The following is a 115,343-nucleotide window of genomic DNA, read 5'->3' on the forward strand; positions in this document are numbered from 1 at the left end:
GTCCCGCGCCGCCGGCCGCCCGCCCGCCCGCCGAGTTGATCTTGGAGTAACCGCGGACTCATTCGGACATTCCGGGCCGGAACTCCGCACTTCTCCAAGATCAACCCGAAGGGAAGGGTGGAGGGAGCCGGCCAGGTCGCTTGACATGGAACGAGGTTCCGTGTGTGCTCCTGCCAGGCGCTGACGCACCTCGGACTCCGGAGACCTCCATGAAGATCATGACGATCTACGCCCACCCGGCCGACACGATCACGAACTGCGGCGGCACGCTGGCGCTGCACGCGGCGCGCGGCGACGAGGTGGTCGCGCTGATCCTGAGCCACGGCGGGCGGATCCACGCGAACAAGTACGCCGAGGAGTGGCGCAAGGAGAACCCGGACGGCGACATCGCGGCCGCGGGCCTGGACGACATCGTCGCGAACAAGAAGAACGAACTCGACCGCGCCGCCGACATCATCGGCATCAGCAAGATCATCACGCTGGACCACGAGGACACCTACGCGACGGTCCAGGAGGACATGGTCGAGCAGATCGCCGAGCAGATCGCGATCGAGCAGCCCGAGATCGTCATCGCCGATCACCCGCGCAACCCGGCGTACTTCGACCCGCACTACGTCGCCACCGGCATGGCGCTGGCCGCGCTGTCACGGGCCGGGCTGTACCTGCGCAACCTCGACGGGCGCGACGAGGTGCCGGTGCGGCAGGTGTTCCTCACCGGGCTGCCGGTCTACACCCTCGACGCGCTGAGCCTGAACGGGCTGCGCAACGACTGCTACGTCGACATCACCGACGTGGTCGGGACGAAGCTGGCGGCGATGGACCAGTTCGTCAGCCAGGGCTACCACGGCGTGTTCGCCCGCAAGCTGGTCGAGTCGTACAACGGCGAGGCCGGCCGGGCCGCCGGCGTGAACTTCGCCGAGTCGTTCGTGCGGCTGTACAACGAGACCCACGCGCACCTGCCGGTCACCGACGCCGCCCTGGCGACCGACCCGCTGACCAGGCACATCGCCTACTCCTCGGTCAACCTGCGGGGCGCCTTCCCGGTACCGTGACGCCCGTGACGCATCCGACTGCGGGCCGGTCCATCCACGAGCTGCCCACCCCGTTCGCCGTTCTCGACGACGCCGCGCTGGAGCACAACCTCGCCACCATGGCGGCCTGGTGCCGCGACCACGGCGTGGAGCTGCAGCCGCACGGCAAGACGACCATGGCGCCGGCGCTGTTCCAGCGCCAGCTGGCGGCCGGCGCCACCGGCATCACCGCGGCGACGCCCGCCCAGGTGCGGGTCATGCGCGCGCACGGCGTGCCGGCGGTGCAGCTGGCCAACGAGCTGGCGCAGCCCGCCGAGGCGGCCTGGATCGCCGGCGAGCTGGCGGCCGACGACGGCTTCGGATTCCGCGTGTGGGTCGACTCCCCCGCCGGCGTCGAGATCCTGCAGGCGGCCGCGGCCCCCGCGGGCGCCGTCGTCGACGTGCTGCTCGAGGTCGGCACGCCGGGCGGGCGCACCGGCACCCGCACGAAGGCCGATCGTGACGCCGTCCGGGCCGCCGCCGGACGCGCGCCGAACGTGCGGCTGACCGGGGTCGCGGGCTACGAGGGCTCGGTGGCCGGCGATCGGACGCCGCCGTCGCTGGCCGCCGTCCGCGCCTACCTGGAATCGCTGCGGGCGGCCGGCGACGACCTGCGCGACGACGTGCCCGGCGACGACGGCGGCATCGTGCTGTCCGCGGGCGGCAGCATGTTCTACGACGTCGTGGCGGACGTGCTGGGCGGCGGCGGGCGGGTGATCATCCGCAGCGGCTGCTACGTCACGCACGACTCCGGCATGTTCCACCGCAACTCGCCGCTCGACGGGCCGGACGCGCCCGTGCGGTTGCGGGCCGCGCTCACCGTCTGGGGCACCGTCGTGTCGCGGCCGGAGCCGGACCGCGCCTTCCTCGACGTCGGCCGCCGCGACGCCTCGTTCGACCAGGGGCTGCCGATCCCCCTCGCCGTCCGGCCGCGCGGCGCGACGACGGCGCAGCCGCTGGACGGTGCCGAGGTCACCGCGCTCAACGACCAGCACGCCTTCCTCGCCGTCGCGCCCGGCAGCCCGATCGCCGTCGGCGACCGCGTCCAGCTGGGCATCTCGCACCCGTGCACCACCTTCGACAAGTGGCGGCGGATCCCGCTCGCCGGCCCGGACGGCGTCGTCACCGGCGTCGTCGAGACCTGGTTCTGAATTCCTTGGGAGGTGGCGCATGAGTGACTGGGTCGACCAGTCGCGCGTGATCCGGTTCGAGGGCCCGGCGGCGTTCTCGCCCCGGTTCGTCGGCCCGCCGGTGCTGCGGTGGGCGCCGGTGCCGGCGGCCACCCGGTTCGAGGTCGCCGTCGCCGATCGCGAGCGGGTCGTCTGGACCGGCTCCTTCCCGGCCGAGGCAGCCGACCTGGCCGAGGCCTGGCCGCTGCTCCCGCTCGGCCCGGTCGACGTGCTGGTCCGCGGCTTCGACGGCGACCACGAGGTCGCCGTCCGCAAGCACCGTCAATTCTGGAAGGTCCCCGGGTTCGACGGCGTCCGGCCCGCCCCCGCGGACTGGGCCGGCGCCGTCCACCGCGCAGTCGGCTACCTGTTGCGGCCCGCCCGCGACGAGGTCGCCGGCTACGAGGACGGCTACCCGCGCAGCGCCTGGAGCTCGTTCGAGGACAGCGTGACGGGGCTGCGCGGCCGGCTGGCGTTCCCGGCCCAGCACCACGCCAGCTACATCCACGCCTACCTCACCTACGCCGACCGCTTCCCGGACCACCCGCAGGCGGCCGAGGCGGAACGGCAGGCGCTCGCGTACGGGCGATGGCTGCTGGAGCACCATCTTCCGGACGAGTGGCGGCTGGGCGGCCTGTCGCCGTCGACGGTGCTCGAGGGCGGGTTCGGCGGCTGGGTCGAGGGCGATCACATCACCGTCTTCCGGGCCGCGCGCGTCGGCGAGGTGATGCTGCGGCTGTTCTCGCGCACCGGTGAGGCGCGCTACCTCGAGCGGGCGGCCCGCATCGGCGACGTCATGGTCGACCTGCAGAACCCGGACGGCTCCTGGCCGTTCCGCGTCGATCCGCGCACAGGCGAGCCCAGCATCGGCTACACCTCCGCCGTCGTGACCCCGATCTGGCTGCTCACCCTGCTCGGCGAGGTACCCGACGCGCCCGGCACGGCGCAGCAGCGGGCGGCGCGCGCGGACGCCGCGGCCAAGGGCGAGGCCTGGCTGCTGGCCGGCCCGGTGACCGACGGCCGCTGGGAGGGCATGTACGAGGACATCCCCGAGACGCCGCCGTGGAGCAACCTGCAGCATTGGGACACCAACGAGACCATCCGCTACCTGTTGTCGGGCCGATGCTCCGTGCCCGCGCGGGCGGAGCTGGCCGCCGAGCTCAACGCCTACATCGAGGACCAGTTCGTCGTCTGGGCGCCCGAGGAGTCCCCGGTCCCGCCGCGCTGCCCGACGCCGACGGTGCTCGAGCAGTACCGCTGCTACTGGCCCATGGAGGTGCACACGGGACACTGGCTGGTGTCGCTGCTCACCCTGCACCGCTCCACCGGCGACGACCGCTACGTGGATCGCGCGGTGGCGGCCGCCAACGCCATCGTCGCCGGCCAGGACGAGCAGGGCTCACTGTCGACCTGGGGCCTCGACACCCGGTTCGGCACCCGCCTGGTGACGATGGACTGGCCCGGCTGCAACGCGGTCGCCGTGAGCGCGCTGCTGCACTGGTCGGCCTACTTCGAGGCGCTCACCGACCCCGCCGCCGAGTTCGAGCCCGCCTTCGAGAGCCTCTGAGCTCCCACCGCACCATGATCATCGGCGATCCACCACACCATGACGGGGTCGATCGCGGATGATCACTGAAGTGCAGCCGCTCAGTGGGGCGCGGCGGCGGCCTCGGGTGAGAGCGGGACGGCCCCAGGCTCCGGATCAGACGGCGGCGCCGTCCCGCCGACCTCGGCGACGGCGATCCCGGCCAGCACGATCAGCCCGCCCGCCATCTGCGCGGCGGTGAGGTTCTGCCCCAGCCAGGCCCACGCGACCACCGCGGAGCCGACCGGCTCGGACATGCCGATGACGCCGCAGGCCGTCGGCGAGATGTGCCGCAGCGCGGCCAGGTTCAGCCCGTACGCCACGATCGTCCCGAACAGGATGATCCACAGCACCGTCGACCACGCCGGCACGCTCCAGCCGTCGAACGCGCCGAGCAGCGACGTCTCGCGGCCCAGCGGCGCGAGGTCGACCGTCCACCACGGCTGCACTACCGCCCAGAACAGCGCCGCGAACGCGAACATCCAGAACGTCAGCGAGAGCGAGTCGCGGTGGCCGGACATCCGCGAGCCGATGAGATAGTAGCTGGCCAGACACGCCGCCGCGCCGAAGGCGGCCAGCACGCCGACCGCGTCGAGCCCCATGTCGGTCCAGACCTGCGCGACCAGCGCCAGCCCGATGAGCGCGACGCCGATGCCGAGCCAGGTCTGGCGGCGGATCCGCTGCCGCAGCACGGCCCAGCTGAACAGCGCCACCATGGCCGGCGCGGTGAACTCGAGCAGCAGCGCGATGCCCACCGGCAGCCGGTCGATCGCCGTGAAGTAGAGCCACTGCACCAGCGCGCCGCCCGCCACGCCCAGCGCGATCAGGAACGGCAGCTCCCGCAGGCCGATCCGCAGCCGGCCGGGCGCCAGCACGAGGACCGCCACCAGCAGGATCAGGGCGGCGCCGGTCGAGCGCAGCGCCGCGAGCACCGACGGTTCCACCCCGGACTCGAGCGCGACCTTCGACATGGACGCGTTCACGGAGAAGAACACCGCGGCGAGGCAGACGTACACGACGCCCCGGAGCTGGCTCTGACGACTCATCCGGCGACAGTAGTCAAACAGCGCTTTGCTCCTCAACCCCCATCTCACGGGCGAGGGGCGAGCTCCAACCCGGCGGCGACGGCGGCCGCTCGGTACGCCGTCGCCAGGCTGTCCGCGGTCTCGTGGGCGTTCAGGCCGCTGGGGTTCGGCAGCACCCACAGCTCGGCGCCGCCGAGCTCGTCCGGCTGCCGGCCGGCCACGGCCTTCGGGCGGCCGAACGCGGTCCGGTAGGCGGAGATGCCCAGGACGGCGACCACCCGCGGTGCCAGCCGGGCCACGCGCTCCGCCAACGCGACGGATCCCGCCCGCAGCTCGTCCACCGTCAGCTCGTCGGCCCGCGCGGTGCCGCGGGCCACCAGGTTGGTGATGCCGATGCCGCGGCCGGTCAGGTAGGCGTCGTCCTCGGGCGACGTGCCGCCGGTGACGTCGATGACCCGGTCGACGATGCCGGCCCGGTACAGCGCCGGGTAGAACCGGTTGCCGGGCCGGCCGAAGTGCGTCTGCACCGCCACCGTCATGAGGCCGGGATTGATGCCGGCGAACAGCAGCCGCAGGTCCGGCCCGACGAGATCCGGCAGCGTGCCGTCTCGGAACGCCTCGAGCTCCGCACGCGTGAACCCCACGCGGGCAGCGTAGCCGCGTGCCGGTGGGCTCAGGCCAGGGTGATGCGGCGGACGAACTCGAGGACGACGGGGTGGGCGGGATCGATGAGGTGGCCGCCCGAGACGACGGCGGCCGAGGCGCGCGGCAACCCGCCGGCCAGCCGCGGGATGACACGCCGCAGGGGTGCGGGCGAGTCTGACGCCGACACGAGCAGCGTCGGCACGTCGATGGCGGCGAGGTCGTCCGAGGGCAGCTCGAGCGGCGCCGCGCTGAGGTCGAGCCCGCGGCCGCGGATCTCGGCCAGCACGGCCCGGCCGCCGGCGCGCAGCAGGTCGCGGACGCCGGCATCCAGCCGATCCCAGGTCTCGTCGCCGAGGACCACGCGGACGACGGCCTCGGCGGCCTGGGCGGGGTCGTCCCCGGAGGCGGCGAGGACCTTGGCGCGCAGCTCCGCGGCCCACGCGCGGGTGTCGCCGTCGACGGTGAAGAGGGCCGGTTCGAGCAGCACGAGGCCGTCGACCCGCTGCGGCCGCGAATGCGCCAGCTCCAGGGCGATCAGCCCGCCGGTGCTGCGGCCCACCACGACCGCCGACTCCGCGCCCAGGCGGTCCAGCAGCGCGGCGGCGTCGGCCACCTGGTCGTCGAGGTCAGTGGCCTCGAACGGCTCCGGCGCGCTGCTGCGGCCATAACCGCGGCGGTCGTAGACGACACAGGTGCCGAGCGCGCCGAGGCGGACGGCGGCGGGCTCCCAGAGCACAGCCGAACTCGGGCTGCCGTGGATGCCGAGGATGACCGGGCCGTGCCCGTGTGCCTCGTAGTACAGATCGACGCCGTTGGCGACCGCACTCGGCATGCCGTCACCGTACGCCCGCCCGCCGGACCGTACCAGACCGTTGTGACCAGGTAGGACGGGGCCCGGGTCGCCATGCGCGACCCGGGCCCCTCAGCACTCCCTGCCGGTCACCGCTCAGAGCGCCGAGCACTCCCCGGTCGCGACGCCGCGGATGTCGTTGTCCGCACCGAAGTCGCGGACGGGGGCGCTGCTGCCGGAGCAGCTGAGCCGGCCGGCGAACGAGTTGCCGGCCAGGATCGGCCCGTACTCCTCGCCGTACAGCGTGTACCGCTCCTCCGAGGCGTTGCCCGGGACCCGTCCGTTGCCGGTCAGGGCGACCGAGCCGCGGAACGAGGACCCGGCGGCGGTGACGCCGGTCACCGTGCCGGCGATGCGCACCTGGCCGGCCACCGTCGAGCCGAGCACCTGGATCTCGCCGGCGCCGTCGGCCAGCAGGCTGCCGGCGACGGTGCTGTCCTTCACGACCAGCGAGGCGCCGTTGCGGACGGTCACCGTGCCGGCCACGGTCGCGCCATCGAGGCAGGTCACCCCGCTGGTGACCAGCAGCGAGCCGGCCCGCGGACCGGTGATCGTCTGCGTGCACGCGAGCTCCGCACCCGGAAGCACCGTCGCCGAGTACGAGTCCGCCGTGCCGATGTTGCCGGCAGGGTCGACGGCGCGGTGCTCGACGGTGTGCGTGCCGTAGCCCGGCACGAACGGGCCGTTCGGGTCGTCGGGGCCGTAGTTCTGCTCGAACCCGGCCTTCGACAGGCCGCCCGTGCCGAGGTTGCCGTAGGTCAGCGCCTTGACGACCTGGCCGGAGTGGCGGAACTCGAACGGCGAGACCGGCATCGGCTTCTCCGGGAATCCGAAGTAGTTGAACCAGCCGTCGCCGTTGAGCCGCAGCTCACCGACGACGTACGGCTCGCCCTCGTAGCCGGTGCGGTCGTCCTGCGGCGTGAGCAGCATGTCCCAGCCGTCGAAGTAGATGCCGTGGCCGTCGTCCGACGTCATCGTCGTCAGCGGCTCGGACAGCGTCCGCGGGGCCGTCGGCAATGCGTTGTCGACGGTCCACGTGACGGAGTCCGAGGCCCCCGGCGTGGCGGGGTCGGTGACCGTCGCCGTCAGCTCGTGCGTGCCGGCCGGCAGGTTCAGCGCACCGAGGTCGAGCACCCGGCCGTCGCCGGTCTCGGCCACGGCGGCGCCGTTCAGCGTCCACGCCACGTCGAACACGCGGTCGGCCGCGTGCGTGGTCTCGACGAAGACGACCTCGTCACCGGCGACCGGGCGGACGTCCGGGGTCGACCCGATGATCTCCGGCGCGACCGTGTCGGGTGCGGCCTGGGTGTCGCCGACGGTCCACGAGCGGGTCTGGACGAACCGCGGGCCGTTGTAGCCGGAGTCGGTCGCGGTGTTGTTCGTCGACGGATTGCGGACCCAGTCGATGCCGTCGGGTCCGACGGGGTCGCGCACCTCGACGTGGACGGTGGTGCCGGGCGCGAGGTCCAGCGCACCGAGGTCGAGGGTGCGGGTGCCGGTCGCGATGACCGGGCCGGCCGGGCCGCCGCTGCGCCACGTCACCTGCAGGTCGTGGAAGCGCGGGTGTGTGGTCTGCAGCCAGAGGACGCCGTCGCGGGCGACGGTGCCGGCGGGCGTGGAGAGCAGGCTCATCTGGCCCTTGTCGCGCTGGCCCGTGACCCGGGCGACCATGTGCTCGAGGCCGACCTGGTCGAAGTAGAAGCCGATCCAGCGCATCATCGAGTGCGAGCTCGGCCGCCAGACGTTGGAGCCGTTGTAGGTGCCGCTCTCGTGGCCGTCGGGGTCGGCGCCGCGGATGATGCCGCCGGACAGGCTCTCCTCGCCGAGCCAGCGCCACCACTTGTGCTGATTGGCGATCATCTGCTCCGACGTCTGCCGGGTGTGGTGGAACGAGCTCGGCTCGTTCGGACCGTGCGGCGGGCCCGGGTTCGGCCGGTCGGAGTACGGGTACTCATCGGCGAGCGTGCCCAGCGAGTGGCCCAGCTCGTGCAGCGAGATCAGCGGCGACTGCGGGCTGCCGCCGGACGCCGTCGCGTCGCGGCCGCCGATGCCGCCGTAGGTGAACGTGTTCGAGATGGCCAGCGTCTGCACGTTCTGCGGACCCGAGGTCGAGCCGCCGGTGGGCCGGAACACGCCCGGCGCCAGGCCCAAGACCGGCGCGACGTACGAGTTCAGGTACATCGCCCGCTGCTGGTTGCCGTTGCAGCGCAGGTCGCCCAGGATGCCCGGCGCCAACGGGTAGGCCGGGTTCGCGTTGCCCGACGGGTGGCCCGGACAGCCGCCGGACTGCAGCGCGCTGCCGTACGTGATGCCGCGGGCCAGCGGATTCGTCAGGCCGTCGGAGTACCACAGCCGCATGGGCGTGTTCTTGGCGTCCTTGACCTCGTTGGGCGCGTCCTCCTCCGGGTCGCGCCGTACGCCGGAGTCGGCCGACACGATCTGCAGCAGGTAGACGTTGATGTAGTCGCGGTAGGTGCGGAAGGGCTCGACACCCCACTGGATGGCCTGGTTGCGGTCGACGTCCTCCTCGCACCTGTCCATCTCGTCGGCCTGGTAGCCGTCGCAGATGACGATCAGGTTGAGACGCTCGTTCGGCGAGCCCGTCTCCTGGAGCGGGACGACCCGCGCGCTGCCCACCTCCGGCCACTGGGGCAGGGCCTCGTTCGCCGACGGGACGCCCGCCATGGGCACCGTTAACAGGCCTGCCGCCAGTGCCGCCGGCGCAAGCGCGGCGACGATCTTCTTCATACGGTCTCCGTCTCACCGTGCACGTGCCTCATCGCGGGGCGGCGACAGCCGCCGACCCGTGATGAGAATGGTGCTCAGCGACGCTACCGGCTGCACGGTGACATGGCACCCGACAGATGTCGGAAGCTCCACCCCCGGCGTTCGTCCTTCGATGGACGGTCGTCGAACGGCTCAGCCGTGATGGTGCTGCTCGTGGCCGCCCTGACCGCCGTGGTGCCCGCAGTGGTCGGTCGTGCCACTGGGCACGTCCAGGGTCGGGTTGCGGTCGAAGAAGCCGACCGGGCGGAGCGTGAAGCCGCAGTACTCGACCGGCATGACCGGCCAGTCCTCAGGCCGCGGGTAGTGCACGGCGCCGAAGGTGTGCCACAGGACGATGTCCTGGTCCTCGATGGCGCGGTCGGCCGCGACGAACGCCGGCAGGCCCGCGCCGCCCGGGTGCTGGTTGATGAGGTCGCCGGCGGGGAAGCGCTCGGCGGGGTCGTAGCGGGTGACCCAGAGCGACTTCGTGGCGAACGCGGCCCGGTTCGCCGTCGCCGACGCGGGGTCGGCCAGCAGCAGCGGCCGGCCCTCGGGGCGCAGCTCGTAGGCGACCGGCCGGCCGAGCCGGTTGGTGGCGTCGGAGCTGGAGATCAGCCAGGTGCGCCCGGCCATCGGGTCCGCCGTCCGGACCGCCTCGGCCTCGGAGCGCAGCCGCGTGGTCCTACGGGTGAACGCGTTGCCGTTGGGGTTGGCCGGGCCGATGGGCAGCTGCTGGATCTCCATCTCGTCGACGGCGTTGTCGAGGCCGTCGACCATCATGTCCAGGCGCACGCAGTAGAGGTGCTGGTGGTACGGCGCACCGAGCCCGGGCGCCACCTCCGAGGCGTAGGCGCTGTCGGGCTTGTAGGACGACGTCGCCACGACACCGGTGGCCTTGACCTCGAACTGGATGGTGCCGTCGAGGTACAGGTACCAGTAGAAGCCGTAGTCGTAGTTGCCGACGGTGACGAAGAACGAGATGACCAGCCGGCGCTGCCGCCGCGTCTCGGCCGACTCGGTGAAGATGTCGGTGTGCTTCCAGAGCACGCCGAAGTCCTCCTCGTGCAGGCAGACGGCGTTGCGGACGTCGCGCGGCTCGCCGTCGCCGTCGGCCAGGACGGCATCGAAGTAGTGGATCTCACCGAGGCAGTCGCAGCCCAGCTCGAGCGAGTTGACCTGCTGGCCGAGCAGGTACTCGCCGACGTCGAAGTAGCTCTGCCAGAACCGCACCGGGCTGGGGTCGGCGTACGGGACGACCATCTCGGCCAGCGAGGCCCGGTAGACCACGGGCCGCAGGCGGTCGCCGTCGCGCCACGAGAGCTGGTGCAGCACCAGGCCCTCGCGCGGGTCGAAGCCGACGCGGAAGGTCCAGTTCTCCCAGGAGACGACGTCGTCCTCGACGGTGAAACTCGGCCCCTCGGGCTGGGTGATCTCGATCGGCTTCAGCGTGGTGCGCGGCGGACCGGTGTACGCCGGGTCGTCGTGGTTGGCCTCCTCCTCGGGGATCGGGAGGACGGCGTCGTCGATGAGCTCGATGACCTTCTTCTCGATGAGGTCGACGTAGGCGACGACGCCGTCGATCGGGTGCGCCCACGCGTGGTCCTCGGGCCGGTGCTGCAGGAACGACAGCACGTGCAGCGCCCGGCGGCCCCGCTCGCCGGGGATGCCGAAGTTGCCGGCCGCGAGCGGGCACGGGCGAACGAGATCGAGGTCGGTGATGCCGCGGCGCCGCATCGCCTCGCACCAGCCGGGGTCGGCTTTCACGATCTCGTCGACCGTCATCAGCTCTTCCAGCAGGATCGCCGGCTGGCCGTCGGTGACGGGGTCGACCTCTTCGACGGAGTCGACCGTGCGCCGGCTCAGCGACGCGAGGACGATGCGCGTGACGCCCGTCGCGAGGTCGAGCAGGACCGCGCGGACGCGGCGGTCGACGGGGTCGCCGGGGCGGTGCCCGAGGACCGTCATCTTGTCCGGTTCTTCCAGGCCGAGCAGCGCGAACTTCGTCGTGGCCGAGACCAGGCCGTGGTCGTCGATCAGCGCGCGTGCGGCGCGGATCTCGTCCGCGGAGAGGCGCTGGAGGGGGTGCGTCTGAACCGGCGTGACCGTCACAACCCCATACACTCGCCGCCCGGCGCCGATGTCGTCAAGACATTGCACACGCAACGCCACAAGGTAAGGCGTGTCGGACCCTCCACGCATTACCCCTGAAATTGCCTCTTGTCTTGGCGGACAAAGGCCGACAAACTACCGGGCGTGAATCGGAACGCGGAATCGCGAGCACCGCAACCGGTCAGAACCGCGCGCCTCAGGGGTGGGAGCGCGCCTGTCCATGTCCCGTATGGCCCCGGCCGTCCCGTCTCATCCCGGCTCTCGCACCCGGGGTGGAGGTGCAGGCGGAGTGCTGCTGGCCAATGATTTCTTCCACATCGTCCACGACGTCGGCAGCGGCAAGCTGCGGCTGCACAGTCGTGCCGCCGGGCTGGGCCTGGCCGGCGCGCTGCTGGGCGAGCTGATCCTCAACAACAACCTGCACGTGGCGTCGGGGACGCTGTCATTGACCGGCGCACAGCCACCGGCCGATGATCTCGGATACAGGATCGTCCGGCAGCTCACGGCCGATCAGCAGAACCGGTCGTTGCGCACGTGGCTGTCGTTCCTCGGGCAGAGCGCGCTCGAACGGGTCGCGGTCCGGCTGACCCGCGAGGGTGAGATCGAACCCGTCAAGAGCCGCAAGCTGTTCGGCACCTCGGTCCGGTACCTGCCGGTCGACCCGAAGGTCGCTGCCTGGCCGAGCGACCGGCTGTACGGACTGGTGAACCGCGGCGATCCGCTCGACTTCCACGACGCCATGCTGGCCGGGCTGGTCGCCGTGACCGGCTTCACCAAGGGCGTGTGGTGGGACGGCGACGCCGTCACGCTCCGCCACATCGCCGCCGCGGTGGGATCGATGCCCATGTCGATGCGTGAGGTCCTGGCCCATACCGAAGCAGCTGTGGGTGATGCCACCCTCAGCCCCCGATAGCGAGACCTCCGGCGCGACCTCGACCCCCATCGACGGAGATCCGCGTACCCCTCAAGGAGAGTCCCCCGTGTCCCATTCGAGCCGCCTGGGCGCCGACCGCGTGTCGCGGACGCTCGCCAGCAACAGGCTCGGCGTCCCTGCCGTCGTCTTCTTCGTCCTCAGCGCCGCGACGCCGCTGACCGTCGTCGCCGGCGTCGTCACCACCGGCTTCGCCGTCACCGGCATCATCGGCCTGCCCATCGCGTTCGCCGCCATCGCCGCGCTGCTGGCGCTGTTCAGCATCGGCTACGTCGCGATGTCGCGGCACATCACCAACGCCGGCGCGTTCTACACCTACGTCACCCACGGCCTCGGCCGGCCGGCCGGCGTCGCCGCGGCCTACATGGCGCTGCTCGCGTACAACCTGCTGCAGGTCGGCCTCTACGGCATCATCGGCGTCGCGGCCGCGCCGCAGCTGGACGCCTGGTTCGGCATCTCGCTCGAGTGGTGGGTGATCGCGCTGATCGCGTGGGCGATCGTCGGCTTCCTCGGCGTGCTGCGCATCGACATCAACGGCACGGTGCTCGCGGTGCTGCTGCTCGCGGAGATGGCGATCATCATCATCTACTCGATCGCCAGCCTCGGGAACCCCTCGGACGGCGACGTCTCCTTCGACGCGCTGCAGGTCGGGAACCTGTTCGAGTCCGGCGCCGGCGCGATCCTGGTGCTCGCGGTCCTCGGCTTCGTCGGGTTCGAGGCGTCGGTCGTGTACTCGGAGGAGTCGCGCGACCCGAAGCGGACCATCGCGCTGGCCACGTACATCTCGATCGTGGTCGTCGCCGCGGTGTACGTGCTGGCGTCGTGGGCGATGACGGTGGCGACCGGCCCGGACAACATCGTCGCGTTCTCCCAGGAGAACGCCGACCAGACCATCTTCGTGCTGGCCGGCGAGTTCCTGGGCACCACCTGGGTGGACATCGGCTCGGCGCTCTTCATCACCTCGGTGCTCGCCGCGATGATCTCCTTCCACAACACCGTCGCCCGCTACGTCTTCGCGCTCGGCCGCGAGCGGGTGCTGCCCAGTGCGCTCGGCCGCACGTCGCCGTCGTCGGGCGCCCCGGTCGCCGCGTCGATCGTGCAGAGCGTCATCGGCCTGATCGTCATCCTGGTCTACGTGCTGTTCGACCTCGACCCGCTGGTGCAGCTGTTCTTCTATCTCGGCACCACGGGTGGGTTCGGCGTCCTGACCCTGGTCGCCCTCACCTCGGTGGCCGTGCTCGCGTTCTTCTGGCGGCACCCGTCCGGTGAGAACGCCTGGCGGCGGGTCATCGCGCCGACGCTGGCGACGACCCTGCTGGTCATCGTGGTGATCCTGGCGATCTCGAACTACGACATCCTCATCGGTGTCGCGTCGGACGCGCCCGAGCGGTGGATCCTGCCCGGCCTGTTCCTCATCGCCGCCCTCATCGGCGTCGTGTGGGCCCGGTTCCTCAAGGCGTCCCGGCCGGACGTCTACGAGGCCATCGGCCGCGGCGCCAACGCGGCCACCGGCATCTCCGTTCTGGACCTGTCCTCCGAGGAGGAGGACGAGCCCGGGCAGCCGTCGCTGCGCTGATCCCGTCACGAGAGCTCCGCGGAGGCGCGCGCGCCCCTGTCGCATCGGCCCGGTGCGGCAGGGGCGCCGTCGTGTGCACGGCCCCCGGCCGGTCTCACGGGCCGGAGGTCAGAGGCCGTCCTCGAGATGCCAATGCTGCTGCCAGCGCCAGTCGATCGGCTCGCCGGCCCGCTGGTACCGGATGTCGGTCGAGAGCCGGTAGTCGTCGTCGACGTTGTCCAGCGACGCGTGCACCGTGTAGGCCGAGTGCACCACCATGTCGCCGGCCGCGTAGCCCGCGACCAGCCAGCGCGCGTCGTGCTCGTCGGCCAGCGCCGGCAGGTCCGCGGTGATCGACGCCGCCGGGTGCGGCAGCGTCCCGGCCCGCTCCTGCGCGAGGACGCGGTGGTGGCTGCCCTCGAGGTAGGCGAGGCCGCCGCGCGAGACCGGGCAGTCGCCCAGCGGGATCCACGACGACAGCACCCGGTCGGTCCCCTCGCGCAGGTACACCAGGTCGTAGTGTGCCTGGGTGGCCGTGCCGATTCCGGACTCCCCCGGCCGCACGTGGCGGATCAGCTTGCGCCGGTGCAGGAACGTCTCGCCGCCGAGGAACCAGGCGTACCAGTCGCGGACGGCGGGCTGGCTGCAGAACGCCTCGTACCGCGGGCCGGGGACGACCTCGTGGAACAGCAGCCGGCGGTACTCGGCGCGGTCCTCCTCTCCCTCCCATACGCCCGAGGGCGCCAGCGCGGCGTGGTAGTAGGCGCGGAAGCCGTTGACGACGCCGGGGTCCAGCGCGCCGCGCAGCCACAGGTAGCCGTCGCGGCGCAACCGCTGCCACAGCGCGTCGCGGTCGTGGCGCTCGTGGCCGGGGACGGGGTCCAGCTCGCCCAGCCGCCGGGCGGACTCGTCGAGCACGTAGCCGTTCGAGGTCAGCATGCGACCACTGTCGCCGCGGCGGGGCCGCCCGGCCATGGACCAACGCGCCCGGCCCCTTGGACTTTCCCGCCGGCCCGTTGATCTCGGAGTGACCGCGGAATCAATCGGATGAATCACCCGGCAACTCGGCGGTTGCTCCACGATCGACTCGAGGGGAGCGAGCGGGCGACCGGCCCGGGGCGCCGGCGTCGACGCGGATACCCGGGCGGGGCGGGTTCGCCGGCCAACCAACGCGTCGGCATGACCGAGCTCTACGATGTGCGGCCATGAGCCGACGGCCCGGGGTCGCGTCGTGGACGCGGTACCTCACGCCCGACTCGCGGCACCGGCGGCTCGGCCTGGTCTGCCTCGGCGTCGGCACCACCACCGGGCGCGTGGCGACGCTGCCCGCCCGCACGCTGGACTGCTACGCCGTCGTCTTCCTGTCGCGCGGCACCGGACGGTTGCGGTGGGGCGGGCGGGAGCTGGCGCTCGTCGCGCCGACGCTGTTCTGGCTGCTCCCCGGCATCGAGCACGGTTACGGCCCCGATGCCGGGGGCTGGAACGAGTGGTGGGCGCTGTTCGACGGCCCGGCCGCGCGCGCCTACCAGGACCTCGGCCACGTCCCGCGCGACGAGCCGGTGGGCTCGGTCGCCGACGCGGCCGCGCTCGAGGTGGCCTTCGGTGCGCTGGCCCGCACCTGCCGCCCCGGCGACCCCTCGACCGACGTCGACGCGGCGGCGGCGATGCACCAGCTGATCCTCGCCACCCGGCGCGCGGCGGTCCCCGACCCCGTCGCCGGAACCCCCGTCCTCGCGACCCTGCTGCGTGACGCCTGCCTGCCGGTCACCGTCGCCGCCCACGCCCGCACCCTGGGCATGACGGAGGCCGCTCTGCGCGAGGCCACCCGGCGGGCGGCCGGCTGCAGTCCCAAGGAGTTCGTGCTGCGGGCCCGGCTCACGCGGGCGAAGGAGCTGCTCGCCGGCACCGACCTCCCCGTCGTCGCCGTCGCCGCCCGCATCGGCTACGACGACCCCGGCTACTTCACCCGCGTCTTCACCCGCCGGGTCGGCATGCCGCCCAGCCGCTTCCGCGAGCAGGAGCGCCGCGGCCCCCTCTGAATGACCACGTTCACCACGAGAATCCCTGCCGTACGAGGCCTGCAGACCTCGTGAAGCAGCAGAACGCCTGGTGATGACCCCCACAGAGCGCGGGAAAGCGTTTGCCTCGGCTTCACGAGGATCGCCCCAGCATCACCACGGCTGCGGGCCTTCTGGAGCAGGGATTCGGGTGGTGAACGTGATCATCTCGGGGCCGGCAGGGGAGGTCGGCCCACCGTTTTCGGACATCGCCATCCGGGTACGGGCAGGTCGAAAGGGGGAACAGCCCATGACCGAAGAGCACGAAGGCAGCCAGTCGCCGGGCAACCCGTCGACGCCGCCGTACCAGCCGGGCACCCAGTCGCCGGGCAATCCGTCGGAGGCGCCGGACGAGCCGGGCACGCAGTCGCCCGGCAACCCGACCACGCCGCCGGTGCCGCCCGAGACGCCGTCGCCGGGCAACCCACCCGCCGAGGACACCGCCGCGGACCCGGCCGACTAGGAATCAGGCTCCGCCGCGCGCGGCCAGGATGTCGGGCAGGTGCCGTTCGATCCAGCCCACCAGCCCGACCACATGCGCGGCCGCCTGCTCGCCGAGCGCCGTCAGCCGGTACGTCACCTGCGGCGGCGCCGCCGGCGTGACCTGGCGGTCGACGAAGCCGTCGGCCGCCAGGGCGCGCAGCGTTTGCGCGAGCATCTTCTGGCTGACGCCGCCGATGCGCCGGTGCAGCTCACTGAAGCGCATCGGCCGTTCCCCCAGCGCCGCCAGCACCAGCACGCCCCAGCGGCTCGTGACGTGCTCGAGCACGCCCCGCGACGGGCAGTTGGTGTCGAACACGTCACCATCGAGCGCCTGCAGCCCGGCGCTGACCTCGACGCTCACGTTCGCCTCCGTTGGTTACCTTGAGGTACGTACTTTCTGTGGGTGAGTTTCCAGCGTAACGTCGCTTTCGTCGTGAGAACAGACCAAGGCGAGAGGGAGACAGACATGATCGTGGTGACCGGGGCGACCGGGCGGTTCGGGCCCATCGTGGTCGAGGACCTGCTGACGCGGGTGCCGGCCGGGGAGGTCGCCGTCGTCGCGCGCGACCCGGGAAAGGCCGCGCCGTTCGCCGACCGCGGCGTGGAGGTGCGCCGGGCCGACTATGACGACCCCGAGAGTCTGCGACGGGCGTTCGACGGCGCCGACCGGCTGCTGTTCACCTCGGCGTCGGACACCACGCCGGGCGTGCGGGCGCGCCAGCACACCAACGTCGTCGACGCGGCCGCGAAGGCCTCCGTCGGGCACGTGGTCTACACCAGCGCCATCACCGCCGAGGACGGGCAGAGCTTCCTGGCCGACCACACGGTGACGGAGCGGGCGATCCGCGACGCCGGGCTGAGCCACACCTTCCTGCGCAACACGTTCTACACCGAGGAGCTGGTCCGCCCCGAGCTGCTCGCCGCCGCCGTCGAGGCGGGCGAGCTGCCCGCCCCGCGCCACGAGCACCCGCTGGTGACGGCGCCGTTCGCCGACCTCGCGCTGGCCGCGAGCGCCGTTCTGACCGGCGACGGCCACGAGGGCGCGGTCTACGAGCTGCGCGGCCCCGGCTGGACCTACCCCGAGCTGGCGCAGGCGCTGAGCGAGGCGTCCGGCACGCCCGTCATGCACCGCGAGATCTCCGACGACGACGCCGGCGGCATGGCGTTCGTCCTGCCGCTGCTGCGACTCCCGCAGTTCGGCACGCCGGCACCGGACCTCGAGCGGCTGCTCGGCCGCCCGGTGATCCCGCTGGAGGACACGGTTCGGGCGGCCCTCGCGGCCTGACCAGCGTGCGCGATGGCACGAACGGTCGCCGTCGGTCAAGATGGGGGCATGACCGACGGCGACGGCCGCCGCGGCTCGGCCGCGCCGACGCTGGTGATGCGCGGCGTCACCAAGCGTTACGGACGGCTGCGGGCGCTCGACGGCGTCGACTTCGCGGTCCGCGGCGGCGAGATCGTCGCCGTGGTGGGCGAGAACGGCGCCGGCAAGTCCACCCTGGTGCGCTGCCTCGCCGGCGACATCGACATCGACGAGGGTCATGTCGAGGTGAGCCGGCCGGCCGCCGTGGTCTGGCAGGACCTCGGGCTCTGCGACGACCTCGACGTCGTGGCCAACGTCTTCCTCGGACGCGAGCGGTCGCGGGTGCTGCTGGCCGAGCGGCGCATGGCCGCCGATGCCCGCCGGGCCCTCGAACGGTTCGGCTCGCAGCTCACCGACGTCCACGCCCGCGTCGACACGCTCTCGCGCGGCCAGCGCCAAGAGGTCGCGCTCGCGCGGGCGCTGTCGGCCGACGCCGAGATCTTCATCCTCGACGAGCCGACGGCCTCGCTGAGCGTCCTGCGCCGGGCCGAGATCATGCGGGTGCTCGGCGAGCTCCGCGACGCCGGCCGGGCCATCCTGCTGGTGAGCCACGACCTCGACGAGGTGTTCGCGCTGGCCGACCGCATCGTGGTGCTGCGCCACGGCCGTGTCGTCGCCGAGGCGTCACCGGCCGAGGTGCACTCCGACGACATCGCCGCGCTGATGTCGGGCATCGAGACCGAGTCGGCCGCCCGGCGGCAGCTGAACCGCCTCAAGAGCCTGGTCGAGCAGCTCTCGGCGGCCGACCCCGCGGCCTCCCTGCCGCTGGTCGTCTCCGCCACCGCAGCCGCGCTCGACCAGGACATGCTGTGCGTGCACCTGCTCGACCGCACGCCGCGGGGGTCCATGCTGCGCCGCTCCGCCGCCATCGGCCTGCCACCGGCGCTGGCCGGCGACGCCGAACTGCTGCCCATCGGCACCGCCGGTGGCCTGGTCGGCACGGCGGCCTCGCTCGGCCAGCTCGTCGTCACCGACGACCTCGGCGACGAGGCGGCCTGGACGGGGTACCTGCGGCTCGCGTCCGAGGCCGGCGTGCGCAGCGCGTGGTCGGCGCCCATCGTCGGCTCGGCCGGCGTCCTGGGCACCATCACCGGCTTCAGCACGTCCGCCGGCCGCCTCGACGCCGACCGGCGCGAGCTGGTCTCGCTCTACGCCGGGCACGCGGCCAGCGCCATCGAGCGCGAGCAGCTGATCGACGAGGTCAGCCGGCGCAACGAGATCCTCGAGTCGCTGCGGGCCATGCTCGAGACCTTGGCCGGGCCCGACCGCGTCGACGGCGGCCTGTCCGCCGCGCTGCTGGCGCTCTGCCGTGGCCTGGGCGCGCGCACCGCCGGCATGCTCCTCACCGACGTGGCCGAGATCACCGGCGACGAGCCGCGCTGGGTGCACATCGGCATCGACGCGTCCGACGCCGCCGCCGCGTCCGACGGCGCGGAGCTGCGCCGGCTCGCCGAGTCCGCTCCCGACGGCGTCGACCGGCCGCAGCGCCTCGGCGACGGGCTGGCCATCGCCGGGCTGCCGATCCCGGGCGGGACGGGGCTGCTCCTCGCCCGGTGGGACGACCCCGCCGAGCCGGGCCGCGACGCCGTCGAGCTGCTCGACGACGCCCGCCGCTCGCTCGCCCTCGCCCTCGAACGCGAGGTGCTCGAACGGGCCCGCCGCGAGGCGGCCGCCGCCCGCCGGTCGCAGCAGCTGCAGCGCCAGGTGCTGCAGCAGCTCAGCCACGAGCTGCGCACGCCGCTGACCGCCATCCACGGGTACGCCTCCACGCTCCAGCAGCGCGACCTCACCTGGGACGCCGACTCCGTCGACCGCTTCCTCGCCGCCATCACCACCGAGTCCGCGCGCATGGAGCGTCTCGTGGGCGACCTGCTCGACTCCTCGGCGATCGAGTCCGGCCTGCTGCGGCTGCGCCGCGACTGGACCGACCTGCGGCTGGTCCTCGAGGCGGCCGCGGCCTGCGTCCCCGGCCGCGAGCGCATCCAGGTCAGCGTCGCCGCGGGCGTCCCGTCCATCTGGGCCGACCACGACCGCCTCGAGCAGGTGTTCGTCAACCTGCTCGAGAACGCGGTCCGCCACGGCGGCGCCGACGGCTGGGTCCAGGTCACCGCGGTGGCCGCCACCGACGCCTCCGCCGTCGAGATCCTGGTCAGCGACGACGGCGAGGGCATCCCGGCGGAGCTGGCCGAGCGGATCTTCGAGCCCCGTGTCCGCGGCGACGGCAGCACGGGCGCCGGGCTGGGGCTGACGATCGTCCGCGGCATCGCCGAGGCGCACGGCGGCCGGTGCGACCTGCTGGCCGGGCCGCGGCCGGTCTTCCGCGTGACGCTCCCGGTCGAGCCCGCCGACGGCGACGCCGCGGAACGCGAGCTCGCCGACGCCACGGGAGCGCATGGACGTGGCTGAGGCGCCCGGAGTCCTCATCGTCGAGGACGACCGCACGATCGTCGACCTGCTGCGGTCCAACCTGACCGCGCGGGGCTACCGCGTCGTGGTGTCGCCCGACGGCGCCGACGTGCTGCGCCTGCTCGACGAGGCGGCGCCCGACGTCGTGCTGCTCGACCTCATGCTGCCCGGCCGCGACGGCTTCGACCTCTGCTGGGCCGTGCGCGACCGCTCCGACGTCGGCATCATCGTGCTGTCCGCGCGGCGCGGCGAGACCGACAAGGTGCGGGCGCTCAACCTGGGCGCCGACGACTACCTCACCAAGCCGTTCGGCATCGAGGAGCTGCTCGCCCGCATCCACGCGACCATGCGCCGGGCCCGCACCCCGTCCCCGCCGCGCCAGCCGGCGCCGCCCGACGTGCGGGTCGGCGACGTGCGCATCGACTTCGACGCGCAACTGGTCACCAAGGCCGGCAAGCGGGTGCACCTGACGCGCACCGAGTACGCGCTGCTGCGCGAGCTGGCCACCAACCCCGGGCGGCTGCTGTCGCACGCCGAGCTGCTGCAGCGGGTGTGGGGGCCGGGCTACGAGACGCAGACGGAGTACACCCGGGTCTACGTGGGTCGCCTGCGGGCCAAGCTCGAGGGCGACGACGGCCCGGAGCTGATCGTCACGGAGCCGCGCGCGGGCTACCGGTTCACCACGGACCACCGATGACCCGCCGCCTCACCGCCGCGGCACTGCCCGTCGTGCTCGCCTTCGCCGTGGTCGCGTCCGCCTGCGGAGTAGTGGCCGGCGGCGACGGCGACGGCTACCGCATCGCGTTCCTGCTGCCGGAGAACAAGACCGCCCGCTACGAGTCGCACGACCGCCCCGCGTTCGTCGAGCGGGTCGCCGAGGTGTGCCCCGAGTGCGAGACGATCGTCAGCAACGCCGACCAGGACGCCGCACACCAGCAGGCGCAGGCCGAGGCCGCCATCACCAACGGCGCCGACGTGCTGGTGCTCGACCCGGTCGACTCGCGGGCCGCGTCGGTCATCGCCCGGCACGCCGACGCCGCCGGCATCCCCGTCGTCAGCTACGACCGGCTGGTCCTCGACGCGCCGGTCGACTTCCACGTCACCTTCGACAACGAGCGGGTCGGCCGGCTCCAGGCCTCGGTGCTGCTCGACGCCGTGGGTGAGCGCGCCGCCGGCGCCATGGGCTCCGTGGTGGTGCTGAACGGCTCGCCCACCGACGACAACTCCGCGCAGTTCCGTCAGGGCGCCCGCATGGTCTTCGAGGCCGGCGGCGTGACCATCGGCAGCGAGGCCGACATCCCCGACTGGTCGCCGGACCAGGCGCAGGAGGCCATGGAACGGGCGCTCGCCACACTGGGCCGCGACCAGGTCGCCGGCGTCTACGCCGCCAACGACGGCATGGCCGGAGGCGCCATCGCCGCCATGAAGGCCGCAGGCCTCGACCCGCTGCCGCCGGTCACGGGGCAGGACGCCGAGCTGGCCGCCGTGCGCCGCATCCTCACCGGCGAGCAGTACATGACGGTCTACAAGGCGGTGCGCACCCAGGCGCGCTCGGCCGCCGACCTCGCCGTCGGCCTGGCCCGCACCGGCGAGCCCCCCGAGGGCATGCGCAACAGCACGGTCGACAACGGCTACGCCCAGATCCCGGCGCTCATGCTGGAGCCGGTCGCCGTCACCCGCGAGACGATCGCGGGCACCGTCGTCGCCGACGGGTTCTGGTCGGTCGACGAGATCTGCGACGGCCTCGCGCCCCAGTGCGCGGCGGCCGGCCTCACCGCCACCGGGCCGGCGTCGTGATGGCGCCGGTGTCGACGGCCCGCCTCGGCCGCCTCGCTCCGCCGCTCGCGCTGGTCGTGATCTGGCTGGTCATGACCCTGATCAACCCGCGGTTCCTGTCCGCCGTGAACCTCACCAACCTCATGCTGCAGATCGTGGCCGTCGGCGCCGTCGCGGTGGCGGTGGTGCTGGTGCTCCTGATCGGCGAGATCGACCTGTCCGTCGGGGCGGTGTCGGGCCTGGGCGCCGGCGTCACCGCCGTGCTGAGCGTGAAGCAGGACTGGCCCGCCGTCCTCGCGATCATCGCCGGGCTGCTGACCGGCGCGCTGGTCGGCCTGCTGCACGCCACCATCGTGACCCGCGTCGGGGTCGCCTCGTTCGTGGTCACATTGGCGGGCCTGCTGACCTGGCAGGGCGCCCTGCAGCTCGTGCTCGGCGAGACCGGCACCGTCAACCTCGACGACCCGCAGCTGGTGGCCATCGCCGGCACCTTCCTCTCCCCCGCGCTCGGCTGGCTGATCGCCGCCGTCATCACGGCCGCGGCGGTCGCGGCGGTCGTGGTGCACCTGCGCGCCGACCGGCCGCGCCGGGTCTGGCCGTGGGTGCTCGCCGGCACCGTCGCGCCGGTGGCGGTCCTGGTCTTCAACGCCGACCGCGGCGTGCCGCTCGCCGTCGTCGTGTTCCTCCTCCTGCTCGCCGGCGGCGACGTCGTGATGCGCCGCACCACGCTCGGCCGGCACGCCGTGGCGACGGGGAGCAACGCGTCGGGGGCGCGCCGGGCCGGCATCGCCGTCGACCGCATCCGCATGACGGTGTTCGCGCTCGCCTCGGTGCTCGCCGTCACCGGCGGCATCCTGGCCGCGTCGCGGCTGCTCGCCGTCAACCAGTCCTCGGGCAGCACCGACCTGATGCTGACCGCCGTCGCCGCGGCGGCCATCGGCGGGGCGAGCCTGTTCGGCGGCCGCGGCACCGTGTGGTCGGCGCTGCTGGGCGCGCTCGTGGTCGGCTCGCTGGCCAACGGCCTTGACTTGCTGGGCGCCTCGTCGGCGATCCGGCTGATCGCCACCGGAGTGGTGCTCGCGCTCGCCGTCGGGCTCGACACCGTCGCCCACCGGGCCGAGCGGCAGCCGTTCACCGAGCATTCGCGGCCCGGCCGCTAGGGCCGAACCATTGGTCTCAACCGGAGGGTGCGGAGCGGTGTAGCGTTCGGAGCGTGACGACAACGCGGCCCGGATCACTCTCCGCCCTTCGGCTGGCCAACCAACGACGGCTGCTGTCCGCCCTGCAGGACGGGCGCCAGATCAGCCAGGCCGAGCTCGCGCGGCTGACCGGCCTCGCCCCCGCGACGGTGTCCGGGCTCGTGCGCGACCTCGCCGACGAGGGCGAGCTCGTGGTCGGCGAGGGCGTGGCCAACGGCCGGCGCAGCCGCATGGTCCAGCGCGCGCCCGGACGCCTGCGCTACGGGATCGGGATGTACCTCGGCCGCGCGCACGTCGAGGCGGTCGCCGGGACCGAGGCGGGTGACCTGCTCGCGGAGTCGTCGGCCGAGCTCGCCCGGGGCTACGCGCCGGACGCCGCGGCCGAGGCCGTCGTCGCCCTCGCGACCGAGGTGCGCGAGCGGGCCGGCCTGACGCCGGACCAGGTCTTCGGCGTCGCCGTCGCGGTGCCGGCCCCCGTCGACGTGCGGACCGGCACCCTGACCGAGCCGGTGATCCTGCCGGCGCTCGTCGGCGTCCCGCTGCGCGAGCGGCTGCGCGAGGCGCTGGGGCGCCCGGTGGTCGTCGAGAACGACGCGAACCTCGGCGCGCTCGCCCTGACCCGCCGGGCCGGCGCCGGGCCGGGCCCGCTGGTGTACGTCAAGGTCGCGACCGGCATCGGGGCCGGCGTGGCCGTCGACGGCCGCCTCGTTCGCGGCGCCGCCGGATCGGCCGGCGAGATCGGGCACCTGCCGCTGGACCCGGGTCTGACGACGGTGTGCCGCTGCGGGCGCCGCGGCTGTCTCGAGACCGTCGGCTCCGCGGAGTCCGTCCGCGCCGCGCTGGCCGGGGCGCTGCGCCGCGACCTCGCCACGGCCGACGTCCACGACCTGATCGCGGCCGGGCATCCGGTCGCGGTCCGGGTGCTCGAGGACGCCGGCGAGGCGCTGGGCCGCGGGCTGGGCTGGCTCTCGATGGTGGTCGACCCGGCCGAGATCGTGCTCGGCGGGCCGCTGACCGCCGCCGGGGACGCCTGGCTGGGCCCGGTGGAGCGGGGCTTCCGCCGCGCGGTCCTGCCCGGCGTGGCGCGGCGGACCCGGATCACCCTCTCGCCGCTGGGCGAGAGCACCGAGGCCGTGGGCGCGCTGATCGCCAGCCTGATGGAGAATTCGCACATTGCCGTCGAAATGCGAACAGATAAACAAGATGTAAACGCGTAATGTATTTGAGCCTTGACGGCAATCCGAGCGACGCACCAGACTCGTCCCACCCGGACCGGTCCGACGATCCGTGGCGACCCAAAGGAGGGTTAACGTGCACCAGCCCATTCGACGGGCTGCCGTCTTGACCATCGCCGCCCTGGCGGCCGGCACGCTGGCGGCCTGTGGCGCCAACGAGGAGGCCGGCGGCGGCGGGGACGACGAGACCGGCGGTGGCGCCGCCACCATCGCGCTGCTGCTGCCCGAGTCGGCGACCGCCCGCTACGAGGCGTTCGACAAGCCGCTGTTCGAGGCCAAGATCCAGGACCTGTGCGCCGACTGCGAGGTCGTGTACTTCAACGCCGACCAGGACGAGGCCCAGCAGGCCGAGCAGGTCGACTCCGCGATCTCGCAGAACGTCGACGTCATGGTGCTGGACCCGGTGAACGGTGTCGCCGCGGCCTCCCTGGTGGCCGACGCGCAGGCCGCCGACATCCCGGTCATCGCCTACGACCGCTTCATCGAGGGTGCGGACTACTACACCTCGTTCGACAACGAGCGGGTCGGCGAGCTGCAGGGCCAGGCCCTGGTCGACGCCGTCGGCGGTCCCGGCAACATCCTCATGCTGAACGGGTCGCCCGACGACCCCAACGCGGCCCAGTTCAAGGCCGGCGCCCACAGCGTCATCGACGCCAGCGAGCTGACCATCCTGGCCGAGTACGACAACCCGGACTGGAGCCCGGACAACGCCCAGTCCTTCACCACGGACCAGCTCGACACCATCGACCCGACCACGCTGGCCGGCGTCTACGCCGCCAATGACGGCCAGGCCGGCGGCGTCATCGCGGCGCTGACCGGTGCGGGCATCGCGCCCGACGCGCTGCCGCCGGTGACCGGTCAGGACGCGGAGCTCGCCGCGATCCAGCGCATCGTCGCCGGTGAGCAGTACATGACGATCTACAAGCCGATCAAGGGCGAGGCCGAGGGCGCCGCCGAGATGGCCATCTCGATCGTCAACGGCGAAGAGGTCGCCGACACCACCGACTTCCAAGGCGTGCCGTCGCTGATCCTCGACCCGATCGTGGTGACCGCCGACAACGTCGGCGACACCGTCGTGGCCGACGGGTTCTGGAGCGTCGACGAGATCTGCACCGCCGACTACGCGGACGCCTGCGCGGCCGCCGGGCTCAGCTGATCCGTCGAGACGACGTCAGGGGTGGCACTGGAGCCGGGAATCTCCCGGCCGGTGCCACCCTTGATCCGAGTGAGGAGATGGTGCGGATGAGCGTCGCCACGCACGAGAGCGGGTCCCCCGCGCAGACGACAGAGCCGGTCCTGGAGCTCACCGGGATCGGCAAGCACTTCGGCGCCGTGCAGGCGCTGGCCGGCGTGGACTTCCGGGTCCACCCCGGCGAGGTGGTCGCCCTGGTCGGCGACAACGGCGCGGGCAAGTCGACCCTCGTCAAGATCATGTCCGGCGTGTACCAGGCCGACTCCGGCAGGATGCGCGTCGAGGGCCGGGAGGTGCACGTGCACAGCCCCAGCGCCGCACAGTCATTGGGCATCGCCACGGTCTTCCAGGACCTCGCGCTCTGCGACAACCTCGACGTCGTGGGCAACCTGTTCCTCGGCAGCGAGCTCGGCTCGAACGCCTGGATGGACGAGGTGGCCATGGAGAAGGAGTCGTGGCGGTTGCTGCGCGAGCTCGGCGCCAAGATCCCGACGGTGCGCATCCCCGTCGCCAGCCTCTCCGGCGGACAGCGGCAGACCGTGGCCATCGCCCGCAGCCTGGTCGGCAGCCCGAAGGTGGTCATGCTCGACGAGCCGACCGCCGCCCTGGGCGTCGCGCAGACCGCAGAGGTGCTGAACCTCGTCGAGCGGCTGCGCGAGCAGAACCTCGGCGTGGTCCTGATCAGCCACAACATGGCCGACGTGCAGGCCGTCGCGGACCGCATCGTGGTTCTGCGCCTGGGCCGCAACGAGGCCGAGTTCCGCACCGTCGACGTCACGACCGAACAGCTCGTCGCCGCCATCACCGGCGCGTCGGACAACGTCGTGGCCGAGCGCCACGCCCGCCGCGTCCCGCCGGCGACCGAGACCGGGGAGGTCGAGGCATGAGCACTACGCGGACGGCTCCCACCGACGAGACGGCGGCCCGCGCCGACCTCATCGACGAGCGGCTCGCCCAGGACACCGGCCTGCGCGGCGCCGCCGACGCGTTCCGCCGCCGGGTCCGCGACGGCGACCTCGGCCTGCTGCCGGTGGTCGTGGGACTGTTCGTCATCGGCCTGGTCTTCTACCTGCAGGACGTCACGTACCTGTCGTCGAGCAACCTGGTCAACATCACGCTGAACGCGGTGCCGTACGGCATCATCGCGGTCGGCGTCGTGCTGGTGCTGCTGCTCGGCGAGATCGACCTGTCCGTCGGCTCCATCAGCGGGCTGGCGGGGTCCATCACGGCGGTGCTGGTGGTGCAGCAGGGTCAGCCGCTGGTGCTGGGGCTGCTGGCCGGCGCCGGGACGGGTGCGGTCATCGGCATCGCGTACGGCCTGATCTTCACCAAGATCGGCGTGCCGAGCTTCGTCATCACGCTGGCCGGCCTGCTCGGCTTCGTCGGCCTGCAGTACGTGGTGCTCGGCGACACCGGCACCATCAACCTGCCGCGCACCTCGCCGCTGGCCCAGTTCGCCCGCGAGGACTTCCTCAGCCCGGCGGTGTCCTACGTCGCCGTGGTGGTCGTCGTCGTGGCGTACGCGCTGGTCAGCATCATCGGGATCCGGCGCCGGACGGCGGCCGGGCTGCCCGCGCAGTCGCTGACGCTGGTGCTGGGCAAGTCGGCGATCATGCTGGCCGGCCTCGGCTTCCTCACGTACTACCTGAACATCGACCGCGGCTGGGGCTTCGCGGTGGTCTTCTTCGTCGCGCTGGTCGTGGTTCTCGACCTGGTGCTGCGCAAGACCACCTGGGGCCGGCACCTGTACGCCGTCGGCGGCAACGTCGAGGCGGCCCGCCGCTCCGGCATCAACGTGAACTGGATCTACATCTCGGCGTTCTCGCTGACCGGCCTGCTGGCGGCGACCGGCGGCCTGATGTTCCTCGCCCGGCTGACGTCGGTGTCGCAGGCCAGCGGCAGCAACGACGTCAACCTCACCGCGATCGCGGCGGCCGTCATCGGCGGCGTCAGCCTGTTCGGCGGCCGGGGCTCGGCCTACTCCGCCCTGCTGGGCGTGCTGGTGCTGACCGCCATCAACAGCGGCTTGAACCGCATCGGCGTGGACTCCTCGGTGCGCTACATCGTCACCGGGGCGGTCCTGCTGCTCGCGGTGTCGATCGACGCCATCGCCCGGCGCGCCCGCGCCAGCAGCGGCCGAGGTTGACGACCGGGAGCCCGGCGGCGCGCACGTACGCCGCCGGGCTCCCGCTCAACGGGATCGCGAGATCGGATCGCTACGATCGCGCCCATGGCCCTGGACCTCTACGCCGTCATGCCCGTCACCGACTTCGACGCCGCGACGGCCTGGTACGAGAAGCTGTTCGGCGCCCCGTTCACGTTCCGCGCCCACGACACCGAGGTCGTGTGGGAGCTCGCCGAGCACCGGTCGATCGCCGTGAACCAGCGGGCCGAGCACGCCGGCCGCACCCATGTCACGATCTTCGTCGACGACCTCGACGCGCTGGTCGAGGGCATCTCGGCGCGCGGCATCGAGCCGGCGGCGCGCGAGACGTACGGCAACGGCGTCCGCAAGATCACCTATCTCGACCCCGACGGCAACGAGATCGGTTACGGCGGCGCACCGGTCGCGGATCAGCAATGGTTGCTGTAGAGTAACCGTTGCCCATGAGTAACCAATCAGCGGATGCGGCGTTCGACGCCCTCGGCGAGCCCGTGCGGCGGCGCATCCTCGAACTGCTGCGCGACGGCCCGACGCCCGTCGGCAAGCTGGCCGAGCGACTGCCGGTCGGCCGGCCCGCCGTGAGCAAGCACCTGCGGGTGCTCAGCGGCGCCGGCCTCATCGAGCACCGCAGCGTCGGCACCCGGAACCTCTACGCGCTGGCGCCGGGTGGGCTGGCGGCCGTGCAGCAGTGGCTGGCGGGCACGTGGGCCACCGCGCTCACCGCCTACGCCGCGGAGGTCGCCCGCGTCTCGTCCCAGGATCACGAGGTGGAGTCATGAATCACGTCCCGCCACTGCGCCGCGAGGTGCTGGTCCAAGCCGCACCGGCGGTCGCCTTCGACGTGTTCACCAGCCGCATCGGCCGCTGGTGGCCGCTCGCCGAGCACGGCGTCTACCACGAGCGCGCCGCCACCGTCGTCTTCGACGGCGGCGTCCTCGTCGAGCGCTCGACGACGGGCGAAGAGTCCGTGTGGGGCACGGTGACCCACTGGGAGCCGCCCGCGACGGTCGCGTTCACCTGGCATCCGGGCCGGCCGGCGGACGCCGCCGGCCTGGTCGAGGTCTCCTTCGGCGCCGTCGACGGCGGCACGCTGGTGACGTTGCGGCACAGCGGCTGGGAGGCCTATGCCGACCCGGCCGCGGCCCGCGCCGACTACGACCACGGCTGGCCCACGGTGCTCGGCCGCTACAGTGACGAGGTCGCCCGGGCCGGCGACGCGGCGACCTGGGCGCTGCTGCTGCACCGCCCGGCTCCGGACGCGGGTATCGCCGGGCCGATCGTCGACGACCCGCGGTTCCGCGAGCACGTCGCGTTCCTCGGCCGCATGCGGGCCGCCGGGCATCTGGTCGCCGCCGGCCCGCTCGGCGACGCCGACGGCGAAGGGGTCACCGTCCTGCGGCTGCCGGGGTCCGGCCGCGACGCCGAGATCGTCCGGCTCGCCAGCGAGGACGACCGCAGCGTCCGCGACGGCCTGTTCACCGTCGCGGTGCGGCCGTGGCGGGTGACGCTTACCGGCCCGAATGACGGGTGATTGTCCAGTTCTTTCGTATTCTTGCACCGGGTTTTGCTGTACTTTGACCGAGTATGCGCAGCCGTCTCGTCGTCGCTTCGGCCGCCGTCCTCGCGACCGCCGCCGCCACCGTCGCCCCCGTCGCCGCTCCCGCCGCCCCGGCGCACGTTCCCCGCGAGACCCGGGCCGCGCTCGATCCCGCGCTGGTCGAGGGTCGCGGCGCCACCGTCGCGTTCGCCGAACAGGAGGCGGAGTTCGCCGTCCACACCGGCGAGCTGCTCAGTGCCTCGGCCTCCGGCGACATCGCGTCGTACACCCCGGACCGGCGCGGCACCGAGCGGCGCGCCGCCTACACACTGAGCGCGGAGGCATCCGGGCGCGACGCCGTCCGGCTGGACCGCGGCGAGTACGTGGAGTTCACGCTGACCCGCCCGGCCAACGCGATCACCGTCCGTGCCAGCATCCCGGACGCGCCGGCCGGCGGCGGCATCGAGTCGCCGCTCGAGGTCACCGTCGACGGACGCCACCGCGAGGTCATGACGCTGACCTCGGAGTTCGCCTGGCTGTACGCGGACTACCCGTTCTCGAACGACCCCGGGTCGGACTGGCTGCACCCGGACTGGTGGCGCCCGCCCACGGAGAGTCAGGCGAAGCCGCACCGGCCCAGCCACGCCTACGACGAGCAGCGGCTGCGGCTGGACCGGACCCACCCAGCCGGGTCGACGCTGCGGCTCACCGTGCCGCGCACCGCGGCCGCCGCCTGGACCGTCGTCGACCTCCTCGACTACGAGCGGATCGCGCCGCCGGCACCGAAGCCGCCGCACTCGGTGTCGATCCTGCAGTTCGGCGCCGACCCGTCCGGCCGCCGCGACTCCTCGGCCGCGTTCGACCGCGCCATCGCGCACGCGAAGCAGCGCTTCCCGGGCCGCGACGCCGTCGTGTACGTCCCGGCCGGCACATTCCGCGTCACCCGGCACATCGTGGTCGACGACGTCGCGATCGTCGGGGCGGGCAACTGGCACTCGATCATCACCGGCCCGGTCACCGCGCGGGAGACACAGGCGCCGGACGGGTCCTGGCACGACTCCGTCGGCTTCTACGGCCGCTGGTCCGACGACGGCGGCGGCAGCCGCAACGTGCGCCTGGCCGACTTCGCGATCGTCGGCGAGGTGGCCGAGCGGATCGACGGTGACCAGGTCAACGGCGTGGGCGGCGCGCTCAGCGACTCCGTCATCGAGGGCCTGTACATCAAGAACACCAAGGTCGGCATCTGGCTGGACGGTCCCGGCAGCGACCTGCTGATCCGCGACAACGTCATCGTCGACCAGATCGCCGACGGCGTGAACCTCCGGCGCGGCTGGACCGGCGTACGGGCGACGAACAACGTCGTGCGCAACACCGGCGACGACGCGATGGCCATGTGGTCGCACTATGTCAGCGGCGACGCCGCGAAGGAGCTGGACAAGAACACCGGCAACACGTTCGATCACAACACGATCCAGACGCCGGTGCTGGCCAACGGCATCGCGATCTACGGCGGCCGCGACAACACGGTGTCGGACAACCTCATCGCCGACCCGGTGCGCGAGGGCTCCGCGCTGCACGCGGGCCACCGGCACGGCTCGACCGACTTCCGGGGTCACCTGACGTTCGCCCGCAACACCGCCGTCCGGGCCGGGACGCGCGAGCTGAACTGGGACATCGGCGTCGGGGCGATCTGGTTCTACGCGCTCGAGGGGTCGCTGGACGCCGACTTCCGGGTGCTCGACTCCGACTTCCTCGACGTCGGCTACAACGCCATCCAGTTCGTGTCCGAGTGGGCGGTCAAGGACCTGTACGGCATCTCGCACGTGACGGTGCGCGACGTGCGGGTCGACGGCGCCGGGACGAACGTGCTGAACGCGCGCTCCTTCGGCAGCGCGACGGTGGAGAATCTCGACGCCCGCGGGGTCGGGCACGCGTTCACCAACAACTGCGGCTCGTTCGGCTTCCCGCCGACCGGCCCGGAGTTCTCGATCGAGCTGCTGGGCGGCAACGACGGCGGCTGGGATGCCTGGGGAACCTGGTGCGACGACCGCCCGGCCCCGATCGAGCCACCCGAACCGGCGCCGTGGACTCAGCCCTGACGGCGGGCGGTCGCGAAGTTCTGGCGGTAGCGACTGGGCGCGATCCCGAACCGCCGGGTGAACCCGCGGCGCAGCGTCTCGGGGCTGCCGAACCCGCTGAGCCGCGCGGCCTCGGTGACGGTGTGGCCCGCGTCGAGCAGTGACTTCGCGGCCTCGAGGCGCTGCTGCTCGACGAACCGGGCCGGTGACGTGCGCAGCTCGGCCGCAAAGAGCCGGCCGAGGTGCCGCGGGCTGACGTTCGCGACGGCCGCCAGCGCGGCGAGGGAGTGTTCGGCCGCGGGGTCGGCGGCGACGGCGTCGACAGCGGCTCGCAGCGCCGGCTGCCGCGGGACCGGCGCTCGCAGCGGCGCGGAGAACTGCGACTGTCCGCCGGGGCGCTGCATGTAGACGACCAGGGCGCGGGCCACCGCGCGGGCGACCTCCGGGCCATGGTCGGCCTCGACCAGCGCCAGCGCCAGGTCGATGCCGGCCGACACTCCGGCGGAGGTGTAGACCGCGCCGTCGGCGACGTAGATCGCGTCGGGCTGCACGTCGACGCGCGGATGCGCGCGGGCCAGCAGGTCCGTGTGGTGCCAGTGCGTCGTCGCTCGCCGGCCGTCCAGCAGCCCGGCGGCGGCCAGCACGAACGCCCCTGTGCAGACGGAAGCGACCCGGCCGGCGGCTGCGGCCAGTCGCCGGGCACTCTCGCGCAGCTCGGCCTCGATGGGCGCCCCGACCAGCCGGTCGCCGCCGGCCACGACGACCGTCCCCGCGCCGTCCGGGCCCCCACCCGCGGGTCCGAGCGCGTCACCGTCGACCGGCAGCACCGCCCGCACCGACGTCGTGACCGGGGTGCCGCCCGGCGACACGTAGCGAACCCGGTAGCCCGCGCCGTGCCGGTTGGCCTCGGTGAAGACCTCGGCCGGGCCCGAGACGTCCAGCAGCTTGACCCCGTGGAACACCAGGAAGGTGACGTCGTGCACGGTCTCAGGGTATGTCCGGATCCGAGGGATAGGTGTCCATCAAGACAGCGCGCCTCGGCGCCGCCGCGACGCACGCTGGGACCATGACCGAGACCATCGCCGGCATCACCGTCCCCGACACCCGGCTCGCGCGCGAGGTGACCGAGTTCGTGCGCGACACCGAGGACGACCTCCTCTACCACCACTCCCGCCGGGTGTTCCTCTTCGGCGCCCTGCAGGGCCAGGTGCGCGGCCTGCGCGCCGACCTGGAGCTCCTCTACGCCGGCGCGATGTTCCACGACATCGGCCTGACCGGCGGCTACCGCGAGTCCCCTCTGCGGTTCGAGGTCGACGGCGCACACGCGGCCCGCGACTTCCTGCGGCAGCGCGGCGTCGACGAGGACGACGCACGGACGATCTGGCTCGCCATCGCGCTGCACACCACGCCCGGCGTCCCGGAGTTCCTCGACCCCGTCGTCGCCCTGGTGACCGCGGGGGTGGAGACCGACGTCCTCGGGATCGGCTACCACGACCTGACGGAGGAGCAGCGGTCCGCGGTGACGACGGCGCACCCGCGGCCGGACTTCAAGAAGCGCATCCTGCACGCGTTCGCCGAGGGCAACGCGCACCGCCCGCGCTCGACCTTCGGCACCGTCAACGCCGACGTCCTCGAGCACTACCAGGACGGGTTCGTCCGCGACGACTTCGTGCGGATCGTCCTCGGCAGCGCCTGGCCCGAGTAGCCTGCCGGGCATGAGCACCGACACGCCCGCGGCCATCCAGGCGTTCATCGACGCGACCAACCGCGGCGACACCGAGGCGTTCGTCGCCGCCTTCACCGACGACGCGTACCTCAACGACTGGGGTCGCGAGTTCCACGGCCACGACGGCGTGCGCAGCTGGGACGGCACCGACAACATCGGCAAGCAGTCGCATTTCGAACTGCTCGCGATCGAGCCCGGCGCGGAACCGGAGAGCTACGTCGCCACGCTGAAGGTCACGGGGAACGGCTTCAACGGCACCGGCCCCATGGCCTTCCAGCTCCGCGACGGGCTCATCGCGAGCGTGCGCATCAGCTGACAACGATCCAGGCGGGGACGACCCACTGGTGCGGCGCGGGGCAACGGCGGCGGGCCGGCTGCCGGTGGCCCTCGGTTGACCGTCCGACCGTCCGGCGTCCTGGACGATCGGGCATGAATACGCGACCCTGAGGCATTGTTCCGCCGAGGCGCTGCCCGCACAGTGGACGTCATGACCCCACTGATGCAGGAGAGCGCCCGCCAGGGCACCGCGGGCCGGGGATGGATCGGGATCGCCGTCTGGACGACCCTGCTGGCGCTGGTCCTCGTGGCCGGGCTGAACGTCACCTTCGCCGCCGCCGTCATGCCGAACCTGGCCGGCGCCGACGACCACACCTTCGTGACGACACTGCAGCGCTACAACGACAACGCCGTGTTCCCGGGCAGCTACACCGTCGCGCTGGTGCTGGCCGCCGTCGCCCCGATGGTGCTGCGGCGGCGCGACCCCGCGGCGGTCGTGCGCTGGGCCATGGTCGCCTTCGCGCTCTACGTCGTCGTCTTCGTCCTGACCATGGCCGTCAACGTCCCGTTGAACAACGAGATCGACGCGGTCCGCGACCTGTCCGACGCCGCCGCGCTCGCCGACGTCCGCGAGCGGTTCGAGACCACCTGGGTGGCCGCCAACGCCGTGCGCACCGTGCTGTCGTTCGTGGCCGCCGGCGCCCTCGTCCGGGCGCTGCAGCTGCGGACCGCCCGCTGACCGCGCAGTATCCTTCGGCCGTGGAGCTGCGGTTCGGGACGCGTGCGTCCGACTCGCCGTGGGTCGACGCCGTGTGGACCTGCACGAGCGAGCGGGTCACGCGGATGACGTCGGTGGCGGCAGTGCGGTGGGGCCTGGTGTTCTGGGTCCAGGACGGCCGGGCGTACACGAGCGTCACGGGCCCCGAGACCAGGGCCGGCACCGCGCCGGTGCCCGAGGGCGCCACCTTCACCGGCATCGACTTCGCCCTGGGCACCTCGCTGCGAGCCCTGCCCACGCCGGAGCTGGTCGACGGCGGCGTCGTGCTCCCCGACACCACGCGCCGGAGCTTCCGGCTCGACGGCTCGCGCTGGGAGACCCCGGGGCCCGACGACGCCGAGGCGCTGGTCGAACGGCTGGTCCGGGCCGGGATCGTCGTCCGCGACCCGATCGTCACCGAGATCCTCCGCGGCCACAGCCTGGCAGCGTCGGGCCGCACCGTCGAGCGCCGGTTCCGCGCGGCGACCGGCCTCACCCGGGGCGCAGTCCGGCAGATCGAGCGGGCCCGGACGGCGGCGGAGCTGCTGGCCGCCGGTGCCCCGGCGGCCGACGTCGTCGCCAAGCTCGACTACTTCGACGAGCCGCACCTGGCCCGGGCCCTGCGGACGTACGTCGGGCGCACCGCCGGGCAGCTGCGCGACCGCGTCGGCGGGGCGATCGCACTCGACCTGGATCAGCGCTTGACGTCGTAGACCAGCTTCATGATCCCGTTCGAGTAGGTCTCGGACTCGCGCAGGCTCAGCATCTGCTTCGCGCGGTCGGCCCGGCCGAAGATGCTGGTGCCCGCACCGAGCAGCACCGGGAAGACGAGCAGGTTGTACTGGTCGATGAGGTCGGCGTCGGACAGCCGCTGCGCCAGCTCGGCGCTGCCGTGGATGTAGATCGAGCCGCCCTCGCCCTCCCTGAGCGCCTTGATGTCGTCGATGGAGCGCAGGAACGTGATCGGGCCCCAGTCCTCGACGGCGGCGTCATCGGGCAGCGTGGTCGACACCACGTACTTGGGCAGCTCCTTGTAGGAGGCGTGGTCCTGCGACGCGGGCCAGATCGGCGCGAACAGCTCGTAGGTGCGGCGGCCGAACATCAGCGCCGAGGTGTCCTCGAGCTCCTCGCTCTTGAGGTCCCAGGCCTCGGGCACGAACTCGAGGTCCTCGAACACCCAGCCGGCGCTGCGGTGCTCCTCAGCCGCGCCGCCGCCCGGCGAGTCGACGACGCCGTCGAGCGACATGAATCCGGTGTAGACCAGCTTGCGCATCGTGCTCTTCTCCTCGTGGTCGGTGTGTCGCGCCCACGGTAGACCCCGGCCGCGCCCGCCGTCTTGGACGGAAACGACAGCCGCCGTCCGGCGCGAATCACTTCAGACGGACGGCGGCTGCCGGTCACGAACACCGGCACGCAGGCCGGCCGGACACTCAGAACGCGTACCGGAAGACCGCCGCGACCGGCCCGCCCCCGGGCACGTCCTCGGCGCGCACCGCCAGCACGCGGCCGCTGTCGAGCAGCACCCGGCGGGTGATCTCATCGACGACACCGTAGCTGGCAGCGTCGTCGGCGGCGAGTGTCACCTCCCCGGTCTCCTCGTCGACGTGGCCCGGCACCGTCTCGTCGATGTCGACGACCAGCGTGTCGACGACGCCGTAGGTGGCGGCACGCGCGATGGTCGAGAGGTCCGCGGACGCGCGACCCTGGTCGAAGCGCTGGGCGTAGAGGTCGCGGAGGGCGGCGAGCTCTGCGCGTAGACCTCGTCCAGCACCGTCCGCGCCCGGTCCGCGAGGTCGGCGTCGGTGGCGCCCTCGGGGCTGCCGACGATGGCCGGCCCGGCCAGGTGCGGGTAGCTGTTCAGCGAACGGTAGATCGAGCTCAGCGGCTCGGTGGCGGCGAGGATCAGCGGCAGCTCGAGGCCGGTGAGCACTCCGCGCAGCGCCTGGTCGACCTTGAGGGCGTACTGCCCCAGCCGGGCCTTCTGCCCCTCCGAGCCCTGGAGCCGGCCGATCGGGGACCGCTCGGTGATCGACGCCTTGCCGACGGCGGACGCCGCGTCCTTCGGCAGCCCGGGGACGTCGACGGTGAACGGCGGCCCGTCGCGGGTGACCTCGACCAGACGCACCGATCCGGCCGCGAGCGCGAGGACGCACGCGGCCTGCGGGAACGTGACGGCTCGCAGCAGCGGCTTCACGTAGAACCGGTCGCCCACCTCGACGACGCTGGTCAGCTCGTTCGGCAGCCGGAACACCGCCACGCCGCCCGGGGTGGCGAACACCGCAAGGCTGCGCGCCTGCTCGGCCCAGAAGTCGTCGTCCTCGACGAGTTCCTCCAGCGCCTCGCGGACGGCGGTGGCGGCGGTGCGGTCGGCGCCGGACCGCTCGAGCTGCCGGGTCGCCTCGGCGGCCAGGTTCTTCAGCTCGATGCGGCCCGCCTGCGCCTGCTGCGTCAGCGGACTCGTCGGCACGTACACCGAGCACTGACCGGATCGCGCGCCGCGATCAGCCGCTGCAGCTGAGCGCGCGCCGGGATGTCTGTGTGCAGCGTCACATCCCTACCGTCTCACGCAGTGCAGAGCGGCCAAGGAGCCAGCGGACCCCACCGCTGCCGTGGCCGACCAGCTCGAAGCGATCGGCGAACTCGGCCCGGCCGCGGCCGTCCTCGGTGGCGAGCGGATGTCAGACGTCGGGGCGGGCACCGCGGGTGGCGCCCGCGGACGCGACCACCACGCACAGGACCGCGATCCACTGCGACCAGTGCAACGCCTCCTGGAGCACGACCAGGCCGATGAGCGCGGCCATGGCCGGTTCGAGGCTCATCAGGATGCCGAACACGCGCGCCGGCATGCGGCGCAGCGCCTCGAGGTCCAGCGTGTACGGGAGCACCGACGACAACAGCGCCACGCCGAGCCCGGCGATCAGGACCCACGGCTGGAGCAGCGCCGTACCGGCGTCGACCACGCCGAAGGGCACTGCCACCACGGCGGCGACGGCCATGCCCAGCGCCAGCCCGTTGCCCTCCGTGGTGTGCCGGCCCAGCGCCGCGCCGACCACGATGTACAGGCCCCAGAACGCTCCCGCGGCGAGGGCGAACAGCACGCCCACGACGTCGAGGTCGCCGCCGCCCTCCATGAGCAGGACCACCCCCGCGGCCGCGAGCAGCGCCCAGACGACGTCCAGCCAGCGCCTCGACCCGGCCAGCGCCACCGCGAGCGGCCCGAGGAACTCGATGGTGACCGCGAGCCCCAGCGGCAGCCGGTCGAGCGCCAGGTAGAAGCACAGGTTCATCAGGCCGAGGATGACGCCGTAGCCGAGCACCACCGTCCACGTGCGGCGGGTCATGCGCACCGACGGCCGCCACACCAGCATGAGCACGACCGCCGCGAAGATCAGCCGCAGCGCGACGGTCCCGAAGCTTCCCACCTCGCTGAACAGCTGCTTGGCCACGGCCGAGCCCAGCTGGACGCTGACGATGCCGAGCAGGACCAGCGCCGGCGGCGGGACGGCGTCGAACGTGCGCCCGGCCAGCGCGGTCAGGGAGGACCGGGGGGACGGGCCAGGCGGTGTGCTGTCGACGTTCATGCCGGCCACCCGGAGGATTATCGACGATCGGCCGGCAGGCGTCACACGGTTTTCGGCGAGGCCGGGAGGGCTCTTCTCTCTGGTGGCCGCCGAGCCAGGGCGCCCGCCACCAGAGCCGGCCGCATTCGCGGCGAAACGTCGACGTGAGGGTGTCGAGGTTGGCGTGTGACGATGGCCGCGGCGAGACGATTCCGTGGTGAGGACGACATGCCCAGATCCGATCGGCTGTACGCCATCGTCGACGAGCTGCGTGCCCGCGCACCCAGCCGGGTGACGCGCCGGGAGCTGGCCGATCGCTTCGAGGTCAGCAGCCGGACCATCGAACGCGACATCGAGGCGCTCCTCCTGGCCGGTGTGCCTGTGTGGAGCGACCCCGGCCGGGACGGCGGCTACTCCATCGTGCGCGCGACCAGCATGCCGCCGCTGAACCTGACGCCGGAGGAGGCGGTGGCGATCGTCGTCGCGCTGGCGACATCGACGGACCTGCCGTATCAGGACGCCGGACGACGGGCGCGGGCGAAGTTGCTCTCCGGCATGCGTGAGGCGGACGTGCGGGCCGCGCGGGAGCTGGCCGACCGGGTGCGCATCGGCCCGGTCGCTGACGACGCGATGGTGGCGGCGGAGCTGCGCGCCCACGTCGAGGCCGCGGTCGCCGAGCGCCGGGTGGGTGAGCTGACCTACCGCGACCGGAAGCGACGCAGTACCCGGCGCGTCGTCGAGGCGCACGGCCTGTACCTCACCGGCGGCCACTGGTACCTCGTCGCCTGGTGCCGGACGCGTGAAGCCGGGCGCGTCTTCCGCCTGGACCGGGTGGAGGCGCTGCGCCTCACCGAGGAACGGGCGGCCGAACGCCCGATCGCCGACCTGTCGATCTGGGTGACGCAGGGCCGCACGGTGGAGATCTGACACCCTGAGAACGCAGGAGACGCGACGTGCGCTACGCGGTGAGCATCGCGACCATGACCGAACCGTCCGACCTGATCGACCTCGGCGTGGCGGCCGAGGACGCCGGCTGGGACGGCGCGTTCCTCTGGGACCACGTCTACGGCAGCCCGGCGGCACCCATGCCGGTCGCGGACACGTGGACCGTGCTCGCGGCGCTGGCGGTGAGCACCAGGCGGATCACGATCGGTCCGATGGTGACACCCCTGGCCCGCCGCCGCCCGCACAAGGTGGCGCGCGAGACCGTCACCGTCGACCGGCTCTGCGGTGGGCGGCTGGTGCTCGGTGTCGGGCTCGGCAACCCCGCCGAGGAGTTCACCGCATTCGGCGAGGACGCGGTGGCGCGCACGCGCGCGGAACGGCTCGACGAGGCGCTCGAGACTCTCGTCGAGCTCTGGAGCGGAACCCGCGTCGACCACGAAGGGCCGCACGTCACCGTCCGCGACGCGCAGTTCCTGCCGACGCCGGTGAACGGGACCGTCCCGGTCTGGGTCGCGGCGACCGTGTCCCATCCCGCGCCGGCCCGTCGGGCAGCCCGCCACGACGGGATCGTGCTCACCGATCCGAACGCCGAGAGCGGGATCGGCACCGTGACGCCCGCCGCCGTGCGCGAGGCCTGCGAGACGGTGACAGGATCACGCGGCGACCTCCACGACTTCGACGTCGCCCTCATCTGCCCAGATGTCCCGTCGGCGGACGACGCTGCCGCCTATGAGCATGCGGGCGTCACGTGGATCATCGTGACCGGGTGGCTCGACCAGCTGCGAGACACCATCAGCGCCGGCCCACCCGCCTGAGCCCACTGTCCGTGTCATCGCACGGCAGCGGGTGGCCGGCCACCGTTGCGTGGCCGGCCACCTCTGCTGCTCCTCGCCGGCTCAGCGGGCGATGTTCAGCTCTGCGAGCATCGACGCGCCCGCCGACTCGGTGATGACGATCTTGACGTGCTGGGCGGTGGTGTGGTCGATCTCGGCCCAGGCGATCTCGCCGGCCACCGAGACGTGCCCGGTGCGCACGTCGACGGGGTCGCCCCAGCTCTCGCCGTCGGCCGACAGGTAGACCGAGGCGGTCTCGGCGTAGCCGGGCTTGAGGTTCAGGCCGATCCAGGAGATCCGCTGCGGCGCAGCGAAGCTGAGGGTGAAGTGGCGCGGCGCCTCGGGTGTGGCGACGGGGCCGAGTGAGGAGTGCCAGTACTCGGCGACGCCGTCGACCGCTCCGCCCGGCTGGGCGGTGGGGTGGTTCTGATGGCTGCTGGTCAGATCGGTCTCGAAGGTGGCTTCCCCCGCGGCGACCATGGCCGGCAGGTCGAGGACGTCGTCGGGTGTCGGAGCCTCCACCACCGGCGGTTCGGCACGGACGTAGTCGGCGAGTGAGCTGAAGGTGCCGACGACGGCGTGCAGGTTCGTGTCGTAGCTGACCGTGAGGAACCGGCCGCCCCGCACGACCGCGGTGCTCGGATCGCCCTGGTCGACGTTCTGCTGCGACATGTAGAGCAGGACGGGGGTCGTGTCGGTCCACGCCTCACCGCGTCTCAGGAGCCGGCCCACGATCGGCTCGTTCGAGCCGTAGTCGCGCCCGCCATAGGTGAGCAGCACCCGTCCGCCCGGCAGCGTCAGCAGGTCGGGGGCCTGCATGCTCCAGGGGACCTTGGCGGCGACGGTCCAGGTGCGGCCGCCGTCGTAGGAGTCGCTGACGTAGCCGGGGCGGATCACCGCGGTCACGTGACCGCCCGGAAGCACCGCCAGCTCGGTCTCGGAGAGGCCGATGCCGGGCTCCGCCGGAAGCATCACCTCGTTCTCCAGCGGCCAGGTCCGCCCGCCGTCGGTGCTGCGCACGACGCTGGCGCGGCCGAGGGCGGAGTCCGGACGCGTGCCGTACAGCGGGATCAGCAGGTCGCCGTCGTCGAGTTCGACCACTTCACCGGACTCGGCCGCCCACCCGAGGTGGTATGCGCCGCTGCGCGCGCCGCACCCGCAGCTCATCGACGACTGCACCTGGGCGGGCTCGGACCACGTCTGCCCGCCGTCCTCGGAACGCGTCACGAAGGTGCCGATGATCGTGGCGGCCTCGGCGGGGTACCCGGCCCACTCGGTCTGGAACCAGGTGATCACGATGGTCCCGTCGCGAAGCTGCGTGATCTGCGCGTCGCGGTCGTCGTACGATGTGTCGATCACCACCCGCGGCTGCGACCACGTCGCCCCGCCGTCCGTGCTCTCCGTCCACCGCACCTGCCCGTCGTGATCGCCTCCAGGGATCCCTGCGGAATGCTCGTTGTTCCAGTAGAAGACGCTCACCAGGCGACCGTCCTCGAGATGCACGAGCTCGGGGAAGAACGGCTTCTGGTCGCCCTCCTGCGTCGCAATGACCACGTCGGGTCGAGTCGGGTCGTCCGGTCCGGCACTCGCTGGCGCTCCGGCCATGCCGCCGGCGGCGACGAGAGCGAGACCGGAGATCAGCGCACCGACCGTGGCCCTGCGGAGCTTCCGGGAATGTCTGGTCATGATCGCTCCTTTCGATTCGTGGCCGTGGAGCACGACCCTTCGAGTGAGCTGCGGTGACGTCGGTAGTCGACTGAACCTGGCACGACATTCCATGTCAATAGCTTGTCCGTCCTGGGCCGGGATCCGGCTGCTCGCCGAACATTGACATGGAACACGATTCTGCGTTTCCCTCTGGCTACGCGCCGTCAGAATCCGATCCCAGTGGAGTGATCAGATGAGGCTGTCTCGACGATTTTCCGCCCCTGCTGCCCTGGCAGCCGTGTCCGCCGTCATCGGTGCTGGGCTGACCCTCGCGCTGGAGCCGGCCGACCCGCGGAGCGCCGGCCCGTCCCAGCCGTTCGGCGACGCCCCTGCCGTCATGGCGAGCGACAGCACCACCGCCGCCGGGGAGCCCGTCGCGGTCGAGGTGCCCAATGCCGGCTTCGAAGAGGTCGACGCGGACGGCTGGGCGGTCGGGTGGCGGCTGGACCCCGCGCGCGCCCAGACGGCCACGGTCGTCGAGGGCGATGCACACGGAGGCGAGCGCAGCCTGGAGGTCGTCGACCCGGCGGACACCGGCATCGCGATCTGGTCCAGCCCGATCGAGTCCGTCCGCGACGGCGAGTACGAGGCGTCGGCCTGGATCCGCACGGCCTCCGGCGTGCCGGCCTGGCTCTACCTGGAGTTCTACGACGCGAACGGGCGGCGCGTCAGCGAGACCCACGCGACGCCAGAGCCGTCGGCGACGTGGCAGCTCGTCACGGTCGCGGGCACCGCACCGGCGACCGCCACCACGATCAAGCTGCTCATCTACGGCTCCAACAGCCCGGCGGGAACGAGCTACGTCGACGACGTCGCGCTGCGCCTGCTGAACCCGCCCGCGCCGTACGACCCCGAGATCGGCCAGCGAACGCAGCTCTTCCACGACCTGGACAGAGTCGACACCATGACGCACGTCGGCAGGGTCGTCCACGAGGCCGAGATCAGCGGCGAGCCGATCCTCCGGCCCGACCGTCCGTGGGAGGCCAACAACGTCTACCTCTACGGCAGTGTGCTCTTCGACGAGGACGACCAGCTCTACAAGATGTGGTACCACTCGTACAACTGGGACCTGGGCGAATACCTGAACATGTACGCCACGTCCCGCAACGGGCGCACCTGGGACAAGCCCGAGCTCGGCATCTACGAGTACGAGGGGTCGACGGCGAACAACATCGTCATCGGCGACAACATCCACAGCCCGTCCGTGCTGAAGGACCCGTTCGAAGACGACCCCGCCCGCCGGTACAAGATGATGGCGATGGACTACGCGCAGGGATACGTGGTCTACTTCTCCGCCGACGGCATCCATTGGACCGCCTGCGACTGCAACCCGGTGAGCACCGGCGCCGACGTCGCCAACGTCTTCCAGAACCCCGACACCGGCGAGTTCGGCGTCACGTGGAAGCAGCCGCCACTGCGGCCGGTCCCCGGCATCCGCGTCGCCTTCCTGTCCACCAGCGACGATTTCGAGACGTGGAGCGAGCCGCAGCTGGTGCTCGCGGCCGACGAGCGCGACCAGCTCATGGCAACGGCCGACGGTCACACCAACGCGCAGATCTACGGCTTCCCGGTCGCCGCGTACAAGGGCGGCTGGGTCGGCTTCCCGTGGATCTACAAGCCGGGTGGCGGCACGCCGGGCATGGCCGGCTCCGGGCCTGTCGACGTGCAGCTGGCGTTCAGCGACGATCTGCGCACCTGGACCCGCGACGACCGCCGCTCCGTGATCCCGCGCGGCGTCCCCGGCTCGTGGGACGCCGGCATGATCTACACCGCCAGCTCGCTCGTCGATACGGGCAGAGAGCTTCGCCTGTACTACTCCGGGTGGGACGGCTTCCATGACGGGTCCCCGAACCGCGGGGCCGCGATCGGCATGGCGACCTGGCGTGTCGACGGCTTCGCCTCGCTGGCCAACGGCGGCGACCAGCCCGGCGTCGTCACGACCGAGCCGCTCGTGTTCGACGGCACCGCGCTCAGTGTCAACGCCGCCTTGGCACCCGGGGGCACCCTGCGGGTGGAGATCCTCGACGCCGACGGCGAGCCCATCCCCGGGTTCACGTTGACGGAGAGCCGCAAGGTCATGGGCGACCGGACCGACCACCGCATCCGCTGGGCCGGCGCCCACGACCTGAGCACGCTGACCGGGACGACTGTCCGGGTGCGCTTCCACCTCGACGACGGCAACCTGTACTCCTACCGGTTCCACGACTAGCCGGCCGCCGCGACCGTCGCCCGGGTCCCGACGATCGTCGCTCGCAGGATGCGGGATCGTCGGGCGAACCGCGTCGATGGTCGCCGGCGGCGGCGCAACCCGAGGTCGTCCACGACGACGTGCCCGCGGTGATCGACGGAGGGCACTCGCCGCTTTCCGCAGAGGCGGCGAGCCTCCGTCGATCCGAGGCACGCGCAGCGACCGCGACGCAGCGACGTTCCGCCCGTGCGGGGAATCGGCCCGGCCTCGCGCAGCGTCTGACTCCACGAAGGCGGCCGCCAGCACCACGGCGATCCCGCGATATGTGGCGACGGCCATACGGCCACACTGCCGGCCGCGCGGTGAACCTGTGAGCTTGTGGTGAGCGGCCATGCGGTCCTCCTGGATGAGGAGGTCGAACATGACCGCTGACCAGCGGATCGGGTGGAGCTGAGGGGACTCGAACCCCTGACCCCCTCCATGCCATGGAGGTGCGCTACCAGCTGCGCCACAGCCCCGTGCCGAACGGCTTCGTAAGCTTAGCCGACGGCGGGGTGAACCTCATAATCGGACCACCCGCGATGCCCGGCCCCGAAAAGCAGGCCGAACGACCTCGCAGAGGCTATCAGGTCACCCCTCTTCGATCACCACCGGAGTGGGCAGTGTGCCGGCGTTGTGCTCGACCAGGATCCAGCCGTCGTCGCCCTCGCGGAGCATGGACCACGAGCAGTTGGAGAGCCCGCCCACGTTGGTGAAGCGGTGCAGCGGCAGGCCGATGAGCGCGGCGATACCCAGCCGCGACGAGCCGCCGTGGGAGGTGAGGACGGCGAGGCCGTCCTCGGGCAGCCGGGCCGCGGCGTCGGTGACGGCGGCGAACATGCGTTCGGCCACCTCCTGCCGGGTCTCGCCGCCGCCGACGCGCAACAACGGGTCGCCGCCGCGCCAGGCCTTGAACTCGTCGGGCCAGCGGGAGGCGATCTCGGGCGTCGTGCAGCCCTGCCACTCGCCGGCGAAGGTCTCGCGCAGCCGCGCGTCGAGGTCGACGTCGAGACCCAGGATCCCGGCCAGCGGCGCGCAGGTGTCCTGGGCCCGCTGCAGGTCCGAGGAGACCAGCAGGTTCGGCGCCAGCGCCGCGAGCCGCGACGCGGCCTCCTGCGCCTGCTCGCGGCCGAGGTCGTCGAGGGCCACGTCGGTCTGGCCCTGGAACCGCCCGGACGCGTTCCACTCGGTGCGGCCGTGCCGCCACAGCACGATGCGACGGCTCACTCCTCGTCTCCGGAGCGCGGGCCCCGTCCGGCGTTCACCTCGGCCGGCAGCTCGATGGTCGGACAGTCCTTCCACAGCCGCTCGAGCGCGTAGAAGACGCGCTCCTCGGCGTGCTGGACGTGGACGACGATCTCGACGTAGTCGAGCAGCACCCAGCGGCCCTCGCGCTCGCCCTCGCGACTGACGGGGCGGGCCTGGAGCCCGCGCAGGCGCTCTTCCACGGCGTCGACGACGGACCGGACCTGCCGGTCGTTGGACGCCGAGCAGACCAGGAACACGTCGGTGATGGCCATGCGCTCGGACACGTCGAAGGCGACGATGTCATCGGCCAGCTTGTCGGAGGCCGCCTCCGCGGCGGCGACCGCGAGCTGGATCGCACGTTCGGTTGCGGACAAGCGGCGTTCCTCTCTTCCTGTTCGGGCGACCGGCTGGTGGCCGGTCTCCAGCGTCTCATGCCTCGACGTAGAGGCCGCGTTTGTTGATGTACTGGACGATGCCGTCGGGGACGAGGTACCAGATGGGCTCGCCGCCGACGACGCGGTGCCGGCACTCGCTCGACGAGATGGCCAGCGCCGGCACCTCGACCAGCGTCACCTTGCCTTCCGGCAGGCCGACGGCGGTGAGGTCGTGCCCCGGCCGGGTACAGCCGACGAAGTGCGCCAGCTCGAACAGCTCGTCGTGGTCGCGCCAGGACAGGATCTGCCCCAGCGCGTCGGCACCGGTGATGAAGAACAGCTCCGTGTCCTCGCCGTAGTGCGCGCGCAGGTCGCGGAGGGTGTCGACGGTGTACGTGGGGCCGCCGCGGTCGATGTCGACCCGGCTGACCGAGAACACCGGGTTCGACGCCGTGGCGATGACGGTCATGAGGTAGCGGTCCTCGGCCGGCGTGACCTCGCGGTCGGTCTTCTGCCAGGGCTCACCCGTGGGCACGAAGACGACCTCGTCGAGGTGGAACCAGTGCTGCACCTCGCTGGCCGCGACCAGGTGCCCGTGGTGGATGGGATCGAACGTCCCGCCCATGACCCCGAGCCGCTTCGGCTTGCTCACCGACGACACCGTCGTGCCCGTCCCCTGTTCAGGCGTGCGGACGCCCCTTGCCGAAGCTCATGACGACGAGCAGCAGCACGACGAGAATGCCGAACGCGGAGAGGCCCCAGCCCCAGGCGGGGAATCCTTCCGACGAGGAGTGCGCCTCCTCGGCCAACAGCACGACGGTGTCCATGGTGGGACAGCCTATCGTCAGCCGCGCACGTGCCCGTCACCGGTGACGACGTACGTCGTGGTGGTGAGCTCGGGCAGGCCCATGGGGCCCCTGGCGTGCAGCTTCTGCGTGGAGATGCCGATCTCGGCGCCGAAGCCGAGCTGCTCGCCGTCGGTGAACCGGGTGGAGGCGTTGACCATGACGGCGGCGGAGTCGGTGGTGGCCGCGAACCGCCGCGACGCCGCCAGCGACCGCGTGACGATGGCCTCGGTGTGCCCGCTCCCCCAGCGCCGGATGTGCGCGACGGCGTCGTCGAGGGTGTCGACGACGGCGGCGGCGAGGTCGAGCGAGAGGTACTCGGCGGACCAGTCGTCGTCGGTGGCCGGCACGACGGCGTCGTCGTAGCCCCGGACGCGCTGGTCGCCGTGGACGGTGACGCCGGCCTCGCGCAACGCGGCCAGCGCGGCCGGCAGGAACTCGTCGGCGACGTCGGCGTGCACCAGCAGCGTCTCGGCGGCGTTGCACACGCTGGGCCGCTGCGTCTTGGCGTTGAGCAGGATCTGCACCGCCATGGCGACGTCGGCGTCGGCGTCGACGTACACGTGGCAGTTGCCGACGCCGGTCTCGATGACGGGGACGGTGGACTCCTCGACCACGCTGCGGATCAGCCCGGCCCCGCCGCGCGGGATGAGGACGTCGACCAGGCCGCGGGCACGCATGAGCTCCTTCGCCTGATCGTGCCCGCCCTGGACCAGCTGGACGGAGTCGCCCGGCAGCCCGGCCGCGGCGACCGCCGCGGCGAGCACGCCGACGATGGCCTCGTTGGACGCGGCCGCGCTGGACGAGCCCTTGAGCAGGACGGCGTTGCCGCTCTTCAGCGCCAGCCCGGCGGCGTCGGCCGTGACGTTGGGGCGGGCCTCGTAGATGATGCCGACGACGCCCAGCGGCACCCGGCGCTGCGTGACCTGCAGGCCGTTGGGGAGCGTGTAGCCGCGGACGACCTCGCCGACGGGGTCGGGCAGGCCGGCGACCTGGCGCAGGCCGCTCGCCATGCCGGCGATGCGCGGCTCGTCGAGGCGCAGGCGGTCGATCATGGCCTCGGCGGTGCCGTTCTCGCGTGCCCGTTCGACGTCGGCGGCGTTGCGGTCGATGATCGCCGGGGCGTTCGCGACCAGCGCGTCGGCCATGGCGTGCAGCGCGGCGTCCTTCTCGGCCCGGGTGCGGACGGCGAGATCGGCGGCGGCCGCGCGGGCCCGGCGGCCGAGATCGGCGACGGAGGTGGTGGTCACCCGCCCATTCTAGGCGCCGGTGAGAGCCGCCCTCGCGGCGTACGCCGTCAGACGCTCGGCCGGCTCGCGCGGCCGAGCAGCACGAGGTCGTCGCGGTGGACCACCTCGCGCTCGTACTCCGGCCCCAGCTCGCGGGCCAGCTCCTTCGTCGACCGGCCGAGCAGCGCCGGCAGCTCGGCGGCGTCGTAGTTGACCACGCCGCGGGCGACGGTCCGCCCGGACTCGTCGAGGAGGTCGACGGGGTCGCCTGCGGTGAACGTGCCGGTGACGGCCGTGATGCCGGCCGGCAGCAGCGATGCGCCGCGCTCGACGACGGCCCGTACGGCGCCCGCGTCGAGCGTGAGCGCACCCCGCCCGTCGGTGGCGTGCTCGAGCCACAGCAGCCGGGTGGAGCGGCGCCCGGCCCGGCGGTGGAACCAGGTGCCGACGGTGTCGCCGGCCAGCACCGCCGACACCTCGGGCGCCGACGCCAGCACGACGTCGATGCCGGAGCCGGTCGCGATGGAGGCCGCCTCGACCTTCGTCACCATGCCGCCGCTGCCCAGCCCCGAGCGGCCGGCGGAACCGATGTCGATGCCGTCGAGGTCGGCCAGGCTGTGCACGTCGGTGAGCCGCGTGGCGCCGGGCTTGTGCGGGTTGCCGTCGTACAGGCCGTCGACGTCGCTGAGCAGCACCAGCAGGTCGGCGTGGACCAGCTGCGCGACCAGCGCGGCCAGCCGGTCGTTGTCGCCGAAGCGGATCTCGTGAGTGGCGACGGTGTCGTTCTCGTTCACGATCGGCACGACGCCGAGCTGCAGCAGCTGGTGCAGCGTCCGGTAGGCGTTGCGGTAGTGCGAGCGGCGGGTGACGTCGTCGACCGTCAGCAGCACCTGGCCCACCTGGAGCCCGTGGCCGGTGAACGCCGACGTGTAACGGGCCATGAGCAGGCCCTGGCCGACACTGGCGGCCGCCTGCTGCCGGGCGAGGTCGCGCGGCCGCGTGGCCATGCCCAGCGGCGCCAGGCCGGCCGCGATGGCGCCGGACGACACCAGCACCACCTCGCGACCGGACGCCCGGGCCTTCGCCAGCGCGTCGACCAGCGTGGCGACCCGGACGTCGTCGAGGCCGCCGTGCGCGGTGGTGAGCGACGACGACCCGATCTTGACGACTACACGGGGCGCGGCGGCGACCGCCCCCCGGCCGTCCGCGCCCGCTCCCGCGCCGCCGGTCATGACAGCCGGGAGTCGGTCCCGCGGGGGCCGAGGTGCTCGCCACCGGCGTCGACCGCGGGCTCCCAGTCGAACACGACCGCGTCCTCGCCGCCGATGACCACCTCGTCGCCGGCCCGGGCACCGGCCTTGAGCAGCGCCTCCTCGACGCCGAGGCGAGCCAGCCGGTCGGCGAGATAGCCGACCGCCTCGTCGTTGGTGAAGTCGGTCTGGCGGATCCAGCGCTCGGGCTTGACGCCGCGGATGCGATAGCGCTCGCCCTCGTCGGTGACGGTGAACCCGGAGTCGTCGACGGCGGCCGGCCGCAGTACCAGGCGGGTCGGCTCCGGCGGCGGCGCCGCGGCCCGTGCGGCGGCGACCAGCGAGCCCATGGCGTACGTCAGCTCGCGCAGGCCCTCGTGGGTGGCGGCCGACACCGGGAAGACCTCCCAGCCGCGCGCCTCGACGTCGGCGCGGACCAGGTCGGCCAGCTCGCGCGCCTCGGGCACGTCGATCTTGTTCAGCGCGACCATGCGCGGCCGCTTGTCGAGGCCGCCGTACTTCTCCAGCTCCGACTCGATGAGGTCGATGTCGGTGAGGGGGTCGCGGCCCGGCTCCATGGTCGCGAGGTCGACCACGTGCAGCAGCGCCTTGCACCGCTCGACGTGGCGGAGGAACGCGTGCCCCAGGCCACGGCCCTCGCTGGCGCCCTCGATGAGCCCGGGGACGTCGGCGACGGTGTAGCGGACGTCGCCGGCCTCGACGACGCCGAGGTTGGGCACCAGCGTGGTGAACGGGTAGTCGGCGATCTTCGGCCGCGCGGCCGAGATGGCGGCGATGAGGCTGGACTTGCCGGCGCTCGGGAAGCCCACCAGCCCGATGTCGGCGACGCTCTTCAGCTCGAGCACGACGTCCTTGGTCTCGCCCGGCTCGCCGAGCAGCGCGAAGCCCGGGGCCCTGCGGCGCTTGCTGGCCAGCGCCGCGTTGCCCAGCCCGCCGTGCCCACCCTGGGCGACGACGTAGCGGGTGCCGGCGCCGACGAGGTCGACCAGCACCTCGCCGTCGCGCGTGCTCACGACGGTGCCGTCGGGCACCTTCAGCTCGATGTCCTCGCCGTTGGCGCCGTCGCGGTTGCTGCCCTCGCCCTGCGCGCCGCTCTTGGCCTTGCGGTGCGGCGAGCGGTGGTACTCGAGCAGCGTGGTGGTGTTGGGGTCGACGACGAGGACGATGTCGCCGCCGCGCCCGCCGTCGCCGCCGTCGGGACCGCCGAGCGGCTTGAACTTCTCGCGGTGGACCGACACACAGCCGTGTCCGCCGTCACCCGCTGCCAGGTGCAGCACGACGCGGTCCACGAACGACGGAATGGCCATGATCTTCTCTGTGTCCTCAGCTTCGCACGCAGGTCTCGGGCCGGTTCGGCACCGGAGTGGATCCACGAAAATGGGGCGGGCCGGTCGACATGACCGGCCCGCCCCGATGATTCAGGTGTGTTGCTCGCGTGGAGCGGGGGTCACTCCCCCGCCGGCACGACGATGTTGACGACCTTGCGGCCACGCTTGACGCCGAACTCGACGGCGCCGGCAGACGTGGCGAACAGGGTGTCGTCCTTGCCGCGGCCGACGTTGGCGCCCGGGTGGAAGTGGGTGCCGCGCTGCCGGACGATGATCTCGCCCGCGTTGACCAGCTGGCCGCCGAAACGCTTCACACCGAGCCGCTGAGCGTTGGAGTCGCGTCCGTTCTTGCTGGACGAGGCGCCCTTCTTGTGAGCCATCTCGAGATACCTGCCTACTTCTTCGTCTCGATGCCGGTGACCTTGACCTGGGTGTACTTCTGACGGTGCCCCTGGCGCCGCCGGTACCCGGTCTTGTTCTTGTACCGGAGGATGTGGATCTTCGGGCCCTTGGCGGCACCGACGATCTCGGCCGTGACAGACACGCCGGCCAGCTTCGTGGCGTCGGTGGTCACGGTCTCGCCGTCGACGAGCAGGACCGCCGGCAGCGTGACGGTGGCGCCGACCTCGGCGTTGTCGAGCCGGTCGACGTCGATGACGTCTCCGACGGAGACCTTTCGCTGGTTACCGCCGCTGCGGACGATCGCGTACACCGCGGACTCACTCTCTCACTCGGGCTTCGGGCGCGCATGCCGACGCTCGTGGAGCGGGCACGCGGGTATGGGCGCGAAGAGCGCCGACGCCCTAGGATACGGAATTGGTCAGGGTCGGGTCAAACTCGAGCAGCGTGTCCAGTCGGGTCATGCACATGACACGGTCGTGCACGGTCCTCAGGAGACGGGGCTACCCGCAGGACGCTCGGCGCGACGGCGGGTACGGCGCGGGCGCGCCGGCTCCGTCGTCTCGGCGGGCTGTCCCGTGGCGGCGGCCTCGACCTCGGCCGGGCCCGTCACCAGCGCCTGCGCGGGCGGCGGAGGCGGGGTCGACGACGATGTCGCCTCGGCCTCGGAGCCGGCCGGCGCCGGCGTGTCGTGCTCGCCGTGCCCGTTGCCGCCGTTGCCGATCGGCATGAGGTCCGCGGGCGAGGCCTCGCCGGGGCTGGCCGACGCCTCGAGCTTCGGCGTCAGCGCCTCGGCCGGCTGCGCCGCCGGGGCGGGCTCGGCCTTGCGCCGGCGGCCGCGCCGCTCGGAGCGGTTGCCGCGGCCGCCGTCGTCGGACCCGGACGAGCCGGAGCCGGACGAGCCGGAGCCGCCGCCGTTGGACGAGCCGCCGCCGGACTCGACCGGGTGCGCGTGGATGAGCAGGCCGCGGCCCTTGCAGTGCGGGCACGGCTCGCTGAACGCCTCGAGCAGGCCGGTACCGATGCGCTTGCGCGTCATCTGGACCAGGCCCAGCGACGTGACCTCGGCCACCTGGTGCTTCGTGCGGTCGCGACCGAGGCACTCGACCAGCCGGCGCAGCACGAGGTCGCGGTTGGCCTCGAGCACCATGTCGATGAAGTCGATGACGATGATGCCGCCGATGTCGCGCAGCCGCAGCTGGCGCACGATCTCTTCGGCCGCCTCGAGGTTGTTCTTGGTGACGGTCTCCTCGAGGTTGCCGCCGGAACCGGTGAACTTGCCCGTGTTGACGTCGACGACGGTCATGGCCTCGGTGCGGTCGATGACCAGCGAGCCGCCGCTGGGCAGCCAGACCTTGCGGTCCATGGCCTTGGCGATCTGCTCGTCGATGCGGAACGCGGCGAAGACGTCGTCGGTGCCGGTCCACTTCTCGACCCGCTCGCGCAGCGAGCCCGCCACGCTGGAGACGTACTCCTCGATGGTGTCCCAAGCACGGGCGCCGGAGACCACGAGCCTGCTGAAGTCCTCGTTGAACAGGTCGCGGACGACCTTGATGGCGAGGTCGGGCTCACCGTGCAGCAGCTGCGGGGCGTTGCCGGAGGCGGCCTTCTTCTCCAGCGCCTCCCACTCGGCCTGCAGGCGGCCGACGTCGTTGGTCAGCTCCTCCTCGGACGCGCCCTCGGCGGCCGTGCGCACGATGACGCCGGCGTCCTCGGGAACGACCTGCTTGAGGATCTTCTTGAGCCGGGTGCGCTCGATGTCGGGGAGCTTGCGGCTGATGCCGTTCATCGACCCGCCGGGCACGTACACGACGTAGCGGCCGGGCAGGCTGACCTGGCTGGTCAGCCGGGCGCCCTTGTGGCCGATGGGGTCCTTGGTGACCTGCACCAGCACCGACTGGCCGGACTTGAGGACGTCCTCGATGCGCTTCGGGCCGTCGTTCTTGCCCAGGCCGGTCCAGTCGACCTCGCCGGCGTACAGGACGGCGTTGCGGCCGCGGCCGATGTCGACGAACGCCGCCTCCATGGCCGGCAACACGTTCTGCACCCGGCCGAGGTAGACGTTGCCGATGAGCGACTGCTGCGACGTGCGGCTGACGTAGTGCTCGACCAGCACGTCGTCCTCGAGCACGGCGATCTGGGTGAGGTCGCCGGACTGCCGGACCGCCATGACGCGGTCGACGGCCTCGCGGCGGGCCAGGAACTCAGCCTCGGACAGGATGGGCGGACGGCGCCGGCCGGCCTCGCGGCCCTCGCGGCGGCGCTGCTTCTTCGCCTCGAGCCGGGTCGAGCCCTTGACCGACGTGACCTCGTCGTCGAGCTCGCGGGCCTCGCGGACCCGCACGACGGTGTTGGGCGGGTCGTCCGGGCGGGTCTCGTCGCCGTCGTCGTTGCGGCGACGCCGGCGACGGCGGCGGCGGCGGCTGCCGCCCTGCTCGTCGTCGGAGTCGGCCTGGTCGTCGTCGGACTCGCCGTGCGCGTCGTCGTCGGAGCCGTCCTCGGCCCGGTCCTCGTCGGCCTGGTCGTCGTCGGAGTCGGAGTCGCCGTCGGACGCGGAGTCGGCGTCGTCGGAACGGCGGCGCCGCCCGCGGCCCCCGCGACGGCGGCGTCGGCGGCGCGCGCCGTCGCCCTCGCCGTCGTCGTCGGAGTCGTCGTCGAGGGCGTCGGCGTCGGCGTCGGCCTCGGCGGTGGGCTCCTCCTCGGCCGTCTCATCGAGCTCGGCGTCGGGCTCGGCCTTGGCGCGGCGGCGGCCGCGGGCCGGCTGGGCGGCCTCGGGGTCGGGCGCGGCGAACAGCGGCGCGGCGGAGAACGCCGGGGGCTGGAACAGGACGGCGGAGGCGCGGGCCTCGGTGGCGGCGCTCTCGAGGCCGGACGGCGCGAACGCCGGGGTCTCGGTGAGCAGGTCGTCGGTGGGGTCCACGACGGCGTCGGCGTCGGCCTCGGCCGGGAGCAGCTCGGGAGCGGGGTGCGTGGGCTTGCGCGACCGGGACCGCTTCCGCGGCGCGGGGACCTCGGCGGCGGGGGGCTCGGCCACGGTTACCGGCTCGGCCGCGACCGGATCGGCCGCGGCGGCGGCAGCGTCCGGCTCGGTGGCGACGGCGTCCGGGTCCGGCTCGGTGGCGACGGCGTCCGGGTCGGCACCCTGGGCGGGCAGCAGCGCCGGAGCGGTCTCGTCGGTCTCGGCGACCTCGGCCGCGGCGCCCTTGCGGGCGGTCCGCTTGGCCGGGGCCTTCTTGGCGGCCTTCTTCGCGGCGGTCTTCTTGGCCGCCGCCTTCCGCGCGCTCCTCTTCGCCGGCGCGGCGCCGTCGTCGGCGGCCGGGGCGTCGTCGCTGATCGCGGCGGCGGTCACCGGGGCGCCGGCGTCGTGGAGCGTGGGCTCGGCGGCCGGCGGGCCGGCGGCCCTGCTGGCGGCCCGCCGACGACGGGGCTGCGACGTCTCGGTGCCGGACGCGGCCGGCGCTGGCGAGTTGGTATCACCGGACGTGCCGGGGTTCTCTTCTTGCATGTGGTGCACTCCTGTCGGCCCGGCGGGCGGGGCGCCGCGCCGTGGCCGGCGCGCTGCAGCCCACTCGCTGGGGCAATACATCGGGCCACCTGGAGCGCCCGGGACACGGCCGCCACAGGTGGAAAGCCTGTGATCGGCGACGTCCACCGGACCTGTGCGTCGTCAGGCCGTGCTCAGCGCCCGCCGCGGCGGCGCACCCTGTGCCGGGGGCCTCGCGGCTGGTCCGCGTGGGCGGGCCTACCGTGCCGAGCATCTCCGCGGGATCACCGTCGCCTGCCACTCACCGGGTGGGTGAGCCAGTGGCGCCGAGTCGAACACACGCGGGACGTCGGCGAGGACGTCGTCGGACCGAGCGGCGTGTACCGCTCGACCAGTTCCGAGTATCGCACATGTCCGCCTGAAAACCGTGACCACGGCGACTCCCCGCCCGTCGCATCGGCGCTGACCGGGGGGTATCGCCGCAGGTCAGCTTGGCTGCCTTACCGTGTGCCGCAGATCACGTGGGGCAATGTCACGTGTCGCGCCCGGGCGCGTCCGCCAGCGGATCGCTCAGCTCGCCCGTGGCGTCGTCCCACTCCCCCTGGGCCAGCCGGGTCGCGCGCGGCGGCTCCGGCGGCTCGAAGCCGGCGACCAGACGCAGCCCGGCCAGCACCTCCTCGGGCCGCACCGTCGGCGACTGGTGCCGCAGCACCGCCCGGAGCGTGACGGGGTCGGCCTCGGTGTCGGCCTCGAGCCGCAGCACGGCGGCCCGAGGGTCCAGCTCGCGCACGCCGTTCTTCGTCAGCCGCTCGACCGGCACCGAGCCGGCCGCCAGGAACGTCGCGGCCGCGTCGCGCACGTGCGCGGGTGTGGCGCCGGGGAGCTCGATCGCCCAGCTGGACGCGTGCAGCCGGTCGGCCAGCGCCCCGGGGCCCGCTTCCACCACCTCGACGACGTCGAGCCCCGGCGGCAGCGCGGCGTCGAGGGCGGCCCGGATCTCGGCGGGGTCGCAGATCCGGGTGACGGCGAGCTCGAGGTACTCGGCTTCGCTGGCCGCCCCCGTGGGCGCGGCGCCGGCGTAGGACACCCGCGGATGCGGCGTGAACCCCTGTGACCAGGCCATGGGAACGTCGGCGCGGCGCAGCGCCCGCTCGAACGCGCGCTGGAAGTCGCGGTGGCTGGTGAACCGCAGCCGGCCGCGCTTGGCGAAGCGGACGCGGAGCTTCTGCACTGCGGGGAGCTGCTGGTGCGGCGCGCTGCTCAGGGGTCTGGTCCTCTCGGCGGTCGGGTGAACGGATCGTCGTTCGATCACCCATTGTCACGCGCCCGCAGCGGGCGTACGTTCCATCCCAGTCATCTCGATGGTGGGGGGCAGAGCGATGACGGATCTTCGCGACGACGCGACGCTGGGCAGTCTGCGCTCGCTACTGGCCGGTGAGCTGCTGACGCCGGACTCACCGGGCTACGACGACGCCCGAGCCATCTTCAACGCCATGATCGACCGGCGCCCGGCCCTCATCGTGCAGTGCGCCGGCCCGGCCGACGTCGCCCTGGCCGTGGCGTTCGCCCGCGAGCACGGCCTCGAAGTGGCGGTGCGCGGCGGCGGGCACAGCGTCTCCGGACAGGCGCTCACCGACGGCGGCCTGGTGGTCGACCTGCGCCGGATGAACGCCGTCGGTGTCGACCCCGAGGCCCGCACGGTCACCGTCGGCGGCGGCGCCACCATGGCCGATCTCGACCGCGCCTGCCGGCCGCACGGCCTGGCCACCACCGGCGGCCGGGTGTCGACCACCGGCGTCGGCGGCTTCGTGCTCGGCGGCGGGACCGGCTGGCTGGACCGGCTGTTCGGCCTGGCCTGCGACAACCTGCTCGAGGCCGAGGTGGTGACGGCCGACGGCGAGATCGTCCGGGCCGCCGAGGACAGCCATCCGGACCTGTTCTGGGCGCTGCACGGCGGCGGCGGCAACTTCGGCGTCGTCACCTCGATGACGCTGCGGCTGCATCCGCTGGAGGCGTCGACGCTCGGATTCCTGCTCTGGGAGCCCGCCCGCGGGCCCGAGATCGTGCGGATCTTCCGCGACGTGGTCCAGGCCGGTCCGGACACCCTCGGCGGCGGCGCGATCTACCTGACCGGCCCCGACGGCGAAGACTTCGTGCCCGCCGAGCTGGTCGGCCGGCTGGCGCTGGCGATCGTGCTGGTGCACGCCGGAACCGAGGCGTCGCTGCGCGAGGTGGCGGCCCCGCTGTTCGACGCCGCGCCCGCCGGCGCCATGGTGGCCGAGCTGCCCTACGACGAGCTGCAGGCCGCCCTCGACGACCCGCCCGGGTACCGCAACTACTGGTCCGCCGAGCACCTGGAGACGCTGCCCGACGAGGCGGTCGAGGCGTTCTGCGCCCAGGCGGCGGCCATGATCGTGCCGTCGGCGTCGCAGCACGTGCTGTTCAGCATGGGCGGCGCGATCGCCCGCGGGCCGCGTGGCTACCCGATCCCCTGGCGGCACGCCGCCTGGGTGGTGCACCCGTTCGGGCTGTGGACCGACCCCGCCGACGACGAGCGCGGCATCGCCTGGGCGCACGCCGTCTGCGCCGCCGTCCGGCCCTGGAGCACCGGCGCCGTCTACCTCAACTTCATCGGCGACGAGGGCCACAGCCGGGTGGTGTCCGGGTTCGGCACCGAGGGCTACACGCGGCTGGCCGCCGTCAAGGCCCGCTACGACCCCACGAACGTCTTCCGGCGCAACCACAACATCAAGCCGGCCTGACGCCGTCGTCGATCGATGGTCAGACGGCGCGCAGCTCGCCCTCGAGGACGGTGTGGGCGCGCCCGGTGAGCGCGACGGTGTCGCCGCGCGTGGCCACCTGGACGGTGCCGCCCCGGGCCGACAGCTGCACGCCGGTCAGGGGCGCGCCTTCGGGCCGGCCGAGCTCCTTGGCCCAGTACGGCCCCAGCACGCAGTGCGCCGACCCCGTGACCGGGTCCTCCGGCACGCCGACGGCCGGGGCGAAATAGCGCGAGACGAAGTCGTACGGCGCTTCGTCGTCGCCCCGGGCGGTCACGATGACTCCGCGCGCCTCGACGGCGGCCAGCGCACCGAGATCGGGGGCGAGGGCGCGGACGGCGGCCTCGTCGGTGACTGCCACGAGAACGTCGAACCGGCTGCGCCCCGTCCACACCGGGGTGACGCCGAGCGCCTCGGCCAGGCCGGCGGGCAGGGGGGCGGGCTCGGGAGGCAGCGCCGGGAACTCCATGGTGACGGTGCCGGCGCGGTCGCGGTGGACCGTGAGGACCCCGCTGCGGGTGCTGAACCGGATGGGGCCGGCCTCGCCCCGCTCGAACAGCACGTGCGCCGTCGCCAGGGTCGCGTGGCCGCACAGGTCGACCTCGACCGCGGGCGTGAACCAGCGCAGCCGGTAGTCGACGGCCGGGGTCGCCCGGGCCGCCTCGTCGCCCTCGACCGGCTCGACGAACGCCGTCTCGGAATGCTTCAGCTCCGCCGCGACGGACTGCATCCACTCGTCGGTGACCGGGCGGTCCAGCAGGCAGACGCCCGCGGGGTTGCCGCCGAAGGGGCGATCGGTGAACGCGTCGACGACGAGGATCCGCACGTCTCCAGCGTACGAGCCCCGGCCCGCAAGATCACCCGCGATCCCACTGGTCCGGAATGACCAGGTTCACCGCGCGACACACCCACCGCGCGTCGATCGTGGAGTGAGCGGGCCATTGCGGTCCGGAATGTCCGGTGGCCACCGCAGGATCTCCACGATCAACGTCGGCCGGTCGCGCGGCGCAGTGGCCGGATGCCGACGATCAGCTGTCGCACGACCACGGCCGTCAGACCGGGGTGAGCGGGAGTAGCGTCCGGCCGGTCGGGCCGGTCTGGATCTCGGTGCCCATCTGGGGGCAGACCCCGCAGTCGAAGCAGGGGGTCCAGCGGCAGTCGTCGAGCTCGACCTCGTCGAGGGCGTCCTGCCAGTCGTCCCAGAGCCAGTCGCGGTCGAGGCCGCTGTCGAGGTGGTCCCAGGGCAGCACCTCGTCGCGGTCGCGCTCGCGCGTCGTGTACCAGGCGAGGTCGACCGGCTCGCCGGCCAGCGCCGTCTCGGTGCAGGCGACCCAGCGGGCATAGGAGAAGTGCTCGCCCCACCCGTCGAAGCGGCCGCCGTCGTCCCACACCGCCTTGATGACGCGGCCGACGCGGCGATCGCCGCGGGAGAGCAGGCCCTCGATCATGCTCGGCTTGCCCTCGTGGTAGCGCAGCCCGATGGCCTTCCCGAACTGGCGGTCGGACTTCACCGTCTCGCGCAGCTTGCGCAGCCGGGCGTCCACCACCTCGTGCGAGGCCTGCGCGGCCCACTGGAACGGCGTGTGCGGCTTGGGCACGAACCCGCCGATGGACACCGTGCAGCGGATGTCGCTGCGGCCCGACGCCTTGCGGCCGGCCTCGATGACCCGCTTCGCGAGGTCGGCGATGGCCAGCACGTCCTCGTCGGTCTCGGTGGGAAGCCCGCACATGAAGTAGAGCTTCACCTGCCGCCAGCCGCTGCCGTAGGCGGTGCTGACGGTGCGGATGAGGTCGTCCTCGCTGACCATCTTGTTGATGACGCGGCGCATGCGCTCGGTGCCGCCCTCGGGGGCGAACGTCAGGCCGGAGCGGCGGCCGTTGCGCGACAGCTCGTCGGCCAGGGTGACGTTGAACGCGTCGACGCGGGTCGACGGCAGTGACAGCGAGGTGTTGGTGCCCTCGTACCGGTCGGCCAGGCCCTTCGCGATCTCGCCGATCTCGGAATGGTCGGCGCTCGACAGCGACAGCAGCCCCACCTCGGTGAAGCCGGAGTTCGTCAGGCCCTCGGCCACCATGGCGCCGACGGTGTCGATCGAGCGTTCGCGTACGGGCCGGGTGATCATGCCGGCCTGGCAGAACCGGCAGCCGCGCGTGCAGCCGCGGAAGATCTCGACGCTGTAGCGCTCGTGGACGGTCTCGGCCAGCGGCACCAGTGGCTTGCGCGGGTAGGGCCACTGGTCGAGGTCCATGACGGTGTGCTTGCGGACGGTGTCCGGCACGCCGGGACGATTCGGCGCCACGGCCGCGATGGCGCCGTCCGGCCGGTAGGTGACGTCGTAGAACTTCGGCACGTACACGCCGCCGCCGGCGGCCAGCCGCAGCAGCAGCTCGTCGCGGCCGCCGGGCCGGCCCTCGGCCTTCCACTCGCGGACCACCTCGGTGATCGCGAGCACGATCTCCTCGCCGTCGCCCAGCACGGCGGCGTCGAGGAAGTCGGCGACCGGCTCGGGGTTGAACGCCGAATGCCCGCCCGCGATGACGACGGGGTGGTCGTCGCCGCGGTCGGTGGCCAGCAGCGGTATGCCGGCGAGGTCGAGCGCCGTCAGCAGGTTCGTGTAGCCGAGCTCCGTGGCGAACGAGACGCCCAGCAGGTCGAACGCGCCGACCGGGCGGTGCGCGTCGACGGTGAACTGGCCGATGCCGTGCTCGCGCATGAGCTTCTCGAGGTCGGGCCAGACGGCGTACGTGCGCTCGGCGAGCACGCCGTCCTGCTCGTTGAGCACCTCGTACAGGATCTGGACGCCCTGGTTGGGCAGCCCCACCTCGTAGGCGTCGGGATACATGAGCGCCCACCGGACCTGCGCGCCGTCCCAGTCCTTGACCGTCGCCCCGAGCTCGCCGCCGACGTACTGGATGGGCTTGGCCACCCTGGCCAGCAACGGCTCGAGCTGCTCGAACAGGGACTCGACGGGCATGGAGGTCCTACTCACGGGTGGTCGTGTGTGGTCACGGGTATGGTAACCATCGAGAAGGACCGGGTCTGGGGCACGACCGGACATCCCACTCGTCTGCGATGAGAGGCAGCAGGAATGACCGAGCACGACGGTGCCCGCCCGATCCACACCGCGCCCGACTCCACCCACGTGGTCACCGACGGCTTCGCGCCGTCGCCGCACGAGACCCGGCCGCTGGAGCTGCACCCCGACCGCCCCGGCGTCGACACCGCGCCCGACATCGTCGCGTTGCCCGATCCGCAGAACCCCGGGCCCCGGCCGCCGGGCGACCCCGGCACGGCGAGCCGCGAGGAGCTCGAGATGGCGCTGCGCCGGGCCCAGCTGGTCGCCGACGACTGCGCGTCGCTGCTCGACCCCGCCCAGCGGGCCATGGAGGAGGGCGCCTGGGTGAGCCGGCTGGCCGACGAGTTCTCCACCGGGCTGACGGTGCATGCCCGGCTCGCGGGCAGCATCGCCGACAGCTGCGTCGAGACCGTCCAGATCGCGCTCGACACCCGCGGCGACGACGACCCGCTGGAGGTGCACGCGTGATGGCGAAGGCCGCTGACAGCCTGGCCCCGGAGCCCGGCAAGACCGGAGCCGCCGGCGTCGAGAAGATGGCCGGCGGCGGGCTCGACAAGGAGTTCGTCCCCGACGACACCGCCGCCGTCGACTACAGCGCCTACGCCGACGCCTACGAGCCGCCGGCCGACGGTGGCGGCGGGTACTCCGGCGGTGGTGGCGCAGGCGGCGGCTCCGCCGACGACACCGCCGACGCACCCGCCGAGCCCGACGCCGATGCCGACACGGGCGACGACCCGCTCTACGCCGAGAGCGACGGCGACCCCGGGGCTCCCACGGAGGTCACCGACGACTTCGGCGACCCCGAGCTGCCCACCAAGCCGGGCCTGCCCGACGCCGGCGCGCCGGAGCAGATCCCGGACCCGCAGCCGCCCACGCCCCCGCCGAGCACCGTCTCGATCGACGTCGAGGCCATGACGCGGCTGGTGGCGGCCATGGAGCGGGCCGGCGAGCAGATCGTCGCGCTGCAGGACGAGATGCGCACCATCCTCTCCGGGGTACACCTCGAGACGTCCGAGACCGCGCGCTTCCAGCAGGTCGCCGACTGGATCAGCGAAGAGCTGCCCGGTCTGCGCCGCCGGCTGGCCATGGCACAGGACCTCCTCGGCGGTGGCGGCGTCAGCACCCAGCCCGACCACCGCCCGCAGGTGCCGCGCCCGTACGTCGGCGACGAGTCGCAGATCACCGCCCGGCCGCCGCGCGAGTCCTACGACGCCGGCCGCGTGACGGCGCAGCGCTTCGGCCTGGGCGACCACGAGACCACGACCCTGCTGGTCGCGGAGCTGCGCGAGAACCGGCACGACCCCTACTACGCCCGCGAGGTCGCCCACACCGCCGACCCCGAGACCATGGTGCGGGCGGTCGTGGCCGCCGGCGACGGCGAGCAGGCGGCCGAGCTGACCGAGCTCACCGCCGCGACGGTGGCCACCGCGTCGCGCGGCACCGGCGAGCTGGCCCCGCCGGCCGGCTACGAGGAGCAGTGGGCGGCGCTGCGCGAGAGCGACGACCCCGCCGTGGCGGCGGCCGCCGAGCAGCTGCGCCCGGCCTGACGGCGCCCGACCCGACGACCCTCGTGTGACAGCTCAGTCGCGCAGCGTCGTCTCCGGCACCTGGACCAGCTGCCACTGGCCGGCCGCGGAGAACAGTCCACGGCCGGGCGGCATGCCCCCGGTGAGCGACCGCGGCAGCTTGATGCCGAAGTGGTCGCCGTCGGCGGGTGCACCGGGCGACAGCAGCACGCCGGAGCGCGACTTCTTCAGCACGGACGCGGGCCCGCGGTAGCTGCTGCCGAGGTCGTCGGTGGTACCGGCGGCGACGAGCACGCTGCCGGTGTCGCGCAGCTTCGGCAGATGCTTGGTCAGCAGGTCGACCATCCAGCCGTCGACGCCCATGAGCTCGAGGTCGTCGACGATGACGGCCGTGGGCCGGCCGCGCTGTCCCCGCTTTCCCTCGTGGGTCTCCTGGCCGCGTGGGACCTCGCGGTCGGCGGCTGGCCCCTCCGGCACCATGGACTCCCAGAGCTTGGTGACCTCGTCCTTGTCGCCCTCGAGGTTGATGACGGCCTCGACGCCCGGGCGGCCGGCCAGCTCGGACAGCGGGCTGCGGCGCGGCGTGATGACCATCATGCGCCAGTCGCGCTCGACCATGGACCGGGCCATGGTGAGCAGCGTGGTGCTGCGCCCGGACCGTCGCGGGCCGAGGACGAGGATGCCCGGCCCGTGGTCGATGGCGTCGAGCACCCGCAGGGTCAGGGTGTCGCCACCGACGGCGACCGGGATCTCGGTGGGCGCCAGCGGCCGCTCGGCCAGCTCGAGCGCGTCGGCGTAGCGGATGCGGGCCGGCAGCTGGTCGACGCGGAACGGCAGGAACGTCCGCGGCACGTCGGCGTAGCGCTCCTTGGCCTCGCGGGCCAGCTGCTGCAGCGCGGCGACCTGGGCGGTGCCCTCGACGTCGCCCGTGAGCAGCGCGACCTGGGTCTCGCGCAGACCCTCGGCGCGGAAGCCGCGGCCGGCCGGCATGTGCTCGGGCACCTTCTTCGGGTTCATGCCGATGTTGCCGAAGTCGCCGTTGTCGGTCATACGCAGCATCAGCTTGTCCTCGACCAGCGCCGAGACCCGGCCGACGAGCGCCGTGCGGTCCGACGTCAGAACGATCTTGACGCCGACGCCGGAGCCCTCCTGCAGAATCTGCATCCACTGGTCGACGAGCCGGCCGCTGTCGTAGTTCTCGAAGGACTGGATGAAGCCCTCCCAGCGGTCGAACAGCACCAGGATGTAGGGCAGCCGGGCATCGGGCGCGGCGGCGGCCCGCTGCTCGCTGAGGTCGGCGTAGCCCTGCTCGGCCAGGATCTGCTGGCGCCGGCCGATCTCGGCCCGGATGCGCGCCGACAGCGCCGACAGCCGCTCGGGCTGGTCGCGGCTGACGACGGCGCCGGTGTGCGGCAGCCCGACCATGGGCAGCAGTGCGTTGTTGCCGCAGTCGACGCCGTAGAGGTGGATGTCGCGCGGCGAGAGCTTGCGGGCCACCAGGCCGGCGACGGCGCGCAGCGCGGTGGAGCGGCCGCTGCGCGGTGCGCCGATGATGCCCAGGTGCCCGCCGCCGGCGAGGTCGTACGCCGCCACCGTGCGGCTCTGCTCGCGCGGGAGGTCGACGACGCCGAACGGGAGCAGGATGTCGCGCCCGGACTCGACGACAGCACTCGGGTCGTCGAGCACCTGGTCGAGCGTGACGACGTCGTCGAGCGGGGGCAGCCACGGGGGCGGCGGCGCGGTGATGCCGGTGCGCTGCGAGGCCTCGTTGATGGCCGCGACCAGGCTCTCGAGGTCGGTCGGCGTGGAGACGTCCTCCTCCTTGTCGCCGGCGCCGCTCTTCTGCGGCGGCCGGCCGAGCTCGTCCCAGTGCAGCCCGCGCAGGTCGACGGCGATCTGCGCGCCGGGGGCGTGCGGACGGCCACCGACGCGGGAGGACTGGAACGGCACCAGCGACGACGCGCCGAGCCGCGCGTAGGCCCGGCCCGGCGTGGACTTGGAGATCTCCGCGGCGTCCTTGGACTCGATGACGTCCTGGCTGTCGTTGCCGTCGGTGACCCGCAGCGCGATGCGCAGGTTGGTGTTGGACTTGATCTCGGCGCTGACGACGCCGGCCGGGCGCTGGGTGGCCAGCAGCAGGTGCACGCCGAGCGAGCGGCCCCGCCGGGCGATGTCGACCAGGCCCTTGACGAAGTCGGGCAGCTCGGTGACCAGGGCGGCGAACTCGTCGATGATGATCATGAGCCGGGGCATCGGCTCGTCGCCGGGCCCCTTGGCCGCCAGGTAGTCCTCGATGTCCTTCTTGCCGGCCCTGGCCAGCTGGTGCTCGCGGCGGTGCAGCTCGGCGGCCAGGCTGTCCAGCGCACGGGTGGTGAGGTGGCCGTCGAGGTCGGTGACCATGCCCACGGTGTGCGCGAGGTTGTTGCAGTCCTTGAACGCCGCGCCGCCCTTGTAGTCGACCAGCACGAACGTCATCTCGTCGGGGCGGTTGGCCACCGACAGCGAGGCGATGAGCGTCTGCAGCAGCTCGGACTTGCCCGAACCGGTGGTGCCGGCCACCAGGCCGTGCGGGCCGTCGGCCCGGATGTCGACGGCGAACGGGCCGTCCATGCCCTCGCCGATGACGGCCTTCGTGGTGCGCCCGACCGACGTCCACCAGCCGACGATGGCCTCGGGTGTCGGCGGGTCGAGCTCGAGCACGTCGAGCAGCCGGCTCGACGACGGCAGCGTGGACGACAGGTCCTCGGAACTGACGTCCTTGACCGGCGCCAGCGCCCGGCCGAGCCGCTCGCACCACTCCGGCGACACGATGTCGAGGCGGATGCCCTCGACCGTCGTGTGGCCGGTGCGCCGGACGGTGGCCGTGCCGTGCGCGCCGACCGACACCACGACCTTGCACTCCTCGGGCAGCAGCCGCTCGTCGGCGTCGATGCAGAGGAACGTGATGCCGACCCGCGGCCCGTCGCGCAGCAGCGTGATGAGACCGGGCAGCAGGCGGATGCGCCGGGCGCCGTCGAGCAGCACCAGCAGCGGCGGGAACGTGACGTCGCGCGAGGCCAGCATGCCGCCGCCGCGGTCGTTCAGGACCGCCTTGCGCCGCTCCATGATCGACATCAGCTCGGAGACGCGCCGGCCGGTGGTCTCTTCGTCGGCGCCGATGCCGGCGATGACGTCGGAGTCTTCGCCCCGGCGCACGTGCGGCAGCCAGCGCATCCAGCTCCAGGCCGCGCCGCCGTCGGCGTCGGAGAGCACGACGATGTCGACGTCGGCCGGGCTGTGCATCGCCGCGACCTGCGCGGCCATCCAGCCGGCCACCTGGCGGCGGATGTCGTCGTGCCCGGCCACGCCGGTGACCCCGGCCTGCTCGAGTGGGACGCCGACCGGCACGTCGGGCGCCGTCCAGTGCAGCACCCGCTCGTGGTCCTCGCGCGCGGGGTCGGTCATGGAGACCTCGCTGGGCACGTCGGCCGTGCCCACGCGCACGTGCATGAAGTCGGGGTCCGTGCGGCGCCGCTCCCACAACCGCGAACGCGGGCCGGTGGCGAACAACAGCGTCGCCGCGGGGTCGGGCAGGTCGCGCCGCCGGGCCGACCGCTCCGTCACCAGGCCCTCGTAGGCCTGGTTCTCGATGTGGCGCATGCGGTTGACGTAGGTCTTCATCTCGTCGTGGTACCGGGTCTGCTGCTGCGTCCGGGTGCTGCGGTAGCGCGAGATCATCATCAGCGGCGACAGGATCATGATCATCAGGCTGAACGGCGACCTGGTGAAGTAGAACATCGCGCCGCCCATGATCGCCGGGGCCAGCGAGATGGCCCACGGCAGCGGTTCCTTCTCGGGCTTGCGCGGCTCGTGCGGCAGCCGGAACTCCGTCTGCCGCGGCGGCGGGAGCAGCCGGGGCGGCCGGTTGTAGTCGAGGGTGACGCCGCCCGGGCTGGGCGACAGCGAGGCGTCGGGGTCAGCCGGCAGCGCGAGCTCGAGCACGACGTCGCCGACCACCAGCGCACCGCCCGGCGGCCACGCGACCGGGCCGTCGACCGGCACGCGGTCGAGGTGCAGGAACGGACGGTCGGCCTCGGGGTCGACGGTGAGATTGGGGTGCTTGAGCCGGGCCAGCTCCTCCATGCGCTTCTTGAACCGGCGCTTGCGCCGCTTCCTCTTCCTGCCGGGCGGCTCCTCCTCGTTCTTGGGCACGACGATGGGGCCCTCGAGCAGCCGCTCGCGCACGGGCGGCGGGACCAGGACCCCCACCAGCGAGGAGTCGGGCGTGAGCGTGACGGTGCCGTCGACGGTCACGTCGAGGCGCGCGGCGACCGGCGGCGCGTCCTCGCCGTGCAGGCGCACCCCGACTCCGACGCGGCTGCCGATCTCGTGGCTGCCCGGGGAGAGGTAGTCGACGCGGCCCGAGCCCGGCCCGGACACCGTGCGCACCTGGACCACGCCCGTGCGCTCGCCGAACACGTCGGGCAGCGGCGTGCCGACGCCCACCAGGGCGCCGTTGCGCAGGTCGGACTCCGCCACCCGGGTAGCGGGGTCGAGCGGGGTGTGCCCGAGGTAGAGGGTGGGCGGGAGGTCGGCGGCCGCGGCGGCCTCGTCGAGGACGCTCTCGCCGACGACGCCGAGGTGCCGGCCCGCCGTACGGACGATCTGTGGCTCCGGCGCCGGTCGCACGCGGGCAGCGAGCTGCCGGGCGATGTCGGCGATGGTCGCGTCGTCCTCGCAGTCGACGGCGAGGTCGACGACGTCGCCTCCGCCCGATGCAGTGGCACTCAGCAGGAGCCGCACGTACCCGTCCCAAGTTGTCGCGCTCAGCCGGATGGCTCGTCCGCGACTATCGTACTCATGGACATCCGCCGCGTATTGACGCGTGCGCGCCCGTCCCGGCACGGCCGGCGCGGACACAAGGCGGTCCGCAGCCGCGAAGAATGCGACTGCGGACCACCCGTGAACATATCCGCCGACGTCAGATGCGGTCCGGCTCGCCAGTGGCCTCGGCGATGTTGTTGTGGTTGACCTTGACGTCGTCGGCAGCGCCTGTCAGGGCGTCGCGCAGCGTGTCGAGGTTCGTGCGGTATTCCTCCCACGCACCACGGAAGTCGTCGGCGTAACGGCCGGTCCACACGGCGTTGCCCACGCCCGTGTCGACCTCCTTCTTGATGGTGTCCGCAGCCTCGGAGTTCCTGGTGAACGTCCCGTGGAGGTCCCGGAGAGTCGATAGTTCTGCACCAACACCCATGATTCTCTACTCCCTCGTGAATAACTACGCCCCACCGCGTCGGGTGTGGCACGACACTGGCAATTCTACCGGCCGTCTAGCCTTTTGCAACTGCTGGAACGACCTTTTTTCCATTTCCCTCGGGAAGATTTCCTCAATGCAACGGAACCATTGGTCCACGGGCAATGATCAACCCCGGACCGGCCGATATCGTTCCCTCGCAGGAATTCATCCCGAGACGTTTCGGGGTACCTCCTTCGGCATATTCAGATGCCCTCGACTAAGCGAGATCGCGATGTCTCCCTCCATTGCTCGGCACCAGCTCCTCGAGCAGCGCGACCGTCTCCGGCGCGAGCTCGATGCCACCGATGCCGGTGAGGGTCTCGCTCATCTCGCCCTCCACCGCCATGACTCCGCCCCGCCCGTCGACGGCGTGCTGGGCCAGGATCAGGTCGCGCCAGAGCAGCTGCTCGGCCGGCCTGACCCGCAGCCCCGCCCGGGCGGCGGCTGCCGCCGTGGCCGGGTCGCCGCCGTCGCGGGTGATGACGGACAACCGGTGCGCGGTGTCGACCAGGAGGTCCGACGCCACGCGTTCCACGCGAGCCCGGGCGATCCAGGCGTAGCGTCCCTGCGGACGCTCGCTGAGCACGGGGCCGCGGGCCACCCGCAGCGCCCGCCGCAGCAGGTCCGCCTCTTCCGACGGGCGCCGCACCTGCCGCGCCTGGCTCAGCAGCGCGCACACGACGTCCCAGTCGAGGACGACGGTCTCGCTCAGCTTCAGCCGGCCGTCCTCGGTGGTCAGCAGGTACGGCGACCCGGCGCGGTCGACGCCGAGCCACTCGCGCACCCGGGCGAACGTCGACTCACGCACGGCCGCCGTGACACCGCGCGGCCACACGGCCGCCGCGAGCACCGTCGGGTGCACGCCTTCGCGGTGCAGCGCCAGGTGCACCACGATCTCGGTGGCCAGCGCGCGACGCTCCGCCTCGATCTCGGTGCGCGCCTGCACGACCACGGGGCCCAGGATGTAGACCCGCACCGGCGCCGTGGCCAGCTCTGCCTCGGTGACCAGCGCGCGCACCTGCGGGACCTCGGGCCGGACCTCGGGCAGCCACGCCTCGTTGAAGGTCGGGCCGGCCGGGTCGGGGTCGTGGCTGCGGTCCGGGTCGACCAGCCCGACCAGCGCCTCGATGCTGCGCCAGGACAGCAGGTTGGCCCGCACCGACAGCCCCAGGGCGGGCAGCTCGAGGGTGCCGGCGGCGTCGACGTGGATGCGCCAGCGCGCGCCCGGCACGTCGCCGGCGCAGATGACGCCCAGCGGCGACCGGCCGGCCGCGTTGGTCAGCGCGACCAGCTGCTCGGCCAGCTCGCCGGTGGGCGGCGTGCCGAGGACGAGGTACTCGGGCATCCAGTTGCCGGCGCCGCCCGGGCGGACCCGGCCGGTGAGCACGTCGGTGCCGAGGCGGTCGGAGCGGCGGGCCGCCAGCTCCGGCAGCAGCGGCTCGACGCCGTCGACCAGCCGCAGCCGGCCCGGGTCGAAGACGCTCAGTGCGTCGGGCAGGCCGTCGGCGGTGACCCGCAGGTGATCGGACCACTGGTTGGTGGCCAGCTCGACCGCGAGCGCGGTGACCACCTCGAACGTGGCCTCGGGGTCGCCGTCGATGCAGATGGGACCGCCGGCCGCCTCGAGGTCGACCAGCACGTCGCGGTCGCCGCTTCGCCCCAGCGACACCAGGCCGGGGTACGGCGCCAGGACGCGCCCGCGCAGGTCCGGGTCGACGGCGACGTCGGCGCGGGCCAGGATCCAGCGCCGGCCCTCGTCGAGGACGGTCCAGGGTCCCGGCGCGTCGACGCGGGCCGGGGCCAGCAGCAGCTCGACGGAGGAGCTGTCGACCACCGCGGTGTAGACCGGCGGCAGCGGGCGGCCCGCCTCTTGGCACGACGCGGCCAGGTGGCGCAGCGCATGGTCGAGCCAGCGGGCGCGGTCGGGGTCGGCGCCGATGCGCAGCGCCACCTCGGCCTCGACCTCGTCGTCGCCCGGCTCCGGCGTACGCCGCCGGCGCCGGATCAGCTCGAGCGAGGCGAGCAGCCCGGCGGCCAGCAGGCCGGCGTCGATGAGCCCGGCGTGCGGGTTGGTGTTGACCGCCTCGGCCTCGCCGGTGGCGACGAAGTCGGCGAACAGCCCGGCGCCGGCCTCGCCGATGCCCTCCTGCCCGGCGCCCGGCTGGTCCGGCGTGACCGGCGGGGTGGCCGGTGGCGCGGGCGGGGTCTCGGCGACCGGCGTCTCGGCGGTGACGACGTCGACGCCCGCGGCATCGGCCGGCACGATGAGCAGCCAGTTCGGGTAGATGAGCCGGGCCAGCGACAGCTCGTGGCCGTCGGGCTGCTCGCGGCCGCGGTTGAGCTCGAAGATCTCCTGGTAGCGGCGGCCGTCGCCCAGCGTGCGCTCGGCGATGTCCCAGAGGTTGTCGTGGTAGCGGCCGTCGGGCGGCTGCACGATGTAGACCTTCTGGCCGACCAGCTCGGCGCCCTCCTCGGGGTCGAGCACCAGATCGCCCAGGCGGTACTCGACCTCTTCGGACGCGACGGCCGTGGTGGCGGCCGGCGCGGTCTCCTGCTGGACGGTGACGTCGGCCTGGCCGTCGTAGGCCTCGGCGGAGATGGTGGTGGGCGGCGGCGCCTCGGGAGCCGCCGCGGGCGCGGCGGCCGCAGCCTGGCCGACGGCCGCCGTGGCGACCAGCACCGACGCGACCAGCGCGCGGGCGAACCGCTGGGTCGGCCCGGACAACGGCACCCGGCTGGGCAGCCCCACGCCGCGGACCGCGCTGCGCAGCTCGATGAGCACGCAGAGGGTGAACTGCAGCCAGGCCAGCCACACGATCCACAGCAGGACCCCGACGAGCTGGTCGGGTCCGATGGTGGCGGTGAGGTCGTCGCGGCCGGGCAGCGACGTCGGGACGGGCGGCGGCCCGCCCAGGATCAGCAGCACCACCGGCACGCCGATGACGAGCAGCGCCAGAGCGAACCCCGCGGCCAGCGCCTGCGGCAGGCTGTGCCGCGCCTCGGGCACGCCGCGCTGCTGGAACCGCTGCGGCCCGGTCTCGCGCAGCGACGCCGTGGCCGTGGCCGACGCCTCGACCGGCGACACCGGCCGGGCGGTGCGCTCCGTCGTGCGGCCCTGCGCCCGGGCGGCGCGGCGGCCGCCGGTGCTCCGTCCGTTGCTCTCGCTCATGGCGTCTCCCCCACGATCCCGACGGCGGGCCGCGACGTGGCCGTCCCCTCGATCTCGAAGCTGTCGATGAAGATCAGCTGCAGCAGCGACGTCTCGACGGTGTCGCGCGCGGTGACCGTCACCTCGCCCGCGGCGGCGTCGACCTCGACCCGGCCGGCATCGTAGCCGCGGGCGGTCATGTACTCGCGCCCAGCGGCCTCGGCGTCGGCCTCGAGCAGCACGACCTGGCCGGTCTCGCGCAGCGCCTCGAGGTCGATCTGGTTGGCGGCGGCGCGGGCGGCCTGCTCCGCGTCGTCGAAGATGCGCTGTCGCGCGTTGATGGCGAACCCTCCGTCGATGACCAGCCCGGCCAGCATGAACAGCATGACGATCAGCGTGACGATCATGGCGCTGATGGCGCCGCGCTCGGACCGCGCCCGGGCCGGCCACGCGCCCGCCCGCCTCACGACGTCCTCCGCAGCTCGTCGATGGGCGCGAAACTCTCGCCCTCGAGTGTGGCGTCGCCCGGGAAGCCGGCGAACCCGAGGCCGCTGAACGACACCGTGCAGCGGACCTGGACGCTGATGATCTCGCCCGGGGCGAAGGTGCCGCCGAGCTGCACGGGCGTGCAGGTGACGCCGCTGGGCCGGGTGCTGTCGACGATGGCCTGCGCCGCCTGCCGGGCCGACGCGGCGTCGCGCTGCAGCGAGGCCGAGCGCACGGCGTCGCGCGCCATGGCCTCGACGTCGCCGCGCCGGTCGACGTAGCGGCCCAGGCCGACGATGAGCATCATGACCGCGATGAGGACAGGGGCCAGGATCACGACCTCGATGGCCATGGATCCCTCCTCTCTCCTCGCCGCGCGCGCGGCCCGCATGCGCCTGATCACAGGTCCGGCACGAACTGCTCGATGGGGCCCTCGATGGTCTGCGAGACCTCGGGGGCCAGGTTGTTGACGATCTCGGTGGAGCGCCCGCGGACGGTGACGCGGACGTTGTCGCCCACCTGGACCGCCTGGATGTCGGTGATGACCAGGTGACCGTTGCCCACCGCCTCGGCGTACTCGCGCCCGCGCGCCTCGGCCGCCGCCAGCGCCGCCGGAGTGCCGCCGCCGATGCGGGCCGTGCGGGCCGCCTCGCGGGCGGCCGCCGCCGCGATCTGGTTGCCGTGCCAGGTCAGCGAGAACTGCACGATGATGAAGATGATCAAGAACATGATCGGGGTGTAGAGCGCGAGCTCGATGGAGCTCGCTCCCCGCTGTGGTCTCGATCGCAGCCGTGCGATCCGCGCCTGGATGGGCATGGGTCCGTCAGAGCCCGCCGCCGGGGGCGTCCGGGATGTCGATGGAGTCGGCTTCCTCGGTGACGAGGTTGTAGATGACCACGCCGACCGCGGCGGCGAGCGCCACGAGGATCGCCGTGATGATGACGAACTCGATGGCCGACGCGCCGCGCTCGGGGGCGCGGCGGGCGCGTTCGGTGTGCACCTGCAGGCTCAGCAGCAGCCAGCCGATCGGGGTGTGGGGGCTGTTCATGAAGGACGTCTCCTGGTCGTGTGGGGTTCGGGCTCGGTTCGCGAAGGTCGTCAACTCTGTTCCAGCACCCCCATCAGCGCGGGGTAGACGAGGAAGAGCAGGAAGCCGCAGCACAGCACCAGCTGGGCCACCAGCATGGACTGCGAGCGCTGCCCGGCCTTCCCCTCGATCTCGGCCAGCTCGCGTCGCCGCAGCGAGCCGGCGCGGGCGGCCAGCGACTCGCGTACCTTGGCGCCGTCCTCGGCGACCAGCGCCAGCGCGGCGGCGAGGTCGCGCAGCTCGTCGACGCCGACCTCGTCGCCCAGCTCGCCCAGCGCCGCCCACGGCGTGACCCCGTGCAGCCGGGCCGTCAGCAGGGTGTCGCGGATGCGGACCATGGCCCAGCCGTCGCTGAGCGACGACGCCGCCTGCAGCGCCTCGGGCACGCCCCGGCCGCCGGCGAGGTTCATCGCGACGAGGTCGAGGAACGAGCCGACGACGTGGCGGAAGTCGCGGCGCCGGTCGGCCGCGCTGGACCGGGCGGTGAGCGTCGGGACGGCCGCGAAGACGACCGCGAGGACGAGGCCGATGATCGTCCCGCCCGCGATGCCCAGCCCGATGCCGGCGAAGGACAGGATGGCGGTGAGCACGACCGGCATGAGGAAGCCGGCCAGCCCGCAGAGCACCGTCGTCGCCAGGTGCCCCTCGAGGGTCCGCCCCAGCAGCGAGAGGTCGGCGCGCAGTGACCCCATGCGCAGGCCGAACCCCTCGAGCGTCTGGCGCAGCTGCCCGCCGAGCTTGCGCATGGACGCCGACTCGACGGTGCCGCCGGTGCTGGTGGCGGCGGTGATGCGGTCGCGCCGGGCCCGGCTGCGCTCGGAGTCGAGCCGGGCCAGCGCCGCGGCCGGATTGATGCGCGGCACCGACAGCACGTAGCCGAGCAGCAGCGCTCCGGCGCCGGCGATGGCGCCCGCCACCAGGATGAGTGTCACGACCGCGCCTCCACCGGGTCGGCGGTGACCAGGAACCGGCCGGGCGTCTCGAACTTCGCCAGCCGGCGCATCCAGAAGAAGCCGATGGCGAAGATGCCGATGACGACGCCCAGCACGATCTGGCCGACGGCGGAGTTGTACGGCTCGACGAAGTCGCGGTTGACCAGCGACAGGCCGACCATGAAGAACAGGCTCACGCCGACGACGATCTGCACCGAGCGCCGGGTGCTGGCCCGGCCGGCCATGACCCGCTGGCGCATGTCGAGCTCGGCCCGGGCGGAGTCGGCCAGCGAGCTGAGCACCTGGCGCAGGCCGGGGCCGCGCAGCCGGGCGTTGAGGATCAACGCCGACACGACGAGGTCGGCGCTGGCGTCGTCGAGGTCGTCGGCGAAACGCTCCAGCGCCTCGGGCATCGGCATGCGGATGCGCAACCGGTCGGCCAGCAGCCGCAGCTGCGGCTGGATGGACGGCGCGGCCGCGTAGACCGTGGCCGGAATGGCCTGCTCGAGGCCGACGGCGCCGGCGATGGTGTCGCGCAGCGACTCCGTCCACGACGCGAGCCCCTCGAGCCGGGCGATCGACGTCCGCTCCTCCTTCGCCCCGCCGAACAGCGCCGGCCAGAACGCCACCAGCAGGCCGGCACCGATGGCGGCGACCGGCCAGCGGGTCAGCAGCAGCGTGCCCACGCCGGCGATGATGCCGTACACCGTCTGCCGGCCCAGCTTCTCGACCAGCGAGCGCGACGAGCCCGGCGTCGGCGGCTTGGGCTCGCTGCCGCGGATGGCCAGGATCAGCAGCAGCACCGACGCCCCCACGGCCGCGCCGAGGAGGGTGATGAGCAGGATCGTGGGGCTCACGCGATCACCCGGCTCGCGTTGACGTCATAGCCCACCGCGATGAGGTCGTCGATGCAGGCGATGGGCGCGGCAGGGACGGCGACACCGTCGGGCCCGGCGGCGAAGATCTCGCTGGACAGCACCCGGCCGTCGACGCCGTTGATCTCGCGGATGCTGGAGACGAACCGGCGCAGCCGGCCGCCCTCGGCGAACTCGTTGCGCTTCTCGACGAAGACGACGAAGTCGATGGCGCCGGCGATGAGCATCATGGTCGCCTCGACGGGCAGCCGCTCGACCGACTGGATGGCGTAGGTCGAGATGCGGTTGAACACCTCGATGGAGCTGTTGGCGTGGATGGTCGACAGCGAGCCGTCGTTGCCCTGGCTCATGGCGTTGAGCATGGTGACGATCTCGTCGCCCAGCACCTCGCCGACGATGACCCGGCTGGGGTTCATGCGCAGGCTGCGGCGGACCAGCTCGGCCATGGTGATGGCACCCTGGCCCTCGGAGTTGGGCAGCCGCTCCTCGAACGCGACGACGTTGGGGTGCAGGTCGGCGAACTCGCCGAGACCCAGCTCGAGCGCCCGCTCGACGGTGATGAGCCGCTCGGACGGCGGGATCTCGTTCGCCAGCGCGCGCAGCATGGTCGTCTTGCCGGCGTTGGTGGCGCCGGCGATCATGATGTTCTTGCGCGCGGCCACGGCGGCGGACAGGAACGCCGCCAGCTCCTCGGTGACGGAGCCGTACTGCACGAGGTCGTCGAGGTGCACCCGCGACAGCCGGGCCCGGCGGATCGAGATGGCCGGCCGGGCGCACACGCCCATGACGGCCGAGAGCCGGCTGCCGTCGGGGAGCCGGAGGTCGAGCTGCGGGTTCGCGGAGTCGAACGGGCGGCTGGTGAGCCCGGAGTAGGCACCCAGGATCTGCACCAGTTCGACCAGCTCGTCGTCGCTCTCGGCGACCGGCGCGCCGTTGACCTCGCGGCCGTCGGAGTACTGGATGAAGACGTTGTCGCAGCCGTTGATGTCGATGTTCTCGACGTCGAGGTCGTCGAGCAGCGGCTGCAGCCGGCCGACGCCGAACAGCGCGGCGTGGATGCCGGAGGAGATCTCCTCCTCTTCCTCGGCCGACGGCGGCGTGCGGCCGGCCGCGATCTCGGCCCGTGCGTGCGCGTCGAGGACCCGGCTGATGACGGCGCGCGCGAACTGCCGCTCGTCCTCGCCGGACATGGGCGGGATGCCGTTGGAGGCGTCGTCGCGGCGCTGCCGGGCGAGGGTGTCGGCGACCTCCTCGCGGAGGGTGCGGACGAGGTTCTGGTCCACCGTGGTCAGCTCCTGCTCGGGATGCGCGCGTGGTTCTGGGCCAGCCGCCGGACGGTCTCGCTGAGCTCGCGCGCCGAGCGCACCAGCAGCGACCGGTCGATGCGCCGGTTCCATCGCCCGGCCAGGGCGCCGGCCGCCTTGGGGTCGTCGGCGATGCGGCCCAGCACGGTGACCTGGTGGCCGTCGTGCTGCAGCAGCCGGTCGAGGTCGCGGGCGCTGGCGGTGTCGCCGCTGTCGGCGACCAGCACGATGCCGACGGGGATGCTGCCGGCCTTGCCGATCTGCAGCGGCTCGGCCAGCCAGCGCAGCCGTTCGCGCAGGTGCGCGTAGTACTCGATGCCCGGCCGCACGACGAACACGACGGCGTCGGCGGCGTTCATGACCGGCAGCAGCGGCGTGCCCGGCACGATGCGGCCGCAGTCGACCAGGACGTCGACCGGCAGGGTCTTGAGCATGGTGGCCATGGCCGGCCAGACCGCGCCGATGCCGGTGAGCTGCTCGGGCCGCACGACGCCGGCGAGCAGGTCGAGGCCACCGTCGGCGGTCTGCAGGTGCTCGGCCATGTGTGCCTCGGCCACGCCCCGGCGGGCCGCGGCGGCCAGCGAGAGCAGTCCGCGCTCGGGATCGAGCGGCTCGCCGTGGACGTCGCGGTGGCGCAGCGCGAGGTCGCCTCCGGCGGGGTCGAAGTCGGCGACCACCACGTCGAACGGCCAGATGGCCCCGAGGGCGTTGACCGTGGTGGTCACCCCCGGGGAGCCCTTGGCGGACGCGAACGCGATCAGCACCCGCTCACTCCTCCTCGGACGCGAAGGGGGTGCCGCGCTCGACGAGCGTGACGACGAGCTGGTTGGTGGCCGCGAGCCCGCCGATGGCGGCGGCGTCGGCGCGGTCGACCAGCAGGGTGACCAGCGAGCCGGTGCCACCCTGGGCGTCGGCGCCCTCGGCCGCGCGGGCGGTGGCGACCCGGGCGCCCTCGACGACGGTGTCGCCCTCGCCGGTGACGATCGAGACGAGGTCGACGATGTCGCCGGCCTGCAGCCCGCCGGCCGGCAGGAAGCCCTGGCCGAGGAAGGCGCCGACGGCGACCTGGCCCTCGGACAGCGGAGACTCGGTTTCGAGCATGGTGGTGTCGAGCAGCTGGCCCTGCTCGAGGCTCACGCGCGCGTACTGGCCGACGACTTGGGCCTCCTGCGACTCCGGGATCAGGGTGTCGAGCTCGGCGGCGACCTGGGTGGCCTCGAGGTCCTCGGCGGTGATCTGCTCGCCCGCGGCGACGTCGGCGGCCAGCCGCAGCACCGGCGTGCGCTCGTCGACCCGCATGGCGAGCAGCGCGGCGATGGCCGCGCCGCCGACGATGAGCAGCACCGCCAGGGCGGCCAGCGCCGGGCGCCGCTGCCGCGGCGGCGAGGGCAGCCGGGTGTTCTCGGCACGGACCCGCTGGTTGCTCCGGATGCCTCGCTGCTCGCGTGCGCGCTGGCGCTCGTTGGCCGCGTCAGTCGTCTGAGTTGTCCCCGCCATGAGGTGCCTCTACCGCTCCCGCCTCGTCACCCGTCCGCACACCCGCTGGTGTCGCTGCCCGCCCCGAACCGGTCAGGACGGCGGGGCGCAGCGTGGGGACCGTATCGAACGGACCGGCCGAGGCGACCGGTCGGACGCCGCGTCGCCGGGTGGTTCGACACGCCAAGCAACCCCGCTGCCCCCTGGACGTTCGGGGGAACCTTACCTCGACGGCCCGACCGTGGTCATGCCGCTCGAGACCCTTCCCCGTCATGTCCGCTGTGCCCACATTCCGGACCGTGCGTCCACAGTCCGGATGCGTCCCCAACACCACGGACGCTACCGGCGGCCGCTTTCACCGTCCTTTCATCGTCGTGTCGGGACCTGTGGTGACCACCTGATCCGCGTGCGTGCGCGGGGATTGGCTAGTGTCGGGACATTGCCGATCCACACGACCGCACAGGAGCACCCGTGTCCGAGCGCACGCTCGTCCTGATCAAGCCCGACGCCGTCCGCCGCGGCCTGGTCGGGGAGATTCTGGCCCGCTATGAACGCAAGGGCCTGACCATCGTCGCGATGGACCAGCGCACCATCGACCCCACGCTGTCGGACGCCCACTACGCCGAGCACGTCGAGAAGGCGTTCTACCCCGCGCTGCGCGAGTTCGTCACCGGCGGCCCGCTGGTCGCCCTCGTGCTCGACGGCGACCAGGCCATCGACGTCGTCCGGGCCATGAACGGCGCCACCGACGGCCGCAAGGCCGCCCCCGGCACCATCCGCGGCGACCTCTCGCTGTCGAACTCCGAGAACCTCGTGCACGCCTCGGACTCCCCCGAGGCCGCCAAGCGCGAACTCGACCTCTGGTTCCCCGGCCTGTAACGCCTGCTCGGCCGCCGATGGCGGGTGGTTCAGTGGCGCCATAGTGCCACTGAACCACCCGCCATCGTTGTCCACAGGGCGCGAATCCGCGCTTGGCTCGACAGCGATCCGCGCGGAAGATCGCGGTGTGACTCAGATGTCGGCGCTCGCCCTGGCTCGTGCTCAGGACGGCCTCCTCACCCGCCGGCAGGCTTCGGCCGCCGGCATGACGAAGGACGCCATCCGGCACGCGATCCGGCCCGGCGGGCCGTGGCAGCGCGTCCTGCCCGGCATCTACGCCACCTTCAACGGGCCGCTCACGCCGATCCACCGGCGCCGCGCCGCGATCCTGCACGGCGGCCCGAGGGCCGCGATCAGTGGCGCATGGGCCTGCGACATGAGCGGACTGGCCTACGGCCCGCCGGCCGATGACGACATCGACGTACTGGTGCCTTGGGAGTCGGCCCTCCGCAGCAAGGGCTTCGTCCGGGTGAACCGGACGACACGGCCACCGCGACCCCAGCTGTGGATCGACGACGATCTCACCGACCTCCCGCTCGACGTGCTCACCGACCAGGCCGGACGTGGCCCGGTTCCCGGCCTCGTTCCGGTGGTGCCACCCGCGCGGGCCGTCGTCGAAACGGTGGTCCGCTGTGAGCGGCTTCCGGGGGACTGGCGTCCGCGCTGCTCCCGCGCCGACGGCTGCCCGCGCTGCTGGGATCACCCGAGCCACCACCGCGACGTCGCTCTGCGCAACGCCCGAGCCCTGATGTGCGAAGTCGTCCAACGCCGCCGAGCCACTCTGACGGCCCTGCGCAGCGAGGTCGCCGCTGCCCCACGCCGTGGAGGCGCGCTGGCCCGGCTCGCCATGCGCGACATCGAGGCGGGCTGCCGCTCCGCGCCCGAATGCGAACTCCGCGACCTCGTCCGCACCAGCCCCGTCCTGCCCGAGCCCCGCTGGAACCGGCCACTCCCCGAGCACCGTGGCATCCACCCGGACGCCTGCTGGGAACACGCCCGCCTCGTCGTCGAGGTCGACTCCCGCAGCTTCCACGGCTTCGGCGACGCCCCCGCCCGCACCGAAGAACGCCGAGCCCGCTACGCCGCCCACGGCTGGCGCGTCCTCCCGGTCTCACCTGCCCGGCTGCGTACCGAACCCGCCGCCGTCCTCCGCGAGATCGAGGCTGCCTACCTCGCGGGCATGAGGTGATGGCGGGTGGTTCGGTGGCGCTATGGCACCACCGAACCACCCGCCATCACTCGGGCGACCGCTGCTCTCGAGCCGCCTTCTCGCGCTCGATCTGCGGGCCGATGCGCAGCAGGACGAACCAGAGCAGCGCGAAGATGCCGCCCAGGATGAGCATGGCCGGCACCACGACGCCGGCCGCGATCGACGCCACCTGGGCCGCCGTCCCGAGCACGTAGCCGACCCGGCCGCGGCGCACCGTGGCCGCGCCCAGGACGCACAGCAGCGCGATGCCGCCGCCGGCCGGCCAGGCCGCTCCCCGGCTCACGTCGGCGATGTTGATCGCCACGGGGACGGCCAGCAGCACCACGATCGTCTGGACCGACAGGATGGTGGCGGCGATCCGGTTCACGACGGCGCCCCGTACGCCACGCGCGCGTCGCCCGCCGTCACCACGGAGCCGGTGACCACGACGCCGTAGCCGCCCAGCGACTCCTCGCGCTCGGCCAGCGCCAGTGCGGCGTCGATCGCCTCGGGCAGCGGGACCGCCTGGTGGACGCGGTCCTGGCCGAACACGTCGATGGCGATGTTGGCCAGCTGGTCGACCGGCATGGTGCGCGGCGAGGAGTTCTCGGTGACGACGACGGCCTCGACCGCGGGCTCGAGCTCGGTGAGGATGCCCTCGACGTCCTTGTCGGCCATGGCGGCGACGACGGCGACCAGTGCGGTTCCGGCGAACTCCTCGGACAGCGCCGCCGCGAGCGCCGCCGCGCCGGCGGGGTTGTGCGCGGCGTCGGCGAGCACGACCGGACCGCGGCGCAGCGCCTCGAGCCGGCCCGGCGACGTGACCCGCGCGAACGCGGCCCGCACCAGGTCCGCGTCCAAGGCCTCGCGGCCGCCGCCGACGAACGCCTCGACCGCCGCCAGTGCCGCCGCCGCGTTGTGCGCCTGGTACTCGCCGTGCAGCGGCAGGAAGACCTCGTCGTACGGGCCGGTGAGCCCCTGCAGGCCGACGACCTGCCCGCCGACGGCCATCTCGCGGCCGCGCACGCCGAACTCGACGCCCTGCCGGGCGACGGTGGCGCCCACCTCGGCGACCCGCGCCAGCAGGATCTCGGCCGCGGCCGGCAGCTGCGGCCCCAGCACGGCGTACGAGCCGGGCTTGATGATGCCGGCCTTCTCGGTCGCGATCTCCTCGATGGTGTCGCCGAGGTACTCGACGTGGTCGACGGCGATCGGGGTGACGACGGCGACGCGGCCGTCGGCGACGTTGGTGGCGTCCCACGAGCCGCCCATGCCGACCTCGACGACGGCGGCCTCGACCGGGGTGTCGGCGAACGCGGCGTAGGCGAGCGCCGTCAGCGCCTCGAAGTAGCCCAGCCGCACGTCGTGCTTGGAGTCGACGAGGTCGAGGTACGGCCTGATCTCGGCGTACGCGGCGGCGAACCGCTCCGGCGCGATCGGCTCGCCGTCGACGACGATGCGCTCGGTGATCGACTGCAGGTGCGGGCTGGTGTAGCGGCCGGTGCGCAGGTTCAGCTCGCGCAGCAGCGAGTCGACCATGCGCGCCGTGGACGTCTTGCCATTGGTGCCGCCGATGTGGACGACGGGGTAGGCCAGCTGCGGGTTGCCGAGCAGGTCGAGGACCTCGCGGATGCGCTCCAGCGACGGCTCGACCAGCGACTCCGGACGCCGCGCCATGAGCTCGGCCTCGATGTCGCGCAGCTGGTCACCGCTCACGACGACGCGCCCTGCGGCAGGCCGGCCAGCTGTGCCTCGAGCCGGGCGATCTCGGTCTCGGCGGCGGTGCGCCGGCCGCGGACCTTCTCGACCTCGGACTCGGGCGCCTTGGCGAGGAACTGCTCGTTGTCGAGCTTGCGGGTGGCCTGCTCGAGCGCCTTCCGCTCGGTGGCGAGGTCCTTGCTGAGCCGCTTGCGCTCGGCCTCGACGTCGACCGCGCCGGAGAGGTCCAGCTCGACGGTGACGCCCCCGACCACCACCCGCGCCGTCGCCGTGAAGCCGTCCTCCGGCGAGGTCAGCCGGGTCAGCGACCGGAACGCGGCCTCGTGCTCGGTGAACGTGAAGACGTCGGACACCGCGGCCGAGACCCGGGCCGGCACCCGCTGGCCCGGCTTGAGGCCCTGGTCGCTGCGGAACCGGCGGACCTCGGTGACCAGCCGCTGCAGTTCGGCCACGGTGGCCTCGGCCGAGGGGTCGCGCCGCGACGCGTCAGGCGCCGGCCAGTCGGCGACCACGAGCGACTCCTGGCCGGTCAGCGTCGTCCACAGCGCCTCGGTGACGAACGGCGTCACCGGGTGCAGGACGCGCAGCAGCCGGTCGAGGACATGACCCAGCACCAGCCGGGTGTTCTCGGCCGCGTCGCCGCCCGCGGCCAGCGACGTCTTCGCCAGCTCGACGTACCAGTCGCAGAACTCGTCCCACGCGAAGTGGTAGAGCAGGTCGCTGGCCTTGGCGAACTGGTAGTCCTCGAACAGGCCGTCGACCTCGGCGAGGACGGTGTGGAGCCGCGACAGGATCCATCGGTCGGGCGCCGCCAGCTCCGGCGACGGTGGCAGCTCACCCACGCGGGCTCCGCTGATCAGCGCGAACCGCGTGGCGTTCCAGAGCTTGTTGCAGAAGTTGCGCGACGCCTGCACCCAGTCCTCGCCGATGGGCACGTCGGCGCCGGGGTTGGCGCCGCGGGCCAGCGTGAACCGCAGCGCGTCGGAGCCGTAGGCGTCCATCCAGTCGAGCGGGTCGACGGCGTTGCCGAACGACTTCGACATCTTCTTGCCGCGCTCGTCGCGGACCATGCCGTGCAGCACGATGGTGTGGAAGGGGATCGCCTTCTCGGGGGCGGCGTCGGCGTGCGCGTACAAGCCGAACATCATCATGCGGGCCACCCAGAAGAACAGGATGTCGTAGCCGGTGACCAGCACCTGGTTCGGGTAGAACTTCTCCAGCGCCGGGGTCTCGTCGGGCCAGCCGAGCGTCGAGAACGGCCACAGCGCCGACGAGAACCAGGTGTCGAGCACGTCCTCGTCCTGCACCCAGCCCTCGCCGGTGGGGACCTCGTCGTCGGGACCGACGCAGACCACCTCGCCGTCGGGCCCGTACCAGACCGGGATGCGGTGACCCCACCAGAGCTGGCGCGAGATGCACCAGTCGTGCATGTCGTCGACCCAGCCGAACCAGCGCGACTCCATGGACGTCGGGTGGATGGCCACGCGGCCGTCGCGGACGGCGTCGCCCGACGCCTTGGCCAGCGGCTCGACCTTGACCCACCACTGCAGTGACAGCCGCGGCTCGACGACGGTCTTGCAGCGCGAGCAGTGGCCGACGGCGTGCACGTACGGCCGCTTCTCGGAGACGATGCGGCCCTCTTCGCGCAGCGCCGCGACGACGGCCGGCCGGGCCTCGAACCGGTCGAGCCCCTGGAACGGGCCGTGCGCGGTGATGACGCCCTGCTCGTCCATGATCGTGAGCATGGGGAGGTCGTGCCGGCGGCCGATCTCGAAGTCGTTGGGGTCGTGCGCCGGCGTCACCTTGACCATGCCGGTGCCGAACGACGGGTCGACGTGCGGGTCGCCGACGATCGGGATGCGCCGCCCGGTCAGCGGCAGGTCGACCTCGGTGCCGATGAGGTGCTTGTAGCGCTCGTCGTCGGGGTGCACGGCCACGGCGGTGTCGCCGAGCATCGTCTCGGCGCGCGTGGTGGCCACGACGACGTCGTCGCTGTAGCGGATCGAGACCAGCTCGCCGTCGTCGTCGCTGTGCTCGACCTCGATGTCGGACAGCGCGGTGTGGCAGCGGACGCACCAGTTGATGATGCGCTCGGCGCGGTAGATGAGCTCGTCGTCGTAGAGCCGCTTGAACATGGTCTGGACGGCGCGCGACAGGCCCTCGTCCATGGTGAACCGCTCGCGGCTCCAGGCGACGCCGTCGCCGAGCCGGCGCATCTGGGCGAGGATCTTGCCGCCGGACTCGGCCTTCCACTCCCAGACCTGCTCGACGAACGCCTCGCGGCCGAGATCGTGCCGGGACTGCCCGGTCGCCGCCAGTTGCCGCTCGACGACGTTCTGGGTGGCGATGCCGGCGTGGTCCATGCCCGGCATCCACAGCGCCTCGTAGCCCTGCATGCGCCGCCGCCGGACGAGCGCGTCGATGAGGGTGTGCTCGAACGCGTGGCCCAGGTGCAGCGAGCCGGTGACGTTGGGCGGCGGGATGACGATGCAGAACGGCGGCCGGTCGCTCTTCTCGTCGGCCTCGAAATAGCCCCGTTCGACCCAGCGCTCGTAGAGCGGCGCCTCTACCGCTGCCGGGTCGTAGACGGACGGCAGGGCGGGCTCGGAGTGCTCGGTGCGGGTCGTGTCGGTCACGCCGCGGAATTCTACTGCGAGACGAGGCCCGATAGCGTACGGACCATGGCCTTCGTGATCTACGGCGCCGGCGCGATCGGCGGCGTCCTCGGCGCACGCCTGCACTCGGCGGGGTTCGACGTCCGGCTCATCGCTCGCGGCGAGCACCTGGCCGCCATCCGGTCGCGAGGTCTGCGGGTCGAGTCGCCCGAGGGCGCCACGACGGTGCCGGTGCCGGCCTACGGTTCGCCGTCCGAGGCCGGCGTGAGCCCCGACGACGTCGTCGTCCTCACCATGAAGGGCCAGGACACCCCGGACGCGCTCGAGGCGCTGCGCGAGGTCGCCGGTCCGTCCACTCCGGTGGTGTGCGTCCAGAACGGCGTGGCCAACGAGCGGCTCGCGCTCCGGCTGTTCTCCCACGTCTACGGCGTGTGCGTGATGTTCCCCGCGGCGCACGTACGGCCGGGCGTGGTGCAGGCGCGGTCGGCGCCGGTGCCGGGCATCCTCGACATCGGCCGCTACCCCGCCGGCATCGACGACGGCGCCCGCTCGATCGCGGCGGCGCTCACCAAGGCCGGCTTCGTCTCCGAGCCGCGCGAGGACATCATGCGGTGGAAGCACCGCAAGCTGATCATGAACCTCGGCAACTCCGTCATGGCGCTCTGCGGGCCCGGCGACGACAGCGCTCAGCAGGCTGCCGCGCTGGTGCGGGCCGAGGGCGAGGCGGTGCTGACGGCGGCCGGCATCGACGTCGTGGACGAGGCGACCGACCGAGCCCGGCGCGGCGACATCCTGCGGATGCCGCCGTTCGATGGCCGGGAGCCCAGCGGCTCGTCGGTGCAGAGCCTGCTGCGCGGCACCGGCTCCATCGAGGCCGACTACCTCAACGGCGAGATCGTGCTGCTGGCCCGGCTGCACGGCGTGCCGGCGCCGGCCAACGAGCTGGTCCGGCAGCTGGCCGTCGTCGCGGCGCGGGAGCGGCTGGCCCCGGGCTCGGTGCCGGCCGGCGAGCTGCTGCAGAAGCTGTCGGCGTGAGCCGGGCCCTCAGGCCGGGTCGCCGACGGTGAGCACCAGCTTGCCGCGCAGGTGCCCGGACTCGCTGACGGTCTGGGCCTCGGCGACCTGCTCGAGCGGGAACGTGCCCGCCACGGGCAGCTGGACCGCGCCCTGCTCGACCAGCGGCAGCACCGTCTCGAACACCTGCGGCAGCGGCAGGTCGGCGCTCCAGGTCGCTCGGACGCCGTACTGCTCCGCGCTGCCGTCGGCGATGGTGACGACGCGCTCCGGTCCGCCGGCCAGCTCGACCGACACCGGCAGCACGTCGCGCCCGGACGCGTCCAGCACGGCGTCGACGCCCCGGGGGGCCAGCGCCCGCACGCGGTCGGCCAGGCCGTCGCCGTAGAGCACCGGTTCGGCTCCCAGCGACGCCAGGAACTCGTGGTTCGCCGTCCCCGCCGTCCCGATGACGCGGGCGCCTCGGACCAGCGCGAGCTGCGTCGCCACGAGGCCCACAGCGCCGGCCGCGGCGTGCACGAGCACCACGTCGGCGGCCGTCACGTCGAGCAGCCGGATCGCGCGGTACGCCGTCTCGCAGGCGACGGGCAACGCCGCGGCCTGCACGAACGACATCGAGCGGGGCTTGGCGACCAGGCCGTCGGCCGCCACGACGATGTGCGTGGCGGCCGTGCCGGAGCCCAGCCCGAACACCGCGTCGCCCGCGGACCAGCCGGTCACGTCGGGGCCCACGGCGTCGACGGTGCCGGCGAACTCGAGTCCGACGCGCGCGGGCCGGGCCGGCGCCTGGTCGCCGGCGTAGAGGCCGCGGCGGGCCTTCCAGTCGTACGGGTTCACCGCGGCCGCGCGGACGGCGACGCGCACCTCGCCGGGCCCGGGCTCGGGCAGGTCGACGGTGTCGAGCGAGAGCACGTCGGGGTCGCCGTAGCGGGTGTACCGGACGGCGCGGGCCCGCTGCGTGGTGGTCACCAGCTCACGTCCACGGGCATGCCCTCGGTGTACCCGGAAGCACTCTGCACTCCCACGACCGCACGCTCGCGGAACTCCTCGATGGTCCGCGCGCCGACGTAGGTGAACGCGCTGCGGACCCCGGCGACGATGGTGTCGACGAGGTCCTCGACGCTGGGCCTCGACGGCTCGAGGTACATCCGCGCCTGCGAGACGCCCTCTTCGAAGATGCCCTTGCGGGCGCGCTGGAACGCGGAGTCCTCGGCGGTGCGCAGCCGCACCGCCCGCGCCGACGCCATGCCGAAGCTCTCCTTGTACATCCGCCCCTCGCCGTCGCGCAGGACGTCGCCCGGCGACTCGTAGGTGCCGGCGAACCACGACCCGATCATCACGTTGTCGGCCCCCGCGGCCAGCGCCAGGGCGACGTCGCGCGGGTGCCGCACGCCGCCGTCGGCCCACACGTGCACGCCGAGCTCCCGGGCCCGCCGCGCGCACTCGAGGACGGAGGAGAACTGCGGCCGGCCGACGCCGGTCATCATGCGCGTGGTGCACATGGCACCCGGCCCGACCCCCACCTTGACGATGTCGGCCCCGGCCGCCACGAGGTCGCTGACGCCCTCGGCCGTGACGACGTTGCCGGCGACGACCGGGACCTCGGGGTCGAGTGACCGGACCCGCCGCAGGACGTCGAGCATGCGTTCCTGGTGCCCGTGCGCGGTGTCGACCACCAGCACGTCGGTGCCGGCCGCCAGCAGCGCCTTGGCCTTGCCCTCGACGTCGCCGTTGATGCCCACCGCCGCGCCGATGCGCAGCCTGCCGCCGTCGGCCGCGGGTGCGTAGAGCGTGGCCCGCAGCGCGCGCTCCCTGGTCAGGATGCCGACGATGCGCCCGTCGGCACCCACGACCGGCGCGAGCCGGTGCCGTCCGTCGTGCAGCTGGTTGAACGCGTCCTCGGGCGCGACGCCGTCGGGCAGGGTGAGCACCTCCGTCGACATCACCGTGTGCAGCTGGGTGAAGCGGTCGACGTCCTGGCAGTCGGCCTCGGTGACCACGCCTGCCACCCGGCCGTCGTCGACGACGATGACGGCGCCGTGGCCGCGCTTGGGCAGCAGGTTGTACGCCTCGCCGACGGTGCCCGACGGCGGCATGGTGAGCGGGGTGTCGTAGACGAGGTGCCGCTGCTTCACCCACGCGATGACGTCGGCGACGACGTCGGGCGGGATGTCCTGCGGGATGACGGCCATTCCGCCGCAGCGGGCCAGCGTCTCGGCCATGCGGCGCCCGGAGACCGCGGTCATGTTCGCCGCGACCAGCGGGATCGTCGTCCCCGTACCGTCCGCGGTCGTGAGGTCGACGTCCAGCCGCGACCCGACCTGGGATCGGTTCGGCACCAGGAACACGTCGCTGTAGGTGAGGTCCTGGTCGGGGACCCGGTCGTGCAGGAACCGCATGGTGCCTCCCCCGGCTCGGCAGAGTTCCACCCTACCCAGCGGCGCCCCAGCGGCCCGGACGGCTGGGATGGTGAACCGCGCGCTGCAGACGGACAGGGAGCCCATGGTTGAGGGATCCGTGGCGTTCTGGCGACACTCATCCCTCAACCATTGCGAGCGGTGCTCCCCCGGGGGCCGTCGACGAGGACGGGCGGCTCCGCGAGGGTGGCGTGCAGGGGGTCTTCGGGGACGATCCAGGGTGAGCCGGGGGCGCCGCCGGGGTCGGCGCGCCAGCGGTGCGCCACCCGCTCGACCGCCACCGGGTACACCGTCAGCGACCCGTCGCGGCCGAGGTGGAAGCGGAGGAAGCTCTTGTGGTCCTCGATGCCCATACCGGCGTACAGCTCGTTGACGTTGACGTCGAAGTACCGTGCGACCAGCAGGTACGCCCCTACCACCCAGGCGTCGGCCAGCCCGATGACGGGGCCGTAGACCACGAACGCCAGCAGCGTCGCCCACGGGTTCGCCAGCCCCGACAGCGGGAGCGCCGACCACGCCGCCGCTCCCCCGAGCGCCAGCGCCACGTGCGGCACCGCATGGAGCACCGCCGCGGCCATGTGCTTGCGCGTCCGCTCCCCGAGGACCAGCGTGAACACCGCCGTACCGACCAGCACGGCGACCACACCGGACACCGTCGCCGGCGTGATCAGGTGGTCGGGCGACGTCACGAAGGCCAGCATGAGCAGCGTCTGCATGAGCCCGAGCAGCCAGACGAAGCCGGGATTGCGCCGCGGCAGCCGGGAGAAGATCCGCCGGCCGAGCCGCCGCGAGGTCTGCTGCGACGGGTAGGCGGCGGCCCGCTCGTACCGCTGCGGGGTGCTGCGCCGGCGGGTGATCGTCTCCTCCGGCGGGACGGCGACGGCGTCGGGCAGGTGGTCGGTGCCGACGAGGTAGGCGCCGCCTCCGCCGCAGGTGAGCAGCTGCCGGCCGCGCCCGTCCGGCCCCGGGCCGGTGTAGCGCGCGTAGTGGTGCATGTCGCCGGCGAGCAGCAGCGGCACCCGGGCGCCGGTGGGCTCGATGACCGTGCGGATGAAGTAGTCGACGCTGTCGTAGGCGTCGGGCCGGTCGTGCGTCTTCACCCACGACGGCTGGGCCGGCACCAGGATGATCCGGTCGGTGGGCGTCAGCCGCTCGGCGACCCGGCCGAAGTAGGCGAGCTGCGGCTCGTCGATGTAGGACGACAGCTGGATGTCCACGGCGAACAGCCACCACCGGTGCGGCAGCTCCAGCGCGAAGTAGCTGCGCGCCTGCCGCGTGCGCCAGCCGCCGACGGTGTCGCCCTGCGCGAACAGCCGCAGGAACGCCGTCAGCCCGTCGTACCAGTCGTGGTTGCCGGGCAGCGCGTAGAGCGACGGCGTGACGGCGGCGAGGTCGGGCAGGGCGGCGCGGTACGGGCCCTTCCAGCGGTGCTCGTAGGCCGGGTTGGACGCCGTCGGGTACACCTGGTCGCCGCCCAGGACGAGCAGGTCGCCGCGGGGCAGCAGGCGGCCGTCGTCGAGCATGAGCTCGGGCCGGGCCAGCAGCGACGCGATCGTGTAGGTAGCGTCGAACCCGTCGCCGACGTCGGCGGTGTAGTCGAACCAGAGCTCGTCGGCGGCGGAGTGGTCGTAGGCGCGGTCCGGCAGCGCGGCCTGCAGCTCGCGCTTGTCGAGGTAGCCGCCGAACAGGTAGGCGAGCAGGACGCGGACGGCGGTGCCGGCGAGCAGGCCGGGGTTGAGCCAGGGCACCGGCCGCTGGCGGACGAACCCGGTCTCCGCCGGGCTCAGGTCGCGCGGCCGCGGCGCGGGTCCAGTCACGTCAGCGACATCCGATGTGTCGGGCCCTGCACGTCACGCTCGTTGCTCCGATCCTCGCCATCTCCGACCGACGACTCGTGGGAGCCTCCGGCCCCCAGTCGTCGCCGGTGTGCACGGCCCTCCACGGGTGACCTTAGGGTCCCTCGGCAGGGTGATCAACCACCGCGCGCAGGCGGAGCTCGAGCATCGCCGCGAACCGCGCGTCGGCGTCGGCGAGGTCCAGCCCGCCGATCTCGCCGACCCGCCGCAGCCGGTACCGGAACGTGTTGGCGTGCACGTGCGTGGCCGCAGCTGCCGCCGTCACGTCGCCGAACGCCTCCAGCCAGGCCCGCAGCGTGTCGACCAGCTGCGACCGGTGCCGCCGGTCGTAGGCCGCGAGCCGCGCCACCGGACCCGACGGGACCCGCCGCTCGGCCGCCATGGCGCCGCCCAGCTCGAGGAGGAACGCCGAGATCTGCACGTCGGTGAGCCGGGCCACGCGCGAGCCACCCCGCCGCGTCCGCAGCACCCGCACCGCGCGGTCGGCGTCGTGGCGCGACTGCGGCAACTCCGACGGCCCGGCCGCGACCCCGCCGATGCCGACGACGACGTGACTGCGGGCGCCGATGCGGCTGAGGAACTCCTCGGCGACGGCGACGGCGCGCTGGCCGGCGTCGGGGCCGTCGCCGGCCAGCGGGATGACGCCGTAGACCACGCCGCCGACGAGGGCGACCGCGGACCGCGGATGGACGGCGGCCAGGTGCAGCGCGAACGCTCCGGCGACCCGCTGCAGGTCGGCTTCGACGGAGGACGGCTCGGCCTCACCGGGCACGGCCAGCGCCAGCACGCACGCCGGTCCGCCGGCCAGGCCCAGCCGGCTGGCCGCCTCGCCCGCCGCGGGACCGCCTTCGAGCACCGTCGCGACCAGCTCCGCGCGCAGCCGCCGCTCGACGTCGGCACCGGCGCGGTGGCGCAGCATGTGCAGCGCGACCAGCTTGGCGGCGTCGACGAAGGCCTGCTCGCGTTCCGCGGTGAGCGGCTCCTTCACGGCCGCCCACATCGAGCCGAGGATCTCGTCGCCCGCGCGGACCCGGATCGCCGCCCGCGCCATCTCCGCGCCCTCGATGTCGGGCATGAAGACCGGCCGGTCCGACGCGTAGAGCGCCCGGAACAGCCCGCGCCGCTCGAGCTGGCGCAGGTAGCGCTCGGGGACCTGGCGGCCGAGCACGGTCTCCTTGCGCGACTCGTCGGCGCGCTCCTGGTCGGCCGAGAACGCCAGCACGCGCGAGTTGAGGTCCTCGATCGTCAGCGGCGCGTCCAGCAGCGCCGACACCGCCCCGGCCAGCGCGAACAGATCGCCCGCGCCGGCGCCGGCCAGCGTCTGGTCCTCGACGCCGCCCAGGTCGTCCAGCGCCAGCAGGCTGCGCAGCAGGGCCGCGACCTGCGCCCACGACGCGCCGCGGGTCAGACCGAACAGGACCAGCCCCTCCTCGGCGACCGCCCGCCGCGCGTCGGCGTCGAGGTCGACCGGGACCCGCAGCACCAGCCCGACGGCGCCCTCGGCGGCCACCGCGCGCACGACCTCGGCGATCTCGTCCGGCGCGGCCAGCCCGACGCCCAGCACCAGCGCGTCGGCCGGCATCGACGGCGGGTCGAGCGGGTCGTGGATGACCACCCCGCCCACGCTCCGGCCGGGATCGACCCGCCCGGCGACGACCTCGAGCAGCGTCGACCCCAGATCGTCGAGGACGCGGCCGAGCGTGGCCCTCGGTCGCAGGGTCATGCGCAACACCTCTGAACCCAAGCACGCGGACGACGGGAGCGAGTTCGTCGAACTCTACAATCCGCGCCGCCTGCTTGGTGCCCGCCCACGAACCGCCAGATCCCCCTGGCGGCTCGGTGTGCGATGAGACACCTGTGCGCACCGGTGCGTCACGGTGCTCATGTGCCCAGGGATCGCCGGGCACCGTCGCCGGTCAGGGTGCGGGGAGCCAGGTGGTCGAGGTCGTCATCGACGCCAGGACGTCGGCGATCGGCTCGACGCCGAGGCCGGGCCCGGTGGGCACCGCCACGTGGCCGTCCTCGAGGACGAACGGCGCCGTCACGTCCTGGGCGAAGTAGCGGTCCGACGCCGACGTGTCGCCGGGGAGGGTGAACCCGGGCAGCGCCGCCAGTGCGACGTTGGCCGCCCGCCCGATGCCGGTCTCGAGCATGCCGCCGCACCACACCGCCGCCCCGTGCGCCTGCGCGAGGTCGTGGATGCGCCGCGCCTCGAGGTACCCGCCGACCCGGCCGGGCTTGACGTTGATGATCCGGCAGGCGCCCAGCGCCAGCGCGTCGGCGGCGTCCTTGGCCGACTCGATCGACTCGTCGAGGCAGATCGGCGTCCGCACCAGCTGCGCGAGCGACGCGTGCTGGCGCAGGTCGTCCTCGGCCAGCGGCTGCTCGATCAGCAGCAGGTCGAAGTCGTCCAGCGCCGCCAGGACACGGGCGTCGGCCAGCGTGTAGGCGGCGTTCGCGTCGACCTGCAGCATCAGGTCGTCGCCGAACCGCTCGCGGACGGCGCGCACCGCGGCGACGTCCCAGCCGGGCTCGATCTTCAGCTTGATCCGCAGGTAGCCCTGGTCGAGGTAGCCGGCGACGGCGTCGAGCAGCGCCGGGATCGAGTCCATGATACCGACGGAGACCCCGGCGGGCACGCGGTCGCGCACGGCACCGAGGTACGACCCGAACGACTCGCCGCGGGCCCGCAGCCAGGCGTCCAGCACCGCCGTCTCGAGCGCGGCCTTCGCCATGCGGTGCCCGCGCACCGGCTCGAGCAGGCGCGCCACGTCCAGCGGCTCCACGTCACCGGCCGCGAACAGCCGTGGCGCGAGGAACCGCTCGATCACCTGGGCCGCCCCGTCGGCGTACTCCGGCGAGTACAGCGGCTCGCTCATCGCCACGCACTCGCCCCAGCCGTCGCCGTCGGGCGTGGCGGCCCGGACCAGCAGCACGTCGCGCGCCGTCTCGACGCCGAACGAGGTGCGGAACGGCGCGACCAGCGGCATCGCGATGCGCCGCAGCTCGAACCCGGTGACCTTCACGCGTCGGTCCTCTCCGTCACGTAGCTGCCGGACCGGGTGAACCCGGTCACCCGCGCGCCACTGGTGATCAGCTCGCCGAGCACGTCGCGCACCGCGGAGCGCCACTGCCGGGCCGTCTCGGGGTCGGTGCCGCGCAGGGCCTCGATGTCCGACGGCGTCCCGACCAGCAGCCGCCCGGCCCGGGCCCATGCCGACCGGGGCGCGGCGACCGGCCGTCCCGACGGCGACTCCGTCAGCGCGGCGACGACGCCGGGCGGCACCGCGGCGGCCGTCCCGCCACCGCTCGCGCACGCCGCCACCACCGACGGGTCCTCGAGCCGCCAGCGCACCAGAAGCCGGTCGCTGCCCTGCCCGCCGTTGATCGCGTCGTCCATGTCGCCGTAGAAGTCGACCAGGTAGTCGCTCGGCCGGGCCTGCAGCTTGGCCAGGTTGAAGTAGGCGTTGCGGCGCACCAGCGGGTCGAACGTCCAGGTGATCTCGGAGAGGCCGTGCTCCAGTGCCCAGTCGCGCTGGTGCGACTTGAGCGCGAACCCGACGTGCCGGCCGCGGGCGGCGGCCGAGACGCCGGCGACGTGCGAGTGCATCGAGCGGCCCGGTGGCGCGGCGAAGAACCCGACACACGCCCCGACCAGCTCGTCGCCGTCATAGGCACCGGCCACGTAGTTGCCGGCGTGGGTCAGGGCGCGCAGGTGCTCGACGGTGACGGGCGGGTTCGACTTGTCGGGCCGCCAGATGCGGTCGAACAGCGCGTAGACCTCTTCGAGATCGCCGAGCGCGGACAGCTCGCGGATGACGAGGTGCGCGACGGCGGCGGGCTGGGCGGCCATGTCGTCGATGGTCCTCCACTCCGGGGCGCCGGTCATGGTCGTCCGGCCCGATCCGCGGCGACCGGGTTCGTCGGTCCGGACGAGCCCGCGCGCACGGCGTCGACCAGCCCGGCGAGCAGCGCGGCCCGCCGCGGCATCTCGTCGACGAGCACGTACTCACCCGGCGCGTGCGCCCCGGCCCCGACGGCGCCGAGCCCGTCCAGCGTGGGGGTGCCGTCGCCGGCGACGATGTTCCCGTCCGAGGCCCCGCCCACGTGCGCCGAGCCCAGCGGCCCGAGCCCGAGCGCGGCGGCCACATCGACCGCCAGCTCGTACAGGGCGGCCGACGACGACGGCTCGAACGGCGGGTGCCGCGGCCCGCGGACCACCTCGACCTCCGCGCCGTCGAGCACCGGGCGCAGCGCGAACAGCCCGTCGTCGACGCGGCTCGCCTCGGCCGCCGTCGGCACCCGCGCGTCGACATGCACGGACGCCGCCGCCGGGACGGTGTTCGCGGTGGTCCCCGCCGTGGCGACGGTGGGGGTGACGGTGGCGCCGCCGGGCCCGCGGTCGAGGGCGCCGATGGCGAGGATCTGGTGCGCGAGCTCGACCGCCGCGTTGACGCCGGTCCACGGCTCGAGCCCGGCATGCGCGGCCCGGCCGGTGACATGCACCTCGTACCAGGCGACGCCCTTGCGCGCGGTCTTCAGCGCACCGCCGTCGGCCGCCGCCTCCAGGACGAATGCCGCCGAGGCGCGGGCGGCCTCCTCGTGCAGCAGCGGCCGCGACGTCAGCGCGCCCAGCTCCTCGTCGCCGGTGACCAGCACCGTGATGCCGTCGAGCGAGGACAGCCCGGCGAGCGCGTGGAACAGCTGCACCAGTCCGGCCTTCATGTCGAAGCAGCCCGGGCCGTAGGCGCGTCCGTCCGCCACCCGCCACGGGTGCGCCAGCAGCGAGCCGACCGGCCAGACGGTGTCGTGGTGGCCGAGCAGCAGCACGCCGGGCCGTCGCGCACCGGGCGGCCCGAACCGCCAGCGCAGGTGCGTCCGCCCGTCGACGACCAGCCGCTCGGGCGCGGCGCCGGTCAGCCGCGCCCCCAGCGCCGCGACGACGTCCGCCGACGCCGCGACCGCCGCGGTGTCGGCCGACGGCGACTCGCACTCGACCAGCGTCCGCAGGTCGGCGGTCATCTCGGCGACGCTGCTCATCGGGCGCCCGTCTTCCCGCTCACCCTCACATCATCGTCCCGAAATCCCAGGATGAGGCCTTGTCGGTGCCCGCCCGTAGGGTGGGATCCCACCCGATCCGGGCGGGTCATGCCCTCCTCGTCCACGCCCCCCACTGCGTCAGGCGACCTTCGGTGTCGCGCGGACCCCGAGGTGGACGTACGGCGTCCCGTCGGCGAGCGCGTAGAACGTCACCGGCATCCAGGTCTCGTTGCCGGGCAGCCGGGTCAGGTAGAGGCCGTCGCGCACCGGCACGAGGTCCAGCTCCTTCGGCTCCTCGTCGAGGCCGGCGAGCTGGGCGGTGCTGGTGATCCGCAGCTTCGGCCCGGTCTCGGCCTGCCAGACGTCGAGCCGGACGCTGGCGCGCTCGTACGTCCCGACGTGCGGGGTCAGATCGACGGCGACCGGCTCGGCGGGCGGGGTGAGCGGCGCGGCCATCTCGACGCCGGCGACGTCGCGGACGATCTCGCGGATCAGCGTCTCGTAGAGGTCGCGGGTGTGCCCGCCGTTGGTCAGCATCGTGACGGCCACACCCTGCTCCGGCAGTACCCGCAGGAACGCGGACTGGCCGATGGTGTTGCCGTCGTGGCCGATCAGCCGGGTGCCGTTCCAGTCCAGGCGGAACCAGCCGAGCCCCCACGAGTCGGCCAGGGTGTACGGGTCGGGCAGCTGCACCTGCTCGGCCTGCATGGCGGCGACGGTGTCGGCGGCCAGCACGCGGGTGCCGTCGGCGGCCACGCCGCCGGCCAGGTGCATGCGGGCGAACGCGAGCACGTCGGCGACGGTCGACGCGATCAGGCCGGCGGGCCCGGCCGAGCGCGGCAGCACCCAGACCGACGCCCGGCGGAACGGCTCGTCGTCCTCGTGGACGTGCCCGACGGCGGTCCGGTGCAGCAGCGCGTCGTCCGGCAGCGTCACCGTCCGCGGCAGCCCGAGCGGCGCGTAGAGCAGGTCGCGCATCGCGGCGTCCCAGACCTGGCCGGTGAGCTTCTCGATGACCCGGCCGGCCAGCGTGAACCCGGAGTTGCAGTAGGACCACGTCGCGCCCAGCGGGTGGTTCAGCGGCAGCCCGGCCAGCGCCGCGACGTACTTCTCCAGGCAGTCGTCGCCGCGGCCGGTGTCGAGGAAGAAGTCGCCGTCGATGCCGCTGGTGTGCGTGAGCAGGTGCCGCATGGTGACCCGCGCGGTGGCGTCGGGGTCGGCCAGCGTCAGCTCGGGCAGGTACGTGACGACGGGCTCGTCGAGCGACAGCTTGCCGGCGTCGACCAGCGCCAGGACCACGCTCGCCGTCCACACCTTGCTGATGGAGCCGATCTGGAACAGCGTGTCGGTGGTGACCTCGACGCCGGTCTCGACGTTCGTGACGCCGTACGCCAGCTCCAGGGTCTCGTCGCCGCGGGCGATGCCCAGCGTCGCGCCGGGGACGCGGTAGCGCTCGGCCAGCTCGTTCAGCCGCTGCTGCCAGTGGTCGCGGTCCAGGGTCGTGGCGGATGTGGTCATCGCGTGCTCCTTCTTCGACGTGTACTGGGTGACCCAGTCGACGATGCGGCGGGCGTAGTCGAGCCGGTGCGACGGGCGTCCGGCGAGGATGAACAGGTGCGACGCGCCCGGGTAGAGCACCAGCCGGGCCGGCACGCCGCGGGCGCGCAGCGCGGCGAACCACTGCTCGGCCTGCCCCGGCGGGCACCGGTCGTCGTTCAGTCCGTGCAGGATCAGCGACGGCGTCGTCACCTGCGCGACATGGGTGTACGGCGACTGCGCGGCTGCGCCCGCGGGGTCGGAGAACGGGACGGCGGTCTCGTACGCGGCGAGGTGGTGCCCGGCATCGGACGTGCCGGCGAAGCTCGTGATGTCGGTCAGCACGCCGCCGGGGATCGCCGCGGCGAACCGGCCGGTGCGGCCGGTCAGCCAGCAGGTCATGTAGCCGCCGTAGCTGTACCCGGTGACGGCGAGGCGGGCCGGGTCGGCGACGCCCTCGGCGACCAGCTGGTCCAGCGGCTCCAGGAAGTCGCGCTCGTCGGCCAGCCCCCACTGCCCCACGGCGGCGGCGAAGAAGGCCTCGCCGTAGCCGTCGCTGGCCCGCGGGTTGAGCAGCAGCACCGACCAGCCCTGCCGAACCAGCAGCTGGTGGTAGGAGTGGCCGACGTCGGGCACCGGGCTCCAGGCGTTGTGCGGGCCGCCGTGGATGTCGAGCAGCAGCGGCGCCGGCCCGCGCCCGTCGTCGCTCGCGGCCGACGACGGGCGCAGCAGCCAGCCGTGCACCTCGGTGCCGTCGGAGACGGTGAAGACGCGCTCCTCGGCGACCGGCAGGTCCAGGCCCCGCGGCGAGTGCGCGGTCAGCGTCGTCTCGGCACCGGTCGCGACGTCGACCAGCGCGATCTCGCCGTACGACCCCGGCCCCGCGACGACGACGGCAGCGTGCGCACCCGCCACGGAGAGCCCCGACACGACCCGGCCCGCGCCGCCGAGCAGGGGCCGCACCGGTCCCCCGCCGGCGTCGACGGTGTACACGTGCGTGCAGCCGCGGTCGCGGGCACAGAACACGACGGTGTCGCCGTCGCCCGCGAGCTGGGGCAGCCCGCCGGGGTAGCCGGGCCCGCCGGGCATGACGTTGCGGTCCAGGTCCGCGGTGAGGTCGACGGCCGGGCCGCCGTCCAGCGGGACCCGGCACAGCCGGTGGTGCGCCACGGCGACCTGTCGCTGGCCCACCACCAGCAGCGCGCCGCCGTCCCGGGTCCACGTCACCGGGCCGGCGGCGCGCAGCTCTCCGACGGTCTCGCCCAGCGGCCCGCCCTCGGCCGGCAACACATAGACGTAGGACTCGCCCGTGAGGTCGGTGTCCGGGGCCGTGGCCGCTGGGAACGCGAGCCGCGAGCCGTCCGGCGACCAGGCGACCGGCCCGGCGCTCCAGTCGCCCTCGGTCAGCTGCGTGACGGCGCCGGTCGCCACGTCGGCCACGTGCACATGCTGGCGCAGCCCGCGCAGCAGCCCGGCGCCGTCGGCCTTGTAGCCGAGCCGGTCGGCGACGATCGGGTCGGTGTCCTTCTGCCCCGTGGTGTCGACGGCGGCCGTGAACGCGATGCGGGTGCCGTCAGGGCTCCACACGGGCGCGCCGGCGCCCTTCGGCAGGTCGGTCAGCGCCACCGGCTCGCCGCCGGACAGCGGCAGCAGCCAGAGCTGCGGTGGCCCGTCGGCGGCGCGCAGGAACGCCAGCGACGACCCGTCCGGCGACCACGCGGGCGAGGCGTCGGCGCGGCCGTGCGTGAGCCGCCGCGGCTCGCCCCCGTCCACCGGCACCAGCCAGAGCGACGACACGTTCTCGTCGGCCTCGGCGTCGCTGCCCTTCAGCACGTAGGCGACCCGCGAGCCGTCGGGCGACAGGGCCGGCTCAGCGGGGACGGTCAGGGCCAGGACATCGTCAGGGGTCATCGGGCCGGCACCTCCAGGGTGAGGGTTTCGGACGCGAAGTGGCAGGCGGACCGGTGCGGCCGGTCCGGCGCGCCGGGCTGCGGGTCGGTCTCGGCGCAGATCGTGCGCTCCGGCCGGGTCAGCGGGCCGATCGGGCAGCGGCGGTGGAACCGGCAGCCCGTGGGCGGGTCGTGCGGCGACGGCGCCTCGGTGTCCAGGCGCGGGTCGTCGGCGGGGACGGGGTCGTCCAGCGCCACGCCGAACGCCGGGGCGGCGTCCAGCAGCGTCCGGGTGTACGGATGCCGCGGCGAGGAGAGGACGGCGTCGGCCGGGCCGGCCTCGACGATCCGCCCCAGGTACATGACGGCGATGACGTCGCTGACGTAGCGCACGACCGAGAGGTTGTGCGAGATGAACAGGATCGTCAGCCCGAGCCGGCGCTGCAGGTCGCGGACCAGGTTGAGCACCGATCCCTGCACCGAGACGTCCAGCGCGGACGTGATCTCGTCGGCCAGCACCACCTCGGGCTCGGCGGCCAGCGCGCGGGCCAGCGCCACCCGCTGCCGCTGGCCGCCGGACAGCCCCGACGGCAGCGACCGCGCGCGGGCCGGATCGAGGTCGACCAGCTCGAGCAGCCGGGCCACCTCGGCGGCCCGGGCGCTGCGTCGGCGGCCGCGCAGCGCCTCGGCGATCGACTCGCCGACGGTCATCCGCGGGTCGAGCGAGGCGTGCGGGTCCTGGAAGACCAGCTGCAGGCGACGGCGGTCGCGGCGGGTCCGCAGCGGGGCGCCGTCCAGCCGGATCTCCCCCGACGTCGTCGGGACCAGCCCGACAGCGGCCTTGGCCAGCGTCGACTTGCCCGACCCGGACTCGCCGACCAGCCCCACGACCGACCCGGCGGGAACCGTCAGATCGACGCCGTCGACGGCGGTCAGCGCGGACCGGCCCGAGCCGAAGCGGACGGTCGTGCCCTCGAACGACAGCTCTCTCATGACCGGCCTCCTGAAAGGACGTCCAGCACCAGGTCCAGCGGCTGCGAGCGCGGGTGCCAGCAGGCGGCGCGCTGCTCGGGGGCGACGGCGGCGAGGCCCGGCCGGACCCGGCAGGCGTCGTCGGCGAACGCGCAGCGCGGGGCGAACGCGCAGCCCTCGGGCCGGTCGGCGGGGTCCGGCGGACGGCCCGGAATCGTGGCCAGCGGCCGCTCGCGATCCGTCGCGAGGTCCGGCACCGACGCCAGCAGCGCGCGGGTGTACGGGTGCGCGGCCGCGCCCAGCTGCCCGACCGGCAGCTCCTCCACCACGCGGCCGGCGTACATGACCACGACCCGCTCGCAGAGCTGGGCGACGACGGCGATGTCGTGCGAGATCAGCACGACGGCGGCGCCGGTCTCGGCCTGCACGTCCTTCAGCAGCCGCAGCACCTGGCGCTGCACCGTGACGTCGAGCGCGGTGGTCGGCTCGTCGGCGATGATCAGCTCCGGCGTGCTCATCAGGCCCATCGCGACCATCGCGCGCTGGCGCATGCCGCCGGAGAACTCGTGTGGGTACTGGTGCGCCCGCCGCTCCGGCGCCGGCACCCGGACGGTGCGCAGCCGGTCGACGGCGCGGGCGAGCGCGGCCCGGCGGCCCTGGCCCTCGTGCACCCGGGTCACCTCGGCCAGCTGGGTGCCGACCCGCATCGACGGGTTGAACGAGGTCATCGGGTCCTGGAACACCATGGCCACCTTGGTGCCGAGCAGCTCGCGCACCTCGGACTCGGGCCGTCCCCGCGGCTCGACCCCGGCCACCTCGAGCCGGGCCGCCGTCACGTCCGCGGTGTCCGGCGCCAGCTGGGCGACGGCGAGCGCGGTGAGGCTCTTGCCGGAGCCGGACTCCCCCACGATGCCCACGGTCTCGCCGGGGCGGACGGTGAGGCCGACCCCGTCGACGGGGTACGTCCACCCGCCGCGCGGCGCGGGGAACCCGACACGGAGGTCGTCGGCGACGAGCACCGTGTCGCCAGGCGTCTCCGGGGCGGAGCCCGCGGCTGCCGCAGCCGCCGCCTGATCACCGACGGGAGGCCTGCGCCGTCGTACCGCACGCACCCCCACGACCTGCGCGATCGACTCGCCGAGCAGGGTGAAGGCGAGCCCGGCGACCACGACGGCGACGCCGGGGGCCAGCGCCGCGGCCGGGTTGATGTAGATGCGGTCCAGGCCCTCGCCGAGCAGCCGGCCCCAGTCGTAGGCCGGCGGCTGCACGCCCAGGCCCAGGAAGGACAGCCCGGCGAACGCCAGCAGTGCGCTGCCGGCCATGACCGTGGCGTTCACGACCAGCGGCTCGCCGATGTTCGGCAGCAGGTGCCGCGCGACCAGCCGGAACCGTCCCACGCCGGCCAGCCGTGCGGCCGCCACGAAGTCCCGTCCGGACACCGCCGCCACGTTCGTCTGCACCAGCCGGGCGAACGACGGCGCGCCGGCCAGGCCGATCGCCAGCACCGCCCCTCGGGCGCCCACCCCGAAGATCACCGCGAAGAACAGGGCGAGCAGCAGGCCGGGGAACGCGACCGCCAGGTTCACCGTCCCGGTCACCAGCCGGCCCGCCCGCCGTCCGAGCACCGCCGGCAGCACGCCCAGGAGCACGCCGGCGACCACGCAGATCGCCGTGGCCAGCAGGGCCAGGCCGAGCGAGTACCGCGTCGCCACCAGGACCCGCAGCATGATGTCGCGGCCCAGCGCGTCGGTGCCCAGCGGGTGCTCAGAGGTCGAGCCCTGCGACAGCGCCGCCGGGTCGGTCTCCTCGGCGGCGTCGCCCCACAGGATCGGCGCGACGACCGCGAGGACCGCCAGCAGCACGAGCAGCCCCGCCGCGGCCGCGCCGACGGGGTTGCGCAGCGCCGCCCGCCACTGGTCCCGCCCCATCAGCCCTCCCGGATCGTCGAGCGCGGGTCGGCGAGCGCCAGCAGCACGTCGACGACGAGGTTCACCAGCAGCACCGCGGCGCCGTAGACCAGCACGATGCCCTGCACGACGGGGTAGTCCTTGGCGAGGATCGACGAGACGATCGTCATCCCCATGCCCGGCCAGGCGAACACGTTCTCGACCAGGACGGTGCCGACGATCATGCCGCTGAGCAGCAGCCCGCCGATGGTCAGCGTCGAGGTCAGCGCGTTCGGGAACACGTGGCGCAGATGCACCCGCAGCGGCGGCAGTCGTTTCGCCCGTGCGGTGCGGACGAAGTCCTCGTCCATGACGGCGAGCGCCTCGACCCGGACGATGCGGGCCATCAGCAGCGCCGGCCCGAGCGCCAGTGCCACGACCGGCAGCACGTACGACGCCGCGTCGCCGCGCCCGGCCACCGGGAACCAGCCGAGCGTCACGCCGAACACGAACACCAGGCCGACGGCGAGCAGGAACTCCGGGATCGCCGCGCCCACCGCGCTGGTGGACGTGAAGCCCAGCTCGGCGCCGCGCCGGCGCCCGCCCCGGGTCAGCACGGCCATGGCCAGGCCCAGCGGGACGGCGGCCAGCATGACGACCACGAACGCGGCCACCGCCAGGCTCGCCGTCGCCGGCAGCCGCTGCCCGATCGTCTCCGACACCGACACCCCGGAGGTCATCGAGGTGCCGAGATCGCCGGCGAAGAGCGCCCGCACGTAGTCCGCTAACTGCACGCCGATCGGGTCGTTCAGCCCGAGTGCCTCGCGCCGCGCCTCCACCAGGTCCGGCGGCGCGGTGACGCCGAGCGCCGCCCGCACCGGGTCGCCCGGGATCAGGTGGATCATCAGGAACGCCAGCGTCACCAGCACGGCCAGCGACACCAGCAGCCGTCCCGTCCGGCGCAGCAGGAACCGCGCCCACGGGTTGCCCACCCACGCCGCGACGGCCGAGGTGGCCGGCGCGGCCGAGGGAGTGACCGGGGCGGTGGGCGGGGTGACTGGCGTCGTCGTCACGAGGCCGTCAGCCGGATCGTCGCCGGGATCGGGCCGTCGCCTCCGGGTTCCACGGTGGCGCCGTCGAGGAAGGTCGGGATGGTCTCGTCGGCGAAGGGCAGCACGTCGTACTCGGCGAACAGCGCCTCCTCGGCCTCCTGCCAGGTGGCGCAGCCCTCCTGGCCCGGCAGCGTCATCGCCTCGGCGACGGCCGCGGTGTACGCCGGGTTGTCGATCGAGGCGAGGTTGACCCCGCCGTCGGCCGGCGCCGGGCCGGACAGGAACGGCACGATCTGGCTGGGCAGCCGCAGGTTGACCGGCAGCAGCGCCGCGCCCCACGCCCCCGTGCCGAAGACCACCTCGTTGTACTCCGTCGGCGGCAGCCCGCGGGTGGTGGCGGCCACCCCGAGGTCGGTCCAGGTCGAGGCGATCAGCTCGGCCGCGGCGGCCGTCGTGTCGCCTCGGGTGCTGTTGTAGATCAGTTCGAGCTGCAGCGGGGCGCCGTCCTTGGCCCGCACACCGTCCGAGCCCGCCGTCCAGCCCGCCTCGTCCAGGGCCGTGGCGGCCGCCTCGGTGTCCTGCTCCGGCAGGTTGCCGTCGACGGCGTCATAGCGACAGGCGACCGGGTCGATGATGGCCAGCGCCTCGGACCGCGCCCCGTAGCCGCCGGTGATCACCGACATGAGCTCCTCGAAGTCCAGCGCCTGAGCCAGCGCCGCGCGGACGGCGTCGTCGGCGCCGGGATTGCCGGCGGCCTGGTTGAAGAACAGCTCGCCGACGATCGCCCGCAGCGTGACCTGCTCGTAGCTCTCCTCCAGCCGCTGCCGGTCCGGCCCGACGACCGACGCCGCGTTCAGCTCGCCCGAGAGCAGCAGGTTCGCCGCCGTCGACTCGTTCGCGACGACACGGATGTTCACCGTCGCCGGGGTGCCGGGGTCGGCGGCCGCCCGGCCGTCGGGCCCCCACGCGTAGTCGTCGCGGCGCTGGAACGTGTAGTGGTCGTCGCGGACGACCTCGGTCAGCTCGAACATGCCCGTGCCGATGCCGGCCTCCTCCAGCAGCGACGGGTCGTCCAGGCCGGCCTGGCAGGCGATGAAGACGTCGCCGGTGCTCTGCAGCAGGAACGGGTCCGGCGTGGGCACGGTGATGGTGACGGTGCGGGCGGCGTCGTCGGCGGTCGCGGTCAGCTCGGCCGGGACCATCACGCCCCGCAGCGGCGACACGTTGGCCTCGTCGACCACGAACTGGAAGTTCGCCGCCACGACGCTGGCCGTCAGCGGGGTGCCGTCGGAACAGGTGATGCCGTCGCGCAGGGTGTAGGTGACGGTGTCGGGCGTGGCCTCCCACGACTCCGCCAGCCACGGCAGCGCCTCACCCTCGACGGTGAAGTAGACGAGCTTGTCGTACAGGTAGGCGTCGACGGCGCGCGTCGCCGCCAGCACGGTCAGATGCGGGTGCAGGTTGCCCGGATCGGCGGCGACGGCGTAGGTGAACGTGCCGTCGACGACGGGCTCGGCGTCCCCGCCCGACGCGCCCGGCCCGCCGGCGCTGTCGCCGTCGGAGCCGCCGCACGCCGCGAGGAGCAGTGTCAGGGCCGCGGCGAACGCGACCTTCGGGCCGATGCGCATGACCATCTCCTTCGGGAGAGCGGTGATCCGCACAGCCTCGCGCCGTGGCCCGGCTCACGTCTTTGTCCGATCCGACGACCCCCGGCGGCAGAACTCGTCGGGGTGGACGGACGGCGAGCACATGCGGTCAGGCGCGGAGGACCCGCCCGGCCCGCTCACCGCTGAAGGTGCCGCCGTCGACGACCACCCGGCCGCCGAGGACGACGGTCTCGATGCCCTCCGGAGTCACGTCCGGCGTGGTGTAGGTGCCGGCGTGGCCGATGCGGTCCGGGTCGAAGACGGTGATGTCGGCGTGCGCGCCGGGCAGCAGCACACCCCGCCCGGCCAGCCCGAACTGCCGGGCGACCAGCGACGTCGCCTTGCGGATCGCCTCCTCCCACGTGAGCACCTGCTGCTCGCGCACGTAGGTGCCCAGCAGCCGCGGGAAGCAGCCGTACGTGCGCGGGTGCTGCAGTCCGATCGGCGGGCCGTTGTCCGAGCCGATGCCGACCAGCGGGCTGGCCATGATGGCCTGCACGTCCGGCTCGGCCATCATCTCGACGACGATCATGGCGGTGGGGTCGTCGGCGACGAGGTCGCAGAGGGTGTCGAACGGGTTCTCGGCCTGGCCCCGCTGTTCGGCGAGGTCGGCGACGGTGCGGCCGACGGCGTCCGGGTCGCGGTGGCCGGTGACGATGACCTGCGCGGGCGTGGTGCTGCCCCACATGCCGTCGCCGGGGTCGGCGCGCTCGGCGTCGGCCTGCAGCGCGATCCGGTAGGCGGGGTCGGCCAGCCGGGCGGTCATCGCCGTGGCGCCGCCCTCGGCCGCGCGGTTGGGCAGCAGCGCGAGCAGCACCGTGCCGCCGGCGAGGTACGGGTACTGGTCGCCCATGACGTCGACGCCGGCCAGCCGTGCCGCCGCGATGCGGTCGAGGAGGGCCGCGCTCTTGCCGTGGGCGGCCCGGCCGGCGGCCTTGCAGTGTGAGATCTGCAGCCGGATGCCGCCGGCCAGCGCAACGGCGACGGCCTCGTCGATGGCGTCCTCGACGTGGCGGCCCTCGTCGCGCATGTGGGTGGCGTAGGTGCGCCCGTAGGCGCCGGCCACGCGGGCGATCGCCTCGAGCTCCGCGCGATCGGCGAAGCAGCCCGGCGGGTAGATGAGACCGGTCGAGAAGCCGACGGCGCCGGCCCGGAACGCCTCGGCGGCGAGGTCTCGCATGCGCTCCAGCGCGCCGGGGCGCAGCTCGTCGCCGGCGCCGTTGGCGGTGAGCCGCAGCGTGTGGTGGCCCACCAGGTAGGCCAGGTGGTTGGTCGGGCCGTGCTGCTCGACGAGGTCGAGGAAGGCCGCGAACGAGCCGGCCGGCGAGGGGATGGTGCAGGCCAGCTCGCCGTACATCGCGTCGACGACGGCCGACGACACCTGGTCGAGCGGCGCGAAGCTGAACCCGCAGTTGCCGGCGATCTCGGTCGTGACGCCCTGCAGCAGCTTGAACGGCTGCGGGTCGTCCATCAGCGGGACCATGTCGCTGTGCGAGTGGGCGTCGACGAAGCCGGGGGCGACGTGGAGGCCGGTGCAGTCGACGGTGCGCGCGCCGGCGGTGTCGCCGCTCGTGGCCGCGCCCGGCGCGACCGCACGGACGACGCCGTCGGCGATCACGACGTCGGCCACCACGCCGGGTGAGCCGAGGCCGTCGAACACGGTGCCGCCGCGCAGGACCAGGGTGTCAGTCATGGGCGGAGTCAATCGCAGGGCCGTTGCGACGTCTTCGTCGGATCGGCCAATCTCGTCCGCAGGAGCCGGGTCATGCGAAGATCAACGCCGGGACCGAGGACTCAGGGGACCTCCGGCCCCCGTCGCCCGCGTTCTCGCATGCCCCTCAGGGCGTCAGGCGGACTTCTCGCGACGCTCGCGTTTGCGCGGGCCCTCGCGCGGGACCAGCGTCGGCAGCACGTTGGCGTCGACCACGTCGCGGGTGATGACCACGCGGGCGACGTCCTCGCGCGACGGGACCTCGTACATGACGTGCAACAGCACCTCTTCGAGGATCGCCCGCAGCCCGCGCGCGCCGGTGCCGCGCAGCAGCGCCAGGTCGGCGACCGCCTCGGTGGCGTCGTCGGTGAACTCCAGCTCGACGTGGTCGAGCTCGAACAGCCGCTGATACTGCTTCACCAGCGCGTTCCGCGGCTCGGACAGGATCCGGATCAGCGCCGCCCGGTCCAGCGGCGACACCGTCGTGATGACCGGGAGCCGGCCGATGAACTCCGGGATCAGCCCGAACTTCAGCAGATCCTCCGGCATGACCTCGCCGAAGGTGTTCACCGAGTCGCGCTCGGCCTTGGACTGGATCTGCGCGCCGAAGCCGAGCCCGCGCTTGCCGATGCGGCCCTGGATGATGTCGTCGAGTCCGGCGAACGCGCCACCCACGATGAACAGCACGTTGGTGGTGTCGATCTGGATGAACTCCTGGTGCGGGTGCTTGCGCCCGCCCTGGGGCGGCACCGACGCCGTCGTGCCCTCGAGGATCTTCAGCAGCGCCTGCTGCACCCCCTCGCCGGACACGTCGCGGGTGATCGACGGGTTCTCGCTCTTGCGGGCGATCTTGTCGACCTCGTCGATGTAGATGATGCCGGTCTCGGCCTTCTTCACGTCGTAGTCCGCGGCCTGGATCAGCTTCAGCAGGATGTTCTCGACATCCTCACCGACGTAACCGGCCTCGGTCAGTGCGGTGGCGTCGGCGATGGCGAACGGCACGTTCAGCATCTTCGCCAGCGTCTGCGCCAGGTAGGTCTTGCCACAGCCCGTGGGGCCGATGAGCAGGATGTTCGACTTCGACAGCTCGACGGCGTCGTCCTTGCCGTGGCCGCGGGCGGCGGCGGACTGGCGCGCCTGGACCCGCTTGTAGTGGTTGTAGACGGCGACGGAGAGCGCCTTCTTGGCGATGTCCTGGCCGATGACGTACTGCTCGAGGAACTCGTAGATCTCGCGCGGCTTCGGCAGCTCGGACAGGCCGCCGGCCTCGGCGGTCTCGCTGAGCTCCTCTTCGATGATCTCGTTGCAGAGATCGATGCACTCGTCGCAGATGTAGACCCCGGGACCTGCGATGAGCTTCTTGACCTGCTTCTGGCTCTTACCGCAGAACGAGCACTTGAGCAGGTGGTCAGCGTCGCCGATGCGTGCCACGCGGTACGTCCTTCCGTCTACAGCTGCGATCTCGGCCGTGCGGCCGAGGATCCACGGAGCGAGCCGTTGGTCCCGGGCCCTGGTCGCGGATCGACGTCGTGCGTATCGCCGGCCCTCGCGAGCCCTGCGTTGCCTTCGACGTTACAACGTCCGGCGGGCAAACGGGCACCCGGAGAGCGGATCGGGCCCGGCGCGTCGCCGCCGGGCCCGATCTGTGCGAGGTCAGCCGACGAGGCTGGCCTTGCGCGACGCGGTGAAGTTGTCGACGAGGCCGTAGTCGATGGCCTCCTGCGTCGTCAGGATCTTGTCGCGCTCGATGTCGTTGCGCACCTGGTCGATGCTCCGGCCGGAGTGCTCGGAGAGCATCTTCTCCAGCAGCGCCCGCATGCGCAGGATCTCGTTCGCCTGGATCTCGATGTCGCTGGCCTGGCCGTAGGTGCCCTCGGTGTAGGGCTGGTGGATCAGGATGCGCGCGTTCGGCACCGCCAGCCGCTTGCCGGGAGCGCCGGCCGCCAGCAGCACGGCCGCCGCGGACGCCGCCTGGCCCATGCACACCGTCCGGACGTCCGGCTTGATGAACTGCATGGTGTCGTAGATGGTCGTCATGGCCGTGAACGAGCCGCCGGGCGAGTTGATGTAGATCTCGATGTCGCGGTCGGGCTCCATCGACTCGAGGCAGATCAGCTGCGCCATGACGGCGTTGGCGACGTCATCGGTGATGGGGGTGCCGAGGAAGATGATGCGCTCCTCGAACAGCTTGCCGAACGGGTCGATCCGCCGGAAGCCGTAGGACGTGCGCTCCTCCCACTGCGGGATGTAGTAGTTCACTGGGTCTCCTCTGTCGGGTGGTCGCTTGTCGCCTGTGGGATGCGCCGGCCGGCCGTCAGGCCGTGCCGCCGCCCTGGGAGACCTGCGAGGCGCTCTCGACCACGTGGTCGACGAAGCCGTACTCGAGCGCCTCCTGCGGCGTGAAGTAGCGGTCGCGGTCGGAGTCGGCCTCGATGCGCTCGACCGTCTGGCCGGTGTGCTGAGCGATCAGCTCGGCCATCTCGCGCTTGGTGCGCAGCATGGCCTCGGCCTGGATGCGGATGTCGCTGGCCGAGCCGCCCATGCCGCCGGACGGCTGGTGCATGAGGATGCGGGCGTGCGGCAGGGCGTAGCGCTTGCCGGGCGCTCCCGCCGTCAGCAGGAACTGGCCCATGGACGCCGCGAAGCCCATCGCCACCGTGACGACGTCGGGCTTGACGAACTGCATAGTGTCGTAGATGGCCATGCCCGCGGACACCGAGCCGCCGGGCGAGTTGATGTACAGGTTGATGTCGCGGTTCGGGTCCTCGGCCGCCAGCAGCAGCAGCTGCGCGCAGATGGCGTTGGCGTTCTCGTCGCGGACCTCGGAACCGAGGAAGATGATGCGCTCTCTCAGCAGCCGGTTGTAGATGTGGTCGTCCAGACCACCGACGGCTGGTGCTGGGGCGTGGGCCTGAATGAGGGACGGGCCCGACGTCTCGGGGCGTGTGCTCACCGTGATCTCCTTGGGGCTTGCTGACTGGTCGTCGAGACCGTTGGTTCGTGTGTCTTCTTCGTTGTGCCAACGACAGTAACCACAAAGGCCGTGGCGACCATCCGCCGCATGGCCGGTGTTCGCTCACGGCGTGCGCGGCGGCCTCGTGTGGTGCACAAACGCGATCAGGTGACCAGCCGTGGGCGTGGTCACCTGATCTGCGTGGTCCTGCGTTCTGCTCGGCCCGGCCGTCAGGCCTTGGTCTCGTCCTCGGCCTCGGCCGCGGTGTCGTCGGCCGCGGTGTCGTCGGCGGCGGTGTCGTCGCCGGCCGTCTCGTCGGCGGCCGCGGTGTCGTCGCCGGCCGTCTCGTCGAGCTCGGCGAACTCGAAGTCGCCGTCGACCGCCGGGGTGGCGACTCCCCCGACCTCGTTCGGGTCGGCCAGGGTGCCGTCCTCGCGCAGCCGGTTCAGCTCGACGGCGTTGCCGGAGGCGTCGCTGACCTTGGCCTTCTCGACGGCGAGGGCCAGCGCCTTGCCACGCGCGACATCGGCGACGACGGCGGGCAGGTTGCCCTGGTCGACCAGCTGCTGGGCGAGCTGGTTCGGGTCGGTGCGCGAGCGCATGGCCTGCTGGATGATGTACGAGCTGAGCTCGTCCTGCGAGACCTCGATGCTCTCGGACTTCACGAGCTCGTCCAGGATGAACTGCTGGGCGAGGTTGTCGCGCAGCTGCTTCTCGAACTCGGCACGGTGGTCGTCGTCGCCGTGGCCGTCGGCCAGGTGCTCCTCGACCTGCGCGGTGATGAGCTCCTCGGGCAGCGGGACGTCGCCGGCCTTCTCGATGAGCTGCGCCAGCACCTTGTCGCGCGCGGCCATGGCCTGCTCGATGCGCTTGCCGTTCAGCGACTGCTCGCGGATGTCGGCCCGCAGCTCGTCGAGGGTGTCGAACTCGCTGGCCAGCTGGGCGAACTCGTCGTCGAGCTCGGGGAGCTGCTGCTCCTTGACGGCGTGCACCGTCACCTCGACGTCGACCTCTTCGCCGTCGTGCGTGCCGACCAGGGTGGTCTTGAACGACTTCGACTCGCCCGCCGACAGCCCGGCCAGGGCCTCGTCGAGCCCTTCGACCATGCCGCCGCGCCCGACCTGGTACGACACGCCGCTCGCCTGGCCGCCGTCGACCGGCTCGCCGTCGCTCGTCGCGTTGAGGTCGATCTGCACGAAGTCGCCGTCGGCGGCCGCCCGCTCGACCGTCACCAGCGTGCCGAACCGCGCCCGCAGCACGTCGAGCCGCTCGGTGATGTCGGCCTCGCCGACCTCGATGTCGTCGACCTGGACCTCCAGGCCCTCCCACTCGGGCAGCGTGATCTTCGGCTTGACCGTCACCTCGGCGGTGAACTTGAGATCCTCGCCCTCACCGAACGACGGCGAGTCGATCTCGGGCTGCGCCAGCGGCGTCAGCTCGTTCTCGCGCATGGCGTCCTGGTAGATCTGCGGGATCGCCTCGTTGACGGCCTCCTCCAGCACCGCCGGCCGCCCGATGCGCTGGTCGATGACCATCGGGGGGACCTTGCCCTTGCGGAACCCCGGCACCGTCACCTGGGCGGCGATCCGCTTGTACGCGGACTGGATGTTCGACTCAAGCTCGGCGAAGGGAACCTCGACCGCGAGCCGGACCCTGGTCGGGTTGAGGGTCTCGACGACGCTCTTCACGCTGACGTGTCTCCTGTGTGGGATGGTGTCGGTCACGATCGCAACGGCCGTGCGTGTGCGTGGTGCTTGTCGGTGTTGCGAAGGCGGGCTGGTCGGGGCGACAGGACTCGAACCTGCGATCTCCTGCTCCCAAAGCAGGCGCGCTAGCCACTACGCTACGCCCCGGGTGCCCGGACAAGTCTAGGCCAGATCACAGGGTACTCTGTTCCGCGGGCCTCGTGGCCCCGCGCGGGTGTAGCTCAATGGCAGAGCCCCAGCCTTCCAAGCTGGTCATGCGGGTTCGATTCCCGTCACCCGCTCCACGTCGAGTCCGGCACGACCCGGCAGGTCGTCCTCGAGATGCGCGCCTCCCCGGCGCCGTACCGACGAGTGAGCCTCCCCGCGGCCCGAGCCCTCGAGATCCCGAGCCACGGGCTACCTCGATACGGTGAGCACCGCGGTTTCCTGACCGACCGGCGCCTGTGGTCGCGGCGCCGGATTGTTCGCTGGAGGGTGGCATGGCGGAGTCGTACGAGGCGGCCGACCCCGCCGACCTCGACCTCGGCGCACGACGGCCGCGGGACGACTCGGACGACCCGGACGGGCCGGAGGCCGGCACCTTCGGGCACCGCAACATGCGGGTCATGGGCCCGCGTGGCCGGGTGCGCGAGCCGGACCGGCCGTCGGTGATGCGCAGCCGCTGCTACGCAACGCCGGATGAGTCGTGAGCGGTCACCTCGCAGGCCATCCCGCGGCCGCCCCGCGTGCGATCCCCTACGCGTCGGCGGGCGGCCGGACTCTGCACCTTCACGTCTCGGCACCGTCGGCACCGAACGGGTCGCGGGTGCCGACGGCGGTCTTCTACCACGGTGGTGGGTGGGTGCGTGGGGGGACGCAGTTCCGGCCGCAGGCCGCCCGCCTCAACGCTGTGGGAATGCTCGCCGTTCTGGTCGAGTACCGCACGGAGGGTCCGGTTGCGGCCACCACGGACGCGTTGGCGGCGATGAACGCCGTCTTCGAGCGGTCCGGAGAGCTCGGGTGCGACGCCGGGCGCATCGTGGCGATCGGCGGGTCGGCGGGCGGTCACCTGGCCCTGGCGACGGCCGTGCTCGACCTGCCGGACACGAATCCGGCTCATCGGCCGGCCGCACTGGTCCTCCTGAATCCCGTCACGGACACGACCGGTGATTTCCCGATCGGGTTCGGCAGACGGCATTTCGCCGATGACGACCACGCCCGTCGCTACTCACCGATGCATCACGTCAGCGAGAAGACACCGCCGGCGCTCGTCATGCACGGCACGGCGGACACCGCCGTGCATTATCATAATTCGGCGGAATTCGTCGAGAAGGTGAATCACCGCGGCGGTCACGCGGAGATCGTTCTGTACGCTGACCAGCGGCACGGGTTCTTCAACCCGCGAGGTGACGTCACCGCTCAGCCTGCTGACGGGCACGCCGACTATTTCGACCTGACCACACGGGAAATGGTCCGATTCATTCGGCGGACCGTCATCGACAAGGCCTAGCCGAAGGGTCTCGATTTCGGCGCCAGCGGCTGTCGCGGGTGCTTCGGTGCGTTTTCCGATGTGACGCCCTCGGTGCGGGCGCCGATCCAGCGACACGGCGGCCGGCGCGAGCCGCCGACCCCGGCGAGTCTTCGCACGAGGCTCTTGACGACGCGCGTCACCGGTCCGTAACGTGAGCGCCCATCGGTCGACCAATACGTATTAAGGACAGCCATGGCAGCGCAACGGCGGCGCCCCACGCAGGTGGACATTGCCAAGCGTGTCGGCGTCTCCCAGGGGACGGTTTCGCTGGTCATCAGTGGTGGCGCGGCGAGTGACCAGGTCGCCGAGAAGACCCGCCGCGCGGTGCTGCAGGCTGCGGCCGAGCTCGGCTACACCGTCAACGCCGCGGCGCGCAGGCTCAAGGGCGGACGCACGCGGATGCTCGGCCTGTACACGTTCGAGCCGGTGTTCCCCGTGGACCAGCGGGACTTCTACTTCCCGTTCCTGCTCGGCGTCGAGGAGGCGACGGCTCGCTACGGCTACGACCTGCTGCTGTTCAGCTCGGCCACGGCCGGCGGTACCCGGCGCATCTACGCGGGCGGCGTCAACCGGCTGAAGGTCGCCGACGGCTGCGTGCTCCTGGGTCGCCACCTGCACCGCGACGACCTGGCCGAACTCGTCCACGAGGATTTCCCGTTCGTGTTCATCGGACGCCGCGAGGTCCCTGGCGAGGAGCTGTCGTACGTCGCCGCCGACTACGTGGGCGCCACTCGGGACATGGTCCGCGGGCTCACCGAGCGCGGTCACCGGCGGCTCGCCTACCTGAAGCTGAGCGGCGATCAGGAACCCACCCGCGACCGCGAGGCGGGTTTCCGGCTGGGACTCGACGACGCGGGAATCCCCGCCGGCGCGTGCGTCGTCCACTCCGTCGACGATCCCGGCGCCATCACGGGCGAGCTGCTGCGAGGGTGGCTGTCCGCCGGTGTCACCGCCCTGCTGGTGGAGCCGAGCGAGGACGACTCCACGATCGCCGCGGTCGAGCGGGCCGCCGCCGAGGCCGGTGCCCGCATCCCCGAGGACTGCTCGGTGGTGCTGCTCGGCGACCCGCCCCTCGGCGAGGGCGCCCGCGACTGGACACGCTTCTCGCTGCCCCGCGAGGAGATGGGCCGCGAGGCCGTCCGGCTGCTGCTGGACCTGCTGGACAACGACGACGGGGAAGCCCGTCAGCTCAACGTCGCCTGCATGCCGATCCTCGGCGACTCGATCGCCGAACCGCCGGCAGGAGTCACGCCATGACACCGGAACCCGCACAGCCGAAGGGACCGCCGCGGTGACCTATTTCATCGTCAAGCGGCTGGCGATCGGCCTCCTCACCATCTGGGGTGTCGTCACGGCCGTCTTCATCGTGGTCAGGCTCGCTCCCGGCGACCAGGCCACGGTGGCACTCGGGCCGGACGCGAGCGCGGCGGAGGTCGCGGCCCTGCGGCACACGCTCGGCCTCGACCAGCCGCTGCTCGTCCAGTACCTGTCCTACCTCGGCGACGTCGTGCGGCTCGACTTCGGCGATTCCTATCGCTTCGGCCGCCCGGCCATGGATCAGGTGCTCGAGCGCTTCCCGGCGACCGCCGAGCTCACTCTGGCCGCCACCGTCATCGCGATCGTCGCCGGCCTGATCCTCGGCGTCATCGCCGGCAAGAAGCCGGGGAGCGGCCTCGACCGCGCCGTCTCCACGGTCACCCTCGGCATGCAGGCACTGCCGCCGTTCTGGGTCGGCATCATGTTCATCCTGATCTTCGCCCTGCAGCTGCAGGTGCTCCCCAGCGCCGGCGGCGGCAGTCTCGCCAACCTCGTGCTGCCGGCGGTCACGCTGGCGATCCCGTTCACCGCGCTGGTGGCCCGCATGACCCGCAGCGGTGTGGCCGAGACGATGTCCGAGGCCTTCGTCCAGACCGCCCGGTCCAAGGGCCTCACCGAAACGCAGGTGCTCACCGGCCACGTCGTGAAGAACTCGCTCATCCCGGTGGTGACCGTCGTCGGTCTCCAGGTCGGCACGCTGCTCGGCGGCGCCGTGATCATCGAGACCGTGTTCGCCTGGCCCGGGCTCGGGTCGCTGCTGGTCAGCGCGGTCGGGAACCGCGACTACGCGGTCGTCCAGGCGGCCACCGTCCTGATCGCGCTGTGCGTGATCGTCCTCAACCTCGCCGCCGACATCATCAACGCCAAGCTCGACCCGCGGATCCGTCTGGAGGCGCGCCGATGACCCAGTCGGACATCCTGCTCACCGAGGCCCCCGGCCCGGTCGCGCCGCCCGCCCGGCGCCGGCGCCGCCGGCCGCTCGCCGCGATTCCGTACGTGATCATCGGCCTGTACGTGCTCGCGGCGACGATCGGCCCGTTGCTGATCGACTACGACCCGGTGGCCACCGAGGTCACCGAGCGCCTGCTGCCCCCGGGCTCGGCGACGGAGTCCGGTACCGCGTGGCTCGGCACCGACGCCGTGGGGCGAGACGTCCTCGCGCAGGTCGTGTACGGCGCACGGACGTCGTTCATCATCGGGATCGCCGTCGTCACGGCGTGCGGCCTGATCGGTGTCGTGCTCGGCGCGCTCGCGGGGTACTCCGGCGGGCTGCCCGACGCGGCCGTCTCGCGGACCATCGACGTGCTGATGGCGTTCCCCGGCATCCTGCTCGCGATCGTCATCGCCGGTCTGCTCGAGCGTGGCATGCACGTCGTGATCATCGCCCTGTCGGTCGGCGGCTGGGTCGGATTCGCGCGGCTGTCGCGCAGCATCACGATGTCGACCCGAGAACGCGACTGGGTGGACGCCGCCCGGATCATGGGCGTCTCCAAGGCGGCCACCCTCAAGCGGCACATCGTCCCGTTCCTCACCGGGTCGGTGGTCGCGCTGGCCACGATCGAGCTCGCATCGGCCGTGCTGTCCGAGGCCGCGCTCAGCTTCCTCGGTCTCGGTCTTCCCCCGCACATCGTGTCGTGGGGTCAAGCCATCGCGGGCGGCCGGGAGCACCTCGCCACCGCGTGGTGGATCACCGTCTTCCCCGGAATCGCGCTCACCGTCCTGGTCGTCTGCATCGGGCTGGTGGGCGACAGGCTCACCCGGCGGTTCACGCGCAAGCGGGACTAGCGCGCCGGCGTCTCACTTCCAACGACGAAAGGACTCCCGCCATGACCATGCGCACACGGCGCTCACTCTCGATCTTCGCAGGAACCATCGCGCTGCTCACGGCCGCGGCCGCCTGCTCCTCCGACGACCCGGCGTCGCCGACCGGCGAGTCCGGTGCGACCGGCGGCGATCTGACCGTCGCCGGGCCGATTCCGATCGAGAACCTCGACCCTCACGGGGCGGCGAGCCTGGACGGCGGCACCCAGCTGGCGGCTCGGGCGATCTTCAGCCAGCTCGTCGTCAGCACCGGCCCGGGCGAGTTCGAGGGCGAGCTGGCGGAGTCGTGGGAGCCCAACGCCGACACGACCGAGTGGACCTTCACGCTGCGCGAGGGCGTCGAGTACTCCGACGGCACCGCGGTCACGGCCGCCGACGTCGTGGCGTCGTTCGAGCGGGTCCTGGCCGGCGAAGGTCCCCTGGCCGGCAACTTCGGGGGGTACACCGTCGCCGCACCCGACGAGTCGACCGTCGTCTTCACGTCCCCGACTCCGGACGCGGCGTTCCTCGGCAAGATCTCGTCGTTCTTCGTGACGCCGCAGGGTGCCGCGGAGGAGGGGTTCTTCCAGGATCCGATCGGGTCCGGCCCGTTCGTCGTGGAGTCGTTCGAGCCGGGAGCGTCGCTCCAGCTCGCGCCGAACCCGGGATACTGGGACGGCGAGCCGACGCTGGACACTCTGGAGTTCCAGTCGATCCCCGAGGTGGCGGCGCGCATGACGGCGCTGCAGACCGGCGAGGTCGACGTCACCTGGAGCATGCCCGACGACCAGATCGCGGCGCTGAAGTCCGACTCCGACCTGACCGTCGAGAACGTCCCGAGCCCCGGCGTCATCACGATGTGGATGAACAGCTCCACACCCGCCCTGCAGGACCCGGCGGTACGGCGGGCGCTGTGGCAGGCGGTCGACTTCGAGTCGATCATCGGATCGCTGTACCCGGAGACCGGATCGCCGGCGGACTCGGTCATCAGCCCCGCGGTCCTCGGGTACGCGCCGCAGGAGCCGGTGCCGTACGACCCGGAGGCGGCCAAGGCGGCACTGGACGCGGCCGGCTTCGACTACGAGAACACCGTGATCCGGTGGCAGTTCTCGCAGGCCAACTTCCGCAACCTCGTCGACGCGGTGGTCTCGGACCTGGCTGAGATCGGCGTCACCGTGGAGCCGCTGGAGAAGGAGCAGGCGGTCTTCCTCGAGGACCTGCTGGCGCTGAACTGGGACATGAACCTGCAGCAGCTCGGAACGCAGGGCTTCGACGCGGCGACCAACCTGGGCCGCCTCTACACGTGCGCGGCCAACCGCACCGGCTACTGCAACGAGCAGCTCGACCAGATCCTCGCCGAGGCCGGCTCGACGAGCGACACGGCACTGCGCGAGGAGCTGTACGCGCAGGCGACCGAGATCATCTGGAACGACGCCGTCGGCATGTACCCGATGTTCGTCGAGCAGCCGTACGCGTGGCGGACCAGCGTCGAGGGCTTCGAGCCCGTTCCCGACGGCCTGCCGTACTTCGACGAGGTCGCGGTCTCGGGTGACTGACCAGCACTCGCCCACCGCAGTGGCACCGGCGGCGGCCGGCCCGGCTCCGGCACCTGGAGCACCTCTGCTCCAGGTGGAGGACCTCGAGGTCGTGCTGCCGGCGGGTGCCGGTACCGGGACCGTCCTCGACCGGGTGTCCTTCGTGGTGGACGCCGGCAGCACGACCGGCCTCATCGGGGAGTCCGGGAGCGGCAAGACGATGAGCGCGATGTCCATCGTCGGCTTGCTGCCGCCCGGCGCCGAGACCGCCGGTCGCATCGCGTGGAAGTCCGAGGATCTCCTCACCGCGGCCGCGCGCCGAATCCGGCAGGTCCGCGGCCGGGAGATCGGTGTGATCTTCCAGGACCCGCTGGCCGCGCTGAACCCGATCGAGACCATCGGAAAGCAGGTCGGCGAGATCCTGCGGCGCGGCGGCATGCCGCGCCAGCAGGTCCGCGCCCGGGTGCTCGAACTGCTGGACCGCGTCGGGATCCCGGAGCCGGAGCAGCGCATCGACGTGTACCCGCACGAGCTGTCCGGCGGCATGCGCCAGCGCGTCATGATCGCGACAGCGCTGGCCGGCGAGCCGCAGCTGATCATCGCCGACGAGCCGACGACCGCACTCGACGTCACCACGCAGGCGCGCATCCTCCGGCTGCTGGCGGACCTGCGCGACCGCGAGGGTGTGGCCATGCTCCTGGTGAGCCACGATCTGCGGGTGATGGCGCACGTGGCCGACGTCGTGGTGGTCATGTACGCGGGCCGGGTCGCCGAACGGGGTCCGGCGCGTGAGGTGCTGGAGCATCCACGGCACCCGTACACCCGGGCGCTGGCCCACAACGTGCCGGCGGTCAGCACGAAGTCGGCGATCGCCGAGCCACTGCAGGGGGCCCCGGCCAACCCGTTCGACCGGCCCGCCGGATGCGCGTTCCATCCGCGCTGCCCGATGGCCCAGGACCGCTGCCGCACCGACGTGCCCGTCCTGCGCGAGGTCGAGCCCGGACGGTTCAGCGCGTGTCACTTCGCCGAAAGGGTGGAGTCGTGAGTTCGCCTGTGCTGCAGATCCGGGACCTGAGGGTCGCGTTCCCCGGACCCCGCCGGTCGCTGCGCGGTGGCCGGACGATCGTCCAGGCCGTCGCCGGCGTCGACCTGGAGGTCCGGGCCCGGGAGACGCTGGCCCTGGTCGGCGAGTCCGGATCGGGGAAGTCGACCGTCGCGCGCTGTGTGCTCGGGCTCGTCCGGCCGCAGGCGGGCACGATCAGCTACGAGGGCCGGACGCTCGGGCCCGTCGACAAGCGGCCCGCGGAGCTGCAGCGTGCCATCCAGATGGTGTTCCAGGACCCGGGCTCGTCGCTGAACCCGCGGATGACCGTCAGCGCGATCATCCGCGAGGCCTGGAAGGTCCATCCCGCCGTCGCGCCGAAGGGCGATCGCCGGCAGGCACTGCTGAACGTGCTCGCCGACGTCGGCCTCGACGCAGGCGTCGCCGACCGACGCCCGTCGGCGCTGTCCGGCGGCCAGCGCCAGCGGGTGAGCATCGCTCGGGCACTGGCACTGCGGCCGCGGCTGCTCGTGTGCGACGAGGCGGTGTCGGCCCTGGACGTGTCGGTGCAGTCGCAGATCCTGCGGCTCCTCGTCGACCTCCAGCGCAGCCATGACCTGTCGATCCTGTTCATCACCCACGACCTCGCGGTCGTGCGGCAGATCGCGGACCGGGTCGCGGTGATGAAG

99 protein-coding genes and 3 tRNA genes (1 of these 102 running past the window's edge) are annotated in these 115,343 nt (G+C 72.9%); 42 read left to right on the forward strand and 60 right to left on the reverse strand.

The genetic code is table 11. The features are described 5' to 3' along the window. The first annotated feature begins 209 nt into the window (after window positions 1-209). The 3 genes from E1212_RS01845 to E1212_RS01855 are packed head-to-tail and all read left to right on the forward strand — an operon-like array spanning window position 210 to window position 3,806. Window positions 210-1,052 carry a PIG-L deacetylase family protein gene (locus E1212_RS01845; protein ID WP_131978276.1) on the forward strand — a complete coding sequence of 281 codons (843 nt, stop codon included), beginning with the start codon at window positions 210-212 and terminating at the stop codon, window positions 1,050-1,052. A gap of 5 nt (window positions 1,053-1,057) precedes the next feature. Next, on the forward strand, window positions 1,058-2,221 hold the full coding sequence (locus E1212_RS01850; RefSeq protein ID WP_131978279.1) for an alanine racemase: 1,164 nt from the start codon (window positions 1,058-1,060) through the stop codon (window positions 2,219-2,221). Between the two features lie 19 nt (window positions 2,222-2,240). Further along, window positions 2,241-3,806, forward strand: coding sequence for a hypothetical protein (locus E1212_RS01855; RefSeq protein WP_131978282.1), 1,566 nt, complete (start codon window positions 2,241-2,243; stop codon window positions 3,804-3,806). An 80-nt stretch (window positions 3,807-3,886) separates the two neighbouring features. Here the strand turns inward: E1212_RS01855 and E1212_RS01860 are convergent, their stop codons facing one another. The 5 genes from E1212_RS01860 to E1212_RS01880 all read right to left on the reverse strand — a co-directional run bounded on the left by E1212_RS01860 (window position 3,887) and on the right by E1212_RS01880 (window position 11,219). After that, window positions 3,887-4,870, reverse strand: a complete 984-nt coding sequence (locus E1212_RS01860; RefSeq protein WP_131978285.1) for an EamA family transporter — start codon at window positions 4,868-4,870, stop codon at window positions 3,887-3,889. Between the two features lie 44 nt (window positions 4,871-4,914). Continuing rightward, window positions 4,915-5,493, reverse strand: a complete 579-nt coding sequence (locus tag E1212_RS01865; protein ID WP_131978288.1) for a mismatch-specific DNA-glycosylase — start codon at window positions 5,491-5,493, stop codon at window positions 4,915-4,917. A gap of 29 nt (window positions 5,494-5,522) precedes the next feature. Then, window positions 5,523-6,326 (reverse strand): alpha/beta fold hydrolase, encoded by an 804-nt coding sequence (locus tag E1212_RS01870; RefSeq protein WP_131978291.1) that lies wholly within the window; start codon window positions 6,324-6,326, stop codon window positions 5,523-5,525. A gap of 114 nt (window positions 6,327-6,440) precedes the next feature. Next, entirely contained in the window at window positions 6,441-9,092 is a 2,652-nt protein-coding gene (locus E1212_RS01875; RefSeq protein ID WP_131978294.1) for a M64 family metallopeptidase, read from the reverse strand. Window positions 9,093-9,263: 171 nt separating this feature from the next. Next, complete coding sequence (locus tag E1212_RS01880; RefSeq protein ID WP_238992220.1) at window positions 9,264-11,219, reverse strand: primary-amine oxidase; 1,956 nt, start codon at window positions 11,217-11,219, stop codon at window positions 9,264-9,266. A gap of 289 nt (window positions 11,220-11,508) precedes the next feature. Here E1212_RS01880 and E1212_RS01885 point away from each other — a divergent pair, with 289 nt between their 5' ends. Beyond that, on the forward strand, window positions 11,509-12,132 hold the full coding sequence (locus E1212_RS01885; protein ID WP_162605255.1) for a GOLPH3/VPS74 family protein: 624 nt from the start codon (window positions 11,509-11,511) through the stop codon (window positions 12,130-12,132). Between the two features lie 100 nt (window positions 12,133-12,232). Then, window positions 12,233-13,726 carry an APC family permease gene (locus E1212_RS01890; RefSeq protein ID WP_420814345.1) on the forward strand — a complete coding sequence of 498 codons (1,494 nt, stop codon included), beginning with the start codon at window positions 12,233-12,235 and terminating at the stop codon, window positions 13,724-13,726. A gap of 108 nt (window positions 13,727-13,834) precedes the next feature. Here E1212_RS01890 and E1212_RS01895 read toward each other — a convergent pair whose 3' ends face one another. After that, window positions 13,835-14,644 carry a phytanoyl-CoA dioxygenase family protein gene (locus E1212_RS01895; RefSeq protein ID WP_131978306.1) on the reverse strand — a complete coding sequence of 270 codons (810 nt, stop codon included), beginning with the start codon at window positions 14,642-14,644 and terminating at the stop codon, window positions 13,835-13,837. Between the two features lie 266 nt (window positions 14,645-14,910). Here E1212_RS01895 and E1212_RS01900 point away from each other — a divergent pair, with 266 nt between their 5' ends. Both E1212_RS01900 and E1212_RS01905 read left to right on the forward strand, forming a co-directional pair. Continuing rightward, entirely contained in the window at window positions 14,911-15,744 is an 834-nt protein-coding gene (locus E1212_RS01900; RefSeq protein WP_131978309.1) for a helix-turn-helix transcriptional regulator, read from the forward strand. Window positions 15,745-16,012: 268 nt separating this feature from the next. Next, window positions 16,013-16,225 carry a hypothetical protein gene (locus tag E1212_RS01905; protein ID WP_131978312.1) on the forward strand — a complete coding sequence of 71 codons (213 nt, stop codon included), beginning with the start codon at window positions 16,013-16,015 and terminating at the stop codon, window positions 16,223-16,225. Between the two features lie 3 nt (window positions 16,226-16,228). Here the strand turns inward: E1212_RS01905 and E1212_RS01910 are convergent, their stop codons facing one another. Then, on the reverse strand, window positions 16,229-16,606 hold the full coding sequence (locus E1212_RS01910) for a winged helix-turn-helix transcriptional regulator (RefSeq protein ID WP_238992221.1): 378 nt from the start codon (window positions 16,604-16,606) through the stop codon (window positions 16,229-16,231). A gap of 105 nt (window positions 16,607-16,711) precedes the next feature. Between E1212_RS01910 and E1212_RS01915 the strand changes: the two genes are divergently transcribed. From E1212_RS01915 to E1212_RS01980, 13 genes are all read left to right on the forward strand, one after another. After that, complete coding sequence (locus tag E1212_RS01915; RefSeq protein WP_131978315.1) at window positions 16,712-17,530, forward strand: NmrA family NAD(P)-binding protein; 819 nt, start codon at window positions 16,712-16,714, stop codon at window positions 17,528-17,530. Between the two features lie 48 nt (window positions 17,531-17,578). Next, complete coding sequence (locus E1212_RS01925; RefSeq protein WP_203416185.1) at window positions 17,579-20,014, forward strand: ATP-binding cassette domain-containing protein; 2,436 nt, start codon at window positions 17,579-17,581, stop codon at window positions 20,012-20,014. Further along, the gene (locus tag E1212_RS01930) at window positions 20,001-20,711 is read left to right on the forward strand and encodes a response regulator transcription factor (protein WP_131978321.1); all 711 of its coding nucleotides are present in this window, start codon (window positions 20,001-20,003) and stop codon (window positions 20,709-20,711) included. Before E1212_RS01925 ends, E1212_RS01930 begins: the two co-directional genes overlap by 14 nt. Then, on the forward strand, window positions 20,708-21,811 hold the full coding sequence (locus tag E1212_RS01935; protein WP_131978324.1) for a sugar ABC transporter substrate-binding protein: 1,104 nt from the start codon (window positions 20,708-20,710) through the stop codon (window positions 21,809-21,811). Before E1212_RS01930 ends, E1212_RS01935 begins: the two co-directional genes overlap by 4 nt. Further along, window positions 21,811-22,950 (forward strand): sugar ABC transporter permease, encoded by a 1,140-nt coding sequence (locus E1212_RS01940; protein WP_131978327.1) that lies wholly within the window; start codon window positions 21,811-21,813, stop codon window positions 22,948-22,950. Before E1212_RS01935 ends, E1212_RS01940 begins: the two co-directional genes overlap by 1 nt. Before the next feature lie 53 nt (window positions 22,951-23,003). Further along, the gene (locus E1212_RS01945; protein ID WP_131978329.1) at window positions 23,004-24,206 is read left to right on the forward strand and encodes an ROK family transcriptional regulator; all 1,203 of its coding nucleotides are present in this window, start codon (window positions 23,004-23,006) and stop codon (window positions 24,204-24,206) included. Window positions 24,207-24,300: 94 nt separating this feature from the next. Beyond that, on the forward strand, window positions 24,301-25,380 hold the full coding sequence (locus E1212_RS01950) for a sugar ABC transporter substrate-binding protein (RefSeq protein ID WP_203416187.1): 1,080 nt from the start codon (window positions 24,301-24,303) through the stop codon (window positions 25,378-25,380). An 86-nt stretch (window positions 25,381-25,466) separates the two neighbouring features. Next, window positions 25,467-26,303: an ATP-binding cassette domain-containing protein gene (locus E1212_RS01955; protein WP_203416189.1), complete on the forward strand. Its 837-nt coding sequence runs from the start codon at window positions 25,467-25,469 to the stop codon at window positions 26,301-26,303. After that, a complete protein-coding gene (locus tag E1212_RS01960; protein WP_131978338.1) occupies window positions 26,300-27,562 on the forward strand; it encodes a sugar ABC transporter permease in 1,263 nt (420 codons plus the stop codon). Before E1212_RS01955 ends, E1212_RS01960 begins: the two co-directional genes overlap by 4 nt. A gap of 84 nt (window positions 27,563-27,646) precedes the next feature. Continuing rightward, on the forward strand, window positions 27,647-28,009 hold the full coding sequence (locus tag E1212_RS01965; protein WP_131978341.1) for a VOC family protein: 363 nt from the start codon (window positions 27,647-27,649) through the stop codon (window positions 28,007-28,009). 14 nt (window positions 28,010-28,023) lie between these two features. Then, window positions 28,024-28,359 (forward strand): ArsR/SmtB family transcription factor, encoded by a 336-nt coding sequence (locus tag E1212_RS01970; RefSeq protein ID WP_131978344.1) that lies wholly within the window; start codon window positions 28,024-28,026, stop codon window positions 28,357-28,359. Continuing rightward, window positions 28,356-29,111, forward strand: a complete 756-nt coding sequence (locus E1212_RS01975; RefSeq protein WP_131978346.1) for an SRPBCC domain-containing protein — start codon at window positions 28,356-28,358, stop codon at window positions 29,109-29,111. The genes E1212_RS01970 and E1212_RS01975 overlap by 4 nt, the downstream gene beginning before the upstream one ends. Before the next feature lie 53 nt (window positions 29,112-29,164). Beyond that, a complete protein-coding gene (locus E1212_RS01980) occupies window positions 29,165-31,216 on the forward strand; it encodes a glycosyl hydrolase family 28-related protein (RefSeq protein WP_131978349.1) in 2,052 nt (683 codons plus the stop codon). On the opposite strand, the gene E1212_RS01985 is transcribed toward E1212_RS01980, so the two are convergent. Continuing rightward, the gene (locus E1212_RS01985; protein WP_131978351.1) at window positions 31,207-32,178 is read right to left on the reverse strand and encodes a GlxA family transcriptional regulator; all 972 of its coding nucleotides are present in this window, start codon (window positions 32,176-32,178) and stop codon (window positions 31,207-31,209) included. The two genes, E1212_RS01980 and E1212_RS01985, sit on opposite strands and share 10 nt — an antisense overlap. An 83-nt stretch (window positions 32,179-32,261) precedes the next feature. Between E1212_RS01985 and E1212_RS01990 the strand changes: the two genes are divergently transcribed. From E1212_RS01990 to E1212_RS02005, 4 genes are all read left to right on the forward strand, one after another. After that, on the forward strand, window positions 32,262-32,900 hold the full coding sequence (locus E1212_RS01990; RefSeq protein WP_131978354.1) for an HD domain-containing protein: 639 nt from the start codon (window positions 32,262-32,264) through the stop codon (window positions 32,898-32,900). Window positions 32,901-32,910: 10 nt separating this feature from the next. Then, window positions 32,911-33,237: a nuclear transport factor 2 family protein gene (locus tag E1212_RS01995; RefSeq protein WP_131978357.1), complete on the forward strand. Its 327-nt coding sequence runs from the start codon at window positions 32,911-32,913 to the stop codon at window positions 33,235-33,237. A gap of 171 nt (window positions 33,238-33,408) precedes the next feature. Continuing rightward, window positions 33,409-33,936, forward strand: coding sequence for an anthrone oxygenase family protein (locus E1212_RS02000; protein WP_131978360.1), 528 nt, complete (start codon window positions 33,409-33,411; stop codon window positions 33,934-33,936). 20 nt (window positions 33,937-33,956) lie between these two features. After that, window positions 33,957-34,667, forward strand: coding sequence for a helix-turn-helix domain-containing protein (locus E1212_RS02005; protein WP_131978363.1), 711 nt, complete (start codon window positions 33,957-33,959; stop codon window positions 34,665-34,667). Here the strand turns inward: E1212_RS02005 and E1212_RS02010 are convergent. The 4 genes from E1212_RS02010 to E1212_RS02020 form a co-directional block, all read right to left on the reverse strand. Then, a complete protein-coding gene (locus E1212_RS02010) occupies window positions 34,649-35,227 on the reverse strand; it encodes a dihydrofolate reductase family protein (protein ID WP_131978366.1) in 579 nt (192 codons plus the stop codon). The two genes, E1212_RS02005 and E1212_RS02010, sit on opposite strands and share 19 nt — an antisense overlap. 157 nt (window positions 35,228-35,384) lie before the next feature. After that, window positions 35,385-35,537 carry a hypothetical protein gene (locus E1212_RS29850; RefSeq protein ID WP_203416191.1) on the reverse strand — a complete coding sequence of 51 codons (153 nt, stop codon included), beginning with the start codon at window positions 35,535-35,537 and terminating at the stop codon, window positions 35,385-35,387. Then, window positions 35,534-36,421: a baeRF11 domain-containing protein gene (locus E1212_RS02015; protein ID WP_203416193.1), complete on the reverse strand. Its 888-nt coding sequence runs from the start codon at window positions 36,419-36,421 to the stop codon at window positions 35,534-35,536. Before E1212_RS02015 ends, E1212_RS29850 begins: the two co-directional genes overlap by 4 nt. 211 nt (window positions 36,422-36,632) lie before the next feature. After that, window positions 36,633-37,535 carry an EamA family transporter gene (locus E1212_RS02020; RefSeq protein WP_131978613.1) on the reverse strand — a complete coding sequence of 301 codons (903 nt, stop codon included), beginning with the start codon at window positions 37,533-37,535 and terminating at the stop codon, window positions 36,633-36,635. 207 nt (window positions 37,536-37,742) lie between these two features. Here E1212_RS02020 and E1212_RS02025 point away from each other — a divergent pair, with 207 nt between their 5' ends. Together E1212_RS02025 and E1212_RS02030 are read left to right on the forward strand one after the other, a co-directional pair. Further along, a complete protein-coding gene (locus tag E1212_RS02025; protein ID WP_162605257.1) occupies window positions 37,743-38,441 on the forward strand; it encodes a helix-turn-helix transcriptional regulator in 699 nt (232 codons plus the stop codon). Window positions 38,442-38,494: 53 nt separating this feature from the next. Continuing rightward, window positions 38,495-39,274 carry an LLM class flavin-dependent oxidoreductase gene (locus E1212_RS02030; RefSeq protein ID WP_131978372.1) on the forward strand — a complete coding sequence of 260 codons (780 nt, stop codon included), beginning with the start codon at window positions 38,495-38,497 and terminating at the stop codon, window positions 39,272-39,274. 81 nt (window positions 39,275-39,355) lie between these two features. Here the strand turns inward: E1212_RS02030 and E1212_RS02035 are convergent, their stop codons facing one another. After that, window positions 39,356-40,978, reverse strand: coding sequence for an exo-alpha-sialidase (locus E1212_RS02035; protein WP_162605258.1), 1,623 nt, complete (start codon window positions 40,976-40,978; stop codon window positions 39,356-39,358). A gap of 259 nt (window positions 40,979-41,237) precedes the next feature. On the opposite strand from E1212_RS02035, the gene E1212_RS02040 reads away from it, so the two are divergent. Next, on the forward strand, window positions 41,238-43,208 hold the full coding sequence (locus E1212_RS02040) for a glycoside hydrolase family protein (protein ID WP_162605259.1): 1,971 nt from the start codon (window positions 41,238-41,240) through the stop codon (window positions 43,206-43,208). Window positions 43,209-43,632: 424 nt separating this feature from the next. Here E1212_RS02040 and E1212_RS02045 read toward each other — a convergent pair. From E1212_RS02045 to E1212_RS02095, 12 genes are all read right to left on the reverse strand, one after another. Beyond that, window positions 43,633-43,705, reverse strand: a tRNA-Ala gene (locus tag E1212_RS02045). Window positions 43,706-43,817: 112 nt separating this feature from the next. Next, window positions 43,818-44,453, reverse strand: a complete 636-nt coding sequence (locus tag E1212_RS02050) for a histidine phosphatase family protein (protein WP_203416197.1) — start codon at window positions 44,451-44,453, stop codon at window positions 43,818-43,820. Beyond that, window positions 44,450-44,848, reverse strand: a complete 399-nt coding sequence (gene rsfS, locus E1212_RS02055; RefSeq protein ID WP_131978384.1) for a ribosome silencing factor — start codon at window positions 44,846-44,848, stop codon at window positions 44,450-44,452. Before rsfS ends, E1212_RS02050 begins: the two co-directional genes overlap by 4 nt. A gap of 55 nt (window positions 44,849-44,903) precedes the next feature. Continuing rightward, window positions 44,904-45,500: a nicotinate-nucleotide adenylyltransferase gene (gene nadD, locus E1212_RS02060; protein ID WP_238992222.1), complete on the reverse strand. Its 597-nt coding sequence runs from the start codon at window positions 45,498-45,500 to the stop codon at window positions 44,904-44,906. A 28-nt stretch (window positions 45,501-45,528) separates the two neighbouring features. After that, on the reverse strand, window positions 45,529-45,675 hold the full coding sequence (locus tag E1212_RS29855; protein ID WP_203416199.1) for a hypothetical protein: 147 nt from the start codon (window positions 45,673-45,675) through the stop codon (window positions 45,529-45,531). A 17-nt stretch (window positions 45,676-45,692) separates the two neighbouring features. Beyond that, the gene (locus E1212_RS02065) at window positions 45,693-46,943 is read right to left on the reverse strand and encodes a glutamate-5-semialdehyde dehydrogenase (protein WP_131978390.1); all 1,251 of its coding nucleotides are present in this window, start codon (window positions 46,941-46,943) and stop codon (window positions 45,693-45,695) included. Window positions 46,944-46,990: 47 nt separating this feature from the next. Then, window positions 46,991-48,154: a glutamate 5-kinase gene (gene proB, locus E1212_RS02070; RefSeq protein ID WP_131978393.1), complete on the reverse strand. Its 1,164-nt coding sequence runs from the start codon at window positions 48,152-48,154 to the stop codon at window positions 46,991-46,993. Continuing rightward, the gene (gene obgE, locus E1212_RS02075) at window positions 48,151-49,494 is read right to left on the reverse strand and encodes a GTPase ObgE (protein WP_131978616.1); all 1,344 of its coding nucleotides are present in this window, start codon (window positions 49,492-49,494) and stop codon (window positions 48,151-48,153) included. Before obgE ends, proB begins: the two co-directional genes overlap by 4 nt. Before the next feature lie 146 nt (window positions 49,495-49,640). Beyond that, window positions 49,641-49,901 carry a 50S ribosomal protein L27 gene (gene rpmA, locus E1212_RS02080; RefSeq protein ID WP_131978395.1) on the reverse strand — a complete coding sequence of 87 codons (261 nt, stop codon included), beginning with the start codon at window positions 49,899-49,901 and terminating at the stop codon, window positions 49,641-49,643. A 14-nt stretch (window positions 49,902-49,915) separates the two neighbouring features. Beyond that, the gene (gene rplU, locus E1212_RS02085) at window positions 49,916-50,233 is read right to left on the reverse strand and encodes a 50S ribosomal protein L21 (protein ID WP_131978398.1); all 318 of its coding nucleotides are present in this window, start codon (window positions 50,231-50,233) and stop codon (window positions 49,916-49,918) included. A 177-nt stretch (window positions 50,234-50,410) separates the two neighbouring features. Beyond that, window positions 50,411-53,425: an Rne/Rng family ribonuclease gene (locus E1212_RS02090; protein ID WP_203416201.1), complete on the reverse strand. Its 3,015-nt coding sequence runs from the start codon at window positions 53,423-53,425 to the stop codon at window positions 50,411-50,413. A gap of 511 nt (window positions 53,426-53,936) precedes the next feature. Continuing rightward, complete coding sequence (locus E1212_RS02095; RefSeq protein WP_131978404.1) at window positions 53,937-54,635, reverse strand: TIGR03936 family radical SAM-associated protein; 699 nt, start codon at window positions 54,633-54,635, stop codon at window positions 53,937-53,939. Window positions 54,636-54,783: 148 nt separating this feature from the next. Here E1212_RS02095 and E1212_RS02100 point away from each other — a divergent pair, with 148 nt between their 5' ends. Then, window positions 54,784-56,166 carry an FAD-binding oxidoreductase gene (locus tag E1212_RS02100; protein WP_131978407.1) on the forward strand — a complete coding sequence of 461 codons (1,383 nt, stop codon included), beginning with the start codon at window positions 54,784-54,786 and terminating at the stop codon, window positions 56,164-56,166. Between the two features lie 19 nt (window positions 56,167-56,185). On the opposite strand, the gene E1212_RS02105 is transcribed toward E1212_RS02100, so the two are convergent. Both E1212_RS02105 and E1212_RS02110 read right to left on the reverse strand, forming a co-directional pair. After that, a complete protein-coding gene (locus E1212_RS02105) occupies window positions 56,186-57,010 on the reverse strand; it encodes a PhzF family phenazine biosynthesis protein (protein ID WP_131978410.1) in 825 nt (274 codons plus the stop codon). 226 nt (window positions 57,011-57,236) lie between these two features. Beyond that, on the reverse strand, window positions 57,237-59,159 hold the full coding sequence (locus E1212_RS02110) for a TIGR03960 family B12-binding radical SAM protein (RefSeq protein WP_131978413.1): 1,923 nt from the start codon (window positions 59,157-59,159) through the stop codon (window positions 57,237-57,239). A gap of 114 nt (window positions 59,160-59,273) precedes the next feature. Between E1212_RS02110 and E1212_RS02115 the strand changes: the two genes are divergently transcribed. Together E1212_RS02115 and E1212_RS02120 are read left to right on the forward strand one after the other, a co-directional pair. Next, entirely contained in the window at window positions 59,274-59,729 is a 456-nt protein-coding gene (locus E1212_RS02115; protein ID WP_131978416.1) for a hypothetical protein, read from the forward strand. Continuing rightward, window positions 59,729-60,808 carry a hypothetical protein gene (locus E1212_RS02120; RefSeq protein ID WP_131978419.1) on the forward strand — a complete coding sequence of 360 codons (1,080 nt, stop codon included), beginning with the start codon at window positions 59,729-59,731 and terminating at the stop codon, window positions 60,806-60,808. Before E1212_RS02115 ends, E1212_RS02120 begins: the two co-directional genes overlap by 1 nt. A gap of 33 nt (window positions 60,809-60,841) precedes the next feature. On the opposite strand, the gene E1212_RS02125 is transcribed toward E1212_RS02120, so the two are convergent. The 12 genes from E1212_RS02125 to E1212_RS02175 all read right to left on the reverse strand — a co-directional run bounded on the left by E1212_RS02125 (window position 60,842) and on the right by E1212_RS02175 (window position 75,391). After that, window positions 60,842-65,569, reverse strand: coding sequence for an FtsK/SpoIIIE domain-containing protein (locus E1212_RS02125; RefSeq protein ID WP_131978422.1), 4,728 nt, complete (start codon window positions 65,567-65,569; stop codon window positions 60,842-60,844). A gap of 178 nt (window positions 65,570-65,747) precedes the next feature. Beyond that, window positions 65,748-65,918, reverse strand: a complete 171-nt coding sequence (locus E1212_RS29185; protein WP_162605260.1) for a WXG100 family type VII secretion target — start codon at window positions 65,916-65,918, stop codon at window positions 65,748-65,750. Between the two features lie 361 nt (window positions 65,919-66,279). Continuing rightward, the gene (locus E1212_RS02130) at window positions 66,280-69,231 is read right to left on the reverse strand and encodes an AfsR/SARP family transcriptional regulator (protein ID WP_131978425.1); all 2,952 of its coding nucleotides are present in this window, start codon (window positions 69,229-69,231) and stop codon (window positions 66,280-66,282) included. Continuing rightward, window positions 69,228-69,677, reverse strand: coding sequence for a pilus assembly protein TadG-related protein (locus E1212_RS02135; protein ID WP_203416203.1), 450 nt, complete (start codon window positions 69,675-69,677; stop codon window positions 69,228-69,230). Before E1212_RS02135 ends, E1212_RS02130 begins: the two co-directional genes overlap by 4 nt. Continuing rightward, entirely contained in the window at window positions 69,674-70,048 is a 375-nt protein-coding gene (locus tag E1212_RS02140) for a TadE family protein (RefSeq protein ID WP_162605261.1), read from the reverse strand. Before E1212_RS02140 ends, E1212_RS02135 begins: the two co-directional genes overlap by 4 nt. Window positions 70,049-70,095: 47 nt before the next feature. Next, window positions 70,096-70,512, reverse strand: a complete 417-nt coding sequence (locus tag E1212_RS02145; protein WP_131978431.1) for a TadE family protein — start codon at window positions 70,510-70,512, stop codon at window positions 70,096-70,098. Window positions 70,513-70,519: 7 nt separating this feature from the next. Next, window positions 70,520-70,744 carry a hypothetical protein gene (locus E1212_RS02150; RefSeq protein WP_131978434.1) on the reverse strand — a complete coding sequence of 75 codons (225 nt, stop codon included), beginning with the start codon at window positions 70,742-70,744 and terminating at the stop codon, window positions 70,520-70,522. A 50-nt stretch (window positions 70,745-70,794) separates the two neighbouring features. Beyond that, the gene (locus tag E1212_RS02155) at window positions 70,795-71,715 is read right to left on the reverse strand and encodes a type II secretion system F family protein (protein ID WP_131978436.1); all 921 of its coding nucleotides are present in this window, start codon (window positions 71,713-71,715) and stop codon (window positions 70,795-70,797) included. After that, window positions 71,712-72,572, reverse strand: a complete 861-nt coding sequence (locus E1212_RS02160) for a type II secretion system F family protein (RefSeq protein ID WP_131978439.1) — start codon at window positions 72,570-72,572, stop codon at window positions 71,712-71,714. Before E1212_RS02160 ends, E1212_RS02155 begins: the two co-directional genes overlap by 4 nt. Then, complete coding sequence (locus E1212_RS02165; protein ID WP_203416207.1) at window positions 72,569-73,873, reverse strand: TadA family conjugal transfer-associated ATPase; 1,305 nt, start codon at window positions 73,871-73,873, stop codon at window positions 72,569-72,571. The genes E1212_RS02160 and E1212_RS02165 overlap by 4 nt, the downstream gene beginning before the upstream one ends. A 5-nt stretch (window positions 73,874-73,878) precedes the next feature. Then, on the reverse strand, window positions 73,879-74,658 hold the full coding sequence (locus tag E1212_RS02170) for a CpaE/TadZ family protein (protein WP_131978445.1): 780 nt from the start codon (window positions 74,656-74,658) through the stop codon (window positions 73,879-73,881). Between the two features lie 4 nt (window positions 74,659-74,662). Further along, window positions 74,663-75,391: an SAF domain-containing protein gene (locus E1212_RS02175; protein ID WP_131978448.1), complete on the reverse strand. Its 729-nt coding sequence runs from the start codon at window positions 75,389-75,391 to the stop codon at window positions 74,663-74,665. A 450-nt stretch (window positions 75,392-75,841) separates the two neighbouring features. Between E1212_RS02175 and ndk the strand changes: the two genes are divergently transcribed. Together ndk and E1212_RS02185 are read left to right on the forward strand one after the other, a co-directional pair. Then, complete coding sequence (gene ndk, locus E1212_RS02180; protein WP_131978451.1) at window positions 75,842-76,249, forward strand: nucleoside-diphosphate kinase; 408 nt, start codon at window positions 75,842-75,844, stop codon at window positions 76,247-76,249. A 127-nt stretch (window positions 76,250-76,376) separates the two neighbouring features. Beyond that, window positions 76,377-77,438, forward strand: a complete 1,062-nt coding sequence (locus E1212_RS02185; RefSeq protein WP_131978454.1) for a hypothetical protein — start codon at window positions 76,377-76,379, stop codon at window positions 77,436-77,438. A gap of 46 nt (window positions 77,439-77,484) precedes the next feature. Here E1212_RS02185 and E1212_RS02190 read toward each other — a convergent pair whose 3' ends face one another. Genes E1212_RS02190 through E1212_RS02200 form a run of 3 tightly spaced genes read right to left on the reverse strand, consistent with a single transcriptional unit; the run spans window position 77,485 to window position 81,793 of the window. Continuing rightward, the gene (locus E1212_RS02190) at window positions 77,485-77,826 is read right to left on the reverse strand and encodes a DUF4233 domain-containing protein (protein ID WP_131978457.1); all 342 of its coding nucleotides are present in this window, start codon (window positions 77,824-77,826) and stop codon (window positions 77,485-77,487) included. Beyond that, window positions 77,823-79,154 (reverse strand): bifunctional folylpolyglutamate synthase/dihydrofolate synthase, encoded by a 1,332-nt coding sequence (locus E1212_RS02195; protein ID WP_203416209.1) that lies wholly within the window; start codon window positions 79,152-79,154, stop codon window positions 77,823-77,825. The genes E1212_RS02190 and E1212_RS02195 overlap by 4 nt, the downstream gene beginning before the upstream one ends. Next, on the reverse strand, window positions 79,151-81,793 hold the full coding sequence (locus E1212_RS02200; protein WP_131978460.1) for a valine--tRNA ligase: 2,643 nt from the start codon (window positions 81,791-81,793) through the stop codon (window positions 79,151-79,153). The genes E1212_RS02195 and E1212_RS02200 overlap by 4 nt, the downstream gene beginning before the upstream one ends. A gap of 45 nt (window positions 81,794-81,838) precedes the next feature. Between E1212_RS02200 and E1212_RS02205 the strand changes: the two genes are divergently transcribed. Further along, window positions 81,839-82,807 (forward strand): ketopantoate reductase family protein, encoded by a 969-nt coding sequence (locus E1212_RS02205; RefSeq protein ID WP_131978463.1) that lies wholly within the window; start codon window positions 81,839-81,841, stop codon window positions 82,805-82,807. Window positions 82,808-82,816: 9 nt separating this feature from the next. On the opposite strand, the gene E1212_RS02210 is transcribed toward E1212_RS02205, so the two are convergent. The 18 genes from E1212_RS02210 to E1212_RS02295 all read right to left on the reverse strand — a co-directional run bounded on the left by E1212_RS02210 (window position 82,817) and on the right by E1212_RS02295 (window position 107,597). Next, the gene (locus E1212_RS02210) at window positions 82,817-83,755 is read right to left on the reverse strand and encodes an NADP-dependent oxidoreductase (RefSeq protein WP_131978466.1); all 939 of its coding nucleotides are present in this window, start codon (window positions 83,753-83,755) and stop codon (window positions 82,817-82,819) included. Next, the gene (locus tag E1212_RS02215; RefSeq protein WP_131978469.1) at window positions 83,752-85,185 is read right to left on the reverse strand and encodes a GuaB1 family IMP dehydrogenase-related protein; all 1,434 of its coding nucleotides are present in this window, start codon (window positions 85,183-85,185) and stop codon (window positions 83,752-83,754) included. The genes E1212_RS02210 and E1212_RS02215 overlap by 4 nt, the downstream gene beginning before the upstream one ends. Window positions 85,186-85,328: 143 nt before the next feature. Continuing rightward, on the reverse strand, window positions 85,329-87,020 hold the full coding sequence (locus tag E1212_RS02220) for a metallophosphoesterase (RefSeq protein WP_203416211.1): 1,692 nt from the start codon (window positions 87,018-87,020) through the stop codon (window positions 85,329-85,331). A gap of 133 nt (window positions 87,021-87,153) precedes the next feature. After that, window positions 87,154-88,782: a PucR family transcriptional regulator gene (locus tag E1212_RS02225; protein WP_131978472.1), complete on the reverse strand. Its 1,629-nt coding sequence runs from the start codon at window positions 88,780-88,782 to the stop codon at window positions 87,154-87,156. Between the two features lie 193 nt (window positions 88,783-88,975). Next, on the reverse strand, window positions 88,976-90,085 hold the full coding sequence (menC, locus tag E1212_RS02230) for an o-succinylbenzoate synthase (protein ID WP_203416213.1): 1,110 nt from the start codon (window positions 90,083-90,085) through the stop codon (window positions 88,976-88,978). Further along, complete coding sequence (locus E1212_RS02235) at window positions 90,082-90,912, reverse strand: GNAT family N-acetyltransferase (protein WP_203416215.1); 831 nt, start codon at window positions 90,910-90,912, stop codon at window positions 90,082-90,084. The genes menC and E1212_RS02235 overlap by 4 nt, the downstream gene beginning before the upstream one ends. A gap of 32 nt (window positions 90,913-90,944) precedes the next feature. Beyond that, on the reverse strand, window positions 90,945-92,099 hold the full coding sequence (locus tag E1212_RS02240) for a M20 family metallopeptidase (RefSeq protein ID WP_203416217.1): 1,155 nt from the start codon (window positions 92,097-92,099) through the stop codon (window positions 90,945-90,947). 138 nt (window positions 92,100-92,237) lie between these two features. Then, the gene (locus E1212_RS02245) at window positions 92,238-95,546 is read right to left on the reverse strand and encodes a serine hydrolase (protein ID WP_131978478.1); all 3,309 of its coding nucleotides are present in this window, start codon (window positions 95,544-95,546) and stop codon (window positions 92,238-92,240) included. Beyond that, entirely contained in the window at window positions 95,543-96,517 is a 975-nt protein-coding gene (locus E1212_RS02250) for an oligopeptide/dipeptide ABC transporter ATP-binding protein (RefSeq protein WP_131978481.1), read from the reverse strand. The genes E1212_RS02245 and E1212_RS02250 overlap by 4 nt, the downstream gene beginning before the upstream one ends. Then, a complete protein-coding gene (locus E1212_RS02255) occupies window positions 96,514-98,424 on the reverse strand; it encodes a dipeptide/oligopeptide/nickel ABC transporter permease/ATP-binding protein (RefSeq protein ID WP_131978484.1) in 1,911 nt (636 codons plus the stop codon). The genes E1212_RS02250 and E1212_RS02255 overlap by 4 nt, the downstream gene beginning before the upstream one ends. Continuing rightward, on the reverse strand, window positions 98,424-99,374 hold the full coding sequence (locus E1212_RS02260) for an ABC transporter permease (RefSeq protein ID WP_420814346.1): 951 nt from the start codon (window positions 99,372-99,374) through the stop codon (window positions 98,424-98,426). Before E1212_RS02260 ends, E1212_RS02255 begins: the two co-directional genes overlap by 1 nt. Window positions 99,375-99,451: 77 nt before the next feature. Continuing rightward, on the reverse strand, window positions 99,452-101,062 hold the full coding sequence (locus E1212_RS02265; protein WP_162605262.1) for an ABC transporter substrate-binding protein: 1,611 nt from the start codon (window positions 101,060-101,062) through the stop codon (window positions 99,452-99,454). A gap of 127 nt (window positions 101,063-101,189) precedes the next feature. Continuing rightward, window positions 101,190-102,773: an N-acyl-D-amino-acid deacylase family protein gene (locus E1212_RS02270; RefSeq protein WP_131978489.1), complete on the reverse strand. Its 1,584-nt coding sequence runs from the start codon at window positions 102,771-102,773 to the stop codon at window positions 101,190-101,192. A 153-nt stretch (window positions 102,774-102,926) separates the two neighbouring features. After that, entirely contained in the window at window positions 102,927-104,222 is a 1,296-nt protein-coding gene (gene clpX, locus E1212_RS02275) for an ATP-dependent Clp protease ATP-binding subunit ClpX (protein WP_131978492.1), read from the reverse strand. A 222-nt stretch (window positions 104,223-104,444) separates the two neighbouring features. Next, entirely contained in the window at window positions 104,445-105,050 is a 606-nt protein-coding gene (locus E1212_RS02280; protein WP_131978495.1) for an ATP-dependent Clp protease proteolytic subunit, read from the reverse strand. A 55-nt stretch (window positions 105,051-105,105) separates the two neighbouring features. Beyond that, the gene (locus E1212_RS02285) at window positions 105,106-105,708 is read right to left on the reverse strand and encodes an ATP-dependent Clp protease proteolytic subunit (RefSeq protein ID WP_131978637.1); all 603 of its coding nucleotides are present in this window, start codon (window positions 105,706-105,708) and stop codon (window positions 105,106-105,108) included. A 266-nt stretch (window positions 105,709-105,974) separates the two neighbouring features. Further along, a complete protein-coding gene (gene tig / locus E1212_RS02290) occupies window positions 105,975-107,432 on the reverse strand; it encodes a trigger factor (RefSeq protein WP_131978498.1) in 1,458 nt (485 codons plus the stop codon). Window positions 107,433-107,521: 89 nt separating this feature from the next. Next, a tRNA-Pro gene (locus tag E1212_RS02295) sits at window positions 107,522-107,597 on the reverse strand. 63 nt (window positions 107,598-107,660) lie between these two features. Between E1212_RS02295 and E1212_RS02300 the strand changes: the two genes are divergently transcribed. From E1212_RS02300 to E1212_RS02340, 9 genes are all read left to right on the forward strand, one after another. Further along, window positions 107,661-107,734: transfer RNA gene (locus E1212_RS02300), tRNA-Gly, on the forward strand. Window positions 107,735-107,929: 195 nt separating this feature from the next. Next, window positions 107,930-108,139, forward strand: a complete 210-nt coding sequence (locus E1212_RS29860) for a hypothetical protein (protein ID WP_203416221.1) — start codon at window positions 107,930-107,932, stop codon at window positions 108,137-108,139. Beyond that, complete coding sequence (locus E1212_RS02310) at window positions 108,136-108,939, forward strand: alpha/beta hydrolase (protein ID WP_131978501.1); 804 nt, start codon at window positions 108,136-108,138, stop codon at window positions 108,937-108,939. Before E1212_RS29860 ends, E1212_RS02310 begins: the two co-directional genes overlap by 4 nt. A 213-nt stretch (window positions 108,940-109,152) precedes the next feature. Continuing rightward, window positions 109,153-110,217, forward strand: a complete 1,065-nt coding sequence (locus E1212_RS02315) for a LacI family DNA-binding transcriptional regulator (RefSeq protein WP_131978504.1) — start codon at window positions 109,153-109,155, stop codon at window positions 110,215-110,217. 34 nt (window positions 110,218-110,251) lie between these two features. Further along, window positions 110,252-111,181, forward strand: coding sequence for an ABC transporter permease (locus E1212_RS02320; RefSeq protein WP_131978507.1), 930 nt, complete (start codon window positions 110,252-110,254; stop codon window positions 111,179-111,181). Beyond that, window positions 111,178-112,062, forward strand: a complete 885-nt coding sequence (locus tag E1212_RS02325) for an ABC transporter permease (protein ID WP_131978510.1) — start codon at window positions 111,178-111,180, stop codon at window positions 112,060-112,062. Before E1212_RS02320 ends, E1212_RS02325 begins: the two co-directional genes overlap by 4 nt. Window positions 112,063-112,103: 41 nt before the next feature. Beyond that, window positions 112,104-113,633: an ABC transporter substrate-binding protein gene (locus E1212_RS02330; protein WP_131978513.1), complete on the forward strand. Its 1,530-nt coding sequence runs from the start codon at window positions 112,104-112,106 to the stop codon at window positions 113,631-113,633. Beyond that, window positions 113,626-114,657: an ABC transporter ATP-binding protein gene (locus E1212_RS02335; RefSeq protein WP_203416225.1), complete on the forward strand. Its 1,032-nt coding sequence runs from the start codon at window positions 113,626-113,628 to the stop codon at window positions 114,655-114,657. The genes E1212_RS02330 and E1212_RS02335 overlap by 8 nt, the downstream gene beginning before the upstream one ends. Then, window positions 114,654-115,343: the 5' portion of an ATP-binding cassette domain-containing protein gene (locus E1212_RS02340; protein ID WP_203416227.1), read on the forward strand. It continues 144 nt past the right edge of the window; the window shows 690 of its 834 coding nt (coding positions 1-690); the start codon lies at window positions 114,654-114,656; its stop codon lies beyond the right edge, outside the window. Before E1212_RS02335 ends, E1212_RS02340 begins: the two co-directional genes overlap by 4 nt.

It is taken from the genome of Jiangella ureilytica (assembly GCF_004348545.1).
GTDB lineage: Bacteria > Actinomycetota > Actinomycetes > Jiangellales > Jiangellaceae > Jiangella > Jiangella ureilytica.

Excerpts from the sequence above, each read along its gene's own strand:
- E1212_RS02265 (WP_162605262.1), bottom strand. The coding sequence starts at position 101,062 with ATGCGCATCGGCCCGAAGGTCGCGTTCGCCGCGGCCCTGACACTGCTC.
- E1212_RS01925 (WP_203416185.1), top strand. The coding sequence starts at position 17,579 with ATGACCGACGGCGACGGCCGCCGCGGCTCGGCCGCGCCGACGCTGGTG.
- E1212_RS01935 (WP_131978324.1), top strand. The coding sequence starts at position 20,708 with ATGACCCGCCGCCTCACCGCCGCGGCACTGCCCGTCGTGCTCGCCTTC.
- E1212_RS02330 (WP_131978513.1), top strand. The coding sequence starts at position 112,104 with ATGACCATGCGCACACGGCGCTCACTCTCGATCTTCGCAGGAACCATC.
- proB (WP_131978393.1), bottom strand. The coding sequence starts at position 48,154 with ATGACCGGCGGCGCGGGAGCGGGCGCGGACGGCCGGGGGGCGGTCGCC.
- E1212_RS01900 (WP_131978309.1), top strand. The coding sequence starts at position 14,911 with ATGAGCCGACGGCCCGGGGTCGCGTCGTGGACGCGGTACCTCACGCCC.
- E1212_RS02000 (WP_131978360.1), top strand. The coding sequence starts at position 33,409 with ATGACCCCACTGATGCAGGAGAGCGCCCGCCAGGGCACCGCGGGCCGG.
- E1212_RS02110 (WP_131978413.1), bottom strand. The coding sequence starts at position 59,159 with ATGCCCGTCGAGTCCCTGTTCGAGCAGCTCGAGCCGTTGCTGGCCAGG.
- E1212_RS01915 (WP_131978315.1), top strand. The coding sequence starts at position 16,712 with ATGATCGTGGTGACCGGGGCGACCGGGCGGTTCGGGCCCATCGTGGTC.
- E1212_RS02235 (WP_203416215.1), bottom strand. The coding sequence starts at position 90,912 with ATGGCCGCCCAGCCCGCCGCCGTCGCGCACCTCGTCATCCGCGAGCTG.
- E1212_RS02150 (WP_131978434.1), bottom strand. The coding sequence starts at position 70,744 with ATGAACAGCCCCCACACCCCGATCGGCTGGCTGCTGCTGAGCCTGCAG.
- E1212_RS01990 (WP_131978354.1), top strand. The coding sequence starts at position 32,262 with ATGACCGAGACCATCGCCGGCATCACCGTCCCCGACACCCGGCTCGCG.
- E1212_RS01970 (WP_131978344.1), top strand. The coding sequence starts at position 28,024 with ATGAGTAACCAATCAGCGGATGCGGCGTTCGACGCCCTCGGCGAGCCC.
- E1212_RS02010 (WP_131978366.1), bottom strand. The coding sequence starts at position 35,227 with ATGCGCAAGCTGGTCTACACCGGATTCATGTCGCTCGACGGCGTCGTC.
- E1212_RS01955 (WP_203416189.1), top strand. The coding sequence starts at position 25,467 with ATGAGCGTCGCCACGCACGAGAGCGGGTCCCCCGCGCAGACGACAGAG.
- E1212_RS02100 (WP_131978407.1), top strand. The coding sequence starts at position 54,784 with ATGACGGATCTTCGCGACGACGCGACGCTGGGCAGTCTGCGCTCGCTA.
- E1212_RS02325 (WP_131978510.1), top strand. The coding sequence starts at position 111,178 with ATGACCCAGTCGGACATCCTGCTCACCGAGGCCCCCGGCCCGGTCGCG.
- E1212_RS29860 (WP_203416221.1), top strand. The coding sequence starts at position 107,930 with ATGGCGGAGTCGTACGAGGCGGCCGACCCCGCCGACCTCGACCTCGGC.
- E1212_RS02215 (WP_131978469.1), bottom strand. The coding sequence starts at position 85,185 with ATGCGGTTCCTGCACGACCGGGTCCCCGACCAGGACCTCACCTACAGC.
- E1212_RS02090 (WP_203416201.1), bottom strand. The coding sequence starts at position 53,425 with ATGCAAGAAGAGAACCCCGGCACGTCCGGTGATACCAACTCGCCAGCG.
- E1212_RS02035 (WP_162605258.1), bottom strand. The coding sequence starts at position 40,978 with ATGACCAGACATTCCCGGAAGCTCCGCAGGGCCACGGTCGGTGCGCTG.
- E1212_RS01995 (WP_131978357.1), top strand. The coding sequence starts at position 32,911 with ATGAGCACCGACACGCCCGCGGCCATCCAGGCGTTCATCGACGCGACC.
- E1212_RS02225 (WP_131978472.1), bottom strand. The coding sequence starts at position 88,782 with ATGACCCTGCGACCGAGGGCCACGCTCGGCCGCGTCCTCGACGATCTG.
- E1212_RS01960 (WP_131978338.1), top strand. The coding sequence starts at position 26,300 with ATGAGCACTACGCGGACGGCTCCCACCGACGAGACGGCGGCCCGCGCC.
- E1212_RS02020 (WP_131978613.1), bottom strand. The coding sequence starts at position 37,535 with ATGAACGTCGACAGCACACCGCCTGGCCCGTCCCCCCGGTCCTCCCTG.
- E1212_RS01855 (WP_131978282.1), top strand. The coding sequence starts at position 2,241 with ATGAGTGACTGGGTCGACCAGTCGCGCGTGATCCGGTTCGAGGGCCCG.
- E1212_RS02175 (WP_131978448.1), bottom strand. The coding sequence starts at position 75,391 with ATGGCGGGGACAACTCAGACGACTGACGCGGCCAACGAGCGCCAGCGC.
- E1212_RS01975 (WP_131978346.1), top strand. The coding sequence starts at position 28,356 with ATGAATCACGTCCCGCCACTGCGCCGCGAGGTGCTGGTCCAAGCCGCA.
- E1212_RS02115 (WP_131978416.1), top strand. The coding sequence starts at position 59,274 with ATGACCGAGCACGACGGTGCCCGCCCGATCCACACCGCGCCCGACTCC.
- E1212_RS02140 (WP_162605261.1), bottom strand. The coding sequence starts at position 70,048 with ATGGCCATCGAGGTCGTGATCCTGGCCCCTGTCCTCATCGCGGTCATG.
- E1212_RS01940 (WP_131978327.1), top strand. The coding sequence starts at position 21,811 with ATGGCGCCGGTGTCGACGGCCCGCCTCGGCCGCCTCGCTCCGCCGCTC.
- E1212_RS02145 (WP_131978431.1), bottom strand. The coding sequence starts at position 70,512 with ATGCCCATCCAGGCGCGGATCGCACGGCTGCGATCGAGACCACAGCGG.
- E1212_RS02270 (WP_131978489.1), bottom strand. The coding sequence starts at position 102,773 with ATGACTGACACCCTGGTCCTGCGCGGCGGCACCGTGTTCGACGGCCTC.
- E1212_RS02255 (WP_131978484.1), bottom strand. The coding sequence starts at position 98,424 with ATGGGGCGGGACCAGTGGCGGGCGGCGCTGCGCAACCCCGTCGGCGCG.
- E1212_RS01980 (WP_131978349.1), top strand. The coding sequence starts at position 29,165 with ATGCGCAGCCGTCTCGTCGTCGCTTCGGCCGCCGTCCTCGCGACCGCC.
- E1212_RS02030 (WP_131978372.1), top strand. The coding sequence starts at position 38,495 with ATGACCGAACCGTCCGACCTGATCGACCTCGGCGTGGCGGCCGAGGAC.
- E1212_RS01875 (WP_131978294.1), bottom strand. The coding sequence starts at position 9,092 with ATGAAGAAGATCGTCGCCGCGCTTGCGCCGGCGGCACTGGCGGCAGGC.
- E1212_RS01930 (WP_131978321.1), top strand. The coding sequence starts at position 20,001 with ATGGACGTGGCTGAGGCGCCCGGAGTCCTCATCGTCGAGGACGACCGC.
- E1212_RS29855 (WP_203416199.1), bottom strand. The coding sequence starts at position 45,675 with ATGGACACCGTCGTGCTGTTGGCCGAGGAGGCGCACTCCTCGTCGGAA.
- E1212_RS01905 (WP_131978312.1), top strand. The coding sequence starts at position 16,013 with ATGACCGAAGAGCACGAAGGCAGCCAGTCGCCGGGCAACCCGTCGACG.
- E1212_RS02315 (WP_131978504.1), top strand. The coding sequence starts at position 109,153 with ATGGCAGCGCAACGGCGGCGCCCCACGCAGGTGGACATTGCCAAGCGT.
- E1212_RS01895 (WP_131978306.1), bottom strand. The coding sequence starts at position 14,644 with ATGCTGACCTCGAACGGCTACGTGCTCGACGAGTCCGCCCGGCGGCTG.
- E1212_RS02240 (WP_203416217.1), bottom strand. The coding sequence starts at position 92,099 with ATGAGCAGCGTCGCCGAGATGACCGCCGACCTGCGGACGCTGGTCGAG.
- E1212_RS02025 (WP_162605257.1), top strand. The coding sequence starts at position 37,743 with ATGCCCAGATCCGATCGGCTGTACGCCATCGTCGACGAGCTGCGTGCC.
- E1212_RS01870 (WP_131978291.1), bottom strand. The coding sequence starts at position 6,326 with ATGCCGAGTGCGGTCGCCAACGGCGTCGATCTGTACTACGAGGCACAC.
- E1212_RS01965 (WP_131978341.1), top strand. The coding sequence starts at position 27,647 with ATGGCCCTGGACCTCTACGCCGTCATGCCCGTCACCGACTTCGACGCC.
- E1212_RS02130 (WP_131978425.1), bottom strand. The coding sequence starts at position 69,231 with ATGAGCGAGAGCAACGGACGGAGCACCGGCGGCCGCCGCGCCGCCCGG.
- E1212_RS02245 (WP_131978478.1), bottom strand. The coding sequence starts at position 95,546 with ATGACCCCTGACGATGTCCTGGCCCTGACCGTCCCCGCTGAGCCGGCC.
- E1212_RS02205 (WP_131978463.1), top strand. The coding sequence starts at position 81,839 with ATGGCCTTCGTGATCTACGGCGCCGGCGCGATCGGCGGCGTCCTCGGC.
- rpmA (WP_131978395.1), bottom strand. The coding sequence starts at position 49,901 with ATGGCTCACAAGAAGGGCGCCTCGTCCAGCAAGAACGGACGCGACTCC.
- E1212_RS01845 (WP_131978276.1), top strand. The coding sequence starts at position 210 with ATGAAGATCATGACGATCTACGCCCACCCGGCCGACACGATCACGAAC.
- E1212_RS02250 (WP_131978481.1), bottom strand. The coding sequence starts at position 96,517 with ATGAGAGAGCTGTCGTTCGAGGGCACGACCGTCCGCTTCGGCTCGGGC.
- E1212_RS01860 (WP_131978285.1), bottom strand. The coding sequence starts at position 4,870 with ATGAGTCGTCAGAGCCAGCTCCGGGGCGTCGTGTACGTCTGCCTCGCC.
- E1212_RS02120 (WP_131978419.1), top strand. The coding sequence starts at position 59,729 with ATGGCGAAGGCCGCTGACAGCCTGGCCCCGGAGCCCGGCAAGACCGGA.